At 51.9% G+C, this 115343-nt stretch carries 102 protein-coding genes and 1 tRNA gene (2 of these 103 running past the window's edge); 62 read left to right on the forward strand and 41 right to left on the reverse strand.

Translation table 11 applies throughout. The features are described 5' to 3' along the window. A protein-coding gene (gene queG, locus IB286_RS02695) for a tRNA epoxyqueuosine(34) reductase QueG (protein WP_317889680.1) crosses the window boundary here: on the reverse strand, positions 1-309 show its start. It extends 786 nt beyond the left edge of the window; the window shows 309 of its 1095 coding nt (coding positions 1-309); it begins with the start codon at positions 307-309; its stop codon lies off the left edge, out of view. 91 nt (positions 310-400) lie between these two features. Between queG and IB286_RS02700 the strand changes: the two genes are divergently transcribed. The 14 genes from IB286_RS02700 (at position 401) to IB286_RS02765 (ending at position 18135) form a co-directional block, all read left to right on the forward strand. Continuing rightward, positions 401-1912, forward strand: coding sequence for an NAD(P)H-hydrate dehydratase (locus IB286_RS02700; RefSeq protein WP_190762166.1), 1512 nt, complete (start codon positions 401-403; stop codon positions 1910-1912). Positions 1913-1946: 34 nt separating this feature from the next. After that, positions 1947-2429, forward strand: a complete 483-nt coding sequence (tsaE, locus tag IB286_RS02705) for a tRNA (adenosine(37)-N6)-threonylcarbamoyltransferase complex ATPase subunit type 1 TsaE (RefSeq protein ID WP_317889681.1) — start codon at positions 1947-1949, stop codon at positions 2427-2429. A 5-nt stretch (positions 2430-2434) separates the two neighbouring features. Continuing rightward, positions 2435-3769 carry an N-acetylmuramoyl-L-alanine amidase gene (locus tag IB286_RS02710; RefSeq protein WP_190762167.1) on the forward strand — a complete coding sequence of 445 codons (1335 nt, stop codon included), beginning with the start codon at positions 2435-2437 and terminating at the stop codon, positions 3767-3769. Continuing rightward, positions 3769-5625: a DNA mismatch repair endonuclease MutL gene (gene mutL / locus IB286_RS02715; protein WP_190762168.1), complete on the forward strand. Its 1857-nt coding sequence runs from the start codon at positions 3769-3771 to the stop codon at positions 5623-5625. Before IB286_RS02710 ends, mutL begins: the two co-directional genes overlap by 1 nt. Further along, on the forward strand, positions 5615-6586 hold the full coding sequence (gene miaA, locus IB286_RS02720) for a tRNA (adenosine(37)-N6)-dimethylallyltransferase MiaA (RefSeq protein WP_317889682.1): 972 nt from the start codon (positions 5615-5617) through the stop codon (positions 6584-6586). The genes mutL and miaA overlap by 11 nt, the downstream gene beginning before the upstream one ends. 169 nt (positions 6587-6755) lie before the next feature. Continuing rightward, positions 6756-7010 (forward strand): RNA chaperone Hfq, encoded by a 255-nt coding sequence (hfq, locus tag IB286_RS02725; RefSeq protein WP_190762169.1) that lies wholly within the window; start codon positions 6756-6758, stop codon positions 7008-7010. Between the two features lie 35 nt (positions 7011-7045). Then, the gene (gene hflX / locus IB286_RS02730) at positions 7046-8335 is read left to right on the forward strand and encodes a ribosome rescue GTPase HflX (protein WP_190762171.1); all 1290 of its coding nucleotides are present in this window, start codon (positions 7046-7048) and stop codon (positions 8333-8335) included. A gap of 100 nt (positions 8336-8435) precedes the next feature. Next, positions 8436-9578, forward strand: coding sequence for an FtsH protease activity modulator HflK (hflK, locus tag IB286_RS02735; RefSeq protein ID WP_190762173.1), 1143 nt, complete (start codon positions 8436-8438; stop codon positions 9576-9578). Positions 9579-9580: 2 nt separating this feature from the next. Further along, a complete protein-coding gene (gene hflC, locus IB286_RS02740) occupies positions 9581-10453 on the forward strand; it encodes a protease modulator HflC (protein ID WP_190762175.1) in 873 nt (290 codons plus the stop codon). A gap of 111 nt (positions 10454-10564) precedes the next feature. Then, positions 10565-10750 carry a DUF2065 domain-containing protein gene (locus IB286_RS02745; protein WP_190762177.1) on the forward strand — a complete coding sequence of 62 codons (186 nt, stop codon included), beginning with the start codon at positions 10565-10567 and terminating at the stop codon, positions 10748-10750. 70 nt (positions 10751-10820) lie between these two features. Then, positions 10821-11990 (forward strand): ATP phosphoribosyltransferase regulatory subunit, encoded by a 1170-nt coding sequence (locus tag IB286_RS02750; RefSeq protein WP_190762712.1) that lies wholly within the window; start codon positions 10821-10823, stop codon positions 11988-11990. 67 nt (positions 11991-12057) lie between these two features. After that, complete coding sequence (locus IB286_RS02755; protein WP_190762179.1) at positions 12058-13350, forward strand: adenylosuccinate synthase; 1293 nt, start codon at positions 12058-12060, stop codon at positions 13348-13350. A gap of 208 nt (positions 13351-13558) precedes the next feature. Further along, a complete protein-coding gene (locus tag IB286_RS02760) occupies positions 13559-15310 on the forward strand; it encodes a serine/threonine protein kinase (protein ID WP_190762181.1) in 1752 nt (583 codons plus the stop codon). Positions 15311-15405: 95 nt separating this feature from the next. Next, complete coding sequence (locus IB286_RS02765) at positions 15406-18135, forward strand: TonB-dependent receptor domain-containing protein (protein ID WP_190762183.1); 2730 nt, start codon at positions 15406-15408, stop codon at positions 18133-18135. A gap of 71 nt (positions 18136-18206) precedes the next feature. Here the strand turns inward: IB286_RS02765 and IB286_RS02770 are convergent, their stop codons facing one another. After that, positions 18207-19322, reverse strand: coding sequence for a hypothetical protein (locus IB286_RS02770; protein WP_190762186.1), 1116 nt, complete (start codon positions 19320-19322; stop codon positions 18207-18209). 181 nt (positions 19323-19503) lie between these two features. Here IB286_RS02770 and IB286_RS02775 point away from each other — a divergent pair, with 181 nt between their 5' ends. Continuing rightward, entirely contained in the window at positions 19504-20385 is an 882-nt protein-coding gene (locus IB286_RS02775; RefSeq protein WP_190762188.1) for an alpha/beta fold hydrolase, read from the forward strand. Positions 20386-20447: 62 nt separating this feature from the next. After that, positions 20448-20873 (forward strand): OsmC family protein, encoded by a 426-nt coding sequence (locus tag IB286_RS02780; RefSeq protein ID WP_190762189.1) that lies wholly within the window; start codon positions 20448-20450, stop codon positions 20871-20873. Positions 20874-20922: 49 nt separating this feature from the next. On the opposite strand, the gene IB286_RS02785 is transcribed toward IB286_RS02780, so the two are convergent. After that, on the reverse strand, positions 20923-22410 hold the full coding sequence (locus IB286_RS02785; RefSeq protein ID WP_190762191.1) for a YifB family Mg chelatase-like AAA ATPase: 1488 nt from the start codon (positions 22408-22410) through the stop codon (positions 20923-20925). Between the two features lie 67 nt (positions 22411-22477). Continuing rightward, complete coding sequence (locus IB286_RS02790; protein ID WP_190762193.1) at positions 22478-22729, reverse strand: accessory factor UbiK family protein; 252 nt, start codon at positions 22727-22729, stop codon at positions 22478-22480. 459 nt (positions 22730-23188) lie between these two features. Here IB286_RS02790 and IB286_RS02795 point away from each other — a divergent pair, with 459 nt between their 5' ends. The 5 genes from IB286_RS02795 (at position 23189) to IB286_RS02815 (ending at position 28481) form a co-directional block, all read left to right on the forward strand. Next, entirely contained in the window at positions 23189-23881 is a 693-nt protein-coding gene (locus tag IB286_RS02795) for a TorF family putative porin (RefSeq protein ID WP_190762195.1), read from the forward strand. 72 nt (positions 23882-23953) lie between these two features. Then, positions 23954-24292 carry a P-II family nitrogen regulator gene (gene glnK, locus IB286_RS02800; RefSeq protein ID WP_190762197.1) on the forward strand — a complete coding sequence of 113 codons (339 nt, stop codon included), beginning with the start codon at positions 23954-23956 and terminating at the stop codon, positions 24290-24292. Between the two features lie 66 nt (positions 24293-24358). Then, on the forward strand, positions 24359-25603 hold the full coding sequence (locus tag IB286_RS02805) for an ammonium transporter (protein WP_190762199.1): 1245 nt from the start codon (positions 24359-24361) through the stop codon (positions 25601-25603). Between the two features lie 201 nt (positions 25604-25804). Next, on the forward strand, positions 25805-26491 hold the full coding sequence (locus IB286_RS02810) for a TorF family putative porin (RefSeq protein ID WP_190762200.1): 687 nt from the start codon (positions 25805-25807) through the stop codon (positions 26489-26491). Positions 26492-26600: 109 nt separating this feature from the next. Continuing rightward, entirely contained in the window at positions 26601-28481 is a 1881-nt protein-coding gene (locus tag IB286_RS02815) for a hypothetical protein (RefSeq protein WP_190762202.1), read from the forward strand. Positions 28482-28541: 60 nt separating this feature from the next. Here IB286_RS02815 and IB286_RS02820 read toward each other — a convergent pair whose 3' ends face one another. From IB286_RS02820 to serA, 4 genes are all read right to left on the reverse strand, one after another. After that, positions 28542-28886, reverse strand: a complete 345-nt coding sequence (locus IB286_RS02820; protein WP_190762204.1) for a type II toxin-antitoxin system RelE/ParE family toxin — start codon at positions 28884-28886, stop codon at positions 28542-28544. Further along, on the reverse strand, positions 28879-29103 hold the full coding sequence (locus IB286_RS02825; RefSeq protein ID WP_190762206.1) for a type II toxin-antitoxin system prevent-host-death family antitoxin: 225 nt from the start codon (positions 29101-29103) through the stop codon (positions 28879-28881). The genes IB286_RS02820 and IB286_RS02825 overlap by 8 nt, the downstream gene beginning before the upstream one ends. Before the next feature lie 97 nt (positions 29104-29200). After that, positions 29201-29575, reverse strand: coding sequence for a hypothetical protein (locus IB286_RS02830; protein ID WP_190762208.1), 375 nt, complete (start codon positions 29573-29575; stop codon positions 29201-29203). Positions 29576-29580: 5 nt separating this feature from the next. Next, complete coding sequence (serA, locus tag IB286_RS02835; protein ID WP_190762210.1) at positions 29581-30807, reverse strand: phosphoglycerate dehydrogenase; 1227 nt, start codon at positions 30805-30807, stop codon at positions 29581-29583. Between the two features lie 85 nt (positions 30808-30892). Here serA and IB286_RS02840 point away from each other — a divergent pair, with 85 nt between their 5' ends. Both IB286_RS02840 and IB286_RS02845 read left to right on the forward strand, forming a co-directional pair. Continuing rightward, positions 30893-32305 carry an FAD-binding oxidoreductase gene (locus IB286_RS02840; protein ID WP_190762213.1) on the forward strand — a complete coding sequence of 471 codons (1413 nt, stop codon included), beginning with the start codon at positions 30893-30895 and terminating at the stop codon, positions 32303-32305. 27 nt (positions 32306-32332) lie between these two features. Continuing rightward, positions 32333-33007, forward strand: a complete 675-nt coding sequence (locus IB286_RS02845; RefSeq protein WP_190762216.1) for a fumarylacetoacetate hydrolase family protein — start codon at positions 32333-32335, stop codon at positions 33005-33007. Between the two features lie 10 nt (positions 33008-33017). On the opposite strand, the gene rpiA is transcribed toward IB286_RS02845, so the two are convergent. Further along, a complete protein-coding gene (rpiA, locus tag IB286_RS02850; protein ID WP_190762217.1) occupies positions 33018-33689 on the reverse strand; it encodes a ribose-5-phosphate isomerase RpiA in 672 nt (223 codons plus the stop codon). Between the two features lie 116 nt (positions 33690-33805). On the opposite strand from rpiA, the gene IB286_RS02855 reads away from it, so the two are divergent. The 4 genes from IB286_RS02855 (at position 33806) to IB286_RS02870 (ending at position 38859) form a co-directional block, all read left to right on the forward strand. After that, on the forward strand, positions 33806-34504 hold the full coding sequence (locus IB286_RS02855; RefSeq protein ID WP_190762218.1) for a glutathione S-transferase family protein: 699 nt from the start codon (positions 33806-33808) through the stop codon (positions 34502-34504). 37 nt (positions 34505-34541) lie between these two features. Further along, the gene (locus IB286_RS02860; protein WP_190762219.1) at positions 34542-35699 is read left to right on the forward strand and encodes an acyl-CoA dehydrogenase family protein; all 1158 of its coding nucleotides are present in this window, start codon (positions 34542-34544) and stop codon (positions 35697-35699) included. A gap of 277 nt (positions 35700-35976) precedes the next feature. After that, positions 35977-38325, forward strand: a complete 2349-nt coding sequence (locus IB286_RS02865; RefSeq protein WP_190762220.1) for a TonB-dependent receptor — start codon at positions 35977-35979, stop codon at positions 38323-38325. Positions 38326-38610: 285 nt separating this feature from the next. Beyond that, entirely contained in the window at positions 38611-38859 is a 249-nt protein-coding gene (locus tag IB286_RS02870) for a hypothetical protein (protein ID WP_190762222.1), read from the forward strand. 193 nt (positions 38860-39052) lie between these two features. On the opposite strand, the gene ald is transcribed toward IB286_RS02870, so the two are convergent. The 8 genes from ald to IB286_RS02910 form a co-directional block, all read right to left on the reverse strand. Further along, positions 39053-40174 (reverse strand): alanine dehydrogenase, encoded by a 1122-nt coding sequence (gene ald, locus IB286_RS02875; RefSeq protein WP_190762224.1) that lies wholly within the window; start codon positions 40172-40174, stop codon positions 39053-39055. Beyond that, positions 40171-41727 (reverse strand): alanine/glycine:cation symporter family protein, encoded by a 1557-nt coding sequence (locus tag IB286_RS02880; protein ID WP_190762226.1) that lies wholly within the window; start codon positions 41725-41727, stop codon positions 40171-40173. The genes ald and IB286_RS02880 overlap by 4 nt, the downstream gene beginning before the upstream one ends. 18 nt (positions 41728-41745) lie before the next feature. Continuing rightward, positions 41746-43146 (reverse strand): aminotransferase family protein, encoded by a 1401-nt coding sequence (locus IB286_RS02885; RefSeq protein WP_317889683.1) that lies wholly within the window; start codon positions 43144-43146, stop codon positions 41746-41748. Between the two features lie 80 nt (positions 43147-43226). Further along, positions 43227-44597 carry a sulfoacetaldehyde dehydrogenase SafD gene (safD, locus tag IB286_RS02890; protein ID WP_190762228.1) on the reverse strand — a complete coding sequence of 457 codons (1371 nt, stop codon included), beginning with the start codon at positions 44595-44597 and terminating at the stop codon, positions 43227-43229. Positions 44598-44606: 9 nt separating this feature from the next. Continuing rightward, on the reverse strand, positions 44607-45356 hold the full coding sequence (locus tag IB286_RS02895) for a sulfite exporter TauE/SafE family protein (protein ID WP_190762230.1): 750 nt from the start codon (positions 45354-45356) through the stop codon (positions 44607-44609). A gap of 189 nt (positions 45357-45545) precedes the next feature. Next, positions 45546-47021 (reverse strand): MocR-like pyridoxine biosynthesis transcription factor PdxR, encoded by a 1476-nt coding sequence (pdxR, locus tag IB286_RS02900; protein WP_190762232.1) that lies wholly within the window; start codon positions 47019-47021, stop codon positions 45546-45548. Positions 47022-47353: 332 nt separating this feature from the next. Then, a complete protein-coding gene (locus IB286_RS02905) occupies positions 47354-50518 on the reverse strand; it encodes an efflux RND transporter permease subunit (protein WP_190762234.1) in 3165 nt (1054 codons plus the stop codon). A gap of 15 nt (positions 50519-50533) precedes the next feature. Beyond that, positions 50534-51724, reverse strand: a complete 1191-nt coding sequence (locus IB286_RS02910; RefSeq protein ID WP_190762236.1) for an efflux RND transporter periplasmic adaptor subunit — start codon at positions 51722-51724, stop codon at positions 50534-50536. A gap of 440 nt (positions 51725-52164) precedes the next feature. On the opposite strand from IB286_RS02910, the gene IB286_RS02915 reads away from it, so the two are divergent. The 5 genes from IB286_RS02915 (at position 52165) to IB286_RS02935 (ending at position 59934) form a co-directional block, all read left to right on the forward strand. Further along, positions 52165-54453 (forward strand): TonB-dependent receptor, encoded by a 2289-nt coding sequence (locus tag IB286_RS02915; protein WP_190762238.1) that lies wholly within the window; start codon positions 52165-52167, stop codon positions 54451-54453. Between the two features lie 205 nt (positions 54454-54658). Next, on the forward strand, positions 54659-56386 hold the full coding sequence (locus IB286_RS02920; RefSeq protein ID WP_190762240.1) for an amidohydrolase: 1728 nt from the start codon (positions 54659-54661) through the stop codon (positions 56384-56386). A gap of 164 nt (positions 56387-56550) precedes the next feature. Further along, positions 56551-57660, forward strand: a complete 1110-nt coding sequence (locus IB286_RS02925; RefSeq protein ID WP_190762242.1) for an S-(hydroxymethyl)glutathione dehydrogenase/class III alcohol dehydrogenase — start codon at positions 56551-56553, stop codon at positions 57658-57660. Beyond that, a complete protein-coding gene (fghA, locus tag IB286_RS02930; protein ID WP_190762244.1) occupies positions 57660-58496 on the forward strand; it encodes an S-formylglutathione hydrolase in 837 nt (278 codons plus the stop codon). The genes IB286_RS02925 and fghA overlap by 1 nt, the downstream gene beginning before the upstream one ends. 85 nt (positions 58497-58581) lie before the next feature. Continuing rightward, positions 58582-59934 carry a succinylglutamate desuccinylase/aspartoacylase family protein gene (locus IB286_RS02935; protein ID WP_190762246.1) on the forward strand — a complete coding sequence of 451 codons (1353 nt, stop codon included), beginning with the start codon at positions 58582-58584 and terminating at the stop codon, positions 59932-59934. A 3-nt stretch (positions 59935-59937) separates the two neighbouring features. On the opposite strand, the gene nadS is transcribed toward IB286_RS02935, so the two are convergent. The 3 genes from nadS to IB286_RS02950 form a co-directional block, all read right to left on the reverse strand. Beyond that, a complete protein-coding gene (nadS, locus tag IB286_RS02940) occupies positions 59938-60231 on the reverse strand; it encodes a NadS family protein (protein ID WP_190762249.1) in 294 nt (97 codons plus the stop codon). 1 nt (position 60232) lies between these two features. Continuing rightward, complete coding sequence (locus IB286_RS02945) at positions 60233-60553, reverse strand: type II toxin-antitoxin system RelE/ParE family toxin (protein ID WP_190762250.1); 321 nt, start codon at positions 60551-60553, stop codon at positions 60233-60235. A gap of 249 nt (positions 60554-60802) precedes the next feature. Further along, positions 60803-60889: transfer RNA gene (locus IB286_RS02950), tRNA-Leu, on the reverse strand. A 127-nt stretch (positions 60890-61016) separates the two neighbouring features. On the opposite strand from IB286_RS02950, the gene rnr reads away from it, so the two are divergent. The 7 genes from rnr to dnaB all read left to right on the forward strand — a co-directional run bounded on the left by rnr (position 61017) and on the right by dnaB (position 68014). Next, positions 61017-63467 (forward strand): ribonuclease R, encoded by a 2451-nt coding sequence (gene rnr, locus IB286_RS02955; RefSeq protein ID WP_190762252.1) that lies wholly within the window; start codon positions 61017-61019, stop codon positions 63465-63467. Positions 63468-63496: 29 nt separating this feature from the next. Then, positions 63497-64240, forward strand: a complete 744-nt coding sequence (gene rlmB / locus IB286_RS02960) for a 23S rRNA (guanosine(2251)-2'-O)-methyltransferase RlmB (RefSeq protein ID WP_190762254.1) — start codon at positions 63497-63499, stop codon at positions 64238-64240. A 172-nt stretch (positions 64241-64412) separates the two neighbouring features. Then, complete coding sequence (gene rpsF / locus IB286_RS02965) at positions 64413-64856, forward strand: 30S ribosomal protein S6 (RefSeq protein WP_190762256.1); 444 nt, start codon at positions 64413-64415, stop codon at positions 64854-64856. A gap of 23 nt (positions 64857-64879) precedes the next feature. Further along, positions 64880-65107 (forward strand): 30S ribosomal protein S18, encoded by a 228-nt coding sequence (gene rpsR, locus IB286_RS02970; RefSeq protein ID WP_190762258.1) that lies wholly within the window; start codon positions 64880-64882, stop codon positions 65105-65107. Positions 65108-65194: 87 nt separating this feature from the next. Further along, the gene (locus IB286_RS02975) at positions 65195-65959 is read left to right on the forward strand and encodes a hypothetical protein (protein WP_190762260.1); all 765 of its coding nucleotides are present in this window, start codon (positions 65195-65197) and stop codon (positions 65957-65959) included. Positions 65960-65990: 31 nt separating this feature from the next. After that, complete coding sequence (gene rplI, locus IB286_RS02980; protein ID WP_190762262.1) at positions 65991-66437, forward strand: 50S ribosomal protein L9; 447 nt, start codon at positions 65991-65993, stop codon at positions 66435-66437. 152 nt (positions 66438-66589) lie between these two features. Then, a complete protein-coding gene (dnaB, locus tag IB286_RS02985) occupies positions 66590-68014 on the forward strand; it encodes a replicative DNA helicase (RefSeq protein ID WP_190762264.1) in 1425 nt (474 codons plus the stop codon). A gap of 59 nt (positions 68015-68073) precedes the next feature. Here dnaB and tatC read toward each other — a convergent pair whose 3' ends face one another. The 10 genes from tatC to IB286_RS03035 all read right to left on the reverse strand — a co-directional run bounded on the left by tatC (position 68074) and on the right by IB286_RS03035 (position 75212). Further along, on the reverse strand, positions 68074-68841 hold the full coding sequence (gene tatC, locus IB286_RS02990) for a twin-arginine translocase subunit TatC (RefSeq protein ID WP_190762266.1): 768 nt from the start codon (positions 68839-68841) through the stop codon (positions 68074-68076). Next, complete coding sequence (gene tatB / locus IB286_RS02995; protein ID WP_190762268.1) at positions 68822-69241, reverse strand: Sec-independent protein translocase protein TatB; 420 nt, start codon at positions 69239-69241, stop codon at positions 68822-68824. The genes tatC and tatB overlap by 20 nt, the downstream gene beginning before the upstream one ends. 3 nt (positions 69242-69244) lie before the next feature. Beyond that, positions 69245-69481 carry a Sec-independent protein translocase subunit TatA gene (tatA, locus tag IB286_RS03000; RefSeq protein WP_190762271.1) on the reverse strand — a complete coding sequence of 79 codons (237 nt, stop codon included), beginning with the start codon at positions 69479-69481 and terminating at the stop codon, positions 69245-69247. 28 nt (positions 69482-69509) lie between these two features. After that, on the reverse strand, positions 69510-69848 hold the full coding sequence (locus IB286_RS03005) for a phosphoribosyl-ATP diphosphatase (protein ID WP_190762279.1): 339 nt from the start codon (positions 69846-69848) through the stop codon (positions 69510-69512). 3 nt (positions 69849-69851) lie between these two features. Then, on the reverse strand, positions 69852-70250 hold the full coding sequence (hisI, locus tag IB286_RS03010; RefSeq protein ID WP_190762281.1) for a phosphoribosyl-AMP cyclohydrolase: 399 nt from the start codon (positions 70248-70250) through the stop codon (positions 69852-69854). Positions 70251-70310: 60 nt separating this feature from the next. Beyond that, complete coding sequence (gene ubiB / locus IB286_RS03015; RefSeq protein ID WP_190762283.1) at positions 70311-71927, reverse strand: ubiquinone biosynthesis regulatory protein kinase UbiB; 1617 nt, start codon at positions 71925-71927, stop codon at positions 70311-70313. 14 nt (positions 71928-71941) lie between these two features. Continuing rightward, a complete protein-coding gene (locus tag IB286_RS03020) occupies positions 71942-72580 on the reverse strand; it encodes a ubiquinone biosynthesis accessory factor UbiJ (protein WP_190762285.1) in 639 nt (212 codons plus the stop codon). Beyond that, positions 72577-73326: a bifunctional demethylmenaquinone methyltransferase/2-methoxy-6-polyprenyl-1,4-benzoquinol methylase UbiE gene (ubiE, locus tag IB286_RS03025; RefSeq protein WP_190762287.1), complete on the reverse strand. Its 750-nt coding sequence runs from the start codon at positions 73324-73326 to the stop codon at positions 72577-72579. The genes IB286_RS03020 and ubiE overlap by 4 nt, the downstream gene beginning before the upstream one ends. Positions 73327-73456: 130 nt before the next feature. Then, positions 73457-74149 (reverse strand): replication protein P, encoded by a 693-nt coding sequence (locus IB286_RS03030; protein WP_223826053.1) that lies wholly within the window; start codon positions 74147-74149, stop codon positions 73457-73459. Next, complete coding sequence (locus tag IB286_RS03035) at positions 74058-75212, reverse strand: DnaT-like ssDNA-binding domain-containing protein (protein ID WP_190762288.1); 1155 nt, start codon at positions 75210-75212, stop codon at positions 74058-74060. The genes IB286_RS03030 and IB286_RS03035 overlap by 92 nt, the downstream gene beginning before the upstream one ends. Positions 75213-75297: 85 nt before the next feature. Between IB286_RS03035 and radA the strand changes: the two genes are divergently transcribed. After that, the gene (gene radA / locus IB286_RS03040; protein ID WP_190762290.1) at positions 75298-76671 is read left to right on the forward strand and encodes a DNA repair protein RadA; all 1374 of its coding nucleotides are present in this window, start codon (positions 75298-75300) and stop codon (positions 76669-76671) included. Positions 76672-76691: 20 nt separating this feature from the next. Here radA and IB286_RS03045 read toward each other — a convergent pair whose 3' ends face one another. After that, positions 76692-79160 carry a penicillin-binding protein 1A gene (locus tag IB286_RS03045; RefSeq protein WP_190762292.1) on the reverse strand — a complete coding sequence of 823 codons (2469 nt, stop codon included), beginning with the start codon at positions 79158-79160 and terminating at the stop codon, positions 76692-76694. Positions 79161-79352: 192 nt separating this feature from the next. Here IB286_RS03045 and IB286_RS03050 point away from each other — a divergent pair, with 192 nt between their 5' ends. The 10 genes from IB286_RS03050 (at position 79353) to hemE (ending at position 93280) form a co-directional block, all read left to right on the forward strand. Beyond that, positions 79353-80423, forward strand: a complete 1071-nt coding sequence (locus tag IB286_RS03050; protein ID WP_190762294.1) for a pilus assembly protein PilM — start codon at positions 79353-79355, stop codon at positions 80421-80423. Next, positions 80423-80983, forward strand: a complete 561-nt coding sequence (locus IB286_RS03055) for a PilN domain-containing protein (RefSeq protein ID WP_190762295.1) — start codon at positions 80423-80425, stop codon at positions 80981-80983. Before IB286_RS03050 ends, IB286_RS03055 begins: the two co-directional genes overlap by 1 nt. 14 nt (positions 80984-80997) lie before the next feature. Then, a complete protein-coding gene (gene pilO, locus IB286_RS03060; protein ID WP_190762296.1) occupies positions 80998-81615 on the forward strand; it encodes a type IV pilus inner membrane component PilO in 618 nt (205 codons plus the stop codon). Continuing rightward, positions 81612-82139 carry a pilus assembly protein PilP gene (locus tag IB286_RS03065; RefSeq protein WP_190762297.1) on the forward strand — a complete coding sequence of 176 codons (528 nt, stop codon included), beginning with the start codon at positions 81612-81614 and terminating at the stop codon, positions 82137-82139. Before pilO ends, IB286_RS03065 begins: the two co-directional genes overlap by 4 nt. A 21-nt stretch (positions 82140-82160) precedes the next feature. After that, positions 82161-84362, forward strand: coding sequence for a type IV pilus secretin PilQ family protein (gene pilQ, locus IB286_RS03070; RefSeq protein ID WP_317889684.1), 2202 nt, complete (start codon positions 82161-82163; stop codon positions 84360-84362). 9 nt (positions 84363-84371) lie between these two features. After that, entirely contained in the window at positions 84372-84902 is a 531-nt protein-coding gene (gene aroK / locus IB286_RS03075; RefSeq protein WP_317889685.1) for a shikimate kinase AroK, read from the forward strand. Positions 84903-84946: 44 nt separating this feature from the next. After that, on the forward strand, positions 84947-86032 hold the full coding sequence (aroB, locus tag IB286_RS03080) for a 3-dehydroquinate synthase (RefSeq protein WP_190762298.1): 1086 nt from the start codon (positions 84947-84949) through the stop codon (positions 86030-86032). Between the two features lie 179 nt (positions 86033-86211). Beyond that, positions 86212-90660, forward strand: a complete 4449-nt coding sequence (gltB, locus tag IB286_RS03085) for a glutamate synthase large subunit (protein WP_190762299.1) — start codon at positions 86212-86214, stop codon at positions 90658-90660. Positions 90661-90687: 27 nt separating this feature from the next. Then, positions 90688-92106 (forward strand): FAD-dependent oxidoreductase, encoded by a 1419-nt coding sequence (locus tag IB286_RS03090; protein WP_190762300.1) that lies wholly within the window; start codon positions 90688-90690, stop codon positions 92104-92106. A gap of 109 nt (positions 92107-92215) precedes the next feature. Then, positions 92216-93280, forward strand: coding sequence for a uroporphyrinogen decarboxylase (gene hemE / locus IB286_RS03095; protein WP_190762302.1), 1065 nt, complete (start codon positions 92216-92218; stop codon positions 93278-93280). 97 nt (positions 93281-93377) lie between these two features. On the opposite strand, the gene IB286_RS03100 is transcribed toward hemE, so the two are convergent. Next, a complete protein-coding gene (locus IB286_RS03100; protein ID WP_190762304.1) occupies positions 93378-93932 on the reverse strand; it encodes an O-antigen ligase family protein in 555 nt (184 codons plus the stop codon). 166 nt (positions 93933-94098) lie between these two features. On the opposite strand from IB286_RS03100, the gene IB286_RS03105 reads away from it, so the two are divergent. After that, positions 94099-94665, forward strand: coding sequence for a DUF1415 domain-containing protein (locus IB286_RS03105; RefSeq protein WP_190762306.1), 567 nt, complete (start codon positions 94099-94101; stop codon positions 94663-94665). Positions 94666-94669: 4 nt separating this feature from the next. Here IB286_RS03105 and IB286_RS03110 read toward each other — a convergent pair whose 3' ends face one another. Next, complete coding sequence (locus IB286_RS03110) at positions 94670-95224, reverse strand: DUF4136 domain-containing protein (protein WP_190762308.1); 555 nt, start codon at positions 95222-95224, stop codon at positions 94670-94672. An 18-nt stretch (positions 95225-95242) separates the two neighbouring features. Next, a complete protein-coding gene (locus IB286_RS03115) occupies positions 95243-95842 on the reverse strand; it encodes a DNA-3-methyladenine glycosylase I (protein WP_190762310.1) in 600 nt (199 codons plus the stop codon). An 84-nt stretch (positions 95843-95926) separates the two neighbouring features. Here IB286_RS03115 and IB286_RS03120 point away from each other — a divergent pair, with 84 nt between their 5' ends. Together IB286_RS03120 and IB286_RS03125 are read left to right on the forward strand one after the other, a co-directional pair. After that, positions 95927-96721 (forward strand): M48 family metallopeptidase, encoded by a 795-nt coding sequence (locus IB286_RS03120; protein WP_190762312.1) that lies wholly within the window; start codon positions 95927-95929, stop codon positions 96719-96721. A 33-nt stretch (positions 96722-96754) separates the two neighbouring features. Beyond that, positions 96755-97426 carry a YoaK family protein gene (locus IB286_RS03125; RefSeq protein ID WP_190762314.1) on the forward strand — a complete coding sequence of 224 codons (672 nt, stop codon included), beginning with the start codon at positions 96755-96757 and terminating at the stop codon, positions 97424-97426. 78 nt (positions 97427-97504) lie between these two features. On the opposite strand, the gene cysE is transcribed toward IB286_RS03125, so the two are convergent. Together cysE and trmB are read right to left on the reverse strand one after the other, a co-directional pair. Beyond that, entirely contained in the window at positions 97505-98296 is a 792-nt protein-coding gene (gene cysE, locus IB286_RS03130; protein WP_190762317.1) for a serine O-acetyltransferase, read from the reverse strand. A 77-nt stretch (positions 98297-98373) separates the two neighbouring features. Next, positions 98374-99075, reverse strand: a complete 702-nt coding sequence (gene trmB / locus IB286_RS03135) for a tRNA (guanine(46)-N(7))-methyltransferase TrmB (protein ID WP_190762319.1) — start codon at positions 99073-99075, stop codon at positions 98374-98376. A gap of 142 nt (positions 99076-99217) precedes the next feature. Here trmB and IB286_RS03140 point away from each other — a divergent pair, with 142 nt between their 5' ends. From IB286_RS03140 to IB286_RS03150, 3 genes are all read left to right on the forward strand, one after another. Beyond that, a complete protein-coding gene (locus tag IB286_RS03140) occupies positions 99218-99940 on the forward strand; it encodes an acyltransferase (RefSeq protein WP_190762321.1) in 723 nt (240 codons plus the stop codon). 96 nt (positions 99941-100036) lie between these two features. Next, complete coding sequence (locus tag IB286_RS03145) at positions 100037-101002, forward strand: ABC transporter ATP-binding protein (RefSeq protein ID WP_190762323.1); 966 nt, start codon at positions 100037-100039, stop codon at positions 101000-101002. Beyond that, the gene (locus IB286_RS03150; protein ID WP_190762325.1) at positions 100999-101760 is read left to right on the forward strand and encodes an ABC transporter permease; all 762 of its coding nucleotides are present in this window, start codon (positions 100999-101001) and stop codon (positions 101758-101760) included. Before IB286_RS03145 ends, IB286_RS03150 begins: the two co-directional genes overlap by 4 nt. Positions 101761-101781: 21 nt before the next feature. On the opposite strand, the gene IB286_RS03155 is transcribed toward IB286_RS03150, so the two are convergent. The 5 genes from IB286_RS03155 to IB286_RS03175 form a co-directional block, all read right to left on the reverse strand. After that, complete coding sequence (locus tag IB286_RS03155) at positions 101782-102309, reverse strand: hypothetical protein (protein WP_190762327.1); 528 nt, start codon at positions 102307-102309, stop codon at positions 101782-101784. Continuing rightward, positions 102306-104552, reverse strand: a complete 2247-nt coding sequence (locus IB286_RS03160) for a xanthine dehydrogenase family protein molybdopterin-binding subunit (RefSeq protein WP_190762328.1) — start codon at positions 104550-104552, stop codon at positions 102306-102308. The genes IB286_RS03155 and IB286_RS03160 overlap by 4 nt, the downstream gene beginning before the upstream one ends. Then, on the reverse strand, positions 104553-105011 hold the full coding sequence (locus IB286_RS03165; protein WP_190762330.1) for a (2Fe-2S)-binding protein: 459 nt from the start codon (positions 105009-105011) through the stop codon (positions 104553-104555). Positions 105012-105205: 194 nt separating this feature from the next. Continuing rightward, the gene (locus tag IB286_RS03170; RefSeq protein WP_190762333.1) at positions 105206-106219 is read right to left on the reverse strand and encodes a serine/threonine protein kinase; all 1014 of its coding nucleotides are present in this window, start codon (positions 106217-106219) and stop codon (positions 105206-105208) included. A gap of 51 nt (positions 106220-106270) precedes the next feature. After that, positions 106271-106981, reverse strand: a complete 711-nt coding sequence (locus IB286_RS03175; RefSeq protein WP_190762335.1) for a double zinc ribbon domain-containing protein — start codon at positions 106979-106981, stop codon at positions 106271-106273. Between the two features lie 79 nt (positions 106982-107060). Between IB286_RS03175 and bioB the strand changes: the two genes are divergently transcribed. The 6 genes from bioB to IB286_RS03205 form a co-directional block, all read left to right on the forward strand. Beyond that, positions 107061-108131 carry a biotin synthase BioB gene (gene bioB / locus IB286_RS03180; protein WP_190762337.1) on the forward strand — a complete coding sequence of 357 codons (1071 nt, stop codon included), beginning with the start codon at positions 107061-107063 and terminating at the stop codon, positions 108129-108131. A 35-nt stretch (positions 108132-108166) separates the two neighbouring features. After that, the gene (gene bioF / locus IB286_RS03185) at positions 108167-109339 is read left to right on the forward strand and encodes an 8-amino-7-oxononanoate synthase (RefSeq protein WP_190762339.1); all 1173 of its coding nucleotides are present in this window, start codon (positions 108167-108169) and stop codon (positions 109337-109339) included. After that, the gene (gene bioC / locus IB286_RS03190; protein WP_223826113.1) at positions 109339-110940 is read left to right on the forward strand and encodes a malonyl-ACP O-methyltransferase BioC; all 1602 of its coding nucleotides are present in this window, start codon (positions 109339-109341) and stop codon (positions 110938-110940) included. The genes bioF and bioC overlap by 1 nt, the downstream gene beginning before the upstream one ends. After that, positions 110927-111616 (forward strand): dethiobiotin synthase, encoded by a 690-nt coding sequence (gene bioD, locus IB286_RS03195; protein ID WP_190762343.1) that lies wholly within the window; start codon positions 110927-110929, stop codon positions 111614-111616. The genes bioC and bioD overlap by 14 nt, the downstream gene beginning before the upstream one ends. Positions 111617-111885: 269 nt before the next feature. Further along, positions 111886-113679: an acyl-CoA dehydrogenase C-terminal domain-containing protein gene (locus IB286_RS03200; RefSeq protein WP_190762344.1), complete on the forward strand. Its 1794-nt coding sequence runs from the start codon at positions 111886-111888 to the stop codon at positions 113677-113679. Between the two features lie 315 nt (positions 113680-113994). Beyond that, positions 113995-115343 carry the 5' portion of an acyl-CoA dehydrogenase C-terminal domain-containing protein gene (locus tag IB286_RS03205; protein ID WP_190762346.1) on the forward strand. The gene runs 439 nt beyond the window's last position, so 1349 of the gene's 1788 nt are visible here — the first part of the coding sequence; it begins with the start codon at positions 113995-113997; its stop codon lies off the right edge, out of view.

Raw genomic sequence — 115343 nt, forward strand, 5'->3', positions numbered from 1 at the left:
AATGAGTTCAAGCGGGTTGCCCTGTGCAGGTTCGTCGCTGGGTAAATAATCCATGCGCGCTGAGATAATGCGCACCGTGCCGGTTTGCAATTGATCCGGTTCACGGCGAAGGTTTTCGCGCTCCTGCATATAGCCCATTTCACCGTGGTATTGCTTGCTTAGCCATTGCTGTAAGCGTTCGGCGTGAATGCCGGGGGTGGCCGGTGCAATTCCAATATTGGCAAAGCCCAATTCCTCGCCCCAGCGCTTAATGTCGGCTGCCAGTGCGGCCATGGCCGAATCGGAAAGGTCAGCGGAGGTGGCGGTCACAGGATTACTCGGGCTCAGTTGCAGGGTATGATGTGGCGAATTCTACACTCTTAATGTCTGTCATGTTGATTTCACTCTGAGTCGCCGGTCTATGCCACGAGCCACCTCAATTCCGCCTGATGCCAATTTTTACTCCGCCGAACAATGCCGCGAGTTGGATCGCCGGGCAATTGCATCGGGCATCCCCGGATTTGAATTAATGTCGCGAGCCGGTGCGGCGGCATTTACTTTATTGCAGCAGCGTTGGTCGGATTGCTCTCCCATAGAAATCTTTTGCGGCGGCGGCAATAACGGTGGCGATGGCTATATTGTGGCTGCCTTGGCGGCAGAGGCGGGCATTCCCGTTCGTCTGTGGTCGCTGAAAGACGAGTTAAATGGTGATGCGGCGCTGGCGCGCGCGGCGGCAGAGCGGGCCGGTGTTGTTATTCAGGCATGGCAGGGCGAGTTGCCGCAGGCGGGGGCGGTAATTGTTGATGCGTTGCTGGGAACCGGTTTGAGTGGTGAGGTGCGTGAGCCTTATAGCGCTGCCATAAAAGCGATTAATCACTCGGGCTGCCCGGTCTTGGGTGTGGATATCCCCTCGGGCCTGTGTAGCGATACTGGTGTTGCTTTGGGCGAGGTGGTGCGCGCCGATATCACGCTAAGTTTTATTGCCTTAAAACTGGGTTTGGTGACTTCCATTGCGCCAGAGTTTGTCGGTGAGTTGATATTAAATGACCTACAAATTCCTGCGTCGGTTTATAGCGAGATGGTGCCGCAGGCAAGCGCGATAAATAGATGCGTATTACAGGCGCGGCTTGGCGCGCGCCCTCGCCATGCTCATAAAGGCATGTTTGGTCATGTGTTGGTGGTCGGCGGTGACTACGGCATGGCCGGTGCGGCGATTTTGTCGGCCAGTGCTGCGGCGCGGTGTGGTGCGGGCTTGGTCTCTTGTGCAACGCGTGAAGAAAATCTCGCCGCCTTGCTCAGTGTTCGCCCGGAAGTGATGGGGCGCGGTGTGGAAGGATCTGGCGATTTAGAAAGTTTATTGGAGCGTGCTTCGGTGCTCGCGGTAGGGCCGGGCCTTGGGCAACAAGACTGGGGTGCGGAATTATTGAAGCATACGCTCGCGACCGACGTGCCGGTGGTTTTGGATGCGGATGCGCTGAACCTGATTGCGAGAGAGCAATTCAAATTGCGTAAAGAGGGCAGCGCTGCGCCTCGGGTTTTAACGCCGCACCCGGCTGAGGCGGCGCGCTTATTGGGAATTTCCACCGCCGAGGTACAGGCAGATCGCCGAGCGGCGGTGTTAGCGATTGCCAAACGTTATTCCGCAACGGTGTTATTAAAAGGGGCGGGAACCCTGATTGCGGAATTTGATCAAAGCGGCCAGCCCTGTGTGGCGGTCAATCTTGGTGGTAATCCCGGCATGGCCAGCGGTGGCATGGGTGATGTGCTGACCGGCATGATTGCCGCGTTGCTGGCTCAGGGACTTTCCGCGTTTGAGGCGACCTGTCTGGCGGCGAGTTTACATTGCCGCGCGGCTGATTTTGCGGCGGCAGAAGGTGAGCGCGGTATGTTGGCGATGGATGTGGTGGCACAATTGCGCCGGGTCATTAATTGAGAGTAAAAACGGCGAGTAAGTGGGAAACAAGGGCGTGAGTGAGTCGGTACAGGAAATTCACTGGGATTTAACCGATGAGGCGGCAACGGTGGCGGCGGGCCAAAAATTTGGTACGGCCGTTGGGGATGGCGCTATTGTTTATCTCGACGGCCAGCTTGGCGCGGGAAAAACCACCTTTTGCCGAGGTGTGTTGTCAGCCTTTGGCTATTCAGGTGCGGTTAAAAGTCCGACCTATACTCTTGTCGAACCCTATGAGCTGAAGGGCATTACTGCCTATCATTTTGACCTGTATCGCTTGGGTGATCCCGAAGAATTGGAATACATGGGTATTCGCGATTATTTCACTGAAAACGCCATTTGTCTTATCGAATGGCCAGAGCGCGGCGCCGGTGTTTTGCCATTGGCGGATATACAGGTTAGCATTGTTCAACATGGGTCTGGGCGGCGTTTAACGCTGGTAGCCAATACTGCGCGCGGACGTCAGATCGTATGTGATTTATCAGGTCGGCAACACTGAACGAGATGAAATTTAAAAACGCTGTTGTCCTGGGTTTGCTACTATTTTTTAGCCTTGCTGCTACCAGCTTTGAAGCTGCAGCCGCCGAGGTGCGCGAGGTTCGCTTTTGGCGAGCCCCAGACCACAGCCGGGTGGTGCTTGATCTGAGCAGTCCGGTTAGTCACGAAGTTATTTCCCTTTCTAATCCCAATCGCTTAGTGCTGGATATTGGCAATGCCAAAATGGGTGCCGATACCAGCGCACTAAGTTTTCCGAATAGTCCTATCGACCGTCTGCGCTATGCCGATAAGTCCGACGGCAAACTGCGGCTGGTTTTCGATTTAAATCGCGGCGTGCAAACGCGCACTTTCCTGCTTAAAGCTCATGGCGAGCAGCACGACCGTTTGGTGGTGGACTTTTTGGATCAAGAACAAAGTTCAGCGCCGCGCGTAGTTAAAAGTGTGAGTCAGTCAGCGCAGCGCGACGTGGTGGTTGCCATAGATGCGGGGCACGGCGGCGAAGACCCCGGCGCGATTGGTCCCGGTAAATTGCGCGAAAAAGATGTGGTCTACCAGATTGCCCGTCGCTTAGAGAAAAAATTCGCCAGTAAAAAAGGTTATAAAGTCACCATGATTCGCGACGGTGACTACTATGTTGGCTTGGCCAAACGCCGCTCTTTGGCGCGCACTGCGCAGGCGGACTTCTTTGTCTCTATTCACGCCGATGCCTTTACTGACTCCCGCGCCAATGGTAGCTCGGTCTATGCCCTTTCCGCGCGTGGGGCGACCAGCGCAACCGCACGGATTTTGGCCCAAAGCGAAAACCAAGCTGACTTGGTGGGCGGAGTCAGCCTGTCTGATCGGGATGAAGTGTTGGCCGGAGTGCTTACCGATTTGGCAATGACCGCCACGTTAGATGCCAGCCTGAATGTGGGCAGTCAGATATTGGGCGAGATGGGACAAATTTCCAGGCTGCACAGTAAGCGTGTTGAACAGGCAGGATTTGCGGTGTTGAAGTCGCCGGATATTCCCTCGCTCTTGGTGGAAACCGGATTTATTTCCAATCCCCATGAAGCGAGCAAACTCAAAACCGCTGGCTATCAAGAGCAGATGGCGCAGGCGATTTTTGAGGGCATTGATCGTTATTTCCGAGAGAGTCCGCCGCCAGATACCTATTTTGCGGCCATCAAGCGTGGCGATGCGCCCACGGCTAGAGGACAGGTCTACGTCATTGCGCGCGGCGATACCCTTTCGGGTATTGCTCAGCGCCACAATATTTCTGTGCGTGATTTGCAACAGCATAATGGGCTGTCTAATAGTCAAATTCGCATCGGCCAAAAAATTCAGATACCCGCGTCATAATGGCAAAAATTCAATTACTTGATCCGCGACTGGCCAACCAGATTGCGGCCGGTGAGGTCGTTGAGCGCCCCGCCTCGGTTGTTAAAGAGCTGGTAGAGAACAGCTTGGACTCTGGTGCAAATCGCATCGACCTTGAAGTCGAGGACGGCGGCGTCAAACTGATTCGAGTGCGCGATAACGGCAGCGGTATCGACAAAGAAGATTTACCGCTAGCGCTGAGTCGACACGCCACCAGTAAAATTCGCGCTCTTCCCGATTTGGAAGCAGTAGCCAGTTTGGGCTTTCGGGGTGAGGCGTTGGCCAGTATCAGTTCGGTTTCGCGTTTGAGCTTGAATTCCGCAGTGGCAGAGGCCGAAAGTGGTTGGTCTGCTCGCTCGGAAGGCCGGGATATGAGCGCGGTGCTTGAGCCTATTGCCCATCCGCAGGGTACGACGGTAGAAGTCCGCGATCTGTTTTTTAATACCCCGGCGCGGCGTAAATTTCTGCGTACGGAAAAAACCGAATTCTCCCATCTGGAAGAAGTGGTCAAGCGCCAAGCGCTGGGCCGTTTCGATGTGGGCTTTTCTCTATGCCACAATGGCCGTGCAATCCACAGCTTAAAACCGGCGACGAATCAGCTAGAACAAGAGCGGCGTTTGGCCTCGGTTTGTGGTCCCGCGTTTATGGAAAACGCCTTGTTTATCGACCGCACGGCCGCCAATTTACGTTTGTGGGGTTGGGTCGCGCTACCGAGTTTTTCTCGCAGCCAAGCTGATCTGCAGCACTTTTTTGTCAATAGCCGCTATATCCGCGATCGACTGGTGGCTCATGCGGTGCGGCAGGCGTATCAGGATGTGCTTTACCATGGCCGCCACCCTGCGTTTGTGCTTTATCTCGAGGTTGATCCGGCTAACGTTGATGTTAATGTGCATCCGACCAAGCACGAGGTTCGCTTTCGAGACGGTCGCACAGTACACGACTTTATTTTTCGTACTTTGCATCAGGCCTTGGCCGATGTTCGCCCCAGCGATCAAACCAATACCGCCAATCTGCAAGGCAGCGTAAATCCGCTTGCGCCAGATTCTGGCTTGGCCATGCCGGTTGAGCAATCGAGTATGGCCTTGCGGCCTTCGGAATCCTCTCCTTCGCTGAGTACAAATCCGTTTTCAAGCTCCGCCAGTTACGGGTCGGCATATCAACCGGCGGGAGCTTCTGCCTCTAGCATCGCCGAGCAAATGCCGGCGTATCAAAATCTGGTTCAGCCGGTTTCCGATAATACAGAGTCGCAGGAAATTCCGCCGTTGGGTTTTGCACTGGCTCAGTTAAAAGGCATTTATATTCTTGCTGAAAATGCCAGTGGCATGGTGTTGGTGGATATGCACGCCGCCCATGAGCGTATTACCTACGAGCGTATGAAGCGCGCCCGCGAAGGTGAGGGTTTGCGCAGCCAGCCATTATTAGTGCCGCAAAGTTTAGCGGTCAGCGAGCGCGAAGCCAGTTGCGCAGAGGCCAATGCCGCAGCACTTGCCGGTTTGGGTATGGTGATTCAGCGAGTGGCAGAAGAGTCGATTATTGTGCGGGAACTGCCGGTGATACTGGCGGATAGTCCGGTAGAACAATTGGTGCGAGACGTGCTGGCCGATTTACTGGAATACGGCAGCAGCGACCGCATTGCTAATCACATTAATGAAATTCTTTCTACCATGGCCTGCCATGGTTCGGTTCGCGCAAACCGCCGCTTAACCGTGCCGGAAATGAACGCGCTGCTCAGAGATATGGAAGCCACCGAGCGCAGTGGCCAGTGTAATCACGGCCGGCCAACTTGGGTGCAGGTGAGTTTGGCTGAACTGGATAAGTGGTTTTTGCGTGGCCGCTGATTTGCCCCCCGCTGTTTTTATTATGGGGCCGACCGCCTCGGGTAAAACCGATCTGGCGATTAAGCTCAGCGAACAACTGCCCTGCGATTTAATCAGTGTCGATTCCGCCTTGGTGTATCGCGGCCTGGATATTGGCAGCGCCAAACCCGATGGGCAAACCTTGGCAAAGCATCCCCATGCGTTAATCGATATTTGCGACCCCGCCGAGGTTTATTCTGCTGCGGATTTTCGCCGTGACGCGCTCGCAGAAATTGAAACCAGTTTGGCAAATGGGCGTACGCCGGTCTTGGTCGGCGGCACCATGATGTATTTCAAAGCTCTACTGGAAGGCTTGGCGGAAATGCCCGCCGCCGATCCCGAGATTCGGCAAGAAATTGAGTGCTTGGCCCAAGAGCAGGGCTGGGCGGCGGTGCATGCCGAGTTGGCGCGGGTTGATCCGGATATGGCCGCGCAAATTCACCCTAATCACTCCCAGCGTCTGAGTCGGGCGCTGGAGGTTTTTCGCATTAGCGGCGTCACCATGAGCGAGTGGCGTCAGCGGCAAACTGCGGCTAAATTGCCGTTTCGCCCCCTGCAATTTGCTATTGCACCCCAAAATCGCGATGAGCTACATCGACGAATCGCCCTGCGCTTGGACATGATGTTTGACGCTGGTTTTGTGGCGGAGGTGGAGCAGCTCAAGGCGCGGGGGGATTTGCATCTGGATCTGCCGTCGATGCGCGCAGTGGGTTATCGCCAGGTTTGGCAGTATTTGGCAGGGGAATTTGACCTTGCCGAGGCCCGCGAACGAGCACTGATTGCCAGCCGTCAATTAGCCAAGCGCCAATTAACCTGGCTGCGTAGCTGGCCGGAAATTCACTGGCTGGGAACCCCGCTTGGCACGGTATCTCAGCAAGATGGAACCATTTCGCGGAATTTAGCTCAAATACAGGCTTTACTGGTAACAAGTAGTAGCGAATGAGCATATTTTCTGGGTAATTCTTGAGCTATACTAAGCGCCAAGGTCTATTTTGGGTCAATTTTTGCTTGAATTTGGTTTCTAATTTGGGAATCGTGGCAATGTAAGACCCAATAAATAATTTTGCTATTTTTTATCATGCCCGAATTTGGGCTTATTAGGAGGCTACACCATGTCAAAAGGGCATAGCTTACAAGACCCTTATCTGAATATTCTTCGCAAGGAGCGTATTCCCGTATCAATTTACCTGGTTAATGGTATCAAGCTGCAAGGTCAGATTGAGTCTTTCGACCAGTTCGTGGTGCTGTTGAAAAACACCGTAAGCCAGATGGTTTACAAACATGCCATCTCAACGGTTGTGCCGTCTCGTGTAGTGCGTCTGCCCATGGCTCATCCGCCAGAAGACGACGAGCAAGCCGACAGCTAATAGGTTTGTTCTATTCTTCTTTTTGAGGTTCGTAATTGCTATTTGAAAGACCCGATGCAGGTGAGCGCGCGATACTGGTTCACTTGGAATTTCCAGGCGAAAACGAACGCGAAGATGCAGAAGAGTTTGTGCAGCTGGTCACTTCCGCTGGAGGTGACCCGGTTGCCTTTGTAACCGGGCCGCGCAAAACGCCCGATGCCCGTCTTTTTGTCGGTACCGGCAAGCTGGAAGAAATTCGCGCAGCACTAGAAGCCAATGACGGCGAGCTAGTGTTGTTTAATCATGCGCTTTCCCCCTCTCAAGAACGCAACCTCGAACGCGAGTTGAAATGTCGGGTATTGGACCGCACCGGTCTGATTCTGGATATTTTTGCCCAGCGCGCCCGTACCCATGAGGGTAAATTGCAAGTTGAGTTGGCTCAGCTTCAGCATATGTCTACCCGATTGGTGCGTGGCTGGACTCACCTTGAGCGCCAGAAGGGTGGTATTGGTATGCGCGGTCCCGGTGAAAGTCAGCTTGAAACTGACCGCCGCTTGTTGCGTGCGCGCATCAAAAGTATTCAAACTCGCCTCAGTAAGGTTCGCGTACAACGAGATCAGGTGCGCCGTGCGCGTTTGCGCGCTGAAATTCCCGCCCTGTCCTTGGTGGGTTACACCAACGCCGGTAAGTCCACATTATTTAATGCGATGACCACTTCGGCGGTGTACGCCGCTGACCAGCTATTTGCCACGCTCGACCCAACCCTGCGCCGCATTCCGGTAGACGATGTGGGCGAAGTGGTACTGGCGGATACGGTGGGTTTTATTCGCCACTTGCCGCACCGCTTGGTAGAGGCGTTTCGAGCAACGCTGGAAGAGGCCAGTCAGTCAGATTTGCTATTGCATGTGATTGATGCCGCCTCTAACGAGCGCGACGACAATATTTTTCAAGTGCAGGAAGTGTTGCGGGAGATTGGTGCTGACACCATCCCGGTGCTGGAGATCTATAACAAAATTGATCTGCTCGGTGTGGAGCCGCGTATCGATCGCAACGAACAGGGTGAGCCGATTCGGGTGTGGTTGTCGGCGCGGCGCCAGCAGGGTTTGGATTTATTACTACAAGCCTTGCAAGAAAGATTGGGGCGCGATGTTGTTGAAACCGATGTGGTGCTCGATGCCAGCCAAGGCCGACTCCGCGCGCGCTTATATGGTCTGGGTGCGGTGCAGTCTGAATCGCTAGATGATGGCGGTCGAATGCATCTTCACCTGCGCTTGCCAGAAGTCGATTGGCGGCGCTTTCTTTCCTCTGAATCCCTCAGCGAAGCCGGACTGGGTATACAGCGCTAATTTCGCGCATAGCGTGCCCGGTATTTCTGGTTTGGCGGGGGAAATCTGATAGACTCCGCAGCTGATTTGTCTGCAAAAAGCTAAGAAACAGGAGAATTTTATGGCCTGGAATGAACCGGGTGGCGGCAGGGATAACGACCCCTGGGGTGGCAAAAATCAGGGGCCACCAGATTTGGATGAAGCGCTGAAAAAGCTTCAAGACAAACTCAACGGAATTTTTGGTGGCGGTAACGGCAATTCCAATAACAGTGGCAATGACGGTTTTCGTCTAAACACCGGCGCGGTGATGATGCTGGTGGTATTGGCGGCCATTGTTTGGGGTCTGTTTGGTTTCTATCAGGTCGATCAGCAAGAGCGCGCCGTGGTGCTGCGTTTGGGTGTTTATCAAGAAACCGTGCAGCCCGGTCTGCGTTGGAATCCACCCCTGATTGATGAAGTCTCTATCATCAACGTGACCAAGGTCAGAACGGCGCAAAGTCGCGGTCAAATGCTGACCGAAGACGAAAACATCGTTGATATCCAGCTTTCTGTTCAATACACCGTATCGAATCCGGGCGATTTCCTATTGAAAGTGAAAAGCCCAGAAATGAGCTTGGAGCACGCGCTGGAAAGTGCGCTGCGCCATGTGGTGGGCAGCTCGAAAATGGATCAGGTGATTACCGAAGGTCGTGAACAGATTGCGGTAGATACCCAGCAGCGTTTGCAGAGCTACCTCAACGCTTACCAAAGCGGTATTCAAGTGGCCAAGGTTAACATCGAAGATGCGCAGGCGCCTTCTCAGGTGCAGGATGCGTTTGACGATGTAACGCGTGCGAAAGAAGACCGTGAACGTTTGAAGAACGAAGCGGAAGCCTATGCCAACGGCATTATTCCTGAAGCTCGTGGTGCGGCTCAACGCCAAATGGAAGAAGCGCTGGCGTATAAAGATCAGGTTATTGCCAAGGCCGAGGGTGAGGCGAAACGCTTTAATCAACTGTTGGCCGAGTATCGCAAGGCACCAAAAGTGACTCGCGAGCGCTTGTATATCGACGCACTGGAAGAGCTGTATCAAAGCACCTCTAAAGTGATGGTCGGTACCGAAGGTGGCAACAATATGATGTACTTGCCGCTGGATAAATTGATGGAAGGTCGCGTATCGGCGCGTATGGGTTCTGATCAGCAAGTGGATATTCGCGAGCTGACCGATCGGGTTATTGAACAACTGCGCCGCGACAGCCAGAACACACGCCGGGAGGGCCGTTAATCATGTCTAACCGTGCTTTTACACTATTGCTGATTATTGCCGGCTCGGTGATTCTTGCCTTCAATTCTTTGGTGATTGTGCGTGAAACCGAGCGCGCAGTAATGCTGAAGTTTGGTGAGGTGGTTGCGCCAGATCTCGCCACCGGTCTGCACATTAAAATTCCGTTTGTGAATACCGTGCGTAAATTTGATCGCCGTATTCTCACCTTGGATGCGCCTACCCAGCGTTTTCTGACCATCGAGAAAAAACCACTGGATGTAGACTTCTACGCCAAGTGGCGCGTATCCGACACCGCCAAGTTCTACACCGCCACTAACGGTGAAGAAGTGCGCGCGGAAGGCCTGCTGGCTCAGCGGATCAATACCGGCTTGCGTAACAAGTTTGGTGAGCGCACTTTCCACGAAGTGGTTTCCGGTGAGCGCGATTCGCTGATGACCGACCTGACCCGCGACCTCAACCAGATCACCGTTGATGAATTTGGTATCGAGCTGGTCGATGTGCGCGTGAAGCGTATCGACCTGCCTGCGCAGGTAAGTCAGTCGGTATTCGACCGGATGAAGTCAGAGCGTGAGCGCGAAGCCCGCGAGCACCGCTCAACCGGCCGCGAGCTGGCCGAGAAAATCCGCGCAACGGCAGATCGTGAGCGCACCGTTATTGCAGCTAATGCTTATCGCGATGCGGAAGTCATTCGCGGTGAGGGTGATGCACAAGCGGCCAAGGTTTACGCCTCGGCCTATCAAGCGGATGGTGAGTTTTACGCCTTTATTCGCAGCTTGACCGCTTACAAAACCGCCTTTGCTGATCAGGGCGATATCCTGATTTTAGACAGCGAGAGCGATTTCTTCCGCTATCTCAATAAGGGCGCGGAGAAGTAGGCAGCATTGCCAATCCCGGTTGGGGGCGGGCAGTGACATTTGTGGTATCATTCGCAAAATCCGGATCGGCAAAAGTCGGTGCGGATTTTGTGTTTTAAGTGGGCGTTAAAAATGTGGCAGGAATTGGCTATTGCACTGAGTTTGGTGCTGGTAATTGAAGGTATCCTGCCATTCTTAAACCCCGCCGCTTGGCGACTAATGGCCTACCGCCTCGCCGATATGGAAAATCGCGCCATACGACTGGCTGGTCTGAGCAGCATGGCTGCTGGGCTGGTGTTGTTGAGCCTGCTTAAATAAAGCAGGTTTCAAATTCCTGTCGCGCAGAAATTGTTTTTACGGCCTGCACAAGGCCCAAAAGAGTTTAATGATGACTTCGGTTGACCGCTGGCTACTCCCCGATGGAGTGGAAGAACTGCTGCCCGCGCAAGCTGCCCAGGTTGAGGCTTTGCGTCGTAAACTACTGGATCTTTTCCAGTGCTGGGGCTATGAGCTGATTATCCCGCCAATGTTGGAATATACCGAGTCTCTGTTGGTGGGCTTGGGTAGCGATATTGATTTGCTCACCTTCCGAGTGACCGACCAACTTACCGGTCGCATGATGGGTTTACGCGCGGATATTACTCCGCAAGCGGCTCGCATTGATGCTCACAGCCTCAACCGCGAAGGCCCGGTTCGTTTGTGTTATGCCGGTAGCGTGCTGCATACACGCCCGAAAAAACCACTGGCGTCTCGCTCGCCCATTCAGCTCGGCGCCGAAATCTACGGCGACAATAGCCTTGCCAGCGATCTGGAAATTATCTGCCTGATGCTGGAAACCCTGAAAACCGCCGGGGTGGATCGACTGACACTAGACGTGGGGCATGTGGCGATATATGAAGCCGTAGTTGCCGCAGCAGGTTTAAGAGCTGAGCACGAAAAGACGTACTTCAATATTTTGCAGCGCAAGGCCAGTGCCGAATTGGCGACATTCCTGTCTGAATTGGATGTCAGTGAATCCGCTATTCGTCAGCTTGAGGGCTTGAAAGCCCTGCACGGTGGTGAAGAAGTGCTGAGCAAAGGTCGCGAATTATTTGCCGATATTCCAGCGGCGGTTGCGGCTATTGATTATCTGGTCACGCTCACAGAAACCCTTTCCGAGCGTGTGCCCGGTCTGAGTTATTACTACGATCTGGCCGAGCTGCGCGGCTTCCATTATCACACTGGCCTCGTGTTCTCAGCGCTGGTTAGCGAACACGGTCAGGCGCTGGCCTCCGGTGGCCGCTACGATGATATCGGTGAAGTCTTTGGTCGCGCTCGTCCGGCAACGGGATTCAGCATCGACCTAAAAGCGATGCTGGGCTTACTGCAAGGCGAGCTAGAAGCGGAAGGTATTTTTGCGCCTTACAGCAACGAGCTGAGTCAGTGGCAAGCGGTACAAAAATTACGGCAACAGGGTGAGCGCGTGGTTTGCGGTCTGCCCGGCCAAGCTGCCGATGAAAGTTGTGATCGCGTATTGGAACTGGCTGGCGATAGCTGGCAGGTTGTGGCGCGCGTCTAGCTTTTCTAGGCTGCGAATTTAGAAACAATTTCCATCAGTTTATTTATCTTCAAACGGTTTAAACGCAATGAGTAAGAATGTTGTTGTACTGGGCACCCAGTGGGGTGACGAGGGCAAGGGTAAAATCGTTGACCTGCTCACCGATCAGGCCGATGCGGTTGCCCGCTTTCAAGGTGGCCACAATGCGGGTCATACCCTAGTAATTGGCGGCGAGAAAACCGTCCTCCACTTAATTCCTTCCGGTATTCTCCGCGATGGCGTTACCTGCTTGATCGGCAACGGCGTAGTACTGGCTCCAGATGCATTGCTCAAAGAAATGGGCGAGCTGGAAGCCAAAGGCGTGCCGGTTCGCGAGCGCCTGCGTTTAAGCCCCGCTTGTCCGCTGATTCTGCCTTACCACGTTGCCTTGGATCAGGCCCGTGAAGCAGCCAAAGGCGAAGCCAAGATTGGTACCACCGGTCGTGGTATCGGCCCCGCCTACGAAGACAAAGTGTCTCGCCGTGGCCTGCGCTTGGGTGATCTTTTCAATGAAGAACGCTTTGCGACTAAATTGAAAGAAGTGATGGAATATCACAACTTCGCACTGACCCAGTATTACAAAGTCGATGCGGTGGACTACCAAAAAACCTTGGAAGACACCCTGAGAATGGCTGAGGAACTTCGCCCCATGGTGGTAGATGTGACCTCAACCCTGCACAAATATCGCGAAGAGGGCGCCAACATCCTGTTCGAAGGTGCACAAGGTTCGCTGCTGGATATCGATCACGGCACCTATCCTTTTGTTACTTCTTCTAATACCACAGCAGGTGGCACCGCTACTGGTAGTGGTTTCGGCCCGCTGTATCTCGATTACGTACTCGGTATTACCAAGGCCTACACCACGCGCGTGGGTAGTGGCCCATTCCCCACCGAATTGTTTGACGATATCGGTGCGCATCTGGCCAAGCAAGGTCATGAGTTTGGCGCCACGACTGGTCGTCCTCGTCGCTGCGGTTGGTTCGACGGCGTGGCCCTGCGCCAAGCGGTTCGCGTAAACAGCGTCAGCGGTTTGTGTCTGACCAAGCTGGACGTGCTGGACGGATTGGAAAGCGTACAACTGTGCGTGGATTACAAAAATCCTGCCGGCGAATCCATTGCTGCGCCATTTGACTGCGATGACTACGGCGATATCACCCCAATCTACGAATCTATGCCGGGTTGGACAGAATCCACCGTGGGTGCCAAATCCTTGGATGAACTGCCCGCCAATGCACTGGCTTATATAAAGCGTATTGAAGAAATTGTCGGCGTGCCTATCGATATTATTTCTACCGGCCCAGATCGGGTAGAAACCATCGTGCTAAGACACCCCTTTGCCTAATTGGTAATTTTCACAAATTCAAAGCCGCCTCCGGGCGGCTTTTTTTATGCCCGCTTTTTAGCCACTTATAACCATGCGCACAAAATCAGGCTGAATCGATGTCATCAAACTGAAATATTGAAGTCATATTTCTGTCATTGCTTGTCTCTACTATTGGCTCCGTCAAATTTTGCACCCTAAAAACCAAACTTGGTTCTGGAGACATTCAATGAAAAAGCTTTTCGCAATGAGCGCCCTTGCTGCCTCAATGGCACTTGTTGGCTGTGGCGGTGGTGATATTAACCTGAACGCCCAAAACAATTCGACCACTGACAACAGTGTTGGCGACAACAGCAACAATACAACTTCAGGCGGCAATAGCAGCATTGTTTGTGCTGAGTATGTAAAGGGTGGCACTACTTTTTCTGGTCAGTCTGATGGCACTAACTGTATCTATAGCGAAACCTTCGTAAACTTTGACAACCCGCTGACTGAAAATATCACTCTGCGTGATATTGGCGATGGCGCACACATTTTCCAAGGTAGCTTGTTCGTGGGTGAAAACTACGCGACTTTGGCAGAAGCGACAGCGGCTGGCATTGAAGAGGGTGGCGATGGCCCATCTCTGACTATTCAAGCTGGTGTAACCGTAGCATTCCAGGACGCGAAGAGCTTCGTTGCCATCATGCGTGGTTCGCAAATCTTTGCAAACGGTACTTCAACTGCTCCGATTACGTTTACTTCAGAAGCTGATTTGTTGGGCAACGTTGAAGCAGAAGAGACCCAGACTTGGGGTGGTATGATCCTTAACGGTTTTGCTTTCACCAACGCTTGTACTTATGACGCAGGTTGGGATCAAACTAGCTCAGATAACCCTGTAATTACCGCAGGTACGGAGTGTTCGATTCTTCAGGAAGGTACGGAAGGTGAAACTTCTAACCACTATGGTGGTGCGGTTGCCAACGATAACTCAGGCGTTATGCGCTATGTTGTTGTTAAGCATGCTGGTTTTGCGATCGACAACGACAACGAACTGAATGGTATTAACTTCGGTGCGATTGGTTCTGGTACTACTCTGGAAAACATCGAAATCTACGCTAACTACGACGACGGCGTTGAGTTCTTTGGCGGTAACGTTAACCTGACTAACTACGTTGCGCTGTATGTTCGCGACGACTCACTGGATATTGACCAAGGCTACTACGGCACCATCGAAAACGCTCTTGTTATCCAAGGTGGCAGCACGGTTGAAGCTGACCGCACTGGTGCACACTGTGTTGAGTCTGACGGTTCAGCCTCAAGCACTAAATCTGCAAACATCACTAAAGGTTACACTTCAAAAGCAACTATCAACAACCTGACCTGTATCCTGAGTGCTAAAGGTCCTGGTGTTGCTGGTAACGGTGACCCAAGCGGCGGTATCAACGCTGAAGAAGCTCACCACCTCACCATGAATCGCTCAATTGTGACTACTGCTTATGCGGCAGACGCCCTGAAGCAAGATGCTGGTGCGGCTAATGATATTCCTGCTGCTAACTTGGATTTCACCAACTACTGCTTCCAGTTGGAAGATTCAGAAGATCTGCAAAATGCGGGTAATGGTCTGATCAATATCAATACTTCTGTCTTCGCTTGTCACGATATTTCTGCAAACAAAGATCGTAACGGCGATTTCACTATCACGGCAGGTTCTGAGTACGGTGCGATCACTGGTCAAGCTTTCTTGGAAGCTCAAGACAACGTTGTAGCAACGACTTTGGCTGATGATGGTTCTACCACTCCAGACACTGGCGACTTTGTGATTCTTAACGGCTTCTACTCTGTTGATGTTGCGGACATGGTTGTAGATGGCGGTGCTGTAGCATTCGATGACGCTACTGTGACGACTATCGGTGCGGTATCTGCAGGTAGCGACTGGACTGCTGACTGGACCTATGGTCTGCACGACGGCAAGCGTGCTAAAGCATTGTGGTTTGAATAATACGGTTTAATCATTCACTGCATTGCCGTTTGAGAGGGCGCCTTACGGCGCCCTTTCTATTGAAGATGGACTAAATTAACCATGGGTCTTTTCCGATGAAAAAGAAACTAGTGAATTACGGGCTTGTTCCCGCTTTCACCCTTAGTGCGCTGAGTTTGGCTGTTCAAGCTCAGGCACAGGATATGGAATCGTTCAAGCCTACACTCGAAGAAGTTGTTGTTGTAGGCCGCATGAAGAGTGCGGCACAAGACATCGTCATTGAGCGGATGGAATCTGAGCAGGTTGTAGATTTTATTGGGGCAGAGCAAATTGCCCGCGTGGGTGACTCTACTGTTGCACAAGCGGTACGCCGTGTTCCTGGTCTGACTCTGGTCGACGGGAAATATGTTTATGTGCGCGGTTTGGGTGAGCGTTATGCGAGCACTCTGCTAAATGGCGCAAGTGTGCCCTCGCCTGACTTAACGCGTAGCGTTCTCCCTCTTGATATTCTACCTTCCTCCATTGTTAGCTCCATTGCGGTACAGAAAACGTTCTCTGCCGATATGCCTGCTAACTTTGGTGGTGGTAGTGTGGATATCCGTACTAATGGTATTCCTAATTTCCGTACCTTCACGCTTGAGCTATCAGGCGGTTTTAACTCCATTTCTGACGATCTGCTTACCTATAATGGCGGCAGTGATGATAAGTGGGGCAAGGATGATGGTACGCGTGGCTTTAGCTCCGCAATAGACTCAGCTCTTCGCACTTATCGTACTAGTGTTGATGCTCCCGAAGGTGATGTTTCTCCGCAAGCGATTCAAGCGACTTTCGCACGTAATGGCCAGGATATTACTCTGGCTCAAGCTGAGGCAATCAATGCTCAATTGGCCTCAGAGGTCTATAGAGATTTAAACATCAGCGAAGAAAGTAAATCTCTGAATGATTCGGGTATCTCTCTTACGGTTGGCGATCTCTTTGATCTAGGCAATATGTGGGAAGTGGGTGTGCTTGCTGATTTGTCTTACGACAAATCTACCCGTTCAACCACGAGCTATTCTCGTGATGAGCTAGATCCCGACGAAGAGTTCAAAGAGCGTAACGAATCCAATACTAATGTGAGTATCACCGCAGCGCTGAATTTTGGTGTTCGTTACGGCGATGATCACCGCATCGAGTCGAAAAACCTGTTTTTGAGAAACACCGATGACGAGGTGTATATCTCAAATAACTATACCCAATCTACTAGCTATAGCAGTGGACAGGGTTTTAGGGATTATGGTTACCGCTTCGAAGAGCGTGAGCTGGAAATTTATCAGCTCGAAGGTTCTCATCAGCTAGGCTACGATACCCGCGAGAAGCTAGGTCTAAGTGAATCTATTTTCGATGATTTGAAAATCGAATGGTTTTACTCTGATTCAACCGCAACAACGTCGATTCCTTCTGAAACTTCTATTCAGGCTCAAATCAGTCGCGATGTAGCTAATAATGTTATTACCAGCACCTCGCTACTTTCTGGCCCTCGTATGATGAACGTGCGCTTTACTGATCTTGAAGATCAGGTAGAAAGCAGCGGGATCAAGATGTCTTGGCCGTTCACTCTGGGTGATTTCGCGTTTGAAATTACGGCAGGCTCCATGTCTGACCGGAAAACACGGACTTATAAGCAAACGGATTTCTCGATTGGTAGCACTAATACCAGCTCGGAATATATTGCGACTTTGAACGACCCAATTTCATCAGCATTGTCTGATGAGAATATCTTGAATCCTGACTATGACTACCGCTTGATTTATCAAAGCGGTTTGTCACGTAGTTACATTGCCGCTGTTGCTAGTGATGCTTACTACGGTGATTTTGAGGTTTTCTGGAATGAAACCCTGCGCCTTGAAGTTGGTGCTCGTTTCGAAGACTACAAGCAGTTTAGCTGTCCTTGGCAGCCATACCGTGTGATTGGTAGCCAAGTAAGATTTGATCCAACAGATCAAAGCGGAGAGTTTCCAGATTGTACGTTCCAGCAAGATGATATCTACCCAACACTTGCGGCAACCTATATTCGTCCGGACTTTCTCGCAGAAGAGTTTCAATTGCGTTTTGGTGTGAGTGAAACCAATGTGAAGCCAGATCTGCGGGAAGTGTCTGATGCAAGCTATCGTGATCCGCTAGACGAAAACGTCATTGTTAGTGGTAACCCTGATGTTCGTCCATCCGGTATTACCAACTACGATGTACGAGCGGAATGGATGTTCTCTACTGGCGACAACCTTGCGATTTCGATGTTCTATAAAGACATCACCGATCCAATCGCATTTTTCTTGTCTGCGGGTGCTGAAAATACGCAATCTGCAACGATTGAAAATGCTGAAAGTGGCAGCATCAAAGGTGTGGAAATCGAATGGCTGAAGTATTTGTCGTTCTTGGGTGACTTCGCTTCACAGTTCTACGTTTCAGGTAACTTGACTCTGGCTGATTCTGAGCTGGTGGTGGGTGATGCCATTAATGTAAACGTTAAGAACCGTGTGCGTTCACTGGATAATGCCTCTGACTATGTAATTAACTTTCAGTTAGGTTTTGACTCTGAAGATGAAAAGCACGCTGCTACCTTGGTGTTTAACGAATATGGCGAGCGTGTTCGTGCGGGTGGTATCGGTAGCCTAGATGACAGCATGGAGCAGCCGTTTACTTCACTTGACCTAGTTTACACTTACTATCCGACAGAATCAGTGACTGTTAAATTCAGCGCGAAAAACATTCTGGAAGACAATGTTGAAGTGAAAACGGGTGACATAGTGACCTATGAGCGTGAGGTAGGTACTTCTTACGGTTTGTCGGTTAAATACAACTACTAAGTTAATTTAACATTCTGTGATTAGCTTGAAGGCCGGACTCCAATGTCCGGCCTTTTTTATTTCCGATTTTTTTATTCCGCGTCCTGCGCTGCCTTTCTCATCATCGCGGCTTTAATACCAAACTTGTGATAATTGTCTCGGTCGCCTAGTTCGCGATAAATCTGTGCGGCGAAATAATAAAAACGGTATTCACTGTTATCCAAACGAATGGCTCTAAGCGCTGAGCGAAGGGCGTCTTCGGTTTTGCCTTCTTCAAAGGCTTGTTTGGCAATGCCGTAATGCCAGTAAGGGTTATTGAGTTGTCGTCGAACAATAACCTGACGAATTTGTTTGGCTTCAGATTTTTTGCCGCTGTTGAGATAAAGGCGCTCTAGGTTGCCGAGTGCGGTGTGGTCATTATTGTCCAGTGAATACGCTTCACGAAAGGCGATTTCCGCTTCGGTATATAGCTCCATGCGGTTAAGCAGGGTGCCGAGATTACCCCAGATATAGCTGGTGCCCGTGTCGAGTTGCAGCGCGCGTTTAAAGTATTGGTAAGCGAGACCGAGTTGATTTTCGCCCAGCATATCCACGCCGCGATTACTGTAATACTGTGCCGCAGCACGGGTTTCTGGTATGCGTTGTTGCGGGCGTAAATACGCATCACCAAGGTCACTAAAATCGACAACAACCTGTTTATTCGGAAGTTGAACGACCGCATTAATATGTTTGTAAACCGCGATGCGGTTGTCGGCGAGTAACTCCTGATCCTGATTTTCAACCACCTCGTTTACCCAGGCGTTGAGTTTGGCTTCTTTCGCGAGAGCAATAAACAGCACGGTGAGTGAAATACAGTTGCCGTGCTTTTGCTCAAAGGTTTCGGCGGCGGTCAGGGTGAGGCCTGAGTGATAGCTAATGCCAAAGGTTCTGGGGTTGCGCAGCGCTTCAGTTAAATAGCGGAGTCGGCCGACTTCGGGCAGCGATTCGGGCACATGCTGTTTTACAAAGGCTTTCATTTCCGGTGTGATAGCCAGCGGGTCAGGAAAATGAGTGGCTAGGTTGTTCAGATGAAACTGATCTTCAAGATGAAGCAGACTTTGTGTTTCAGTGGCATGAGGTGCGGGCAGATTCAGCGGAGCTGTGCTACAGGCACTGAGCCCTATACTCAAGCTGAGCAGGGCGTACGCTGTTAGATGCCGATACTGCATTTATAAACCCTGCAAAGCTAAATCTTGTTATTCTTAAGGCGCTACTGATTAATTGCTGTACTCGCTACATTAATCAGGCTTTGAAAATACTGTTAGTCACGATAACAAAAAAGCCCAGCCAGTTATATTCTGTAATGCCTGAGTTTGCGTTGTCTGGTTCAAAAAATAGGTGGAGAAAATAATGGCAGAAGAACTCTATGGTCCAACTTCGCATATCTACATTTCCCAGCGTTTGCGGATGCACTATGTGGATTGGGGGAACCGAGATGCAGAGCCCTTGCTGCTGATTCACGGTGCGCAGGATCACTGCCGAAACTGGGATTGGGTGGCGCACTCGCTTAGAAAAGACTGGCATATTATTGCGCCGGATTTGCGCGGACACGGTGATAGCGCGTGGTCGCCAGATGGGCATTACAGCAGTGATGCCTACTTAAGCGATATTGCGCAATTAGTGGTGCAGAAGAATCTAAAGCCGGTGACGATAATTGCTCACTCCATGGGTGGTCAGATCGCGGTGCGTTTTGCCGCGACCTATCCTGACTATGTTAAGAAGTTGGTGGTTATTGAGGGCATCGGCCTGAATACCGAAACCATTAAAGAGCAAAGTGAGCGCAGCTATACCGAGAGTATGCGCGAGTGGATTCAGTTTCGGCGTGAGCTTTCCAGCCGTATGCCAAAACGCTATCCGAATTTAGAAGAGGCTTATGCGCGGATGCAGGAAAAGAACCCGCATCTCAGCGTGGAGCAGGCCAAGCATTTGGCCTTTCACGGTATTAGCCAGAATGAAGACGGCACCTATAGCTGGAAGTTTGATAATTACACCCGGCGTTTTTCTCGCAAAGATTTCAGTGAATCGGAGCTGCGCTGGTTGTACGAGCAGATTGAGTGCCCCACTTTGATCTTATGGGGTGATGACACCTTTTTAGAAAATCCCGCCGACAATGGCCGCATTGAGCACTTCAAAAATGCCAAGTTGCTGACCTATGAGCGAGCAGGGCACTGGTTGCATCACGATCAGTTAGCGCGTTTTCTCAAAGATGTGCGCGAGTTTTTCGCCGCTTGATGTAAATCAGTAAATTTCAGACGGCTTGCGATAAGCTGGGCAAAATATGTCGGAGAATTGCTATGCACGCCTTACCTCACCACTACCGTATTAATGCGCTCGCCAATGGGAATGAAAATCTAGCCCTAACTGCGGAGGGGTTGCCCGCATTGGCGGCAGCTGCGCCGGCTGAGTTTGATGGCCCCGGCGATCAGTGGTCGCCGGAGACCTTGTTTCTCGCTTCGATTTCCAGCTGTTTTATTTTGTCATTTAGAGCCATTGCCACATTTTCAAAATTCGAGTGGAGTCAGCTCGAGTGTGACGTGGAGGGCGTGCTTGATAAGCAAGAGCGAAAAATGCGTTTCACCGGCGTGACCATTAACGCGAAATTGAGTGTGGCGGATGGCGTGGATAAAGAAAAAGCTAAATCGCTTTTAGAAAAAGCCGAACAAAACTGCTTGGTCAGTAACTCCTTGGCCTGCCCGGTGCATCTCAATATTAGTATTTAATACTTTTCGAATACTACCGACTGGCAAAAATCATAAGCGCCGGCATTCATTAAAAGTCGCCCCGATAGAGGGCGGCTTCTTGCAGATGCGTTAGCAAAATATCAGCGCAACCTGTTAAGTCGGCTATTGTGCGTGCAGTTTTAATAAGCCGATGCTGAGCGCGAGAGCTTAAATGCTTGTCTTGTTCTAACTGTTGCAGCCAGGCTCGACTGGCTTGGTCGAGTTCGCAGAATCGATACACTGCGTTGCTGGGCATAAAAGCATTTAGATCGCTCTGCCGTCTTTCTTGAATTTGTCGGGCCTTAATCACTCGCGCTTTTACGCTTTTGCTGGATTCTCCGGGTGGTGTGGATTGCAATTCGCCCGGTAAAAGTCTGGGCACGGTTACGCGCAAATCAATGCGATCTAATAACGGCCCAGATAAGCGGTTGCGATAGCGTGATATTTCCGCCGCGGTGCAGCGGCAGCTAATGCCTTGGTCGCCATCATAACCGCAGGGGCAGGGATTCATTGCTGTGATTAACTGAAATCGAGCGGGAAAAGTCAGTTGTTGGCTGGCGCGTGAAATAACCACCTCGCCGCTTTCCAAGGGTTCGCGTAATACTTCCAGTACTCGCCGGGGAAACTCAGGTAATTCATCTAAAAATAAAACACCCCGATGAGCCAAACTAATTTCGCCGGGGCGGGGTTGGCTGCCTCCGCCAACCAGTGCAGCGGCAGACGCGGTATGGTGAGGGCTGCGAAACGGGCGCTGTAATTTTATGGGCTTGCCAACGACCGATTGTAGCGTGGCAATGTCCATTTTTTCTGATTCGGTCAGCGGCGGCAAAATGCTGGGAAGGCGGCTGGCGAGCATGGATTTTCCGGTGCCGGGCGGCCCGCAGAATAAGAGTGAATGTCCCCCGGCTGCGGCAATCTCAAGAGCGCGGCGGGCTAATAATTGACCGCGTACATCGCGTAAGTCTGGTGTTGCTTGTTGGTGCTCATCAATTTCGTGAGGATGAGTGCGTCCAAGTGGAAGCTCGCTTTGTCCGCTTAAGTGCGCAACAACCGACAACAAGCTGTCCGCTTCTCGCAGCGATTCAGGTGAAACCAGTGTGGCCATGCCGCTATTGGCCTTTGGCAGAACCAAAATGCGTTTGGCTTCGGCGCAGTAGCGGGCGGCGGGCAGTGTCGCATCTATCTCTCGTAATTCACCGCTGAGTCCTAATTCGCCAATAAATTCATAGGCTTCAGCGGCCTTTGCGGGCAGTTGATTGGAGGCTAGCAAAATGCCAATCGCAATAGGTAGATCAAAGCGGCCGCCTTCTTTTGGCAGGTCGGCGGGGGCAAGGTTGACCACAATGCGGCTAACCGGGAAATCAAAACCGGAATTAATTAGGGCGGAGCGCACCCGGTCCTTACTTTCTCTTACGCTGGTTTCCGGCAGGCCCACAATCTGAAAGCAGGGCAAGCCTCCAGAAAGGTGGACTTCAACGGTGACTTGGGGGGCGCTAATGCCGAGGCGTGCGCGGCTTAGCGTAGTTGCGAGGGACATCGGCTCTTCCTTGAGTCCATAAGACCTAGGTGAGCATCCATGCCCACCTTAATGAGTGGAGTTTAGTTTATGAGGGCTGATCTAGCTTGGCGGTTAATTCTGCAAGCTGGGCCTCAAGCGCCTCCAGCTTGGCGCGGGTACGGTTGAGTACCGCAACTTGGGCATCGTATTCATCCCGCGAAACCACATTCATTTTATTTAATGCGCCCTGAAGCAGAACTTGCAGTTTTGCTTCAATGTCCTGTTGGATATCCGGCCCTTGGCTAATCAGGCGGCTGGCCTGCTGGGCAAATTGGGAGAACAGGTCAGGTTTGTTCATTTCGAATCCCTATTGGTAACGGTCGAGCATTTTGAGTTTGGATTTTTCTGGCGGCCAGTGTAGCGCATTTTGTTGATTATCGGCTTTGACACGTTAAGAGATGGATGTCGTGACCCAAATAGGGGCGCGATTTGCGGGGTTAAATTTGAATAAATGCTCAAAATAGGGCGGAAGACCGAGGGCGGTAGGGATAAAAGCCAGTGCAAATTTGGCGTTTGCGGAAAAAAGATTTCAATTTGCCGAAATGTTGTTCTGTTTTGGTGCGTGGCGCAATTTTGGTGCATTGCTTGGGGGCTTTTTGTGGCGGAAATTAAGTCCAAAAACGGCATTGTTTTTTATCCTTTTGTTTTTATTGGTTTTTTTAGTTTTGGCACAGCCTGTGCTTTTAGGTTGGCTGTGCGGTTTCTGATGAAATGTGCTTCTCAACTGCGCACTCAAAAAACTAGGAGACTTTTGAAAATGAAATCAATGAAAAAAATGCTTGGTCTGGCAATTCTGGCGGGTGCACCAATGGCAGCTTCGGCTGCTGAAGTAAGCGGCAACGTAACACTGGCTTCTGACTACACCTTCCGTGGTATCTCTCAGACCAGTGAGCGCGGTGCGATTCAAGGTGGATTCGATGTCGATTTCGGCAACGGTTTCAGCCTGGGTACTTGGGCGTCAAATATTGATGCAGATGCAGGAGCTCCCGATGGTACTTCGCAACAAGAGCTGGATATCTACGGTGGTTATGGCTTTGCAGTTTCTGAAAGCGTAAGCATTGATCTGGGCTACATTCACTATATTTATCCCGGCCTAGAGAAAGAGTTCAATTACGACGAATTCGTGGTTGGCGTTTCTGTATCTGATTTCTCTGTAACCCTTGTTTACTCTCCAGATTACTTCGGTGCTGGTGGTGACGATGCTTTTATTCTGAACTTGGACTACAGCCTGTCAGTAAACGATGCGGTAAGCATTGATTTCCACGTTGCTCAAACTGATCACAAAGTTGGTGTTGTGGACTCCGATGACGGTTATGTCGATTACTCGGTTGGTTTTAACTACGACGTTGCTGGTGTAACTCTGGGGCTGGCTTACGTTGGTACCGACTTTGATGCCAATAGTGATAGTGCGGACGACCGCATGGTTCTGTCTATCTCTAAAAGCCTGTAATTGAGTGCTCGAGGCCGGGCTTGTCCGGTCTCGAATCCACTTGTGTTTTGGGGCGACCCATAGGAGAAAAAAATGAAATTAATTACAGCGATTATCAAGCCTTTCAAGCTTGACGATGTTCGCGAGGCGCTCTCCGACATCGGTATCCAAGGCATTACTGTGACTGAAGTGAAAGGCTTTGGTCGTCAGAAAGGCCACACGGAACTTTATCGTGGTGCGGAATACGTTGTTGATTTTCTGCCCAAGGTAAAAATTGAGGTTGCAGTTGCCGACGGCAATGTAGACCCAACCATCGAAGCCATCAGCAAGTCTGCCAATACCGGCAAGATTGGTGACGGAAAAATCTTTGTTTCCAGCCTAGAGCAAGTGGTGCGTATCCGTACCGGCGAAACTGGCGAAGAAGCAATTTAACAAAACGAATAAGCGGAGCTTCTTGCTCCATAACACGATACTTATCTTTCCCCTTGGAGGGCTGTGATGGAAGACATCATTCAGGTCAAGTACGCCCTAGACACGTTCTACTTCCTCGTGATGGGCGCCTTTGTAATGTGGATGGCAGCAGGTTTTGCCATGCTCGAGGCCGGTCTGGTTCGCTCTAAGAACACGACTGAAATTCTTACTAAAAACATCGCGCTGTTTGCGGTGGCATGTACCATGTACCTCGTTTGCGGTTACACCATTATGTACGGTGGTTCCGAAAGCGGCTTCCTGCCAGATAGCTGGTTTGGTAACTCAATCTCTGATGCAACAGTAGAAGAAGTATTAGCCTCTAACGGCGACACTTACTACTCTGGTTCTTCAGACTTCTTCTTCCAGGTTGTGTTCGTTGCAACTGCTATGTCGATTGTGTCCGGTGCGGTTGCCGAGCGCATGAAGCTGTGGGCTTTCTTGGCCTTCGCTGTGGTGATGACTGGTGTTATCTACCCGCTGCAAGGTTCTTGGAGCTGGGGCGGTGGCTTCCTGTCTGAAGCAGGTTTCTCTGACTTCGCAGGTTCCGGTATCGTTCACATGTGTGGTGCTTCTGCGGCACTGGCTGGTGTTCTGCTGCTGGGCTCTCGTAAGGGCAAATACGGCGAAAACGGCCAAGTTAATGCGATCCCTGGTGCAAACCTGCCAATGGCGACCTTGGGTACCTTCATCCTGTGGATGGGTTGGTTCGGTTTCAACGGTGGTTCTGAGCTGATGGTGTCTAACATCGAGGAAGCTAACGCAACTGCGCAGGTTTTCGTTAACACCAATGCGGCGGCTAGCGGTGGCTTGATTGCAGCCCTGATCGTTGCCCGTATCCTGTTTGGCAAAGCTGACCTGACTATGGTTCTGAACGGTGCACTGGCTGGTCTGGTTGCTATTACCGCTGACCCACTGTCTCCAGATCCAGTTTCTGCAACTCTGATTGGTGCAGTAGGTGGTGTACTGGTTGTGTTCTCAATCTTGGCCTTGGACAAAGTGAAAATCGACGATCCAGTTGGTGCGATCTCAGTTCACGGTGTTGTTGGTCTGTGGGGTGTAATGGCAGTACCGCTGACTAATGGCGATGCGACTTTCGGTGGCCAAATCTACGGTGCACTGGTTATCTTCGGCTGGACCTTCGTAGCTAGCCTGATCGTTTGGGGCATCCTGAAAGCAGTAATGGGAATCCGCGTCTCTGAGGAAGAAGAGTACGAAGGTGTGGATATCTCTGAATGCGGTATGGAAGCCTACCCAGAGTTCACCAACAAGTAAGTCTCCCCGTTTGGTGATTACTTCGGCGCCTTCGGGCGCCTTTTTTGTTTGAGCCGAATAGTCTCCCCCTTCTAGATAAATTCAGCAAGTAAAAATTAAGGGTATTTGCACTGTTCTGGTGCTTATAACTTTGTGATAGTTTCTCTGCCATGCTTAGTTGCACTATAAACTGGCATATATAAAAACTTGGAGAGAGAAATTATGAACTCAGCTAAAAAAATCCTTGGTCTAGCTATTCTGGCCACTGCGCCGGCAATGGCCTCTGCGGTAGAAGTTTCTGGCAACGTAACCTTGGCTTCTGATTACACCTTCCGTGGACAGTCACAAACCAATGAGCGTGGCGCGATTCAAGGTGGCTTTGATGCCGACTTTGGCAATGGTTTTACGCTGGGCGCGTGGTCATCGAATGTTGATGGCGGTGCAGGTACAGAAAATACTCAAGAACTTGATCTGTACGCAGGCTACAGCTTTGCAGTTTCTGAAGGCGTTAGTCTTGATCTGGGTTATACCCACTACATTTATCCAGGCAAAGAAGTTGAATCTAACTACGATGAATTCTTGGTCGGTGTTTCTTTCGCTGGTGCGTCTTTAAGTGTGATCTACTCGCCTGAGTACTTTGGTAGTGACAACGGTTCTGCTGTAATCACTAACTTGGACTACTCCATGGCCGTGAATGAAGCAGTAAGCATTGATTACCATATTGGCTATATCGATGGTGCGGAAGACGGCATCGTGGATAGCGATAGCCAGTACGTCGATTATAAAATTGGCGTTAATTATGGCGTGGGTGGCGTGACTCTGGGCTTGGCTTATGTGGGCACAGACACAGACTCCAACGCGGATATTCTTGACGACCGTATGGTTCTGTCTATCTCTAAAAGCCTGTAATTAAAGGCTTAGAGAAATGAAAGGCGCCTTTGGGCGCCTTTTTTTGCCCATCAAGAAAAACCTTACCAATATACCGACTTTAAATACGCACTAAGTAAAGGAATGCGCAATGGCATTTGATTACGGATCGATAGATTTAGGCCTGAGAAATCCATTTAAGAAGGAAGGAGCCGTAACCAGCATACGCGGCGTGCTGGTAGCGCTAATGGGTTTGTATCTTTTGCTGGCTGCGGCCGGAGCAGTTCAAACTGATCCCTATAAGGGCTGGGTGCTAGTGGCTTTTGGTATTGGGCTTTTAGCTAGTGGGGTTGCAAGTGTATCTGGTGGCGTTCTTGCAATGCTTCGCTATTTTGTTGGTCGTAATCACCCGACATCACTTGCTAGCAATGCCAGTCCGTCCGAGTCTTCTACGGCGCAGGAGGAAAGTAGCTATGTGTTTTATACCCAGAAATCATTGATAGAGATGGTGGTGGGTAGAAAGAATGCGACTTTCATTGAGCCAGTCGGTTTGCTCGCCCGCTTTGTACATAGTGTCATCCCCCGGCTCACCTATATGCCGTATCCCATAAGAAATATGGCGCAGGGCCTATTTGGCGCTTGGGTAAAAACAGTGGTTGCTCTTATTGCTTACGCGCTGGTTGCATTTGTTACTCTAGCGGGATTTGCAGGTGAAGCTGGACAGTTTATTTTTCCAGTGTACTCAATCACTCTAACAATATACCTATTTCTTGTTTGGCGACAGGCGGGTAAAGCGATTGCTCGAGATGTGGCTAGAAGTATTCCATCAATGGGTGGCGGAGAGTTGGTTAAGGTTATTTCTGCTGCGATTATCTTGCCGGTTGCGGTTGGATTAGCTGCGAGTTTGTTCAGTTCAACTACGGGCGTGCCTTTGTCTGAAGCACGTGAGTTTCTTGTCTACTTCCCGTCTACTTATACTGTTTATTACCTAGTCGCGATTATTGTCAGTGCGAGCGCGTGCACGGCAATTATTATGTTGATGCTGCATAAACGATTGAAATTCGCTAACCCTTCGGTGGAGGTGTCGGAGCTGCGCGAAAATTGGCAGGAGTCTGTGCATCCCAATGAGATATTTATAAACCTTGATAATTTGGTGATGGCAAACCGCAGATATAAGGAAGTGCCAAATAGGGTTTATAAGGGTATGGAGCCACAACTGCGTGAACAGGTTGAAGGTAAAGGTAGCTTTCATGGCGAAATGATGCAGGAAGTTCAGCCTCGGGTTAGAGAAATGAACTTGGGTGAGGGATTTATTAAGGCGCGCTTGGCTAGCCTTGTTTCTGGCAATGTTTTGTTCTTGGTCGCGTCGATTATTACCTTGTCACTGGCCTTCACGTTCGCAGATGGATTGGTCTTTATCCGGGGTGTGATTGGCGCATACGGCATTGACCAGCTAACGGGTGAGGAAGTGCTGGCTATTTCCGGTGTGATTGAAAAGGTGCTTCATCTTGTTTTAGTGGCGGGTTTGGTTCGCGCATTTGCGCGTATTTTAGCGAATTCGGCCCATCTGTTTTTTGCTGAGATCCAGTTCGAAAGTGACTTAATTTACTTCAAAGTGGACGGAACATTTACAGAGTCGAAGATCTCAACCGGCGCGGCGATTCATGATTCTACACGATCAGAAAACACCTTGGTTCGCTCGAGTATTACGCCTTGGGTTATTGTTTGCCGACTGGTAACAACAACATTTGCGAGTACTGGAATGCGTAATCTTGAATACCCTCGCTACATTATGGAAATGCATAAAAACGAACCGGAGTTGGCCAGTATTAGGTCAGATGTGATCAGCTTCCTTAAGGATCGCGAGTCTATTGCATCTATTACCAGTGCTCGGGATTTGGAAAACGCGTCTCAGATACATGCCATTAACAAGCAGTCTCGTGCGATTCCAGTTCAGTCCCAAGAGGCATTGCAGAAAATGGACGATGATGCGGCAGGCTATCTACGTCGTGCTGAGGCTGAAGAGGAGTAAACGGCTTCTATTGAAGGGATGTTAATTGGGCGCTCGTAGGAGCGCCTTTTTTGTTAAGAATTATTCCATCTGCAGGGTTGTTTCATATAAAAGTTGCGCAATGCTTTGGCGGCTATCCATTACTAAGATAAGTATCACTTCTTTTGTGGTTTCATTGACGCGATAGAAAACCAAGTTGTGCTGATCTACCAGTAACTGGCGGTATTCGTTAAATCCGAGGCTTGCTAGTCGCTCGCTAATGGGGGCAGCAAGTGGATTGTCTGAGAGTTTTTCAAGCTGAAGTTTAATGGTATCGCGGCAGCTTATTGCGGCTTCGTTCCCGTATTTATTTCTTAAAAACTGGCTCAGTTTCCTGAGTGTTATCTTGAATGTTGGGGTGGCGACAACAGTATACCCCTTAGACATCAAAAGCCTCGTCAAGAGAGAGCGGGCCCTTCTGATTTAGGCTGCGTTCAGAAAGGTTAATCAGCTTCAGTAATGCTAGGGTTTCTTGCTGTTCTTGGTATGCGGCGGCATCTTGCACAACGTAGACCTCTTTGCCATTTTGGGTCACATGTAGAGGGGTGTCTAAAGACAGATTGTTGGCATTTGCTTTCAGATAAGAAACGGTTTGAATGTTCATTTTCTGGCCTAGAGGTCTAAATATAGACTGATTATAGGCTTGAGCTGCGGGGTTTTCCACTGGTCATAAATTGATCGGTGCTGGTGGTTTTGACGGTTTAATTTCCCACTGTTGGTGGCGTGGTATTCGCCACCCACTCCCACCACTGGTGCTCACCTTCAGGCTTGTTGGTATCTTGGCAGCGGTGAATATCCCAGGTCACAAGATAATCGGGGTTGCTCAGGGTTTTGTTGTTGCCCGCCGGGTAGTCGCCTTTGGGGGCGACAAACCAGGGGGCGAGTGAGGAGGGGATGGTAAATTCTTCGTCATCCGCATCGCGCAGGGTTATGCCTTGCTCGGCGGTAACACGAACCACGGTGCCGCCGAGTAGGCGCTGCTGCAGCAGTTGGCCGTCGACCTCGAAATAACTGAGGCCGACCACGGCAGTTTTATCTACCAAGGCGGCCAGTTGTGGGTCGAGAATATCCGCCATGCTGCTTAGAACAGAATCCGGCAGCGAATGGTTTCAGGAATTTCTGAAAGTTTTTGCAGGGCCAGATCACTAGACGCCTGATCAATATCAATAACCACGTAACCCACTTCATCATTGGTCTGCAGGTATTGGCCGGAGATATTGATATTGTTCTCAGAGAAGACTTGGTTGATGGCGGTGAGAATGCCGGGCACGTTGCGGTGAACGTGAAGCAGGCGGTGCTTGCCGGGGTGGGCAGGCAGGGCCACTTCGGGGAAGTTCACCGAGGAGGTGCTGGTGCCGTTATCGGAGTATTTAGCCAGTTTGTCGGCCACTTCCAAGCCGATATTCTGCTGGGCTTCCATGGTGGAGCCGCCGATATGCGGGGTTAGGAATACATTGTCGAACTCGCGTAGTGGCGACACGAATTCATCGTTATTGCCGCGTGGCTCTTCCGGGAACACGTCAATCGCTGCGCCGGAGAGTTTATTGTCGCGCAATGAATTGGCCAGTGCGTCGATATCAACCACAGTGCCGCGAGAGGCGTTAATCAGAATGGCGCCATTTTTCATTTGTGCCAGTTCGTTTGCGCCAATCATATTTTGCGTGGAGTGGGTTTCGGGTACGTGTAGAGACACAATATCCGAGGTCGCCAGCAATTCGCCCATGCTCACTTGTACGGCGTTGCCCAGTGGCAGTTTGTTCACCACATCAGTGAAGCACACTTCCATGCCCAGACTTTCAGCGATAACCGAAAGCTGCATACCGATCGAGCCGTAGCCGATAATGCCCAGACGCTTGCCGCGAATTTCATAGGAACCCACGGCGGTCTTCAGCCATTCACCACGGTGGGCGGCGGCGTTCTTCTCGGCAATGCCACGCAGTAGCAGGATTGCTTCGGCGATAACCAGCTCGGCAACCGAGCGAGTGTTAGAGAAGGGCGCGTTGAATACCGCAATACCGTGTTCGGTGGCGGCGCGCAGATCCACTTGGTTGGTGCCAATACAGAAACAACCTACAGCGATCAGTTTTTTGGCCGCCTCAAAAACCTCGGCGGTCAGTTGGGTGCGCGAGCGAATGCCGACAAAATGGGCATCGGCAATTTTTTGCTTGAGCTCGTCGTCAGGCAGTGCTTTTTGGTAGTAGTCGATATTGGTGTAGCCGGCGGCCTGCAGTGCATCTACGGCGGATTGGTGCACGCCTTCCAGCAACAGAAATTTGATCTTCGCTTTATCAAGAGAAGTTTTCGCCATGGGATGTGGTCTCGCGGAGAGGTGTTCAGAAAGCGCGCTATGTTATCATAAAACACTTTTCCACGTTGTTATTTCGAGGCCATCGATGGCGTCTGCCCCCCAAATTACTGCCCCAGAAACGATTTTGAGCGAACTTAGCGCCATTGTTGGCGAGGATAAGCTGCGTACCGATCAGGATACCTTGCACAGTCACGGCCGTGACTGGACCAAAGCCCACGAGCCAGCGCCATTGGCGGTGGTGTTTCCACGCACTACCGAAGAAGTTCAGGCCGTGGTCAAGCTGGCCAATGCTCTGCATTTTGCCATTGTGCCTTCGGGTGGGCGCACCGGCCTCAGTGGTGGGGCGGTGGCGGCCAGCGGTGAAGTGGTGGTGTCCTTCGATTATATGAATCACATTTCTGACTTTAATCCGGTAGATCGCACCGTGGTGTGTCAGGCGGGGGTGATTACCGAAACCCTGCAAACCTTTGCTGAAGAGCACGGCCTTTATTACCCGGTGGATTTCGCCTCGGCGGGCTCCTCGCAAATTGGCGGCAATATTTCCACTAATGCCGGCGGCATTAAGGTGTTGCGCTGGGGCATGACTCGCGATTGGGTGGCGGGCCTGAAGGTAGTAACCGGTGCCGGTGAGATTTTGGAATTGAATCGCGGTCTGCTGAAAAATAATGCCGGTTACGATTTGCGGCAATTGTTCGTTGGCGCGGAAGGTACGCTGGGTTTAATTACGGAAGCGACCATGCAGCTCACTCGCCAGCCGAGTAACCTCACGGCCTTTGTGCTTGGTGTGGAAAACTTCGACGGCATTATGAAGTTGTTTAACCGCTTTCAGTCGGAAATGGATTTGACCGCCTTTGAGTTTTTCTCCGAACAGGCCTTGCAGAAAGTGGTTGCCCATAGCGGCTTGCAGCGGCCTTTTGAATCGACCTGTCCCTATTATGCGTTGCTAGAGTTTGAATGCCTTAACGATGAGGTGGCGGAGCAGGCCATGGCCTTGTTTGAGGCCTGTGTAGAAGAAGGCTGGGTGCTTGATGGTGTGATGAGTCAGAGCATTGAGCAGCTAAAAAATCTGTGGCGGCTGCGTGAAGATATTTCTGAAACCATCTCTCAATGGACGCCCTATAAAAATGATATTTCCACCATTATTTCCCGCGTGCCTGATTTTTTGGAGGCCGTAGAAAACTTGGTGAATGCCGAATATCCCGACTTTGAAATTATTTGGTTTGGCCATATTGGCGACGGCAATCTGCACCTGAATATTCTCAAGCCCGACAATTTAGACAAGACTGACTTTTTTGAAAAGTGCGGCAAGGTCAGCATTGGCGTATTTGAAATTGTGCAGCGTTATCAAGGCAGTGTTTCTGCTGAACACGGTGTTGGCTTGCTGAAAAAACAATACTTGGGTTACTCGCGCAGCGCGGAAGAAGTCGCGCTGATGCGTCAGATCAAGCAGGTGTTTGATCCCAATGGGGTGATGAACCCCGGCAAAATTTTTGACTGAACCGCCGGTTTTATTATCGAGTCTTTTATGAGTTACCAGCATCAATTTTTAGATGGAACGCCGTTTTCAGCTGCGCCGGGTAAGGTGGTTTGTGTCGGTCGCAATTATGCGGAGCACGCCAAAGAGCTAAATAACCCGGTGCCAGAATCACCGATTCTGTTTATGAAGCCGGCTACCGCAATGGTGAGAATGGGCGAGGGGCTGGAACTTCCCGCCGGGCTGGGTGCCTGCCATCACGAGTTGGAAATGGCGGTGCTGATTGGTGCCAAATTAAGCCGTGCTGCGCCTGAAAATGCGATGCTGGCTGTGGCGGGTTACGGCCTAGCGCTGGATTTAACCCTGCGCGATTTGCAGTCACAGCTTAAAACCAAGGGTCATCCTTGGGAGCGCGCCAAGGCCTTTGACGGTGCCTGTCCGATATCAAACTTCATCAGTGTCGAGGCGATTTCAGATTGGCAGCAATGTGGTTTGCGTCTAACCCGCAACGGAGCAGTGCAGCAGGATGGCCAGTGTAACGATATGATTTTTGCATTGCCGGAGCTGCTGGCGGAAATCAGCCAGAGTTTTACCCTGCAACCGGGTGATGTGGTGCTAACTGGAACGCCAGCGGGGGTAGGCCCACTGGTGTCAGGTGATGAACTACAAGCTGAATTACTGTTTGCTGGCGAGCCGGTGATTGTTCAACGCGCCAGCGTAAAATAAGCCCGAGTTTCTAAGGGGTGATTTCTCTCACCCCATTGCTGGTGCCTAGTAGCAGCACGTCGGCTGGGCGCAGCGCAAACAGGCCGTTGGTCACTACGCCGACAATGGCATTAATCTCTTCTTCGGTTTTCTGCGGTGTGGCGATCATAAAATCGTACACATCGAGAATGATATTGCCGTTGTCTGTTACCACGCCTTCACGATAAACCGGATTGCCGCCCATTTTGAGCAACTCACGTGCGACATAGCTGCGCGCCATGGGGATTACTTCCACTGGCAAGGGGAAGGCGCCAAGCTGATCAACCAATTTGCTCTCGTCGGCAATGCAGATAAATTTCTTGCTGGCCGCTGCCACAATTTTTTCGCGGGTCAGCGCTGCGCCGCCGCCTTTAATCAGCTCCAAATGACTATTGCTTTCATCGGCGCCATCCACGTAAACCCCTAGGGTTCCAGCATCGTTTAGCTCGATTACTTCAATGCCGTGACTGCGCAGACGCTGGGCCGATGCCTCGGAGCTGGCAACAGTGCCTTTAATGTCGTCACGAAATTCCGCGAGCAAATCGATAAAGAAATTGGCGGTGGAGCCTGTGCCAATGCCGATGATTTCACCGTCAAAAATTGCGGGTTTCACCATCTCGATGGCGGCAGCGGCGACCGCTTTTTTCAATTCATCTTGAGTCATAAGGGTGTCTTGCTGTGGGTTGAGTTCGAGCCGCCTAGTATAGAGCCTAGACAGACTTCATTCATCCTCTGTGGTGGCGTAGACTGCGGCAACACCAAAAAACAGGGAAAATGATAATGACGACTGAAACCGCCAAACCCAAACTTTGGCACTGCTGGGGCTCCCGTTCACTGCGGCCACTGTGGGCGCTAGAGGAAATGGGGCTGGATTACGAGCTGGTCAACCTGCCGTTTCCGCCGCGAATGTTTCAGCGCGAATTTCTGGAAGATAACCCGCTGGGTACCGTGCCGTATTTTACCCACGGCGAAATCAGCATGACCGAGTCCAGTGGCATTTGTCTGTATCTGGCAGAGCGCTTTCAGCAGCATGAGTTGATGTTGCCGATAGATCATCCCGAGTACGGTGATTTTTTGAACTGGCTGTTTCAGAGCGATGCCACTCTGACTTTTCCGTTGACCTTGGTATTGCGTTACTCCCAATTGGAAGCGCCAGAAAATCGCTCCCCCAAAGTTGTTGAAGATTATGCCAAATGGTTTTTGGCGCGCCTGAAACGCCTCAATGCGCATCTGGAAAACCGTGAATATCTCTGTGATGGCCGCTTTACTATTGCCGATATCGCGGTGGGTTTTGCGCTGTGGCTGGGAGAATCTCTGGGCTTGGCGGAATGCTATGCACCGCATGTGCGCGATTATTTAGCGCGTATAAAAGAGCGGCCAGCGTATAAGCGGGTTGAGAATGTCGGGATTGAGGCCTCCTCCTTTAGGCCGCTGCCCTATCCCTTTGGTATGGATTTGCCGGATTTAACCGCTCGATAATCCATCTAATCTGAAAAAAATAATAAGAGGTCACCTCATGATTCTTACCGAACAGCACCAAGCCCTGCGCCAAACGGTTGCGCAGTTTGTTGATAAAGAGATCAACCCCTATTGCGATGAATGGGAGCGGGCGGGAATTTTCCCTGCCCATGAGCTATTCAAAAAAATGGGCGATTTGGGGCTGCTCGGTATTGCCAAGCCAGAAGCCTATGGCGGTATGGGGCTAGATTACAGTTATCAAGTGGTGTTCTCCGAAGAACTGGGCCGGGTCGCGAGCGGTGGCGTATCGATGGGGATTGGCGTGCAAACCGATATGGCCACGCCGGCACTAGCCAAGTTTGGCAGTGATGAATTACGCCGTGAATTTCTGGTGCCGGCCATTGCCGGTGATGCGGTATTTTCCATTGCGGTGAGTGAGCCGCATGCAGGTTCGGATGTGGCGGCGATTAAAACCACGGCCCGCAAAGACGGAGACGACTACATTATCAATGGCAGCAAAATGTGGATTACCAATTCCACCCAGGCCGATTACTTATGCCTGCTCGCCAATACCAGCGAGGGCAATGCTCACACTAATAAATCACTGATTATTGTGCCGACCAAAACGCCCGGTGTGAGTTTTTCAGAAAAGCTCGACAAGCTCGGTATGCGCGCCTCTGATACCGCGCAGGTGTTTTTTGACGATGTTCGTGTGCCGCAACGCTACCGTATCGGCGATGAGGGGCAGGGCTTTGTCTATCAGATGATCCAGTTTCAAGAGGAGCGGCTTTACGCCGCGGCGGGTAACCTCAAAGGCATGGAAGGCTGTATTCAGCAGACCATCGACTACACCCGCGAGCGTCAGATATTTGGACAATCGCTGCTGGATAATCAGTCTGTTCATTTTCGCTTGGCGGAATTACAAACCGAGGTCGAAGCCCTGCGAGCCTTGGTATATAGCGCGGTTGAGGGCTATATCAACGGCGAAGATGTGACCATGAAAGCCTCTATGGCCAAATTAAAAGTCGGGCGCTTGTCTCGCGAAGTCACCGATGCCTGTCTGCAGTATTGGGGCGGCATGGGCTTTATGTGGGACAACCCCATTGCCCGCGCTTATCGCGATAATCGCCTGATTAGTATTGGCGGCGGTGCCGATGAAGTCATGCTCAGTATTATCTGTAAGCTGATGGGCACCTTGCCAAGTAAAAATCGGTAACGGGTAAGCGTGACAGCCTGTTGCGCTATTGTCATATCAGTCCACTAAACTATAGTGGTTAACGCTAGGGAACCTCTGATTAATTACTGCATTTGCAATCTCAGTTGTCGGAGCTGCTCGAAATGCTCATTTATTTGCATATAAATTCCGCTTTCTGCGCTGCTGCGACAACCAATCTTGCTGCACTCGCTACATTAATCAGAGGCTCCCTAGTTCATAAAGATAACAATAAGGCCCTGCAAACGCAGTGACGGCAATCTGAAAGAGGTTGAGGAAAATGGTGCGGACTCAAAACCGTCGTGAACGACAAAACCCGTTGCGAGTATTTAATGCGGCGTTACCCATATTGGCATTGAGTGTATCCGTGCCGGGCTATGCGCAAATTGAAGAAGTATTGGTTACCGCGCAGAAACGCGAACAATCCCTTAGCGATGTGCCTATTAATATCAACGCCATGAGCGGCGACAAAATGGCAGAGCTGAATATTCAGCAGTTTGACGATCTGGCGAATTTTGTTCCCGGCCTAGAGGTGCAGGAGCAGAGTGCGAACAACCCTGCCTTTGTGATTCGCGGCATTACCTCCGACTCCGGTGAGGCCTTTATTGAACCGCGTATTGCGATATTCCAAGACGGTGTGCCGTCGTCGCGTTCACGCGGATCGTTTTTCGAATTGCACGATCTTGAACGCGTCGAAGTTGTTAAAGGGCCGCAGAGTACCCTGTTTGGTCGTGCGGCATTGATTGGCGGCATTAACGTTATACAGCGCAAAGCCGATTACGAGTGGGATGGTCAGCTTAAACTGGGTTATGGCGAAAGTGTGCGCAGCACCAAATACAAGGAAATTGGCGCGCAATTGGGTGGGCCAATTATTGACGAAACCTTGGCCGCTCGCGTTTCTCTGATAAAAAAGAGCCGCGACCCCTATGTGGAAAACCTGCTTGGAGGCGAAGGCTTTAATGGCGCGGATGTCGAAGCGTGGCGGGTGTCGCTGCGTTTTGATCCCCTTGAGTCATTGCGTATCGACCTGATTGCCAATAGCCAAGAAGATACCCCGCCCGGCACCGGATTTAAAAACAATCGCTTTGCGCCTCCCGGTGGCGATACCAGCCCCTATTCTGGCGCGGCTCTGCAAAGTTTTGGCGGTTTTAGAAACAACGCTGAATTGGGCCTTGAGCGCAGCTTAGATAGCGTGACCGGTATTGTGGCTTGGGAGATTAATGATACCTGGACATTTACCGCGATCTCCGGCGTGCGGGAATTTGAGTCGGAAGAAGTGTTCGATGCCGACGGTTCTCATCACAATATTTTGGTGGCGGCAGAGGTCGCTGAAGGCGAACAATTCAGTCAGGAACTGCGCTTCAACTATGATGCCGGTGGCGATCTAACCGCCTTCTTCGGTGCCAATTATCTGGATGAAAGTGGCAGCCAGTACGTGCCCGTGGCGACAGATGCCACCGTGGGCATTCCTTTCTTTCTGAATTTTCTGGCCACCGGCGAAGCCAGCGAACCTGTGTTGCCAGCTTCCGGTATTTTGTATGAAGAGGAATTTTCCAACGGCAGCGAATCGCAATCGATTGATTTGTTCGGCGATGCTACTTGGCGCTTCAGCGAAAAGCTGGAGCTAACTGCCGGTATTCGCTGGACTCGCGACGATAAATCGACCAGCTACTATGGCCGTTCAAAGCCGTTGGCAGATTTGTCCGCATTGCCGATTACGCTGCCGATTCCGGTGCTGGCAGATCCCGGCTCAACCTTGTTTATTGCGGCTAGTGAAAATGGCGAACAACAAGAAGCCAGCGATACCTTTAGTGGTTTGTCGTGGCGCACGGTTTTGGCCTACCACTTCACCGAGGATTTTAATGCCTGGGCAAGTTATGCCCGTGGTCGTCGGCCGGAAGTTATCGCGTTTAATACCCCGGCCGGAGGTAGCTTTGTTGAGCCGCAAACACTGGATGCCGAGCTGGTAGATTCCATTGAAGTGGGCGGTTTTCTCAGCCTTTTTGAGAACAAACTGAATATCAGTGGTTCAACCTTCTACTACGAGTACACCAATTTCCAGACAACGATTTATGTTCCCGGTGAGGCGGCGGTGGAAGTCCTCAATGCCGGATCGGCCAGTTCATACGGTTTAGAAATTCAGGTAGACGGCCAAATAAATGAGAATATATCGGCCTTCTTTAGCTACGGTTATAACCACGGGCGCTTTGCCGATAAAGACGACTCCGGGCAAGAGCAGCAATTCGCTGGCAATCATTTCCGCTTAAGTCCAGATCACAGCGCGGCGATTGGTGCGACCTTCCGCCTGCCAACCCGCTACGGTATTTTCTCAGCAACGCCATCGTATAGTTATAAATCTAAATATTTCTTTGACGACAATAATGACCGTCCAGACTTGCAGGAAGTGGACAGCGTGCAAGATGAATTTCAGCCCGCTTACGGATTACTGGATATGACCTTGAGTTATGAAATTCCCGATGGCCGATTTGCCGTGGAGATTTTCGGCAAAAACCTGCTGGATGAAGACTATCTACTAGATGCCGGTAATACTGGAGACAGCTTTGGATTGCCCACCTTCATTCCCGGCCCAGACCGTTTGATTGGCCTGTCGTTTACCGCTCGTCTGTAAACCTCTCAAGCCCTCGGCGATTATGCCGGGGGCTTTTCTTTTTAGAGCTCTTAATTTTCTTATATTTTTAAATCGAATAATAAAGTCTAATTTAAGACTTAAAACACACAGTCCGCTGCTTTATAGTGCGCAAAATATAAGAGTAAAAATCAAAATAAGGGATTAAAATAGTGCGTCGTGCACTATTTTTGATATGGTTATTGCGCTTAAATTTTAAGCTAAATAAAATTGCGCCACTCACTTAAGTGAGCCCTTTTTCCCTAATTTTGATAAGAAGAAATTGCCATGAAAACTCAAAACCGTCAGTTTGCTGTTGGGATTCTTGCCTTCTTGATGATCTCTGGTGCGTCTGCTCTGGAACAGGGTTCCGCCAGCGAATGTGAAAAAATTGAACGCAATATGGGCCAGTATGAAAAACTGAAAGCCCAAGGTGGTACTGCCAATGAGCAATCCAGATGGCAGAGCCGTCAGGATCACTACGCGGCCATGTATTCTGAGCTGAGCTGCCAGAATAGCATTGCTCAAGTTCGCTAAGCCGAAGAGCTAAGTTCGATTCAAAAACGCTTCAGTATTTTCTGAGGCGAAATAAAAAAGCCGTCGCCCTTATGGGAGACGGCTTTTGTTTTTCTACGCTCTCTGTTTTAAAGCCTGAGCCATTTGAGTATTCGAACACCGCCGACGGCCAAGAGTGCAAACGCAGTAATTAATCAGGCTCCTTAAGGGTTCCTTAGGCGGCTGAGCTTAGGCCCGGAGTGTAAGGCTTATAAGGGTAGCCCAGCGCATCCGCCACCGCCTTATAAGTCACTTCGCCCTGATGAATATTCAAGCCCTTTGCCAAGTGCGGATTGTCTGCCAGTGCACCTAATCCTTTGTTGGCCAATTGAATAGCGTAAGACAAGGTTGCGTTATTCAGGGCGATGGTTGAGGTGCGAGCTACGGCGCCGGGCATATTCGCCACACAGTAATGCACCACGTCATCAATGATAAAAGTTGGGTCGTCGTGGGTTGTTGCTTTTGAGGTTTCAAAACAACCACCTTGGTCGATCGCCACATCTACCACAACCGCGCCGCGCTGCATTTTGCTAATGGTTTCGCGGGTCAGCAGCTTGGGGGCGGCAGCGCCGGGAATTAGCACTGCACCAATTACCAGATCCGCCGTTAGCGCATGTTCTTCAATGGCGGTATTGGTGGAGTAGAGGCAGCGAACCTGACCACGGTATTTGTTATCCAGCTCGCGCAGGCGCGGCAGTGAACGATCCATAATAGTCACGTCTGCGCCCATGCCTACTGCCATTGCAGCGGCATTATCGCCAACCACGCCGCCGCCGATAATCAGCACTTTAGCGGGAGCCACGCCGGGTACGCCACCGAGTAACATGCCGCGACCGCCCTGAGCTTTTTCAAGGTGATGAGCGCCAGCTTGAATTGACATGCGACCGGCTACTTCAGACATCGGCGCTAGCAGGGGCAGGCCGCCGCGTTCGTCGGTGACGGTTTCATAGGCAATACAGCTTGCACCTGAGGCCAGCAACAGTTCGGTTTGCTGTGGGTCTGGCGCAAGGTGCAGGTAGGTGTAAAGAATCTGGCCGGGGCGCAGCATTTTGCATTCTGCAGGCTGAGGTTCTTTAACTTTGACAATCATATCCGCGGTGGCAAAGACCTCTGCCGCAGTTGGCAGAATAGTCGCGCCGGCATCAAGGTATTGATCATCAGTAAAGTCGATAGCCAGTCCGGCATCTTTCTCTACAAACACGGTATGACCAAAGCCGATTAATTCTTTTACCGAAGAAGGCGTTAAACCAACGCGGTATTCACGGGTTTTGATTTCTTTAGGTACGCCAATTTTCATTTTACATCTCCAATGGGATAGGCATCTGTTGCTTCACGAGAAGCCATGTTTTGTTGAAACCGTTTGAGTTCGGCTTTGACTTTAGGGGCCAGCATGTACAGGCCGATAATGTTGGGAATACAGATCAGGAACACCAGTGCATCAGAGAAGCTCAACACCGCTTCAAGCTGAATGCTGCAACCAAGGGCGACGAAGAAGCAGAACACCAGTTTAAAAATCAGCTCTTTCTTCTGGCCTTCGCCAAACAGGTAAGTCCACCCTTTAAGGCCGTAGTAGCCCCAGGCAATCATGGTTGAGTAGGCGAATAAGAAGCCGGCGATTGCAATAAAGGCGGGTGACCAAGAAATATTGCGCTCAAAGGCGTAAGAGGTGATTTCAATACCGCCCAAACCTTGTGAGAAATTAGGCTCGTAATATTGGGTGGTGATAATCACCAAGCTGGTCAGTGTGCAAATGATGATGGTGTCGATAAAAGGCTCAAGCAGCGCGACATAACCTTCGGTAATCGCGTTATCGGTACGCACCGCAGAGTGGGCAATGGGTGCTGAGCCAATCCCTGCTTCGTTGGAAAACACGGCGCGTTGGAAGCCGATAATCATCACGCCCAGAATGCCGCCGGCCATACCCGAGCCGGTAAAGGCGTTGCTGAGAATGGTGGAGAAGGCGAAAGGCAGCGCGTCGTAATTCATCAGAATCATCACCAGCGCGCCGGTGCAGTAGAACACCGCCATAAAAGGCACGATCTTGCTGGTGACGCGGGCAATGGATTTGATGCCGCCGATAATGACCAGCGCGACACTAATGGCTAGAAAAATACCGAACAACCAGCCCTTATCTGCCAGCCAGCTCTGTTCTGCGCCACCGGTGACGTTAACAACCTGAGTGTATGCTTGATTCGACTGGAACATATTGCCGATACCCAAACAACCAATCACGATACCTAAAGCGTAGAAACTTCCGAGGAATTTGCCAATACGGGATAAACCGCGATCTTTAAAGGCGCGCTCAAGGTAGTACATCGGGCCGCCAGAAACACTGCCGTCTGGGTTTTCGCGGCGGTACATGGTGCCCAGCGTGCACTCCAGAAACTTGGTCGACATGCCAAAGAAACCGGCCAAAATCATCCAGAAAGCCGCACCGGGGCCGCCAATGGAAATGGCGATAGCCACGCCGCCAATATTACCGATACCCACGGTGCCGGAGACGGCGGTGGCCAGTGCTTGGAAGTGGGAAACCTCGCCCTTGTGTTCCTTGCAACTGTAGTCGCCGCGCACAATTTTCAGTGCCTGCGGCAGGCCGCGAATATTAAGAAAATTGAAATATCCGGTGAAGAAAATGGCCGCGCAGATTAGCCACAGAACAACCAGTGGCAGGTCGGCGCCCATCACTGGGATTTTGTAAAACACCACGGCCGAGAGTGCATCCGCCGCCGGGGTTACAAACGCGTTAATGGTGTCGTCCAAGCTGGCCAGAGAATAATTACTGGCCAGCAGGGTGGAGAGGAAAATAAGTCGCTTCTTGTTGCGCAGGGCGCGTCGTTTGAGCAGGTCCATATCGCAGATTCCTATTGCTTAGTTCTGGAGTGGCGTCGCTTCAAAAGAGCGCTCAATAATGCTGACGATTTCTTCAATATCTCCTTTAGTGGCTATCAAGGCCGGGCTTAGACAAAGGGTGTTATTGAATAAATCAAAGCTGCGGTTGGTGCGGCCGATCAGTAGTCCGTTTTTGGCGCAGGCGCCGGCAATCTGTACCGCATAAGATTCTGGTGCGGGGGTTTTGCTTTCGCGATCAGTTACCAGTTCAATACCCGCGAACAAACCTTTGCCGCGAACATCGCCAATGACCGGGAATCGGTTCTTTAAGTGATGAAGTCCTTCCATCAAATAAGTCCCCATTTTCTTAACGTTAGAAAGTAATTCTTCACGCTCAAGAATTTCCAAGGTTTTTAAGCCGGCGGTCGGGCCCGCAGTGCAGCCGCCAAAAGTGCTGATGTCGCGGAAATACGGCATACGCTCAGAAGCCGGGGCTTTGAATTTTTCAAACACGGCTTCCGTGGTCACGGTGCAAGAGATGGCGGCGTAGCCACTGGCAACGCCCTTGGCCATAGTGACAAAGTCAGGTTTGACATCGTAGTTTTGGTAGCCGAACCAAGTGCCGGTACGGCCAAGGCCGCAAACCACTTCGTCGATATGCAGCAGCACATCATATTTTTTGCAAATTTCTTGAATGATGGGGAAGTATTCCGGCACGGGTGGAATCACGCCGCCGCCGGCGGTAATGGGTTCAAGTACCACAGAACCTACCGTTTCTGGGCCTTCTTCCAAAATGGCGCGCTCAAGGTCTTGGGCGCATTCAATATTGCATTCGCCGTAGGTTTTGCCGAAGGGGCAGCGGTAGCAGCAGCAGTGGCTAAAAGAAGAAAAACCGGGAACAAAGGGGCCGTACTGTTCACGACGTTCGGCCTGCCCTGTGGAGCTCAATGCGCCAATAGTGGTGCCGTGATAATCGCGGTCGCGATAGATGATTTTGTACTTCTCGCCGTTGCCATTGATGTGGGCCAACTGGCGGACCATCTTGTAGGCTTTTTCATTGGCTTCAGAACCGGAGTTTGAAAAATACACACGGCTCATGCCGGGCATTTTATCAATCAAAGCAGCGGCGTATTCGGCAGCGGGAACGTTGCCTGCAGAGTTGGCGAAGTAGCACATTTTCAGTAGCTGATCGCGAACAGCATCGGCAATTTCTGTACGGCCATAGCCTACGTTTACCGACCAGACACCGCCCGAAGTGGCATCGAGAAATGTTTTACCATTGATGTCGGTAACCCGCATTCCTTCGCCGGATTCAATAATCATTGGGTCGCTTGAATCAAACACTGAGTGTTGAGTCAGGTGATGCCAAACATGCTTTTTATCGCTTGCGATGATTTCAGACATATCATCAAATTCCTGTGTAGCTGACATGGATTTCATGGCTTTCATCCTGCTTAAATTTGCTCAAACTTATCAGTGCCAGATGTGGCGACTTCACTGGTCCAGTAAACGTAAAATTTTTAAATCACGAGGGTTTTTAAATAGCTCATCTCACGGATGGCGTATTTAATGCCTTCACGACCGGCACCGCTTTGTTTAACGCCACCAAAGGGGAAGTGCTCGGTGCGAAAGCCGGGGCCGTCATTACAGGCTAAGGTGCCCACATCCAGCTCTTCAAAAAGCGTGCGAGCAATCGCAAGGTTTTGGGTGAAAACCCCGGCCTGTAGTCCGTAAGGGCTGTTATTGATGATGGGAATAATTTCTTCGATATCGTTGAATTTGGTCAGTGGTAACACCGGGCCAAAGACTTCTTCTTTCATCAACAGGCAATCCACGGAGAGATTTTCAAGGATGGTTGGGTAAACAATCGCGCCGTCAAATTTATTACCCGCAGTGACGGTGGCACCGTGAAAGATGGCATCTTCAATAAAATATTGAATCGATTCGGCGGCTTTTTTACTGATTACCGGGCCGATAAAAGTGTCTTCTTTCATCGGGTCGCCCACCACCAGCTTCTGGGTTTTCTCTAACAGTAAATCCCTAAACGCATCGTAAATATCTTCGTGCAGAAAAATGCGTTTAGCCGCCGTACAGCGCTGGCCTGCAGTAGCTAGGCGCTGATTTATAGACGCATTAACTGCGGCCTCAATATCTCCGTCAGGTAAGACGATCAAGGGATCATTGCCACCCAGCTCTAGTAATAATTTCTTGTAGCCAGAAACCGCTGAAATGGCATTGGCGGCGTTAGTGCCGCCGGTGAAATTAATACCATCTACAAGATCGTGGCTATTTAATTTATTGAGGTCTTTATCTGCCGGCATGGCAAATTGCAGTACGTCTTCAGGAATACCAGCTTGATAGCAAAGCTGAGTAAACAGCATGGAGGATTGTGTGTTTACCGGGCTGGCTTTAAACAGAATGGCATTGCCAGCGGCAAAGGCGGGGCCGATTTTGTGCATGGCAATATTGATGGGAAAGTTAAAGGGCGTGATACACAAAATAGTGCCCAGAGGCTTCCACAGAGAAATACCAATTTTGCCGCGCGCGGGCGGAAAGGCATCTGAGTCTAGGCACTCGCCAGAAATTTGCCGGGCTTCTTCGCTGCTGGATTTTGCGGCATTCACGGCGCGGCTCATTTCTACGCGCGAGTCGGAAATAGTTTTGCCTGTTTCCAGTGTAATCAGCTTTGCCAGCTCTTCTGCGTTGTCGCTTAGTAGGCCTGCGAGGTTTCTTAAAATATCTGAGCGCTCAAAGGCGGTGAATTTCTTTTGCGTTTTCTGACCGCTTTTTAGTAGCTGCAATTTGGCTTCAACTACGTCCCAACTATCGTAAAGGTGGCTGGATAAAACCGAGTTGTCGAAGGGGTTGGTAACGGTATATGAATCAGTCATGCGAGGCTCCTAAACTAAACTGATCAATTGATAGAGCAGGCGTGCACCGGTAACGTAAAGTGCAATTTCCATGATCTTGAAAAACACCTGCTGATTAACTTTGCGCAGGGCATGCATACCAAAGTACGTGCCGATTAATGCAAATACGGTGAGTAAAATAATGATTCCCAAATGTTCGAAATAGGAGAATCCGAGGTAGAGGAACGCCGGGATTTTGGTGGCGTGGGCAATCATTTGCATGATGGATTTATTAGCGACAATCTCTTCTTTGCTGAGATCATTGCGCATAAAAAACACGGCGAGTATGGGGTCGATCGCGCCGGCAATAATGCCGATGGCGCCAGTGGCTAAACCTACCCAGAAAAAATTGTGATCCTTAATTTTTATCTGTGGCAGATGTTTTGGACGAAACAGGGTGTAGGCAATTAGCGCTAGTAATACGACCAGCGGTAAAAATTCGTTGTAATATTTTTCGGCGTAAAAAGTGGCAATGGCTGCGCCGATAATAGTGCCCACGGCAAAGGGAAAAATAATTTTCCAATTGAGATGCGCGCGCAGTGAAAGTGAGCGCACGGCATTATTGATCAGTTGTACATTGCCATGAATGGGGATGACCGCCGCCATTGGAATATAAACATTCATTGCTGCCAGCATCAGCGCACCGCCCGCCATACCCGTAATAGAGGTAATAAACGAGGCGCCTACTGTTGAGAACAGTAGGAAGGCGAGTGAAAAAAGGCCGAGCTCTGAGATATTCATAATGCGGGTTCTTTGGTGTTTATGGAGAGAGTGTAGCTGAACACCAAAGGGGCACTAAAAGCCAGCATTAGGGGAAGGATAGTGCCAGCCCATAGGGCACATAAAAAAACACCGAGCACGAACGGGGCTCGGCTCGGTATCAGAGTTGCAAGCGTACCTGGGTGGGTTTCAGCTCACAGAAACTTTCTGTTAATCAATCAGTTTTCCTAGTAGTTGCAGGCCGGGATTGATTTTTTCAGACTGAATGGCAGAGAAGCCAAGTCGCAGATAATTTTTGGGTTGGCCCTCGGCAAAATGAATGCTACCGGGCTCAATCAAAATGCCGTTCTTGGCCGCTTTCCATGCCAGTTGTTCGGTGTCAAAACCTTCGGGGCCTTTTAACCAGATTGAAGTTGCACCCGAGGTAGAGCTTTGTTGAAAGAAGTCGGGCAAATGCTCGGCGATGCCTTCTTTCATTAGTGAAAGCTTTTGCTCGTAGTGTTCACGCAATTTACGCAGATAGTTGTCGTAGTAACCGCGCGAGAAAAATAGCGCCAGTTGCCGTTGGTTTAGTACTGGAACGTGGCGGTACATCAAGCGGCGCAGTGAGCGCGCTTCATAAATAAGGTCTTCATCTGCCACCATAAAACCAAGGCGCAAACCGGGGGCGATGGATTTAGACATGCTGCCAATATAGATCACACGGTTATTGCGGTCTGCGGCGCGCAGTGCGGGTTGCACATTGGCTTGCAGATTAATTTCCGCATCGTAATCATCTTCAATTAGAACAAAGTCGTGTTTCTCGGCAAGCTCCAGCAATTTGGCGCGACGGGCAGAAGAGAGTACCGCGCCAGTCGGAACTTGGTGACTTGGGGTGATGTACAAATAATCCAATTCACTCAGGGCTTTTTCCGATTCGGCGTCGACTTTCAGGCCTTCTTCATCTACTGGCAGAAAGCGAATGTCCGCATTAAAGGTAGAGAAAATATTGCGTGCATCGGGGAAGCCGGGATCTTCAACGCCCACCTTGGTGTCTTTGTTCATTAACAGATTGGCTAGAATATAGAGTGAATTCTGGGTGCCAATGGTCACCAGAATTTCGCTGGTTTCCGCAAAGATTCCGCGCCGTGGCAGAATTTTTGAGCGCAGTTGATCTACTAGCAGGCAGTAATCGCCATCGACCCAGTCGTGCGACCAGTGTTTGGATTTATAGCCAGACAGGGCCATGTAACCGCATTCGCGCCAGCTATTTTCGGGGAATAGTTGAGGGTCAACCTGACCGTAAATAAACGGGTATTCAAAGCGCGCCCAGTTGCTGGGTTTAACTATATTCTTTTTGTTGCCGGGGCGAGTATTAAAGCGTTTATCCCAATCAACCAGACGCTCAGAATTAGCGTTGTCTACTTGAATATGTTCGCTTTTCATTTTGCAGGTCTGGGCGTCTTTATTGACGAAATAGCCCTGCCGCGGTGCGGCGGTGAGATATTCCATATCCACCAGATCTTCATAAACCTGCATCACGGTGTTGCGCGAAATGCCCAGCATTTTGGCCATGTTTCTGGATGAGGGCAGGGGGATATCAACGGGAATACGACCGGCCACAATCATATCCACTAAATGCTCGCGCACTTGTTCGTTAAGGGTGCGCGAGGCATCGAATTCTATATGGATAAGCTGTTCTGACATGGTAATTCACCGGAAATAAGACGGTTTAACGTTTGTCAGAGGTGTAGCAATCCCCGTGCCTAAAAAAATAAATTTGGCAGGTGAAAACAAATTTCGGTCAAATTAGACCGTTTTAAACAAGCGCTATTACCTGCGATATTGGCAGTGATAACTTGTCAGCCTGTTTTGGTGCTCTGTTATAACCGCTATGCGCAAAAACGTGTCATAAGCCTGGGCGATTCTCCTGATTTGATGTTCGTGTTCTCAAAAAAACGTTCTTTATGCTGCTTTGTTGTGCGCCCCTGCTTTGTTATTGCACCAGTCAGGGGCGGATTGGTTAGCGGCCCGGCTTTTTAAGTTAATTGGGTTTCTAGCGATTTCTGCGATTTTTTCGCAATAACCCCTTCCAGAATCATATAGAGCGCCGGCACCAATATCAGCGTTATTAAGGTGCTAAATAAAACCCCGCCAGAGAGTGATAAGGCGATGGGTACAAACAGCAAGCGGGTGGAAATATCCTGCGTGGCGATGAGAGGAACCAAGCCGATAAAGGTCGTGGTTGAGGTTAAGAACACCGGGCGAAAGCGCTCGATGGCCGCATTATAAATGGCGGTTTGATGGTCGAGCCCTTGCCTGTGCAAGGTGTTGGCTCGATCGACAAGTACAAGTGCCGCGTTGACCACCACACCGGACAGCGCCACGATCCCGAGAATAGAGAAGAACAGGAAAGGCTGGCCGACCACAAAGTGAGCGGCGATGGCGCCAACTAAGCCAAAGGGGATTGCGCTCATAACGACCAGCGGTTGCAGATAAGATTTAAGCGGGATGGCGAGCAGCGCATAGACCGCAAACATGGCGACAAGCGAGAGTTGTAATAAGCGGTTGATGGACTCCAAACTTTCTTCGGCCTCGCCTGCCAGCAAGACTTCTACCTGCGGGTTTTGGGCTTTGATCTCGGGAATGTAGTGGCGAGATAGCTCCTGTAGCACTTCGTCGGTAGTGATACGGTTTTGATCGACATCGGCGATAATTTTTACGACTTTCTCTCCATCTATCCGATCAATGCTGGACATGCTGCGGGTATAGGTCATATCGGCAATAGCCGAGAATGGCACTTCAATTCCAGCGGGCGATCGAATACGCATAGATTCGAGATTGCCGATGCTTTCGCGCTCATCGTCGGGGTAGCGAACAATGACTTTCACTTCTTCTTCGCCGCGCTGAATGCGCTGCACTTCTTCACCTTGAAAGGCTTTGGCAACCTGCTGGGTGAGGTCGATGGTGTTAAAGCCGAGGTTGTAGCCTTCGGGCAACATGCTGAGTTGCAGCTCTTGTTTGCCGTATTGGAAAGTGTCGTAGATATCGAATACGCCGGGTACGGTGTACAGGCCAGCTTTAATTTGTGATGACACTGTATCGAGCTGTTCGAGGTTGTCGCCACGCAGTTCGATTTCTATCGCATTGCCAATGGAAACGGATTTGGCATCAAAGGTTTGTTTAACGGCATTGGGAATCGGGCCGGTATATTCGCGCCAGCGACTGGCGAGTTCATCGGCGCCGGGGCCTCGGTAGTCTTCTGGCAGATTTAGATTAATACCAACTTCGGCAAAATGTCGCCCCACGGTTGCATTGCCAGAAGTGGTGCTTCTGATCAATTTTTTTCCCAATGAGACTATGATGTGATCCATAACCGCGGCGTTTTCTTGCGGGTTTAGCGCCCGTATTTCCTCTCGCAATTGATAGGCCGCTTGGGTGATTTTCTTTAGCGCAGCTTCGGTTTCCTCTATCGGAGTACCTTCGGGTAGCGTAAGGCTGGCGTACATCCGCTCTCCGGGAACGGGTGGGAAAAATTGCACGGGCACACGGCCGCTGGCACTGAGGGCAACAGCAATAATCAAGATGCCAAACGATGCAGAAAGGGTGGTGAATTTGTTTTTGAGCGCCGATTGTAAAAATGGCGCGTAACGCTGCTGTACAAAATTATCTAGGACTTGATTAATGCGGGTAAGAAAGCGGTTCCAGCGACTGTCTTTCTTTTCCTTTTTTTGGCTATCTAATGAGTGCGCCAAATGTGAAGGCAGCAATAATTGAGATTCGATCAATGAAAAAATCAGGATGGTAATGGTGACAATGCCAATCGGTTTGGCAAGAAAGCCTACCGCACCAGTTACAAATACCAGAGGCGAAAAGGTGGCGATGGTGGTGAGTACGCCAAACACCACGGCGGTAGAAACTTCTTGAGTGCCAAGTTTGGCCGCCTCTGAAGGAGAGTAGCCGGCCGAGTGTAGGCTGAATACACGCTCGCCGACCACCACCGCATCGTCAACCACAATGCCTAGCACCAGCATTAAAGCGACAATGGAGAAAGTGGAAATGGTGACATCCAGTGAGGGGAAAAACATGGTGGCCCCCAGTATGGAAATGGGGATGCCCGCCGTAACCCAAAATGCCAGTTTGGGCTGCATAAAAAGAGACAGCGTGATAATCACTAGGATCAAGCCGGAGATGCCGCTGTCGGCCATTTGATCCATGCGATCGCGCAGATCGTTGGACTCGTCCTGCCAGATTAAATAATCGACGCCCTCAGGGAGCCAGCGCTCGGACTCTTCAAAATAGTGGTGCACTTTCTCGGCAACATCGATGACGTCTTCTTCGCCGATGCGTCGAACATCAATAATAATACTGGGCTTTTCATCTATTGAGGCGCGTACTCCCGTGTCTTTAAATTCATCGTGGATAGTGGCGATGTCGGAAAGGCGCAACAGCGTGCCATCAGCTTTGGCGGAAACCACAATCGATTTAAAAGCTTCTTCGGAGTCGCGCTGCTCAGCGGTGCGAACCAGAATCTCACCATCCTGACTGTTGATAATCCCAGCGGGCAAATTAAAAGAATTTCGACGAATGGCGTTGGCGACATCAGAAATACTCAACTCATGTTGCCGGAGCTGAAACTCAGACACATTGACTGAAATCTCCTCCGGGCGGGTGTAGGCCAGTGCGACTTGACTCACGCCGGGCAGGCCAAGCAGATCGCGGCGAATTTTTTGGCCGAGGCGCTTGAGCGCTAACTCGTCGGATGCGGTAGAAGAAAGTACCACCTGCAATAGCGCATTGCTGGTTCTGACATCGGTAACAATGGGTTGTTCGCTGTCGTCGGGGAAGCTGTCAATTTTGTCGACAATGTTTTTAATGTCGGCGAGGGCTTTGGTTTTGTCCGCCGATTCATTTAATTCAATGGTGACACTACAGTTGCCTTCGCGGGCGCTGGATTTGAGTTTTTTAACGCCTTCGGTGCCGGTGATTTGTTCATTTAATTTCACACAGATTGCGCCGTCAGTTTCTTCGGCAGAGGCTTGCGGATAGGTTACAGAAACCTGCACGGCATCCACCTGCATCTCCGGGAATTCCTCGCGCTTCATCGTGCTGAGGGTGAGCAGGCCGGTGACAATCATCAGGCACATGGTCAGATTGGTCGCAACCGGATTATCAATAAACCAGGCGATAGAGCGATTTAGCATAGCGCGAGGTCCTGTTTAAATTTGCGGGGCAGCTTGAGTGCTGGACTTGGAACTGGAGTTAGAGCTGGGACTGGCTGCTTTCACAACGGAAACCTCCATGCCGTCGATGGCGATATCGATATGGGATTCGCAAATAAGACTACCCGGCGTGATGCCGCCATTAACCAGTACAAAATCCCCTTCGTTTCTAAGGATGTTGACCTTGGGCAGGCGCAGACGATTTTCTTGATCGACCAGTAATACGCGCTGGTCGTTGCGCACCGAACGGCGGTGTAGGCGATAAACATCCTCGACCTCGCGCCCTTCAATTTCGGCATGCACAAACAAGCCGAGTGGCACTGCAGGTGTCCCTTTTTCGACTCGAATATCCACAATGCCGGTAATCATATTGGAGCGGGTGTCCATCTCGGCTTCTAGACGAACCAGTTGGCCGGTATGGTGCAGTTCTGTACCGGCAAAGGTTGTGGTGAGATGAACAGTTGCGGGGTTTTCTGGTGAGGGATAAGCCAAAAACTCAATGTCTTTGCTGGGAATAGGCAGCTTCACTTCATAAAGGTCAGCTTGATAAATGGTCGAGGTTTTTTCACCGCGACGAATAAACTCTTCAACGGCAACATTTTCTTCAAGTACCTTACCGTCAAACGGCGCGGTAACGGTAGCTTGCTGTAATTTACGCTGTGCATCTGCAAGCTGCACTTTGGCAACTTCATAATCTGAGCTGGCGCGAGAAAAGGCGCGTTCGGCCTGATCTAAATCGGTATTACTGGCGAGTTTCTTTTTATAAAGCGCGCGAATTCGCTTAATGTCATTGTCCGCAAATTCAAATTCCATCTTCGATTTTTTTAGCGTCACTTCCGCCTTGGTCAGTGCCGACTCATATTCAGCGCGGTCGATTTCAAACAGCACATCGCCTTTTTTAAAAGTGCCGCCAGACACAAAGTTGTCGTTTACCGAAGTAACTTTGCCATCTACCTCGCTGATGATATTCACCTGGTGTTTGGGAGAAAGCACCCCCTGTGCGCTTACCATTAAAGTGGTGGTCTTGGGGTAGACCTCAACCACGCGCACCACCGGTAATATTTTCTCAATGGGTTTGGCTTCAAGTTCGGTTTTAGTCAGCATCAAAATAGTGGCAACTGCGCAGCAGGCGATAAATACCAAGCTGGGCGGCTTCAATAATAAAGTTGCGACATTTGTTTTCTTCATGATTTTTCCTTGCTCGTTACCGAGATAGGCCAAACAGTTAAATTCTTGGCGCGTGAGACGCTGCGTTTAAAGAAACGTTAAACGAGAGCGGTATTCCGCTATAGAGCCAGGGCTTATTAATAAAGAGGGCCACTCGATGAACAATCGGCAATGTTCGTCAGTGTTTGTGAGTTGCGCAGCCCGCGCTCGCAAATAGTGCGCGACGACTTTTTTTGATGCGGAAAGTAAAAGTGCGGCTGAGCAAAGTTGTGAGTTATTGGTGCGCGGAGTGCTTTGCTGTGCGCAGCTTGAGTGCAAAAGTCGCTCTGGTACCAGCTGGCCTGTGACTTAGCGAAATCTGGCCCTATAGCCAGCAAAAACATCTGCGGTAGCTTCTGTCGTGTAACGAATTTACACAGCTCGGTCGTTATAAGGCGGCTGAGAAACGCAGGAGTTCAATTATGAGTAATTCTACATTCCGTAAGCTAGCCCCCTCAATGCTGCTGACTACAGCGATGTTTGCGGGCAACAGCTTCGCGCAAATGGAAGAGGTGATTGTTACCGCACAAAAACGTGCGGAAGACCTTCAGGATGTTCCTATTGCGGTAACTGCAATGAATGAGCAAATGCTGAAAGAAGCGGGTATTTCAAACGTCAGCGGTGTTGCCGTGCGTACCCCCGGCTTTAGCATGGGCGAGTTTAATCCCACTCAGCCGCAATTGTATATTCGCGGTATCGGCTCAAACGGTGACGGCGCCGCCAGTGGCGAGCAGTCCGTGGCCATGTTTATCGACGGTGTATATGTAAACCGTAGCGCCGGAACAGGTATGGAGCTGTTTGATATTAGCTCTATCGAAGTGCTGCGCGGCCCTCAGGGAACGCTCTGGGGTAAAAACTCTGTAGCCGGTGCGATTAACGTAACCACTCGCCGCCCAACGCTGGAGTTTGAATCTGCGCTGGAATTAACGGCGGGTAACTTGGGCTACACCAATGCGCGTGGTTTTGTCTCTGGTGGTATCACTGACAAGATTGCAGGCAAACTTAGCCTCAACTCTAAACACCGCGACTCCTATGTGAAAAGTGTTTACAACCCCGAGGTTGAGCACGGCGAGATGGACAGCATGGGCGCGCGCATGCAGTTGGAGTTTCAACCCATCGACACGCTGACCGCCTTGTTGACCCTGAATTACTCAGAAGATGATCGCACCGGTACGGCGGCGGTTCCCGGTGAAGATGCCGGTTCATTGGCCACTATGTTGCAGCGCGCACAGGATGATGGCTTTGTAAGAAAAGCCGGCTTCCACGAGAACTACAGTGATACCGAAGGCTTTACCAGTATGGAAAACCAAGGTGCCTCGCTGAAATTAGATTGGGATATCGGCGATGTTACGCTGACCTCGATCACCAGCCATACCAGCAACTATGCCGATATGTATTCCGATGGCTTCAACGTTGCGGCGGAAATCTGGGCTCAATACGGCTTTCTTGAAGCCGCTCCCGGTGTAGAAGTTCCCCTAGGGCGCTTTGAGGTGTATGCCTTTATTGATGAAGAGTCAGATTTGTTTACTCAGGAGTTTCGCTTAGCTGGGTATTCAGAAAAGCTGAAATGGCAAGCTGGTTTGTATTATGCGAAGGAAGATACGCAGCGTATAGAAGGTCAATATTTTGATGCGCCGTTATTAGCAACCTTTGTACTGGGGCCGCAGGGTGCGCTGTATTCGCCCTCTATCGATCAGGCGCTACAGGACAATACCACCACCAGTTACGCTGCATTTGGTGAAGCCACTTACTCGCTCACTGAAAAGCTGGAGCTGACCTTTGGTGCGCGCTTCACTCAGGAAACCAAGCAATACCGCAATGAAGGCACGATGACGTCGGTTTCTCCAGTGACCGGTTTGCCGATTGTGGGCGACCCACTCACGCCGCCACTGGAAGTGATTTACGATGTTGAAGAAACCTGGAAGGCGCCAACTTTCAGAGCGGTAGCGAATTACTTCGTGGGTGAAGAAAGCATGGTTTACGCCAGCGCGGCAACCGGCTTCAAAAGTGGTGGCTTTGCACCTTCGACTCCTCAGGGCAGCACTCAAGACGAGCCTTTCAATGAAGAGAAAGCCTTAAACCTTGAGATCGGTATGAAAACCACCATGCTGGATCAAACACTGCGGATTAACACGGCGATCTTCAGAACCGATTACGAAGACCTGCAAGTACTGCAACAGTTTGAGTGTTCTAGTTGCATTATTCCGCCGCTCATCACTAAAAACGCCGGTCGTGCAATCTCTCAAGGTGTTGAATTGGAAGCGACTTACCTGTTTACCGATAACCTGGTATTCACCGGTAGTTACGCCTACCTCGATACCGAGTATGTTGAACTGGGCGGTCAGCTGAAAGAAGACGAAGGTAATAAGCTGCGCAACGCACCGCGCAATGCGTATACCGCTGCCTTGAGCTACCACTTGCCCTTAGGCGACAAAGGCTTCCTCGATTCGCGTGTTGAGTATGTCTATAAAGATCAGGCCTATCAGGACACCGCCAATATCGATTTCGCCGCGATTCCTGAATACAGCCTTGTGAATGGTCGACTGGCGTACACCAGTCCGGCGGAGAACTGGGAGGTGTCACTGTGGGGTAAAAACCTGCTGGATGAAGAATATTACCTGCACAACTTCCAGCTTCCTCCTTTCGGTGCGATCCATGTTCCAGCAACGCCAAGAACTTTTGGTCTAACCGTAACCTACACCTCTTTCTAAACCGGTTCACAGCCGATCCTTGGGCGCGAGCGAAGGCTTAGCGCCCTTTTTTATTTTTGAAAATACCAGACTTAATTTTAGTAAATTACTGGTCCTTCAATCGCGTTAAACTGGCCCTATGCGGCAACGGCTCAGGCCGTTTTAATCAGAACTGTATCGGGCGCTTTTGCCCTGTGTTACCCGTAAATTCTCAGTGGAGTTATTAATGAGACGAATTCCTTTAGTGCTATCTATCGCATGTGTGCTGGGTCTTTCCGCCTGTGGAAAATCCAGCAATGAAGCCGATCAGGTATTTTACGGCAGCAATATCATTACCATGGATGAGGCTAAACCCAGCGCCGAGGCAGTGGCGATTCAGGATGAGAAAATTGTCTATGTTGGCGATAAAGCGGGCGCAGAAAAATGGTTGGGTGACGACACGCGCGTTGTCGAGCTAGGTGAACGCGCTTTGATCCCCGGTTTTATCGACAGCCACGGCCATATCGCTGGTGTGGCGGCCATGATTAACTTTGCCAATATTGCTTCGCCACCGGTAGGGCCGGTTCAGAAAATAGACGATATCCTTGCTATTTTGAGTGCCGAGCTTGAAAAGCGTGATGCTGATGATAAAAGCTGGTTGATCGCTTCAGGTTACGATGATTCCTTGATCGCAGAAATGCGTCACCCCACCCGTGACGATCTGGATAAAGTTTCAAAAGATGTGCCGATCTATTTGATGCACGTTTCCGGTCACTTGGGCACCGCTAACTCCGCCGCCTTAGCGGAGATGGGCATTGATGAAAATATGGTTGATCCCGATGGCGGTGTTTTCCGTCGCTATCCCGGCAGCCAAAAACCCAATGGCGTTATGGAAGAAGAAGCCACCCATATGATGATGGGTGCCCATATGCTTGGCCCCATGAAAAACCCCTTTAACGTTATTAAAGCGGTTAAGAAAACCATGGCCTACTACGCCAGTTACGGCGTGACCACCATTCAAGATGGCGGCTCAGATTACCGCGTGGCAATGGCCATGAAAGTGCTGGATTGGTTTGCGCCCATCACCATGGATGTGGTGGTTTTCCAAGCGGCCAAAGATGGCAATCCGCCGCTCACGCCAGATGAGCTAGACGAAAAAGTGAAAGACGGTTACAGCCACAATGTGCGCTTGGGCGGCGTGAAACTGATGTTGGATGGCTCTCCTCAAGGACGCACCTCGTGGATGACCCAGCCCTACAATGAAAATCCAGAAGGTATTGAAGGCCCTTATGTAGCTTACCCCACCACCGATCCCGATGTGTTTAAAGCAGCGGCGGCAAAACTGCTGCACAAGGGCGTTCCGATTCTGGTTCACGCTAACGGCGATGCAGCTATTGATCTGGTAATGGACGCAGTCGACGAAGCCTTTGCCGGGCAGGAAATTCCCGATCACCGCTCAGTAATTATTCACTCTCAGGTCATGCGCCCCGACCAAGTTGTGCGCGCCGCTAAACTGAAAATGGTGCCATCGTTCTTTTCTTCACACACCTTCTTCTGGGGTGATTGGCACCGCAAGAGCTTTGGTGAAGAACGCGCTGCCCATATCAGCCCAACCAAAGCGGCTAAGGATTTGGGGGTGAACTTCACTATTCATAACGACAGCCCTGTGGTGCCTTCTGACATGATGCGCCTGATTTGGGCAACCGTGAATCGCGAAACCCGCAGCGGCTTTATTCTCGGCCCAGATCAGCGTCTCTCACCCTACGATGCTCTTTATGCAGCAACTATGGGGGGCGCTTATCAATACTTTGAGGAAGATAAAAAAGGCTCCCTCACCGTAGGCAAGCAAGCTGACTTGGTGGTATTGGGTGAAAACCCCTTAACCGTTGATCCCAAAACCATTAAAGACATTCCGATTGTTGAGACTATTGCGCACGGAAAAACCGTGTATCAAAACCCCTCAGCATCACTGTAATTACTCCCTCCTAGTAATCTTTGGCCGCGCAAGCGGCCTTTTTTGTTTTAGTGGCGGATAGCCGACTAGATAGAGAGATTAATTTCATACTTTTTGCCAAGCTGAAACAGAGTTTGCGGTATAGTCCACGGCACAATCTTGTCGAAACGATACTGGAGTGAACTATGGACGTGCGTGCAGCGGTCGCCTTTGAGGCGGGCAAACCTTTATCGATTGAAACTGTGCAGCTGGCTGGCCCCAAGGCGGGCGAGGTGCTAATCGAAATGAAGGCCACCGGGATTTGTCATACTGATAAATTCACGCTCTCTGGTGCAGATCCTGAAGGTATTTTCCCCGCCATTCTTGGGCACGAAGGCGCCGGCGTGGTGGTTGAGGTCGGCCCCGGTGTGAAGTCGCTGAAACCCGGCGACCATGTTATTCCGCTGTACACGCCAGAATGTCGCGAGTGTAAAAGCTGTACGTCGCATAAAACCAATCTGTGTACCTCTATTCGCGCCACTCAAGGTCAGGGTTTGATGCCCGATGGCACGAGCCGTTTCTCTTTGGATGGCCAGCCGATTTATCACTATATGGGTTGCTCGACCTTTGCTAATTACACGGTAATGCCGGAAATCGCGGTGGCGAAAATTCGTGAAGATGCGCCTTTCGATAAGGTTTGTTATATCGGCTGCGGTGTCACTACCGGTATTGGTGCGGTGTTGTTTACTGCCAAGGTAGAGGCCGGCGCCAATGTGGTGGTGTTCGGTTTGGGCGGTATTGGTTTGAATGTGATTCAGGGCGCCAAGATGGTGGGTGCCAATAAAATTATCGGCGTGGATTTAAACCCTGAGCGCGAAACCATGGCGCGTCAGTTTGGTATGACTCACTTTGTAAACCCTTCTGAAGTTGAAGGCGATTTGGTGGCTCACCTTGTTGAACTGACCGATGGCGGCGCGGATTACAGTTTTGAATGTATCGGCAATGTTGAGGTGATGCGTCAGGCTTTGGAGTGTTGCCATCGTGGTTGGGGTGTTTCAACAATTGTTGGAGTGGCGGGTGCGGGCCAAGAGATTTCGACGCGTCCGTTCCAGCTGGTGACCGGTCGCCGCTGGCAGGGTACCGCGTTTGGTGGTGCACGTGGTCGCACTGATGTGCCGCGCATTGTGGATTGGTATATGGATAACCGTATTCAGATTGATCCGATGATTACCCACTTACTGACACTGGATCAGATCAATGAGGGTTTTGATCTGATGACCCGAGGCGAGTCGATTCGCAGCGTGGTGGTGTTCTAATGGAGTTAAGGTCTGAACACGGCTGCTTTGGCGGTCGTCAGTATTTCTATAGCCATGCCTCACAAAGCACCGGCACCCAGATGAATTTCTCGGTGTTTGTACCGCCGCAGGCCGCCAGCCAGAAAGTGCCTGCGCTGTATTACTTGGCGGGGCTAACCTGTACCGAAGAGACCTTTATGATTAAGGCGGGCGCGCAGCGGCTTGCCGCCGAATTGGGTTTGCTTTTGGTGAGTTGCGATACCAGTCCGCGCGGGCTGGATTTGCCGGGTGATGCCGATAGCTGGGATTTTGGTGTGGGTGCGGGGTTTTATCTGAATGCCACACAGCCGCCGTGGTCGGGTCATTATCGAATGGCGGATTACGTGAATGAGGAATTGCCCGCGCTGATTGAGGCGAACTTTCCTGCCAGTGCTGAGCGTCGCGGTATTTTTGGTCACTCGATGGGTGGGCATGGTGCGCTGGTTACGGCATTGCGTAATCCCGAGCGTTGGCATTCGCTGTCGGCTTTTGCGCCCATCGCTAATCCGGTGGCGGTGCCTTGGGGGCAAAAAGCCTTTTCAAATTACTTGGGTAATGATGAAGGCGCGTGGGCCGAGTGGGATGCCAGTTTGTTGATGGCAAAGCAGGCCTTCCCGAGTGAAGTTTTGGTCGATCAAGGCGAGGCGGATGCCTTTCTTGAGCGCGAGCTTCACCCCGAGGCGTTGGAACATGCGGCGGAGAAAAGTGGGCAATCACTTCGGCTGCGGCGTCATGCTGGATACGATCACGGCTATTACTTTATTCAGAGTTTTATCGAAGACCATCTACGGCATCACGCCGGTATTTTGTTTGCTTGAATAATCGCCAATCTTGGCAATCCGCCTAGCCAAAATGGTATCGTGAGCGTTTTACACTCATTGATATATTGAGACTTACCGCGCTATGCCAAGATTGGACGCTTACTTCCTCGCCCGGTGTTTGGGTTTTTCCTTTGTTATTGCGATGTCGCCGCCTTTATTGGCTGCCGGCGGGGCTACCGCTGCGGCTGCGGCCAGCGCGTCGCAATCGGCAAAAGAAGAAAAACCGGTAGCGCAAGAGCCGTCTCAAACTGAGGAAGTAGCTGTGGTTGAGCCGCAAATTGAAAAAGCGCCCAATGTAGATCTCAGCAAGGTTGCGCCAGTACCTGAGCCAAAAATTATTGAGCCGGTGGAAACCGTTGCACCAGTTGCCGAAACAACTGTTCCGGAAACTGCCACTGCGCCAGTGGAACAGGGCGCACTAAATACCCCTTTCGTCATTTTGGGCGCCGAGGTTGAACCCAGCGCTTCCAGCCGAGTGGCGTGGTCGCCGGATAATAATATTTCAGGTCTGGCCGCACCGGCGCCGGTGCTGGTGGTGAATGGTAAGTACGCGGGCCCTACGCTGTGTTTAACCGGGGCGATTCATGGCGATGAGTTGAACGGCATCGAAATTATTCGCCGTGTGGTCTATGACCTTGACCCTAAAAGTTTGAAGGGCCGCATTATTGCGGTGCCTATTGTGAACTTGCAGGGCTTTCGTGAAGGCAGTCGCTATTTGCCGGATCGTCGCGATTTAAACCGATTTTTCCCCGGCGATGTCAAAGGCAGTTTGGCTTCACGCATTGCGCATTCCTTGTTTTATAAGGTGATTAAGCAGTGTGATTATTTGGTGGATGTGCACACCGGCTCGATGCTGCGCGACAACCTGCCACAAGTGCGTGCGGATATGCTGAATGAATCGGTGGCGAATTTTGCCAAGCTGATTGATAACGTGGCGATCGTACACAGCAAAGGTGATTCAGGTATGTTGCGGGTGGCGGCGGTGGCCGAGAATATCCCCAGTCTGACCTTGGAGGTGGGCGAATCACTGCGTATTCAGGAAGATCAAATCAAGGCAGGGGTAACGGCAAGCCAAACCTTGCTGGAGCGCTTGGGCATGTATCGCTACTTTGGTGTGTGGGGTAAGCCCACGCCAGTGTTTTATCAGTCGGAATGGATTCGCGCACCACGCGGCGGGATTCTTTTTAGCAATACTCGGCTCGGTGATGTAGTGAAGGTGGATCAGAAACTGGCCACCATTATCGACCCGATCACTAATGAAAAATCAGATATCATTGCCGATGTTGCCGGCAAGGTGATTGGTATGGCGAATAATCAGGTGGTGATGCCCGGCTTTGCCGCTTTTCATATTGGGATTCATTCCAAAGATGAAACGACGATCGAGCCAGAGGCGTCAAAAGATCTTGACCCGGCGGAAGAGCCGATTACGGAGTAAATATTAAGATCGGAGCTCTTCGGCAACAATTTCAGGGTGGCGTTCGACAATTTGCATCAAGCGCGCGGCAGGCCCTGAAACGCTTCGGCGGCCTTGCTCCCAGTTTTTTACAGTGTCGTCAGAAACATTCAGGACGCGGGCGAATTTACCTTGAGACAGGCCTAGCTTGTTTCGTAGTGCTTTTACATCAATTGCATCAATATGATGTGTGGTTCCGCCGGTTGGTGATCGCCCTTGTTTGTGGGCAACCATCCATTCCACGCTTTCTTTTAATTCTGAAAAACGATCGCTTGCCATATCATTTACCTTTTAGCTGGTAAGCCAGCTCTTTAAGTATCTGTTTTTCCTGTTCGCTTAGGTCCGATTTTTCACCCTTGCAATAGCCCATTACTAAATAAACTTGTTGGTCTTCATTAAACCAGTAGTAAATCACTCGACCGCCGCCACGTTTTCCGTGCTCTCCGTAGGCAATGCGAATTTTGCGAAAGCCACCGGTACCTTTGATGACATCGCCTTTTCTTGGGTCGGCTACGAGTTCAAGTTGAAGGCGGTAGAAATCTTCGTCACTCACATTGGCTTTAAGCCATCTGGAGAAAACGGGGGTTTCAATGAATTGCATAAAGAATCGTACGTCAGTGGCGCATGTGCGTCAATGGCGTATGGTGGGGTGTTGGTCGTATATCCGTATTTGTCATGCCCAGCTCCTTGCTAGTAATAAATGTAGCAGAAGTTTTTCGGGATATTTTGTATAGGGCGGTAATGTCTATTCGCTGGAATATTTAAGTGCAGGGGAATTTCTGTGATAAGTTGGAAAATAGAAATCCACGGCTAAATGCGTGTTTCAAAGTAAAGAGAAAGAATTGGGAAATGGTGCCCAGGAGAGGACTTGAACCTCCACGGCCGTGAAGCCACTAGCACCTGAAGCTAGCGTGTCTACCAATTTCACCACCTGGGCAGAGGAGATGAAACTCGCCATAGCGAGTAGAGGCGCGCAATTTACTGATTGAAACCCTTTTTGTCAACGCTTGCGGTACACTAGCCGCAAAATATTTTTCTTCTCCGATTACGGACTCTAGCTTTTTATGGCAAAACGCCGATCTGTTGATGACCCCCACGCTTCCCGAGAGGCGGAGCGCTACGAAAATCCCATTCCCAGCCGCGAATTTATCCTTGAGCAATTGCAGGGTTTGAAAGACGGTTTGACCGTTGCCCAGCTTAGCCGTCGTTTGCGGATTGAGGGCGAGGCTGAAGAGGAGGGTTTGCGCCGCCGTTTGAAAGCAATGCTGCGCGACGGTCAAGTTCAGGAGGGCCGGCGCGGCAAAATTCAAGCGATTGATCATCAGGATACCTTGCTGGGTAAGGTGCAGGGGCATCGCGATGGCTTTGGCTTTGTCATTATTGAGGGCGAGTCTGACGATGTGTTTTTGTCGAATCGTCAAATGCAGCAGGTGTTTGATGGCGATCTAGTTCGGGTGTCCGTCACCGGCTGGGATGCGCGAGGCCGTCGCGAGGGTGCCATTGTTGAAGTGGTGGAGCGTAATACCCGTCAATTAGTGGGTAAGTTGACGGATAATCGGGGCCGCTTTTTGGTGGTGCCGGATAATAGTCGCATTCAAAACTGGGTGGCCCTCGACAATGACGATACTGCAGGTGCCGCCGCAGACGATTATGTGATGGTCGAGATTACCCAGCAGCCGGGGCCGCGCCAGCAGGCGCGTGGGCGAATCACCGAAGTATTGGGTGATCGTCGTACCGTGGGTGTTGCTACCGAATTGGCTCTGCGCACCCATGAAATTCCTTTTGAGTGGCCAGAGGCCGTTGAGGAAGAGGCGCGCAGTTTTGGCAGTGAGCCCGGTGAGGCTGATAAAACCTTTCGGGTGGATTTGCGCAAGTTACCGTTGGTCACTATTGATGGCGTGGATGCTCGCGACTTTGATGATGCGGTGTACTGTGAGCCGAAAAAATCGGGCGGTTGGCGCTTGTGGGTGGCCATTGCCGATGTGTCCCATTATGTGAAGATCGGTTCGGCGCTGGATACTGAAGCTCAGAAGCGTGGCACCTCGGTGTATTTCCCTGATCGGGTAGTGCCGATGTTGCCCGAGGCGCTTTCAAATGGCTTGTGTTCGCTCAAGCCAGAGGTGGAGCGGCTTTGCATGGTCTGCGAAATGACCATTAGTGCGCAGGGGCGATTGAGCGGTTATCAGTTTTATGAAGGTTTGATGCGTTCTCATGCGCGTCTAACCTATGACGAAGTCGGCGCCATGCTAGACGTTGAGGGCGCTGACCCTGCGGCGAATAGCGGGCGTTTCCCTCATTTGTTGCCCCAGCTTCGCCATTTGCATAATTTGTTTTTGGCTCTGCGGGAAGCCCGTAGCGAGCGCGGGGCCATTGATTTTGAAACCGTAGAAACACGCATCGTGTTCGATTCGCAAAAGCGGATTGAGGCGATTGTGCCGGTGCATCGCCACGACGCACACAAACTAATTGAAGAGTGTATGTTGTGCGCCAACGTAGCAACGGCAAAAGCGCTTGAGCGCGCTGGGCTAGAGGCCTTGTACCGGGTGCATAAAGGCCCCAGTGATCAAAAGTTGGAAAATCTGCGCAGCTTCCTCGGTGAAATTGGCTTGGGGCTAAAAGGTGGTGCTGAGCCCACGCCGAAAGATTATCAGGCTTTATTGGGGAGCCTTGGTGAGCGTCCCGATGCGCAAATGATTCAGACGATGATGCTGCGCTCGCTGAGTCAGGCGGTGTATCAGCCAGAGAACGAAGGCCACTTTGGTCTGCACTACAGCGGTTACACCCATTTCACATCGCCCATTCGCCGATACCCCGATTTGCTGGTGCACCGCGCGCTACGTTATCTGATTCGTGGCGGTTCGGAAGAACGCTGTTTTGTCGCTGCGAAAGGCGCAACGGATATTCCGCGCAAGCAGATGTATCCCTACGATATGGCGGCGCTGGTGGGCTTGGGTGAGCACACCTCGATGACAGAGCGGCGTGCGGATGATGCCTCTCGCGATGTCATGGCCTTCCTTAAATGCGAGTTTTTGCAGGAACATGTCGGCAGCGAGTTTGAGGGCGTGGTAACGGCGGCGACCAATTTCGGTTTGTTTGTCGAGTTGCAGGATCTCTATATAGAAGGGTTGATACATATTACCGCCCTACCCAAAGATTATTACCAGTTTGATCAGGCGCATCAGCGTTTGGTAGGCGAGCGCACTCGTAAAGTGTTCCAGCTTGGCGACACACTAAAAGTGCAGGTGCTTGCTGTTGATTTAGATGAGCGCAAAATTGATCTAGGGTTAGTGGCTGGGGCCGCAAGTGCGCCGCGCAAAAAGCCCTCGGTGCGCGAAGCGCTAGCCATGGGCATCATGCCCGGCGGCAAGGGTAAGGGTAGCGGTAAGCCAGCGCGCGGCAGCAAAGGTCCGCGCGGAGGTGCCAAGGGCAAAAGTGCTGCTGGCCAACGCACTGACGGTCAAGGTGCCGGCGGCCAAGGTGCAGGTAAAAAGAAAGGCGGCAAAAAACGCCGCTGAGTTGAACTCTCGAATTCGGATTTAATATCGTGTCGGAACGTATTTTTGGCCTGCATGCCGTGCAGGCGGTTTTATCGCGCCAAGCTGGGCGGATTGAAGAAATTTTTGTGCAGGAAGGCCGCCATGACAAGCGCTTGAATGAGCTGCTTGCTCTGGCGAATAAAGCGGGAGTTCGCGTGACCGAAACGCCGCGCGCCGAGCTGGATAAAATGGTTGAGGGGCGTCATCAAGGTGTTGTTGCGCTTGCCCAATCACTTAAGGCAAGTAGCGAAAAAGATTTGCCCCAGCTAATTCAAAATGCCGGCGCTGGTGCGTTGGTGCTGATTTTAGATGGTGTGACCGATCCTCATAATTTGGGTGCCTGCTTGCGCAGTGCCGATGCCGCAGGCGTCACGGCTGTAGTGGTGCCTAAAGATAATTCCGCCGGGCTAACCGCAGTGGCGCAAAAAGTTGCCTGTGGAGCTGCTGAAACGATTCCTTTTATAGAAGTTACCAATCTAGCGCGCAGTATGAAAACCATGCAGGACGCTGGTTTGTGGTTTATCGGTCTGGCGGGCGAAGCGGATCGCACCCTGTACGAGCAGGATTTGCGCGGTCCGGTGGGTTTGGTGATGGGGGCGGAAGGCAGCGGCCTGCGTCGTCTGACTCGCGAAAATTGTGACTTTCTTGCCAGTTTGCCAATGGCGGGTACCGTTAGCAGTCTTAACGTCTCTGTCGCCACTGGTATCTGCCTATTTGAGGCGGTGCGCCAGCGCGGCCTCGCGGCACAGTAAGCACGCTCAAAATTGTATAAAAAATGGCCTAATAGCTTGCATTTATTACTGGGCTTGCCTAGAATCCGCGCTCCTAAATTAACAGCAGTCCCCGTGTCCGGGTTGTAAACGGAAAGCGGAACTGTACTCCTTGCCACACTGAAAAGGTGGCTAAACCCGTAAGGAGCATACAATGCGTCACTACGAGATCGTGTTTCTGGTGCACCCTGACCAGAGCGAGCAAGTCAACGGTATGGTCGAAAGATATACCCAGACTATCGAAAAAGACGGCGGTAAAGTTCACCGCCTAGAAGACTGGGGCCGCCGTCAACTGGCTTACCCAATCAACAAAATCCACAAAGCACACTACGTGCTGATGAACGTCGAGGCGACTGCCGAGGCCGTGGAAGAACTGTCTACCAACTTCCGCTACAACGATGCTGTTCTGCGTAACATGATCATCCGTCGTGACGACGCTGTGACTGAAGAGTCACCGATCATGAAGGCTGAAAAAGAAAGCCGCGAGCGTCGTAGCCGCAATGAGCAGCGCCAAGAGCGCCGCGATGCGGAACAAGATGAAGACAACAACAGCGATGAAGATTCAGCAGAAGAAGTTACTGCTGAAGACGCTGAATAATTGCGGAACTAAGGAGATAAGTCATGGCACGTTTTTTCCGTCGTCGTAAGTTCTGCCGCTTCAGTGCAGAGGGCGTTAAAGAGATCGATTACAAAGATCTGGAAACCCTGAAAGCCTATGTATCCGAGACTGGCAAAATTGTTCCCAGCCGGATCACTGGAACCAATGCCAAGTACCAGCGTCAGCTGTCTACAGCTATCAAGCGCGCTCGTTACCTGGCTCTGCTGCCGTACACCGACAGCCACAAGTAATACGTTTCCGTGCGCCCACTTGCTGAGTTCATCTTAAAGGGGCGACTCCAAGCCGTAGCGGTAGCCGGTTTGGGGATGGGAACACTGATGTTTGCCTGGGTTGGCGCTGCCGCTGCCGCCCTGGTTGCCCTGAGAAAGGGATTAGCTGAAGGCGCTTACGTTGTATTTTGGGCGCTGCTTCCCGCCATTGCCGTAGCGGTAATGGCGAGGGATGTTGGTCCGTTGACCATGCTGCTGGGAACAGCAGTAACGGCAGCGGTCTTGCGCACCATGCAGTATTGGCCTTATGCCTTGCTGGCTGCGGTTGGCGCTGGTTTGGCCAGTGCTACTGCGTTGAATGTTGCCGGTCAGGCCTATTTGGCGGAAGTGTTGGCAATGGTCAACCCGATGCTGGAGCAGTTTCGCCAGCAGGGTGCCAAGATCAACATTCAGGCGGGTGATGTTGCCGCTGTGATTGGGGTGAGTACCTGTTTGTGGAGTGTGTTGGCGGTGATGCTGGCGCGCTGGTGGCAAGCAGTACTGTTTCGCCCGGGTGGTTTCCGTGAGGAAATGTGGCAATTGCGCCTGCCGCCAACGGTCACGCTAATTCTGGTGGCCTTGCTGTTATTGCTGAGCAATATGGGTGAGGTTTACCGTTTTTGGGGTATCTGCTGCGCACTGCCATTTATTGTGGCGGGTTTGGCACTGGTTCACGGCGTAGTTGGTCGTTTGAACTTGGGCCGTGTGTGGCTAGTGGTTTTGTATGTGGCGCTGTCCTTGGTGGGCCCATTGTGGGCCGTGATTATGCTAGTGGCAGTGTTAGACAGTTGGATTGATTTTAGAAAGCGTCTGCCGGTTCCGCCGGAACAGTAGGCGACGCAGACGCAAAGAGAGGGTTAGAACCATGCAAGTGATTCTGCTGGAAAAAGTTGGCAAGCTGGGTAACCTCGGCGACCAAGTAAATGTGAAATCCGGTTACGGCCGTAATTTCCTGGTTCCCTTTGGCAAGGCGGTACCTGCCACTGCGGATAATGTAAAAGCGTTTGAAGCACGTCGTGCTGAGCTGGAAGCGGCTGCAGCTGAGAAACTGAGCGAAGCAACTGCCCGCGCTGAGCAACTGGCTGCCGTTAGCGTAACCATCGAAGCCAATGCTGGCGAAGGTGGCAAGCTGTTCGGTTCTATCGGTACTCGCGACATTGCTGACGCAGTGACTGCGGCTGGCGTTGCCATCGACAAGAGCGAAGTGCGTATGCCAGAAGGTCCGATTCGTGAAATCGGTAGCTTCGAAGTCGCTATTCAGATTCACTCTGACGTAACTCAGAACGTTAACGTTACTGTTGTTGCAGAATAAGAGTTGCTGAAAAAAGCTGCTGAGTAATCTCTAACCGGGATTGCGGCTAGCGCGAACAAGGCCACCATTTGGCGGGCGTTGATACTCGCGTTACTAAAAAAGTGTGTCAGGCATAGCCGGCACGCTTTTTTTTTGCCACAATTTCCGGCCGAATGAATGTTGGACTGACCGTGCAGGCTGAATCCCAAGAACCCGATTTTCCCCCCGATTTTGATGAGTCGGAATTTGCGCAATTAAAGCTGCCTCCCCATTCACTTGAGGCGGAGCAGTCTGTGCTGGGCGGTTTAATGATCGCCCCGGAAGCTTGGGATAGTGTGGCCGATGCGGTGGGTGAGGGCGATTTTTTCCGTCCTGAACACCGGCATATCTTCGCCTGTATGGCGCGCTTGATTGAGGCGCAGCAGCCCATCGATGTGGTTACGCTGGCAGAAAGTCTGGCTCGTAATGGCAAGTTGGAAGATATTGGCGGCCCTGCCTATCTCGCCGAAATTGCCGGTAACACCCCCTCTATTGCCAATATTCGCGCCTACGCAGAAGTGGTGCGCGAGCGTGCTATTTTTCGGGCGCTGATTTCCGCCGCCAATACCATTGCCGATAAGAGCTTTAACCCGGAAGGGCGCAGCAGTGATGAGGTGCTGGATGAAGCTGAGCGCTGCATTATGCAGATTGCCGAGGAGCGACCTAAAACCGGCGGCCTAGAGCCGGTCGGGCCGCTACTGAAGCAAGCCGTTAATAAAATTGATGAGCTGTTTAATAGCACCGATGATATTACCGGGCTGACTACCGGCTTTCAGGCGCTAGATGAAATGACATCGGGCCTGCAAAAGTCTGATTTGGTGATTGTGGCCGCGCGTCCATCTATGGGTAAAACCACCTTTGCCATGAACTTGGTTGAGAACGCGTTGTTGGCGAAAAACCTGCCGACTCTGGTGTTCAGTATGGAGATGCCGGCCAGCCAATTGATGATCAGGATGCTGTCCTCGGTTGGCAAAATCGACCAGACCCGCATGCGGACCGGGCAGTTGGAAAGTGAAGACTGGGGCAAGCTCAGTGGTGCCGTAGAGCGCTTAAAAGACAAGTTGCTGTTTATTGATGACACCCCAGCACTGACCCCCACTGAAGTGCGCAGCCGGGCGCGTAAAGTTATGCGGGAGCACGGCCAGATCGGCATGATTATGCTCGATTACCTGCAGTTGATGCGCGTAGCGGGTAATAGCGAAGGTCGTACTGCAGAAATTTCTGAAATCTCTCGCTCGCTCAAAGGGATTGCCAAAGAATTTGAGTGTCCGGTGGTGGCGCTATCCCAGCTAAACCGTGCGCTAGAACAGCGGCCCAATAAGCGGCCGGTAAACTCTGACTTGCGGGAATCGGGAGCGATCGAGCAGGACGCCGACGTGATTATGTTTATCTATCGCGACGAGGTCTACAACGAGGAAACCGAGCACAAAGGCGTCGCGGAAATTATTATCGGCAAGCAGCGGAACGGCCCGATAGGTACCGCGCGTTTAGCCTTTATTGGTAAGCACACGCGGTTTGAGAATTTGGCGGTAGGGTATTCTGATTCCGACGATTATTGATTCAGATTGGTGACTGCACTCTAAATCCTACTTGTCGGCCGCATTTATTCTGCGGGTGCTTATTCTTCTGGTGCTTGTTCTTCTGGTATTTGTTTCTTACGAGATTTTTCAATCAAGCCGCCAAAGAACACCCCAATCTCAAACAGCATCCACATGGGAATGGCTAATAGCGCTTGAGAAATGACATCTGGCGGTGTGAGTAACATGCCCACCACAAAGCAGCAAACAATCACATAAGGCCGTTTGCCGGCCAATTCCTCGGCTTTGATTACCCCGGCACTGATAAGCAGAATGGTGGCGATGGGAATTTCAAAAGCAGCGCCAAAAGCCAGAAACAGCTTTAATGCGGTATCCAAAAATTTGGAAATATCCGGGGTGTAGGCTACACCCTCAGGGGTAATGCTGCTGAAAAAGCCGAATACTAGCGGGAACACCACAAAATAGGCAAAGGCGAGGCCGGCGTAAAACAGAATCACACTGGAAACCAGCAGCGGCGCCGCCAAGCGCTTTTCGTGTTGATACATGCCGGGGGCGATAAAAGCCCAAGCCTGATGAAGAATAACCGGAATCGCCAGACAGAAGGCGCTAACCAGTACCAGCTTAAACGGGGTGAGGAAGGTCGAGGCGATTTCAGTGGCGATCATGCCGCTGCCTTCGGGCAGCAGAGATTGCAAGGGCGCGGAAACGAAGCTGTAAATCTCTCCAGAAAAAGGCATGAGCGCTAGCGCGCACACAAGAATAGCGAGTACGCAGCGCAACAATCGGTCGCGCAGCTCAGTTAGGTGGGAAACAAGGGGTTGCCCGCTGTCAGTCTCGGCGCTGCTCATCGTTTAGCTTTTCTGAATGGTCTGTAGGGGCGGGTTCAGTTATTTCCGTGCCGCCCAGTTCGTCTTCTTTATCGGTGGCGTTCGCCTCGGGCGGCATAATACTATTGCCGATCTGCTGCAGGGCGTCATTAGTTGTTTTGGTGGTGCTTTCTAGCGCACTTTGCAGGTTTTTTTCGCTCTCTTTTAGCGAGGCCATCACCTGCTCGTTATGGAGCTGGCGACGAATTTCATCGGCGCCGACTTCGCGCTCAATCTCGCTGCGGATTTCATTAAAGCTGCGGCGAAATCGGCCAAGCCACAAGCTAATTGTGCGAATTGTGCCGGGCAGGCGCTCGGGGCCGATCACCAATAGACCGACCACCGCAATTAATAGCAGCTCACCAAAACCCATATCGAACATGGATTATTTCGACTCGTTCTTCTGCTCGGTTGAGGTGGTATCAGCTGACTCGTCAGCCTGTTCCTCGATATTTTTTTGCTGGGTAGCGTCTCCGTCTTTATCGCCCATGGCGTCTTTAAAGCCTTTGACTGCACCGCCCAGATCGCCGCCGATATTTTTAAGTTTTTTAGTGCCGAACAGCAGCACCACAATGGCGAGGATGATAAGCAGTTGCCAGATACTGATTCCGCCAAGTCCCATGGTTGTCTCCAGATAATATTAGTGCGAATTAATTAGAGGGTGTGCGCGACGCTTTTTCTTCCAGCCCCGAGAGACCAAAACGGCGTGCGAGTTCATTGAGTACGGCTTGGTGATTTTCACCGCGCTCGGCCAGCATCACCAGGCTGTGAAACCACAGGTCGGCGGTTTCATAAATCAGTTTACTATTGTCGCCGCTTTGCTCGGCATCTTTGGCCGCCAACACTGTTTCAATAGCTTCTTCGCCGACTTTTTCCAGAATTTTATTCAGGCCTTTATGATAAAGGCTGGCAACGTAGGAGCTGTCTGCATCTGCGCCTTTGCGCTCGGCTAATACTTGATCGAGCTGTTCAAGAATACTTTGTGCCATGACTTAGGTTTTATCCTGATAAATACTTTCGGGGTCGCGAATCACTTCTTCGCGGCTCTGCCATTGCTGATCTTTTAAGCCGCGATAAAAGCAACTCTCACGGCCGGTGTGGCAGGCGATGCCGCCGAGTTGTTCGACTTGCATCAGCAGGGCATCACCGTCGCAATCCAGCGCAATATCCAGCAGGTTTTGCACGTGGCCAGAGCTTTCGCCTTTGCGCCACAGTTGTTGGCGCGAACGGGACCAGTAGATGGCGCGGCCTTCTTTAAGACTGAGTTCAAGAGACTCGCGATTCATCCATGCCATCATTAATACGCGCCCGCTTTTGGCGTCTTGGGCAATGGCGGCGACGAGGCCGTCGGCGTTCCATTTTATCTGGTCGAGCCAGTGACTTGTGCTCATGACTTGTTTCTCAATTTTTTACGAGGGCTACTTTACCCTAATCGCGTTGTTTTTCAGAGCTTAGCGGCGGCGTCTTAGCGCAAAAAACAGACTTAAACCCAGTAATACGAGGCTCTCGGTCGGCAGGGTCTTCAGGTTTTCTGCCCATTCTGGGTTGGCGACAATAACGGCACCGGCAAGGCAGGCCAGTGCCAGTGTTTGGCTGTATTGATGACCGGGTTTGCGCGGAGCAGCGACATTATGGTGTTGTGGCGTTCGCGCTAACGGTGCCGTCGCCGTCCTTTCAAGTAGGGTTTCCGGCAGGTGGGGCAGCTGTTCCAGCCAGCCGGGCAGGCGGTGGCTGACTTTGCGCAGCATGGTTTGTGGTGAATAGCGGTCGCGAATCCAATTTTCGAGAAAGGGCATTGCGGTGGCCCATAAATCCAATTGTGGATAAAGCTGGCGGCCTAGCCCTTCGATATTCAATAGCGTTTTTTGTAGCAACACCAGCGAGGGCTGCACTTCCATATCGAAGCGGCGGGCGGTTTGGAATAAATACACCAGCAATTGACCGAAGGAAATTTCCGCCAGCGGTTTTTCAAAAATGGGTTCGCAAACGCTGCGCATGGCCGCTTCAAATTCGTGAACGCGGGTTTCTGGCGGTACCCAGCCACACTCGATATGGAGTTCGGCGACTTCGCGGTAGTTGCGCTGAAAAATCGCCAACAGATTGCGGGCCAGATAGTACTGATCGAAATCGCTAAGGCTGCCGATAATAGCGCAGTCAATGGCAATGTATTGCGGCGAATGCGGGTTTTCGCGAGAGACAAAAATATTGCCGGGGTGCATGTCGGCGTGAAAAAAACTGTCGCGGAACACTTGGGTGAAAAAGATTTCCACGCCGCGTTCGGCCAGCTTTTTCATATCTGTGCCTTGGGCTTGCAAGGCTGCAATATCAGTGACAGGAATGCCGTAGATGCGCTCCATGGTCAGTACATTGCGGCGGGTGTAATCCCAGAACACTTCGGGCACATAAAGAATTTCAGAGCTTTGAAAATTGCGTCGCAGCTGCGATGTGTTAGCCGCTTCGCGCTTGAGGTCGAGCTCGTCAAAAATAGTGTGTTGGTAATCCTCCACCACTTCGACGGGGCGCAGTCTTGGGCCGTCTGGCAGGTAGTCATGGGCCAGTCGCGCAAGGCTGAAAAGCAGTTTGATGTCTTGGCGTATGATTTTTTCAATGCCTGGGCGTACCACTTTGACAACGACTTTTTGGCCGCTGGGCAGGGTGGCGGTGTGCACCTGCGCGATGGACGCAGAGGCCAAGGGCTGTTGATCAAATTCTGAAAATAATTGGGCGATGGGTTGGCCCAGTGCCTTTTCGATTAACGCCATAGCCTGATCGCTGGGAAACGGCGGTACCTGATCTTGCAGCTTGGCCAATTCGTCGGCCATATCCGGGGGAAGCAGGTCGCGGCGAGTGGAGAGGATCTGGCCAAATTTAATAAAAATAGGGCCCAGTGATTCCAGTGCTAGGCGCAGGTGGCGGCCGCGTTCTCCTTTGGGGTTTGGAAATAAACGCCACGGCCCGGTTTTAAGTAATAATTTGGCGCGCCAAGGTAGGGCATCTGCGGGGATAAGCAGGTCGAGTCGGTAGCGACAAAATATCCAGCAGATGGCGAGCAGGCGGCGCAGCCCCATAGTATGTCCTTGTTTTAGTTCTTTTCGGTCTGTTGAGCGATTCGCTGACTCAGGCTGCGAAGTCGGGCTTCAAGGCGTTCGCTGCGGGTGCGCAGGTCTTCTATCTGTCTAAAGAAATCTTCGGCTTGATAGGGGTGCGGCACTAGTCGGCTTTCTTCCAGTAAAAAATCTTCTACTTGGCGGCGCAGGGTTTTGGCGCCTTGCAGGGCCCAACGCTGTCCTGCGCGGAGGCTGCTGCCGATCTGGTGGGCGACAACATCACCAAAGGTATTTGCCAGGGGGCGCTCCCAGTCCAGATCCAGTTGGCTGAGAATATTGCGTAATTCCAGCAGTGGGGCGGTATCACCCTGAATTGTGATGTCGCCATTAATTAAGGCAGTTGCGGGATCGTCGGCGCTGGCAATGCGGGCGAATTCGGCCCAACTGCCGCTTAGGCGCGTATCAACTTTTGTTTGTGAATCACTGTTCAGCCTGATGTGACCGCTTTGGATGGCAATGCCAAGAAAGATCTCGGGTTCTTGTAGCTGCAGGGCGAAGCGTTTGCCATTGAGGGTGCTGAGTTGTTCGGGGGCGCGGCTGTCCAGTGTGATGCCGCGATTAATGGCATCTTCCAGCGCTCCTAGGGCGGCACTTTGCAGCATACCGTTGATCAAGGTTTGATGCCCCGGTGCAGCGCAACAATGCCGCCGGTCAGGTTGTGGTAGCGGGTGTCGACAAAGCCGGCCTCATCCATCATGCCTTTCAGGGTTTCCTGGTCGGGGTGCATACGAATGCTTTCCGCCAGATAGCGGTAGCTTTCTTCGTCGTTGGTGACCAGCTTGCCCATCTTGGGCAGGATATCGAAGGAATAGCGGTCGTAGACTTTGCCGAGTAATTCGCTGGATGGTTTGGAAAATTCCAGAATCAGCAGGCGACCGCCGGGCTTTAGTACGCGCAGCATGGAACGAATGGCAGCATCTTTGTCGGTGACATTGCGCAGGCCAAAGGCGATGGTGATGCAGTCGAAATGATTGTCGGGGAACGGCAGGCATTCCGCATTGGCTTGCACGTATTCAATATTGTCGACAATGCCCTTGTTGGTGAGTTTTTCGCGGCCCACTTTCAGCATGGAGTCGTTGATGTCGGCGAGCACGACTTTGCCCTGACTGCCGACCAAGCGGCTGAATTTTGCGGCCAGATCGCCAGTGCCGCCAGCGATATCGAGGACTTTTTGGCCGGGGCGTACGGCGGAAGATTCGATGGTGAACTGTTTCCACAGGCGGTGAATGCCACCGGACATCAGGTCATTCATCAAGTCGTATTTGGCAGCCACCGAGTGAAAAACACCGGCGACCATGCCGGCTTTGTCTTTGCTTTCTACGGTACGAAAGCCGAAATGAGTGGTTTTATCGTCTGCCATGTGTTGCTCGCCTGAAACTCGTCAAAATAATGTGGCGGCTATTGTAAGGTATTTGCCGCCGCTTGGCAGGTTGCTGTCGTGCCTGCTTTTGCGTGCTAACTGAATCTGATGTTTCTGAATTTGGGGAACATCAAATATTTAGCTTGCGGCGCATTTCTCTGAGTTTTTCTTTTTGTTGTTCGGGGTCTAGTGGTTGGTGAATTTCTTTGGGTAGTGCCATGTGAGTTGGTGCGGGTAGTTGCTCGCCGCGACGCAGGCGTTGGCATAGTTCGTCGTAATGACGACGAAATAGCGGGTAGGCATTGGCCTCGCTGGAATTGGCGAGGAAAAACCAGTCGCAGGCTTTGCCGGCGTGGTACACGGCAGGGTGTGACCAGTCGTATTTCGCCTTGGGTGACGGTGCACGGCAGGCTTCTAAATACGCGCTATGGCTGTCTGGTAGCCCCAGCTCTGTATCATCCGGCTCGCAGTATTTTAAAATGCCGCGAATAGTGGGCAGGTATTCGGATTCACGAATAGCGCGGTGGCTGGCGTCCAGAATACGTTTTGGATCGACATCGCAGAGGTTGTTAAACCAGAGTTTTTTTGCGTAACCGAGTTTTTCTGCCGTGGAATACGCCTTGTGGTACTGGTTGTGGTAGACCAGTTCAAACTCGGCAAACATCTGGTTGATCGCGTCGATAACCGCGTTGCGATCTGGGCTCTTAGAGGCTTGCTCAGAAGCCTCTGGTTCAGAGCCCCTCTGCCCAGCTTCGGTCGGTGTGCTTGGCGATGAATTCAGTTGTTGCCGGGCTTGTTCCAGTAGATCCTTGCTGTCGCGCATCGCTTTGTCCAAAGTGGTGGTTATTGGCCCAGCGGTATTTTACATGCTGCAGAAATTTGGTGTTCCACGAGCGCTGGGCTTGGCCGCTGTCGCGCCAGTACAACATAAACTCGCGCACTTGGTCACGGGCAAAGTTGGCATCGATACAGGCCATTCGCAGAATATCAAACACTTCCGGGCTGGGTTGCCAGTCGCGGGGCAGGGTGGTGTATTCGTCTTCGCGGTCTACACTTTGTTTGAAGCGCGACCACTGCAGGCGTATGTGTTGCAGAAAGCGTGAATTCCAATTGCTATCCACGGTGCCGCGTTCGCCCCAGTACAAAATAAATTCGGGAATGGCATCCTCAATAAAGGAGCGGCTGATGCCTTCGCGTAATAAAATTTCCCAAGCGTCACGGCTGGGTTGCCATTCTTTATTAATGCCGCGCTGACTGTTTTGCTCGATCTCCCAGCGCTGCTGCTTTTCCCAGCGGCGTTTGGCAAAACTCATAAAGACCGCTTCCCAAGAGGATTTGGCTTCGCCGCTTTCTTGGTAGTGGGCAATAAAGAGGGGTACCAGTTCTTCTATAAAATCATCGGTGAGTTGATTGATGTTTTTTAGAAAGTCGATGGTGCCTTGGCTGGGGCGCCATTGCGCGGAGATTTGTTGCTGGCCTAAAGTCAGCGCGTCTCGTCGGGGGCTGGCTTGGGTGACTTGTGTCACTCTGGCAGGTGATGATTTTGTTTGCGATATCGCCCGTTCTGTCTGTGCTGTGGGGGTTTCTGCGCTTAGCGCAAAGCGGAAATTGCGACTGTTAGGCGTAAGTGCACTGCCGAGGACCAGCAAGCCTAGATCGTGTAGCTTGCGCAGCGGCTGCTCAATTTCTGCCCATGTCCAAAACGGTAATTGCTCGCTCAATTGCTGCTTGTCGATCAGATACCAGCGTTGTCCCGCCTGTTCGTGAGCGCTTAAAAACTGGCGCCATTCGCTGAGTAATTGATACAGCAGCGCGGCATCCAAGCCGATGGTGGCGGCGAGGCTGGGCGAGACGGTAAGGCTGCGTTCGGGTAGTGGAGTCGACATCGATTCATGCTCTAATAACGCCTTTCATTGTACGGGGAAGCGGCGCTGCCTGTCAGCCCGAATTCGGAGAAGGGAGAAACCATTAATGGCCAAAGCCAAAACGGCTTATGTCTGTGTGGACTGTGGTTCTGACCACAATAAGTGGCAGGGGCAATGTCAGGATTGCGGTGCTTGGAATACGCTGTCTGAGGTGCGCCTGGGGGCGCCGTCACGGGTGGCGGCCAGTGGTAATCGAAGTGGTTATGCCGGGGCTAATGGCGGCGGCGTTCTTGCGCTATCTGAGGTGGTGCTTGAGGAGTTGCCGCGCATCGCCAGCGGATTTGATGAGTTTGATCGGGTGTTGGGCGGCGGCTTGGTGCCGGGTTCGGCAATTCTGTTGGGTGGTCATCCCGGTGCGGGTAAAAGCACCTTGTTATTACAGATTTTGTGTCGTTTGGCGGAGCGCAACGATTGCCTATATGTCACCGGGGAAGAGTCCTTACAGCAAATCGCTATGCGCGCCAGTCGCTTGGGGTTGAAGGCAGATGCGCTGAAACTCTATGCCGAAACCAGTGTTGAGCAGTTGCTGGTGCAGTTGGACAAGCTAAAGCCCAAAGTGTTGGTGCTGGATTCGATCCAAGTGATGCATAGCGACCATATTAGCTCGGCGCCGGGCAGTGTGTCGCAGGTGCGTGAATGTGCGGCAGCGCTGACGCGATTTGCCAAGCAGACCGGCACGGTGTTGTTGATGGTGGGGCATGTCACCAAGGATGGCAGCTTGGCCGGGCCTAAAGTGCTGGAACATATTATTGACTGCTCAATCATGCTGGAGGGCTCCAGTGACAGCCGTTACCGCACATTGCGTGGCCATAAGAATCGCTTTGGCGCAGTGAATGAACTGGGCGTGTTTGCGATGACTGAGCAGGGGCTGAAGGAGGTTAAAAACCCTTCCGCTATCTTCCTGAATCGGGGTGAAGAAATTGCTGCCGGCAGCGTGGTTATGGTGGTTTGGGAGGGGACGCGTCCGCTTTTGGTAGAGATTCAAGCGCTGGTTGATGAGTCGGGTTTTGGTAATCCGCGCCGGGTGGCGGTGGGTTTGGAGCAGAATCGTTTGGCGATGTTGTTGGCGGTATTGCACCGTCATGGCGGTTTGCAGTTGGGCGATCAAGATGTGTTTGTGAACGTGGTCGGTGGCGTGAAAGTGCTGGAAACCGGGGCGGATTTGGCGCTGCTGTTTGCCTTGGTATCCAGTTTTCGCAATCAGCCGCTACCGGAAGATTTGGTGGTGTTTGGCGAAGTGGGTTTGTCTGGCGAGATTCGCCCCGTTCCCAGCGGGCAAGAGCGTATTCAAGAGGCGCGCAAGCACGGCTTCAAACGTGCCATTGTGCCGGCGGGCAATGCGCCGCGATCCTCAGCTGCTGATGCAGGAATGAGTGTTATCGCGGTGCATAATTTGGCCGAGGCGCTAGAGGCGCTCTAATCCTCTAGGAAATAGAGCCCTTAGAAAATATCGTAGGGGCTCTCTTGGCTTTCTTGACCTGGGTAGTTCCCGGATCTGGACTGAGCTTCTGGCGCATTTTCAGTTTTGAAATATTCAAAGATGGCATTGCTTTGGCCTGGAGAAGCCAGCTTGCCATTGTCCGGGTCGATTTTGACCGAGACGACTCCCTGAGGTTGCGGCAGGTGGCGCTCTGTGCGGCCTTCGAGAGCGACTTTCATGTAGTCAATCCAGATTGGCAGCGCCACTGAGCCGCCGTATTCGCGGCGCCCCAACTTTTTATTGTCATCAAAGCCGGCCCACGTGGAGGTGACTACGCCACTGCTGTAGCCAGAAAACCACGCGTCTGTCGGGCCGTTAGTGGTACCTGTTTTGCCGGCGGCGTCGCTGCGATTCAGTGCCAGTGCTTTGCGGCCAGTGCCCTTGCGAACCACGTCTTGCAGCATGCTGTCGATTAAAAATGTGGTTTGTTCACTGAGAATGCGTGGAGCTTGATTCAGGCTGAGCAGTTCTTCTTCCTCGCTATTTAGCAGGTCATCAAGGCTTTCCATCTCAAGGTGGGCGGGAACAAATTCCTGCTCGTTATTTGCCAGTGCATCACAGTGATCACAGACTTGTGCTGGATTGGCGCGATAGAGGGTATTGCCATTGCGATCGATAATGCGGTCCATCACCCAGGGTTTGACCTTGTAGCCGCCGTTGGCAAAAGTGGCATAGCCGGTAACGATGTCGATCATCGAGAGGGAGTGGCTGCCCAGCGCTAGGGATAAATCTAGCGGTAATTGACTGCTGTCGAAACCAAAGCGTCCGACATAATCAATGGCGGTGCGAATACCCAATTGTTGCAGTAAACGGATGGAAACAAGGTTTCGTGACAGGTACAGGGCTTTTCTCAGCCGCATTGGGCCGCTAAACGTGCCGCTATCATTATCTGGACGCCAGGTGCCGCCGAGTTTTTCATCCTCAAAGACAATGGGGGCGTCGTTGATGATGCTGGCGGGGGTAAATCCGTTGTCCAATCCCGCGGTGTAGATGAAGGGTTTGAAGTTGGAGCCGGGCTGGCGAGCCGCTTGCGTCGCGCGGTTAAAGGAGCTTTTTTCGTAGTCGTAACCGCCCACCAAGCTCAGAATGGCGCCGTTGTCGGCATTTAGTGAAATCAGCGCGCCTTGTACTTCGGGGAGTTGTGATAAACGCCATTGCTCATTGGCGCTGGGGTGACGACGCAGGCGTACAACGTCGCCGGGCTTGACCAATTCCTCGGTGTTTTTAGCTTTGTAGCTAACGCGGTCTTCGCTGATGTAGCGATCCATCCCCTCAAAGCTGTGTTCCCAGTCTAGGGTAATGTGTTCCCCGCCAGCCAGCAGCGCCGTGGCGGTTTTTTCTGTGTTGCTGATGATCAGTGCTGGCAGCCACGGGCCGATGGGGCCGATGGCATTCAGGCGGCTGCGAAAATCAATAACCGATTCTTCGTCTAGGGTTTCCGGGAGGGGCCATTGCTGCTCGGGGCCCCGGTAACCGTGGCGCAAATCGTATTCGGTAACGCCGTCCAGAACGGCCTGCTGAGCGGTTTTTTGCAGCTTGCTGTCGATGCTGGTGATAACCGTAAAGCCTTCTTCGTAGGCGCTTTGGCCGTAACGCCGCAGCATCTCAATGCGGATCATTTCGGCAACATAAGCCGCATTGAGATCGAGTTTGGCGCCGTGGGCGCGGGCTGTAATGGGTTCGTGGAGGGCGGCTTGATATTGCTGGTCGTCAATATAGTCCAGTTCCAGCATACGGCCCAGAATCCAGTTGCGGCGCACGCGAGCGCGGCTGGGGTTGGCAATGGGGTTGTAAGCTGAAGGTGCTTTAGGTAGGCCGGCAATCATGGCAATTTGAGCCAAATTTAGTTCTTTTATCGGTTTTCCGTAATACACATATGCAGCAGCTTCAATACCATAGGCGTGGTGACCGAGAAAGATTTTATTCAGGTAGAGTTCGAGAATGTCACCTTTGCTTAGGCGGCGCTCGATTTCGATGGCCAGAAAAATCTCGGTAAATTTGCGGGTAAAGGTTTTGTCGCGGGTCAGGAAGTAGTTTTTTGCCACCTGCATGGTGATGGTGGAGCCGCCGGATTTAATGTCGCCGCTGGTAATAAGTTGTAGTGCGGCGCGCAATAAGCCTGCGGGATCAACGCCTCGGTGTTGGAAAAAGCGGTCATCTTCCGCAGCCAGAAAGGCCTTGATGGCAAGTTCAGGGACTTCCTGAATGCTGATGGGGGTACGGCGTTTTTCGCCAAACTCACCAATGAGCTGGCCGTCTTTGCTGTAAATGCGCAGTGGGGTTTGCAGTTCGACGTCGCGCAGGGCTTCGGCCTTGGGAAGTTGCGGATCAATGTAGAGAAAGGCTGCCGCTGTGATCATGACAAGCCCGGCAACAGCAAGGGCGCCGATCAGAAGTAAGGGGCGGAGAAAGGCGAATCGATTGAGCATGAGCGTCCTGTTTTTAGTTTGCTGTGCTATTTTGATTGCAAACTTGCAAAAATAGGCCCATAGGATACCGAAATCTGTGAAGTTATCGGCTATATTTTTTTAGAACTATTTGCGGAATGCGATTCCGTGGTATTTAATTTCTTTAATGTAAAGTGCGCCCTAAGTCCAAGACGTTAATAGGAAAAACTCAAAGTGTTCGATGGCTTGCTAGGTAGTCGCAAATCAAGGAATAGCCTGATTGGCGTCGATATCAGCTCAAGTGCAGTGAAAATGCTGGAACTGAGCCGTAATGGTGACAAGTACCGTGTAGAAAGTTACGCGGTGATGTCTTTGCCTCCTCAGGCAGTGGTTGAGAAAAACTTGGCCGAGGTTGAGGCGGTGGGCGAGATTGTCAAAGCGGTCCACGCCCGCTCGCGCTCGGCGACCCCCCGCGTTGCTGTTGCGGTGCCGGGGTCGGCGGTCATTACCAAGATTCTGCACATGCCGGCGGATATGGATGACACCAGCATGGAGGCGCAGATCGCGCTGGAAGCGGACCAGTATATTCCTTACCCCCTCGACGAAGTGGCGCTGGATTTTGAAGTGCTGGGCCCAGATGGTGATAGCGAGGAAACCAATGAGGTGTTGCTGGTTGCCTGTCGTCGCGACAATGTTGATTCTCGCGTCGAAGCGCTGGAGATTGCCGGACTAGAACCAAAAGTGGTCGACGTTGAAGCCTATGCGATTGAGCGCAGCTTCGGCCTGATTGCCGAGCAGCAGGGCTGGGATGAAAACGCAGTGGTTGCCGTTGTTGATATCGGTTCTAGTATGACGGCGCTGAGCGTAATTGTTGATGGTGAAACAATTTATACCCGCGATCAGGTTTTTGGCGGCCGTCAATTAACCGATGAAATTCAACGCCGCTACGGCCTCAGCTTTGAAGAAGCCGGTTTGGCCAAGAAGCAAGGCGGTCTTTCTGATGATTACGATACCGAAGTGCTAATGCCCTTTAAAGAAGCGGCAATTCAGCAAATTTCACGCTCATTGCAATTCTTTTTCTCCGCTAGCCAGTACAGCGCCGTTGATTTCATCTTGTTGGCTGGTGGCGTGGCGTCAATGCAGGGCTTGCCAGAATTGGTCGAGGAGCGGCTTGGGGTGACTACGGTTGTGGCAAATCCTTTTGCCAATATGGCGGTTTCTTCGAAAGTGGATGCTGCGCGCTTGGCGAATGATGCCCCGTCCATGTTGTTGGCCTGCGGCTTGGCCATGAGGAGCTTTAGTTAATGGCCACAATTAACTTATTACCTTGGCGCGAGGAACGGCGCCAGCAGATTAAAACGGAATTTCTGGTCATCTTAGGTGCTGTAGTGGTGCTGGGTGCGGTAATCGCGCTGATTGTGATGAGCGCTTACAACTCGGCTATTAGCAGTCAGGAAGCCAGAAATGCTTATATTCAGCAGCATATTGAAGTGATCAATCGCGAAGTGGCTGAAATTAAGGATCTTGAGCAACGCCGGCAGCAGCTGTTGGATCGAATGAGCATCATTCAAAGTCTGCAGGGCGAGCGCCCGCTGATTGTGCGGGTGTTTGATGAAATGGTGCGGACTCTGCCCGATGGCCTGTTCTACACCAGAATTGATCGCTCAGATAAGCGCATTAATGCGGAAGGGGTGGCGGAGTCCAATAACCGGATTTCAAGTCTGATGAGAAAACTGGATACCTCACCGTGGTTTGATAACCCCAATCTGGCCGACGTAAAAGCGGCCGATATTCTGGGTGATCAGGCCAGCTCCTTTAAACTTTCCTACAGCATCAGCGCGCCCGCGCCCGATGAAGATAAATAAAGGGAGCTGCTGTGATGCCTTGGAAGGATTGGATTGACGAGTTAAAGCGCTACGACCTCAACGAGCTCGATATAAATAATATTGGTGCTTGGCCGGTGCTGGTTCGCGGCGCGGTCTGGTTGCTGGCTTTTATTTTGGTCTTGGCTGGCGCCTATTTTTATTTGATTGCGGACTTGCGGCTGAACCTAGCCCAAGCGCATGAAAAAGAGTATCAGCTCAAACAAGATTTTGAGCGCAAAGCGTTCAAAGCGGCTAAGTTGGATCCCTTGAAGAAGCAGATGCAGGAGATGGAGCAATCTTTCGGTATTTTGCTGGGGCAGCTTCCCGCCGATACTGAAGTGCCGGGTTTGCTTGAAGATATCACCGAAAAAGCCGTGAGTAACGGCTTGGCAATCAACAGCATAAAGTTGCAGGCAGAAACCGCAAAAGAGTTTTATATCGAACTGCCGATAGCCATTAAAGTCAGCGGTAGTTACCACGATTTGGCGGCGTTTGTGAGCGGTATAGCCAGTCTGCCGCGTATCGTCACGCTGCATAACTACACCATCGAAGGGAAAAAGGGTTCAGAGCAGTTGAATATGGATATTCTGGCCAAAACCTATCGCTACAAAGATTCGGAGGGCGGTAAATGAAACGCTCACCTTGGCTGATTATTCTCGCATCTGCTGCCTTGATTTCCTGTGGCGGTGGCAATAAATACAGTGATCTAGATACTTTCTTTGAAGAGACTCGCGCCAAGCCCAGTGGTCAAATTCCACCGGTGCCAGCTTTGCAAGCCTATCGCGCATTTACTTATTCCGCGTCGGGTTTGCGCAGTCCGTTTTCACGGCCAGTCGATGTTAAAGAAATCGAGCGCATTCAAGCTTCGCAGTCGGTTAAGCCGGACGATAAGCGTGAAAAAGAGTTCCTCGAAAGTTTCTCGATTGATTCGCTGAAAATGGTTGGCACCATTAACCGTAAAGGCGAGCGCTGGGCGCTGGTTTCAGATCCGGATCGCGGTATTCACCGGGTGCGGGTGAGTAATTATCTCGGCCGTAATCACGGCAAGATTATCGAAATTGGTGAAAATTATATTTCCGTATTGGAGATTGTCTCCAATGGCGGAGACGGATGGGTAGAAAGACCGCGTAGTCTCGAATTGGCGACGGGTAAATAGAATATGAAAGCGGAGATTTCAATGAATAAGCCGAAAAATATGCTCGGTCTGTCGCGACGCGGTGCTGCATTCAGCGCGGCCCGGTTTGGGCGGCTGATGGTGGCGGTTTCTGCTTTGCTGTTCTCGGTAATGGCATCCGCAACGACCTTGGTTGATGCGCAGTTTAACGCCTTACAGGGTGGCGAGTTTGAGGCTCGGTTTCGTTTTGAAGGTGCGGCGCCCGAAGTGAAGGGCTACACCATTGAGCGCCCGGCGCGGATCGCGCTGGACTTGGTGGGGACGGATAATCGCCTGACCCAGAAGAAGTTTCCTCTGGCCTACGACAATGCCAGCAGCGCGGTGATTCTCGGCGGGCAAGATCGCACCCGGGTGGTGTTGAACTTGATCAACCTTGCGCCCTACGAGACTAAAGTTGTTGGCAATGAATTGGTGGTAACGGTTGGTGGCCAAGGCGGAAAACCCTATCTGAAAAAGACTCAGATGGATGTGGTTGAGGCCATGGCATCTCGTCCGGCTTTGCAATCGGGCAACCAGATTGCCGATTTGGACTTCCGTCGTGGCGAACTCGGCGAAGGTAAATTGGTTGTTAAATTGGCCGACCCCAAGGCCGATATCGATGTTCAAGTGGAAGGCAGCAAAATCAAGCTGAGCTTTGACGGTGTCAGTCTGCCTGCAAGCCTGCAGCGCCGTTTTGACGTGGTGGATTTTGCCACGCCAGTTAAATTGCTGACCGCGACTCAAGGTGATCGCGGCGCCCAGATTGCCCTGGAAACAACGGGTGAATACGACTATCTGGCTTATCAAGCTGATAACGAATATGTGGTGAGCGTGAAGCCGCTGACCCAACAAGAAGTTAAAGAGCGTCGTAAAGAATTTGAGTTTGTCGGCGACAAGCTGTCTCTTAATTTCCAAGATATTGAAGTGCGCTCAGTGCTGCAGTTAATTGCAGACTTCACCGAGCTGAACTTGGTCGCCAGTGATACGGTAACCGGTAGCATCACTTTGCGCTTGGACAATGTGCCTTGGGATCAGGCGTTGGCTTTGGTGCTGAAAACCAAGGGTTTAGACAAGCGCCAAGTGGGCAATGTGTTGATGGTGGCGCCTGCGGCTGAGATTGCGGAGCGTGAGCGTCAACAAATTGAGGCGCAAAAGCAAGTTGAAGAGTTGGCCCCGCTGCAAACCGAGTATATTAAAATTCGTTATGCTGATGCGGCAGAGCTGTTCAAGCTGTTTCAGGGTGGGCAATTGGGTAATGGCGGTCAGTCGGGCGGTGGCTCGAATGATAGAAATACAACCTCTAGTATTTTGTCGCCACGCGGTACCGTAATTGTTGATGCCAGAACTAACTCGCTGCTGATTACCGAAACCGCAGAGCGACTGGAAGAATTCCGCCGCCTAGTGGCGCTAATTGATGTGCCAGTACGCCAAGTGCAAATCGAGGCGCGTATTGTGCGTGCAACCTCAGACTTCGATCGTGCTCTAGGCGTGCGTTGGGGGGGCGCGTACGGCCGAAACAAAAATGGAAAAACCTACACCGCCAACGGTGAGCTTTTCTCTGATCAAATCACCCAGCAGGTTATTGCCTCAGGGGGCGGAATTCAAAATGCCTCACCGGGTCTGGTTTCAGATTTGGGCGTAACCGCACCGGCGGGTAGCTTTGCGCTGGGCTTTATTGGACCTGATGTACTGCTGAATCTTGAGCTTTCAGCGCTGGAGTCGAAAGGTCGTGGTGAAGTTGTGTCGCAGCCCCGTATTGTGACCGGAGATAAGCAACAGGCCACCATTAAATCAGGTACTCAGATTCCTTATCCGAAATCGAGCTCTGGCGCTAATGGCTCTGGTTCCGTTGAGATTGTGTTTAAGGATGCCGTACTGAAGCTGGATGTAACGCCAAGCATTACCCCGGATGATCGAGTGATTATGGATTTGGTCATCAACCAAGACACTATTGGTGAATTGGTTATTGATACTGGTACCGGCGGCTCAGTACCCAGCATCGATACCACGGAGTTGCAAACTCGCGTGTTAGTGAATAACGGTGAGACGGTTGTGCTGGGCGGTATTTACGATCAGAGTGATATTGAGTCCGAAGCGAAAGTGCCTTTCTTTGGCGATATTCCGCTGCTTGGTCGTCTGTTCAAACGCACCAGTGTGACCCGCGAAAAACAGGAAACGCTCATTTTCATTACGCCACGTATTCTTGCCGATAACTTGGTGGATTAAGGCTTTCGAGTGCAAAAAAGTATAGGCTCGTTTTATCTGGTCGGCCCCATGGGGGCCGGCAAGACCACAATAGGACGGATGTTGGCAGAGAGTTTATCTCTGCCTTTTTACGATGTGGACCGCGAAGTTGAAGATCGCAGCGGGGTGGATATCCCCTGGATTTTTGATATGGAAGGCGAACAGGGCTTTCGCGATCGTGAGTCCGCCATGCTAGATGAATTGGGTAGCGGCCCCCGTGCGGTGATTGCTACCGGTGGTGGCGCGGTCATTCGCGACGAAAACCGCAGCTTAATGTCTAATCGAGGTGTGGTGATTTATTTGTGCACCACGGTTGAAGAGCAGATTCGCCGTACGGCCAAAGACCGCAAACGACCCTTGCTGCAAAAGGGTAATCCCGAAGAAACCCTGCGTAAGCTGATGGCTGAACGCGAACCGCTCTACGTGCAAGTGGCCGATTTAACGCTGCAAACTGATGAGAACAGCCCGCGCTTGGTTGTTCAGAATATTGTTGCCCAGCTGCGAGAGCTGGGTTACTGCTGATATACTGCTCCCCATCTTTTAATTATCTCTCTTCTGGAAACTATATGAAGCGCCTAGATGTTGCTCTGGGGGAGCGTAGCTATCCTATCTTTATTGGCCGTAATCTGCTGGCTCAAGCCGAGCTTTGGGTATCTGAAATTGCCGGTAAACAAGCTGCCGTTGTTACTAATGAGACCATAGCGCCCTTGTATTTGGCTCAAATTCGGCAGCAACTTGAGCAAAAAGAGGTTTGCGAAACGATCTTGCCTGACGGTGAGCAGTACAAAACCCTAGAGACCTTAAATCAGATATTTACTGATTTGCTCGAGGCGAACCACAATCGCAAAACCACCTTGATTGCTCTGGGTGGCGGTGTCGTTGGTGATATGTGCGGTTTTGCGGCGGCCAGCTATCAGCGCGGTGTCGATTTCATTCAAATTCCAACCACGCTGTTGTCGATGGTGGACTCCTCCGTTGGTGGTAAAACTGGGGTGAATCATCCGCTGGGCAAAAATATGATTGGCGCCTTTCATCAGCCGCAATGCGTGTTGGCGGATTTGAGTTTGCTGGATACCTTGCCCGAGCGTGAGTATGCGGCGGGGGTGGCCGAAGTTATAAAATACGGATTAATCTGCGATGCGCCGTTTTTTGATTGGCTGGAGGCCAATGCAGAAAAATTGATGGCCCGCGATGGCGAGGTGCTTGCCGAGGCGGTTTATCGCTCCTGCCAAAACAAGGCCGAGGTAGTTGCAGAGGATGAATTGGAATCCGGTCGCCGGGCGATTTTGAATTTGGGACATACCTTTGGCCACGCCATCGAAACTGCAGAAGGTTACGGCAGCTGGCTACATGGCGAGGCAGTCGCTACAGGCATGGTGCTTGCTCTGCAATTGTCCTGTCGGCTGGGTTGGATTGATGCGTCTTTGGTTGAGCGCGCGACAAGCCTCTTGTCGAGCTGTAATTTGCCGGTCGAACCGCCCAAAAACATGAATGTGGAGCAATTCTTGCTACTCATGGGGCGGGACAAAAAGGTAATTGATGGCCGCCTGCGCCTAGTGTTACTAAGGGGCTTGGGTGAGGCTGTTGTGACAAGTGATGCGCCAGAGCAGGATGTTGTTGCCGTTTTGCGTACTGCTGGGGTTGCGCCCTAAATTCGCTAAGGTTCAAACTGCGCTAAAGCCGGGCAGCTTGGGCCTAAAAAGCGGTGAGTTTGTCGCCATGGCCGCTAGCGTGTAGAATGTCACTCCTTTTTTCGGCTACGCCGACGTGGCCGATCACCATATTTAGTTTATCTGCTTGTTTTTCTTGTAGTTTTTTTGAGAGTCGTTATATGAGTACAGGCCTGTACAGACCTGAGGATGTGCGCGACAACTGCGGTTTCGGCCTTATTGCCCACGTAGAGGGCGAGGCGAGCCACAAGTTGCTGCAGACTGCCATTGAATCACTGACCTGCATGACTCACCGTGGGGGTATCGCCGCGGATGGAAAAACAGGCGATGGTTGCGGTTTATTGCTGAAAAAGCCCGATGGATTCCTGCGTCAGATCGCTAAAGCGGAACTTGGCGTTGAGCTGTCTGAGACTTACGCCGTGGCTCAGGTCTTTATGAGTCAAGATGAGGCTATTGCTCAGCAAACCCGCGATACCATGGCGCAGGTGGTTGATAGCAACGGCCTGCAATCGGTGGGCTGGCGCGAAGTGCCGGTTGATCCATCGGTCTGTGGCGAAATCGCACTGAGCACGCTGCCGCGCATTGAACAGCTGTTTATCAATGTTGAGGGTATGACTCGACAAGAGCTGGCCACGCAGATGTTTGTGATCCGTCGCAAGGCGGAGCTGGCTGTTTCTGGCGATCCTGATTTTTATATCTGTAGCTTGTCTTCAGAAGTGCTGGCCTATAAAGGGCTGGTGATGCCGGTAGATCTGCCAAAGTTCTACAAAGACTTGGGCAATCCTGCGCTGGAAACGGCGATTGCGGTATTCCACCAACGCTTCTCTACCAACACCATGCCGCGCTGGCCGCTGGCGCAGCCATTCCGGATGCTGGCCCACAACGGTGAAATCAACACCGTTGAAGGCAACCGCAACTGGGCCGATGCGCGTACCTCTAACTTTACCAGCGCACTATTGCCGAACGTTGATGAGTTGGCGCCGTTGGTTAACCGCGTTGGTTCTGACTCTTCTAGCCTCGACAATATGCTGGAACTGCTGATTGCCGGTGGTATGGAGCTGTTCCGTGCGGTGCGCATGCTGGTGCCGCCAGCTTGGCAAAACATTGAGCATATGGATGCCGATCTCAAGGCATTCTACGAATACAACTCCATGCATATGGAGCCTTGGGATGGCCCTGCCGGTTTGGTAATGACCGATGGTCGTTACGCGGTGTGTATGCTGGACCGTAACGGTCTGCGTCCTTCACGCTGGGTGACCACCAAAGACGGTTTTATCACCGTCGCTTCGGAAATTGGTACCTATAGCTACCAGCCAGATCAGGTTATTGCCAAGGGTCGTATCGGCCCCGGTCAAATTCTGGTGGTTGATACTGAAACCGGCGAAGTGCTGCATTCCAAAGATGTCGACGAGCGCCTGAAAACCGCGCACCCGTACAAAAAATGGCTGCGTGAAAATGCGAATCGCCTAGAGGACCAACTGGTACCCGGTGAATTGCCCGCGCTGCCAGAAAGTGAGCAGCTCAAGGCTTACCAAAAATACTTCCAAGTGAGCTTTGAAGAGCGTGAGCAAGTACTCGCTCCACTGGGCGAAAGCGGCAATGAAGCCGTGGGCTCAATGGGTGATGACACGCCAATGGCGGTACTGTCTGCGACTCAGCGTTCGCTCTACGATTACTTCCGTCAGAAATTTGCGCAGGTAACTAACCCGCCCATCGATCCGCTGCGCGAAGCGATCGTGATGAGTTTGGAAACTCTGCTCGGTGCCGAACAGAATGTGTTTGAGCAAACTGCCGAGCACGCAGATCGATTGATTCTAACCAGCCCAGTGCTGTCGCCAGATAAATTTAACCGTCTGATGGCGGTGAAGTCTGAGCGCTATCCTATTCAGCAAATCGATCTGGTTTACGATCCCGCGAAGACTTCACTGAAGCAAGCGGTTGAAGCCGTGACTGCAGCAGCTGAACAAGCCGTGCGCGATGGCAAAGTCATTCTGGTGCTCAGCGATCGCAATCTTGAGCCCGGCCTGTTGGCGATTCACAGCCTGCTGGCAACCGGTGCGGTTCACCATCACTTGATTCACAAAGGGCTGCGTTGCAGTGCCAACCTTGTTGTGGAAAGCGGTAGCGCGCGAGATTCACACCAGTTCGCTTGCTTGTATGGCTTTGGTGCCACCGCCGTTTACCCCTACATGTCGTTTGCGGTATTGCGCGATATGTTGGCCGACGGAGAAATTCTTGGCGAAGAGCAGCAGGTTTTCAGCAATTACACCAAAGGCATCAACAAAGGCCTGCTGAAAATTATGTCCAAAATGGGCATTTCCTCCATTTCTTCATACCGTGGTGCGCAGTTGTTTGAAGCTATCGGTTTGGATAACGAGGTGGTTGAGCTGTGCTTTAAAGGTGTTGCTAGCCGTATCGCCGGTGTCGGTTTTGAAGGTCTGCAACGCGATCAGGAAGCGCTGGCAACTCTCGCTTGGTTACCGCGTAAAGCCTTGGATCAAGGCGGCCTGCTGAAATACGTACACGGCAAGGAATACCACGCCTTTAACCCCGATGTAGTTATGCAACTGCAGCAAGCGGTTAAAACTGGCGACTACGCTCAGTGGAAAAAATACGCCAAGCTGGTTAACGATCGTCCGGTTGCGACGCTGCGTGACCTGCTGGATTTGCATCCCGATGCCAAGCCCATTTCGGTTGATGAAGTGGAGCCCATTGAAGCGATTCTAAAGCGCTTTGACTCGGCGGGTATGTCTTTGGGTGCTTTGAGCCCCGAGGCCCACGAAGCATTGGCAACGGCCATGAACCGCTTGGGCGCACGCTCTAACTCCGGTGAAGGCGGTGAAGACCCCGCCCGTTACGGCACTGAGCGCGTTTCCAAAATCAAACAGATTGCCTCTGGTCGTTTCGGTGTCACCCCGCATTATCTGGTGAATGCCGAAGTACTGCAGATTAAAGTTGCTCAGGGTGCTAAGCCCGGTGAAGGTGGTCAGCTGCCCGGCGGCAAGGTGAACTCACTGATTGCGCGCCTGCGTTACTCTGTGCCCGGTGTCACTCTGATTTCACCGCCTCCGCACCACGATATCTATTCGATCGAAGACTTGGCGCAGCTGATTTTTGACTTGAAAGAAGTTAATCCAGATGCCCTAGTGTCGGTCAAACTGGTTTCTGAGCCCGGTGTTGGCACCATTGCCGCCGGTGTGGCTAAGGCCTATGCCGACCTGATTACCATTTCTGGTTATGACGGTGGTACCGCTGCTAGCCCATTGACCTCAATCCGCTATGCGGGTTCGCCGTGGGAGCTGGGTCTGTCTGAAGCTCAGCAAACTCTGCGTGGCAATGGTCTGCGTGGCATGGTTCGCGTACAGACAGATGGTGGTTTGAAAACCGGCCTAGACGTGGTTAAAGCGGCTATTTTGGGTGCCGAGAGCTTTGGTTTTGGCACCACGCCGATGGTTGCATTGGGCTGTAAATACCTGCGTATTTGTCACCTGAATAACTGTGCAACGGGTGTGGCAACTCAGGATGACCGTCTGCGTGATGAGCACTTCATTGGCACGGTAGAAATGGTGATGAATTTCTTCACCTTCTTGGCGATGGAAACCCGTGAATGGATGGCCAGCATTGGTGTGCGCACCATTGAAGAGCTGATTGGCCGCACTGATTTGCTGCAACAAAATCAGGGCAAAACCGACAAGCATCAAGCGCTGGATCTGTCGCCGATTCTTTACAAAGACCCGGCAGCTAAAGATCAGCCTGAGTTCTGTCAGGTGGCCTTGAACGAACCCTTTGATAAGGGCGAGAAAGCCAAGAAAATTCTGGCGGATGTACTGCCCGCTATCGATGCTAAGTCCGGCGGCGAATTCAGTTTTGTGGTCAATAACTGCGACCGTTCATTGGGTGCGCGACTCTCTGGTGAAATTGCCAAGCGTCACGGCAACCTCGATATGGAAGCGGCGCCAATTAAACTGAACCTGACCGGTACGGCAGGACAAAGCTTTGGTGTGTGGAACGCCGGCGGTCTGCATATGTATCTGGAAGGTGATGCCAACGATTATGTGGGCAAGGGTATGGCCGGCGGTAAGCTGGTGATCTATCCGCCCAAGGGCAGCAGCTTCAAGAGTCAGGAAACCTCTATTATCGGTAACACCTGTCTGTACGGTGCGACTGGCGGTAGATTGTTTGCGGCGGGTACGGCCGGCGAGCGTTTTGGTGTGCGGAACTCAGGCGCCAGCGCGGTGATTGAAGGTGCCGGTGACCACTGCTGTGAATATATGACCGGCGGTAATATCACGGTGCTTGGCAATACCGGCGTGAACTTCGGTGCGGGCATGACCGGTGGTTTCGCCTATGTGCTGGATGAAGACTGCCGCTTTGTTGATAAATACAACAAAGAGCTGGTGGAAATCTGCCGCATTAATTCTGAAGCGCTGGAAGCTTATCGCAGCCACCTGCGCAGCAACATCATTGAATTTGTCGCCGAGACCGGGTCCGCCTGGGGGCAGCATATTCTCGATAATTTTGACGACTACGTAGGCAAGTTCTGGATGGTGAAGCCCAAGGCTGCCAGCTTGGCGGGCCTGCTGGACGCCACCAGAAAAAGTCCGGCCTGAGTGCGGCGAGCGTAGTGGAGACGTATTATGGCTGAACGTTTAAGTAATTCTTTTCAGTTTCTCGACCTTGAGCGCCAAGATCCGGCTAAAAAGTCTATGGATCAGCGGCAACATGCTTTTGTCGAAATTTATGAGCCTTTCCAAGAAGAAGAGGTTAAGCATCAGGCGCACCGTTGTTTGGCCTGTGGCAACCCTTACTGTGAGTGGAAATGCCCGGTACACAATTATATTCCCAACTGGTTGAAGCTGGTCAGTGAAGGCAATCTGTTTGAAGCGGCTGAACTCAGCCACCAAACCAACAGCCTACCGGAAGTGTGTGGTCGCGTGTGTCCGCAAGATCGTCTGTGTGAAGGCGCTTGTACCCTAAACGATGGGTTTGGTGCGGTTACTATCGGCTCCACCGAAAAATACATTACGGATACCGCCTTGGAATTGGGCTGGCGTCCAGACATGTCTAAGCGTGTGTGGACCGACAAGAAAGTCGCCGTAATTGGTGCTGGCCCTGCCGGTATCGGTTGTGCCGACGTGTTGGTTCGCGCTGGTGTGAAGCCAGTAGTCTTTGATCGTTACCCAGAAATTGGTGGACTGCTGACTTTTGGTATTCCCGAATTCAAATTGGAAAAATCGGTCGTTCAGCGCCGTCGTCGCGTGCTGGAAGATATGGGTGTGGAATTCCGTTTGAACGTGAATGTTGGCACCGATGTGACCATGCAAGCCCTGCTGGATGAATACGATGCGGTGTTCCTCGGCATGGGCACTTACAAATACATGAAGGGTGGCTTCCCCGGTGAAGACCTGCCCGGCGTTTACGATGCGCTGCCGTTCCTTATTTCCAACGTCAACCGCAATATGGGTTGGGAAGCCGATGCCGCTGACTTTATCAGCGTGAACGGCAAGCGTGTTGTGGTGCTCGGTGGTGGTGATACCGCCATGGACTGTAACCGCACCTCTATCCGTCAAGGCGCGACTTCAGTGACCTGTGCTTACCGCCGTGACGAAGAAAATATGCCTGGTTCTAAGCGCGAGGTTGTTAATGCTCGCGAAGAGGGTGTGGAATTCCTGTTCAACCGTCAGCCAATTGAAATTGTTGGCAATGGTAAAGTGGAAGGCATTAAAGTCATCACCACCCAGTTGGGTGAACCCGATGAAAATGGTCGTCGTCGCCCAGAGCCCATTGCTGGAAGTGAGGAAATCATTCCTGCCGATGTGGTGCTGGTGGCGTTTGGTTTTCAACCGAATCCTCCTGCGTGGCTGGGTGATTCAAACGTTGAAACCAATAGCTGGGGCGGTGTTGAAGCGCCTGAGCAACAGCTCTACAAATTCCAAACCTCTAACCCTAAAGTGTTTGCCGGCGGCGATATGGTGCGCGGTTCAGACTTGGTGGTTACCGCAGTTTGGGAAGGGCGTCAGGCCGCTGAAGGCATTCTCGACTACCTGAAAGTCTAAGCACAATCTCTACTTTTAAAGCTGGTCACTCATCTTGGTGTGCCAGCTTTACTGGCGATAATAAAACGGCTCAAAAAGTCTTACTCAAGCGGCCAGTCAAGGCGGTGACATGACAGAACTCAAGAACGATACTTTTCTCCGTGCCCTCATGCGTCAGCCGGTGGAATACACCCCGGTGTGGATGATGCGTCAGGCGGGTCGCTACCTGCCCGAGTACCGGGCAACGCGCGCCAAGGCCGGTGACTTTATGTCGCTGTGTATGAATCCGGAACTGGCCTGCGAAGTCACACTGCAGCCACTGGATCGTTACCCCTTGGATGCGGCGATTCTATTCTCCGATATTCTTACCATTCCCGATGCCATGGGACTCGGTCTATATTTTGAAACCGGCGAAGGCCCGCGTTTCAAAAAAACCGTACGCTCTCAGGCCGATGTCGATGCACTGCCGGTGGTAGATGGCGAGAATGATCTGACCTATGTTTGCGATGCTGTGCGTACTATCCGCCGTGAATTGAATGGCCGGGTGCCGTTGATCGGTTTCTCGGGCAGTCCGTGGACGCTGGCGACCTATATGGTTGAAGGTGGTGGCTCTAAAGACCACGCGCGCTCAAAGGCTCTGGCTTTTGATCAGCCTGAAGTGATGCACAGCCTGTTAGATAAGCTGGCGAAAAGCGTCACGGCCTATCTGAATGACCAGATTAAAGCGGGTGCACAAGCAGTACAAATTTTTGATACCTGGGGTGGCGCACTTAGCTATGCGGCGTATCAGGAGTTCAGCCTCAAATACATGCAGCAGATTGTTGATGGCCTGATCCGCGAACACGAAGGTCGCCCCGTACCGGTAATTTTGTTTACCAAAAACGGCGGTCAGTGGCTGGATTTGATGGCGGCAACCGGTGCTAATGCGTTGGGGCTGGATTGGACAATGGATATTGGTCAGGCGCGCAAGCAGGTTGGCGATCGGGTTGCCCTGCAAGGCAATATGGATCCTTCCATGTTGTTTGCATCACCTAAGCGGATTCGTGAAGAAGTGGCCGCAATTCTAAAAAGTTTCGGCACCGGTACTGGCCATGTCTTTAATCTGGGGCATGGCATTACACCGGGCGTAAACCCAGAACATGCCGGCGCGTTTATTGAATCGGTTCGAGAGCTGTCTCTGCCTTACCATCAGTAATTTAATAAGCACTCTTTATAAAAAAACGGCGGGCTATAATAGACCGCCGTTTTTGGTTGTGGGCACTTTGCAAGCGTAGTAATTAATCAGAGCTGCCTCAGGGCATTACCTCAATAAACCGCCGCCACTGATTCTGAGCACTAATATACCAGTCTGGCGCACCTTCGCCGGTTCCAGAAAACTCCAGTTCGGGGTAGTGGGTGGTTACGCGGTTGATGATGTTCTCATCCATGCCACGTCCATCAATAATCAATAAATGGCGTCCACTATTCAGAGCCTGATCAAAGCGGCGAAAATCCCGGTGCGGCTCCTGAATGCCAAACAGTCCTGCCTCCCAGGTAATAAAGCCCAGCATCACAATGGCGAGAAACACGAAGGGCATCCAGCCGACTACCGCTGCGGCCCCGGAAAGTTGCCCCGTCGCCAGTACCACCAGTGCGGCGGCAACGCCGGCCATGGCTCCGCGGGTCATCGATCGAACGACATCTTTTCTGAGTACAGCTTCCACGTCATTGAGGGCACGTTTCATTACACCGCAATCATCACGGCTGAGAATATGAATTTGTGGCTTGCTAAGGCCGTTGTGCTCAAGGTCGTGTTCAATGGCTTGCAGCCGATCTAGGTTGTCGGCTAGGAAATAATATCTTTTCATCGTTTAGCCTCTGTTTGGTGTCTAGTAGCGGTAGAATTGCGGACTGATGAAAAGTCGAATAATGCGGCCTGTAACTCAGTCCTGCCTGTCCATCCTACGCCGTTTGTTATAGCGCGGTTATGGTAAATTTGACTAAAAAATGATCACTAAATAACTGGGGTTTCTAATGGGGCAAAGCGATTTCGATACCGATGCATGTGTGCTGGCGGTTCAGCAATGGCTGGAAAATACCGTTATCGGTTTGAACCTGTGTCCATTTGCGGCGCGTCCTTATCGCGCAGATCAAGTTCGTATTCGTGTGATTGAGGCTGGTGAAACGCAGGATATTCTGCGCGAAATCTACGCGGAAATGAGTTTGTTGTGGGACAAAGATCCCGAAAAAGTAGAAACCAGCGTATTAGTTTGCCCCGCACTTAGCGCCAGTTTTGATGACTATTTAGATTGCCTGGAATTGGCTGAGGATTTAATTGAGGGGGCTAGCTGGGAAGGCGAAATTCAAATCGCCAGTTTTCATCCGGATTACTGCTTTGATGGCGTTGCTGAAGACGACCCCAGTAACTACACCAATCGTGCGCCGCAGGCGATATTTCACTTATTGCGCGAAGCCAGTCTTGAGGCGGCGATTGCCGCCTACGGCGATACCGCGCTTATCCCTGAGCGTAATATTCAATTATTCCAGTCGAAAAGCGCGGCAGAGTTAAACGATCTATTTCCCTATCTAATAGAGAAATGAGTGGCTATTTCGGAGGGAATTCCGCCCAGATTTCGCTAACCGCGTCGTCGATGCGAATCTGATTTTCTTTGGGGTCTTGGCTGTCTAGCTCAATCACCAGTGAACCGCGCCATGCCAGTTTTTGATCTTTGGCGTTGAGCAGATCAATCACAATCTGAATATTTTGATTCACGCGATCGGCGCCAAGTGGAATGCCCACGCTGGTGCCAATGCCGACATTGCTAGAAAAACTGCCAAGGCCAATGCCTAAGCGCGGGCTGCGATCAATGGTGTCTGGTGCGGGCAGAATCAGTGGCCGCACAATAAAGTCGGCCTGCTCGATTTTTTGAACTTCTTGATAGAGCCCGGTTTTGAGGCGCTGGCTGAGCGATGCTTTTAGGTGCTCTTGTAGGAAAGGCGATATTGCGGTGTTGGCTTGGTTGCTGGCGGGGTCTGCTGCCCAAGTGAATTTTTGGTAGGTGGTAAAATTGGCGCGTGGATTGTAGTCGGTGACAACCCGCGTGCTGCTGCAAGCGGCCAAAAGCATGACAGACATCATGATGGAAAATAAAAATTTCATAATTGCCTCAATAGAGCCTTACTTCACGTTGATGTTTTTGCCCAAGGCTTTGACCGCTTTATGCTGCGGGCAGTTCACTAGGTGGTCGTTAACAAAGCCCAGTGCTTGTAAGTGCGCATAACAAATCGTACTGCCAAAAAAGCGAAAACCACGTTTTTTCATGTCTTTGGCAATGGCGTCAGATATCTCCGTGGTGGCCGGTACTTCCGCTAAGCTCTGCCATTGGTTTTGTTTTGGCTTGCCGCCAAAGAACTGCCAGAAATAGCGGTGCGCTTCGCCAAATTCTTTTTGCAGCTGCAAGAAACATTGTGCATTACTAATCGCGCTTTCGATTTTTTTACGATTGCGAACAATGCCCTCATTATTCATCAGCGCTTCGACTTTTGCCTCATCAAAAGCGGCGACTTTTTTGGCATTAAAACCGGCAAAGGCTTTTCGGTAGGCCTCTCGCTTGCGCAAAATCGTAATCCAGCTAAGACCCGCTTGGGCAGATTCCAAAATCAGAAATTCGAATAAGCGTTGGTCGTCGGTGCACGGCACGCCCCACTCGTCGTTGTGATAGGCAAGATACAGGGGATCGCTACCGCACCAGCCGCAGGGTTCTTGTGATTTTGCCATTATTGCCCTCGAATCGGTTTTGCCTGAGCCTCAACTAATCCCCATAATGGGGCAATTGCAATTGGATTGATAGCGGGGAGAAACATGAAGTTCATTAAAGGTTTTAGTCTAGTTCTGGTCGTGGCTTTGTTGGCCTCTTGTGCCCAGTCGCCCACCGGACGTCGGCAGATATTGCTGTTTTCCAATAGCGAAATGTCGCAAATGGGCGGCACCGCGTTTGATGAAATGAAACAGAAAATGACCATCAACCGCGATGGCAAGGTCAACCGCTATGTGACCTGCGTGGCAGATTCGATTACCGCACGCCTGTCGCCTGAATGGCAGGGCAGTTGGGAAGTGGTGGTGTTTGAGGAAGACTCGGCTAACGCCTTTGCCTTGCCGGGCAAAAAAATCGGCGTGCATACCGGTATTTTTAAAATGGCGAAAAACCAAGACCAGCTCGCTACCGTTCTTGGTCACGAAGTCGGCCACGTGCTGGCTCAACACAGCGCTGAACGTCTTTCACAGCAGAGCGTGGTCGGTACCGGCTCACAACTGATCGGTGTACTGCTTGGCGAAGGTGCGCAAAAAGAAACGGTAATGGGCCTGCTTGGTCTCGGCGCGCAATATGGCCTGCTGTTACCCTATGGTCGCGCGCAAGAATCTGAGGCCGATGTGGTTGGTTTGAAGCTGATGGCGCAGGCGGGTTTTAATCCAAAAGCCAGTGTGCAACTTTGGGAGAATATGAGTGCGGGCAGTCAGGGCCAGCCGCCTGAGTTTATGTCGACTCACCCCTCACACAGCACGCGGATTAACGATCTGAATAAAGCAATTCCCAAATACGATCCGCTGTACAAGCAGGCGCAAGCGCAAGGCTTGAAACCAAACTGTTCGATGTAGAAAGCTCGCATCGATTAACAAGAGTCACGTCTCTTGATTTCGCAACTGCCAAAATGGGTTGAGTTTGGCGCATTTATTTTGGCGCTGGTGGCGGGCTTTGTGAACGCGGTGGGGCTGTTGGGTTTTGAGCACCAATCGGTATCGCACCTGTCCGGAACCGCCACCTTGTTGGGCACCGATCTTTTTGCCGGATCACTCGATGGCAGTGTGCATTTACTGGGGGTGTTGCTGGCCTTTCTAGTCGGCTCGTCATTGGCGGGCTATCTGCTGCCGGGAGCAACCCTAACCTTGGGGCGGCACTATGATACGGCTTTGGCTATAGAAGCCGTGTTGCTGTTGCTGGCGCTCTGGTGTCTTTCGCAAGCTTCTTTTTACGGTCACTTTTTTGCTTCTGCCGCCTGTGGTTTACAAAATGCGTTGGCGAGTCGATACAGCGGCGCGGTAATCCGCACCACCCATGTCACTGGAATTTTTACGGATTTGGGAATGATGCTGGGGGCTCGATTTCGCGGTGAAGCCTTGGATAAGCGTAAAGCTAAGCTATTTGTTTTGATTATTGCTGGATTTGTTTTCGGTGGAAGTCTTGGCGCAATGGCTTACGCAAAGCTCCAATTCTGGTCACTGTTATTGCCGGCGGGAATTTGCCTGGTATTGGCGATTGTCTATCGGGTGTATGCAGCTCCGCAGCGCCAGCTGGTTCGCTGAAGCGAGTTAATCGCAGCAACCTGCTTTTCTCGCTAAAGCGAGTTAACCGCAGCAGCCTGTTTTTCTCGCTGAAGCGAGTTAACCGCAGCAGGCGCCATGATTCATTGAGAGTGCAGGTGCGTCGCAATCTGGGGTGCCAATGACTTTGGCCGGAACGCCCGCGACAATAGTGTGCGGAGGCACATCTTTCAGGACTACGCTGCCAGAGCCAACCTGTGCGCCTTCCCCAATATGAATATTCCCCAGAATTTTTGCGCCCGCGCTGATCAGCACGCCATCCCCAACTTTGGGGTGGCGGTCGCCGTGTTCTTTGCCGGTACCGCCAAGTGTCACCGATTGCATCAGCGACACATTATTTCCCACCACCGCGGTTTCACCAATAACGATTCCGGTGGCGTGATCCATCAGTATGCCGCGACCAATTTTAGCTGCTGGGTGAATGTCGACGCCGAACTCACAGGAAATTCGGTTCTGAAAAAATAACGCCAGTGATACTCGGCCTTGCTGCCAAAGCCAATGAGCCACGCGGTAAGACTGGAGTGCGTGAAAGCCTTTGAAGTACAAAAACGGCACCGACAATTGTTCGCAGGCGGAGTCGCGCTCGTAAACGGCGCAGATGTCGGCGCGCATGGCGCAACCAATTTCCGGGTCGGCGGCAAAGGCTTCTTCAAGCACTTCTCTCACTAACAACGCAGAAGCGGCCGGGCTGGCTAGGGTATGTGCCAAGTGGAAGCTCAGTGCGGTTTCCAAGCTGTCGTGGTTCAGAATCGTGGCGTGCAAAAAGCTCGCGAGTACCGGCTCGCTTTGTACTTCGCGGGCGGTTTCTTCGCGGATGGTTTGCCAGACGGTGTCGGTATTGCTTGTCTTCATAATAGCTGCGGTCCAAGTACTGGGGTCAGTATAGCGAGTTGTTGGCAATAGCTACAGCGGCGGCAGATTAGCGTTTTTTAACACGAACTGGAGTTAATGGTGCCAGCGGTGATGTGGGCCTGACAGCGCCACAGGGTTTGTCCGCTGTTAAGGTATTTGCGCTCAAAGGGCGTGATAATGGTTTCGGGGAGGAAGGCGTTATAAGCGGCTTCTACTCCAAGCAATCGCAGTGCGGTGGCAAATTCGTCAACGTAGAGCGCCCAATTACTGCGCAACTCAATCTCGCCGCCGAGTTTCAGTAGGGCGGGAAATACCGGCGAGCCATGAATCCGCAATTTGATCTGGTCACTTTTAGGCCAGGGATTTGGGTATAGCAGAAAATGCCTTAGCGGCTGCCAGCCAGCCTCAACCGCTAGCCGCCAAAAGTCTTCCACATCGGCTTGAATCAACAGGTAGTTTTGTTGTTCGCTTTGGTAGCCGGCGTGTTTGTCGAGCCGAGCGGCGGATTTGTCGATGCCGATAACCGCGCAATCTGGATATTGTTCCGCCAGCTTGGCGGTGCTTTCGCCAACGCCGCAGAATGAGTCGAGTATCAATGGCTGCTTGCGTTCGGCTAGCCACTGGGCGGCAATTTGGAAGGCATCCAGATTGTGTTGGGCATAGGGTTTGCGAAATGTATGCGCCAGATGCTTGTGCAGAATTTTTTCCAGATTGGCGTGAACCTCAGTCTGATTGCTGACAATACGCCGGGAGCTGGGGAGTGAGTTGGTCTTCTTCATGCGGGCAGATGATAGATTTTGATCAGTGATAAGACCAGTGCTATGTGTTTTATTCGGCCCTTTGTCTAGGATCGAGTGCTACAGCCGTTATACTCGGGGCCATATTTATTTTGTTCTGAGTATTTCCAGCTAGAGAATAACAATGCGCATTGATCGCCGCCCTTACTGGTATAAAAAAGCCTATCTCCGTTTTCGATATTGGTACACCGAGCATTTTTTGGCGCCGGCCTGTGATTCGCTGGGCGATTACCACACCTTTATGAAACCTTGGTACACCTCAATTTCTGGGCCCAATATTGTTATTGGACGTTGCGCGACTATCGTTTCCGAGCCGTCCAGTCGGGTGGAGATCGGCGTGTGGGGACGCAAGGATTGGGAAGGGCGCATCGAGATTGGTGACAATGTATTAATGAGTCCCGGTACCCGGATCTCGGCCAGCGATGAGATTATTATTGGCAATGGGGTGATGATGGCTCACGGGGTGTATATCACCGATAGCGATTGGCACGGCATTTACGATCGCACTGAGCGCAGCGCGAATAAAACACCGGTGCATATTGGCAATAATGTCTGGTTGGGTGATCGGGCGACCGTGCTGAAAGGCGTCACCATTGGTGAAAATAGTATTGTTGCCGCCTGTGCGGTGGTGACTCGAGATGTGCCGGCCAATGTGGTGGTGGCGGGCAATCCGGCGGTGGTGGTGAAAAATCTCGATCCAGAAAAGGGCTTTAAAACGCGGGATGACTACTTTGCTGACCCTGAATCCTTGGCGCGCTTTTTTGATGGCGTCGATAAAATGGTGCTCGAGGGCAACAGCTTTTGGAATTGGCTGCGCTGCCTAGTTTGGCCCCGGCGCGGGGATTAATGAAAGTTTGCTTTGGTCAAAAGGCATTAGTGCTTGTCAGCCTTGCAGGGACGGAGGAGACTAGCGCGTGATTTATATGAGCCCAGAGGATTAAGTGTGACGACGGTGGTAAATGTTAGCGGCGTAGGCAAGACCTATGCCTCGGGCCATTGCGCATTGCGCAGTGTTGATCTGGACATTCAGCGCGGTGAAATCTTTGCCCTGCTGGGCCCTAACGGCGCCGGCAAAACCACCTTAATCAGTATTATCTGTGGCATTGTTAATGCCAGCGCTGGCACGGTCAGTGTTGGTGATCTCGATATCGTAAATGACTTCCGCAAAGTGCGAGGCCAGATTGGTTTGGTGCCTCAGGAGTTGTCTACCGACGGCTTTGAGAGCGTGTGGTCGACGGTGAAATTCAGTCGCGGCCTGTTTGGCAAGGCGCCGAATCCGGCCTATCTCGAACAAATTCTCCGCCAGTTATCGCTATGGGATAAGCGCCATGCACGCATTATGGAATTGTCGGGCGGTATGAAGCGCCGGGTGATGATTGCCAAGGCGCTATCTCACGAGCCTGATGTGCTGTTTCTTGATGAGCCTACCGCCGGAGTGGATGTCGAGCTGCGCCGAGATATGTGGGAGATGGTGCGCGGACTGCGTGAGCGTGGTGTCACTATCATTCTGACGACGCACTATATTGAAGAAGCCGAAGAGATGGCGGATCGCATCGGTGTTATCAGCAAGGGCGAAATTATTCTGGTGGAAGAAAAACATGCGCTGATGGATAAGCTGGGGCAGAAGCAACTGCGCTTGCAGTTACAGCAGCCTTTAACGGCGCTGCCGGTTGATCTCGGTGACCTGCCGCTCACCTTGGCGGATGAAGGGCGCGAATTGATTTTCCACTTCGACACCCAAAGCGAGCATACCGGCATTGCCGAAGTGCTGCGCAGGCTGGATCAACACGGTATCGACTACAAAGATTTGCAATCGCGTCAGCGTTCCCTTGAAGAAATTTTTGTCAGCTTGGCCAGTGATAGTCGGGCTGTAAAAAACACGGCTGCCAATGAAGGAGTCGCGGTATGAATCTGCATGCGGTCAAAGCAATTTATTTATTTGAAATGCACCGCTGGTGGCGAACCTTAATGCAGAGTTTGGCCTCGCCGGTCATTTCGACGTCTCTTTATTTTGTGGTATTTGGTTCGGCTATTGGCTCGCGCATGGTGGAGATTGATGGCGTGAGCTATGGGGCTTTTATCATCCCCGGCTTATTGATGCTGGCCTTGCTAACAGAAAGTATTTCTAATGCGGCCTTTGGCATTTTCTTTCCAAAATATAATGGCACGATCTACGAGCTGTTATCCGCACCGGTATCCGTGGCGGAAATATTATTGGGGTACGTTGGGGCGGCGGCGAGTAAGTCGATTGTGCTGGGTCTGTTGATTTTGGCCACGGCGCGTTTGTTTGTGGATTACAGCATTGCCCATCCCCTGTGGATGATCGCGTTCCTGCTGCTTACGGCCATTACCTTTAGTTTGTTCGGATTTATTATCGGCGTTTGGGCTGATGATTTTCAGAAGCTGCAAATTGTACCGATGCTGATTGTGACCCCGCTGGCGTTTCTGGGAGGCAGTTTTTACTCCATCAGTATGCTGCCACCCATTTGGCAGACCATCACCTTGTTTAATCCGGTGGTGTATTTGATCAGTGGTTTTCGCTGGAGTTTTTACGGTATCGCCGATGTGAATGTGGCGGTCAGCTTGGGTATGACCGCCTTATTTTTACTGGTGTGTTTGCTTGTTGTGAATTGGATGTTACGCAGCGGTTATCGAATTAAAAACTAGCGAGGCTCTTTATGATAAGAACTATTGGCAGGGGCCGCCCGCGTTAACCCATGCGGTAAGTACGCTAATAAATTCAGGATGATCCAGTGGCGGCGTAGTGCGATCGCCGCCGGGCTCCCAGCCCCACAACACCAGCGCGTCTTCGTCCATATGGTGCAGCAAATCATCCAGGCTGCGATTGCCATTCAGACTGGTGTTCTTCAGGTTTTGGCACAGCTCTACCGGACTTAATTCTTCCCACGCCATCGACAATGGCGCTAAGCCCCAGTGCGGTGCGCCGGGTACCGCGCCATCGGCCACATTATGATCTTGGTGGCAGGCGGAGCAGTGTAGCGTTGGCACTCCGTGATTATCTTCGCCGCGCATCACTAATTGGTCGTGGCGGCGGCGTTCATCGCCCTGTCGTGGAAATTCGGTTTTGGTGTGGCAGTTCAGGCAGCGCGGATGAGTTAGTACTTCGTAAATAGGTTGAAACAGTGCTGACTGTGCCAAGGCCAATTGGGGTAGCGCTAAGAAAGCCAGTAGTAAGGATGCGAAAATCGGCTTCATGATTGGCCTCCCGCTTCGGGATGTTGTTCAGCCATGCTATAGCCCAAGTTACGCAGCGGAAGTTCACGGATAGTTGCGCCGGTGGCAGCGTAAATTGCATTGGCCAGTGCTGGGCCAACACAGGGTACACCGATCTCACCTACGCCACCGGGATCTTCGGTGCTGTTGATTAATATGGTTTCCATTTCTGGCGATTCAAACATTCGCAGCACGCGGTAATCATCGTAATTGCTCTGCTGAACGACGCCGTCATCAAGGGTGATTTCACCGTAAAAAATACTGCTCAGCGCAAACACGATGGCGGATTCTACTTGGGCAATTACCAGATCGGGGTTCACCGCAGTGCCGCAATCAATCGCGCTGGTGATTTTGTGAATGGTGATTTCCTTGTCGGCGGAAATGCTCATCTCCACAACTTGGGCGATAAAGCTATTCCAGTGCCCCATCAAGGCAATGCCCATAGTTGCTCCGCTGCGAGCTTGGCCCCAGTTGGCGGCGGTTGCGGCAGCGTTTAATACCGCAAGGTGGCGAGGTGCTTCGCTCAAACGATTGCGACGGAATTGATAGGGATCTTCTCCGGAGCGTGAGGCAATGACATCGAGAAAGGTTTCCTGCGCAAAAATATCGGTGTATTTATTCACCGAGCGCATCCACAGCGCGGGCATTTGCAAGTTGGCGACCAGATGGAAGTCCATCAAGACATTGCTGACGTCATAGACAAAATTACTGTCGAAGTCGGTCACTTTATCCAGTGCGGGCAGGGTGCCGCCGTTCAGTTCGACCACCTCATCAAATAGTTTTTCGCCGTAGAGAAATGCGGTCATATCTTGGGTAACGGAGCGATGGGTCCACGCGCTGATCTCGCCCTGAGTATTTAGTGAGGCGCTCATGCGTACTGCCGCAGCGGGGCGATAAAAGCCGCCTTTCATATCGTCTTCCCGGCTCCACATAACTTTAACCGGCTTTCTCACGGCGGCGGCAACTTGGCAGGCATCGCGAACGAAATCACCTAACCAATTACCGCGACGGCCAAAGCCGCCGCCGCAGGGCATGATATGAAAGTTGATCTGGGTCGGTGGCAGACCAAGAATCAGGCTGGCAAATAATTTGTCGAGGGTGGGGGACTGGGTGCCGGTCCAAATCTCGGCGCGGCTGCCATCGTAGTCGATCACCACGTTGAGTGGCTCCATGGCGGCGTGGGCCTGAAACGGAAAATAGTAATCCGCCTGTACCGTTTCGGCTGCGAGCAATTGTGCAGGCACAACTGCGCCGTCTACTCTAATGGGCACGCCGGGTAGGTTCAGTTGCAGCTCGTATTGGCTGCGCTGCAATTCCGAGTCGGTACGGCTGGCCAGCAATTCATTCCATGTCACCTCAAGGGCCTTGCGGCCTTTTTCTGCCGACCAGAAATCCTCGGCAACTACGGCAACGCCAATTGCCAGTTGGTGTACTTCCAATACGCCGGGAACGGCTAATGCGGCATTGCTATCAACGATCAAGGGTTGGCCAGAAAAACGCGGCGGCCGAGCAATCACCGCAGTCAACATATCCGGAATATCGACGTCGATGCCGTAAATCAGGCTGCCGTCGACTTTGCTGGCGGCATCGAGCCGTTGCTGGCTGGTGCCAATAATTTTGTATTGCTCGGGTGATTTCAGTTCGGCAGTGGCGGGAATATCAGATTCTTGCGCATCGGCGCTGAGCTCGCCGTAGCTGATGCTGCGGTTGGTTACGGGGTCGATAACATATCCCGCTTCGGTTTGAAGCCTTGCGGCATCAACTTGCCAACGCGCCGCAGCGGTATTGATCATGAGTTGGCGAATGCGAGCGCCGATCTGGCGCTGTGGTTTGTAGTAGCCGCGCATGGACGCACTGGCCACGGTGGATTGCATGGCACTGCCGAAATAGGGGTTGTTGAATTCAATCGCGACCGGCGAGTGCACGGCTTTAACTTTGCTCCAGTCAGCGTCCAGTTCTTCGGCCACCGCCATGGCAATACCGGTAAGAATACCCTGGCCAATTTCGGTGGCGCCAACAAACACCGTTAGGCTGTTATCGCTGCCGATTTTGAGAAAGTCGCCAAATTGTTGCTCTACAATCGGGCCGTTATCTTCTGGTTCGCTGGGGCTTAAATTATTACTGGGCTTGCTGCTTGATCCACCGCAGGCGACTAATAGCCCACCGCCGGCAATGATGCTAAGGCGAAGAAAGTGGCGGCGGCTCAGAGAGGATTCTGCGCTCATTTACACGCCCCCATTGGCAAGCTTATGTATTGCGCGACGAATTCGAGGGTAGGTACCGCAGCGACAAATATTGCCAGACATGGCTTCGTCAATGTCGCGATCGGTTGGTGTCGGGTTATCGGTCAGTAGCGCGGTAGCGGCCATGATCTGACCGGATTGGCAGTAGCCGCACTGGGGCACATTCAGATTCTGCCAAGTTTCTTGCACCTTCGCGCCGACGGCGTCGTAGGCGATATCTTCAATAGTGCGTACCGCTTGCTCGCCTACGGCGCTGATTGGCGTTACGCAGGCGCGAACTGGATGACCGTCAAGATGCACAGTACAAGCGCCACACAAAGCCTGACCACAGCCGTATTTACTGCCGGTAAGTTTGAGATTTTCCCGCAATACCCAGAGTAGTGGCTTATCGCCGGGTACATCGACGGTGTGGGAAATGCCATTGACCTGCAAGGTGTACATAAAATCGACTCTAAATCTGAACTTATTTTTGAGTTTCTACGCTAATCCTAGCAAATTGGCTCACTTTCGCGGCAAAGAATATTCGGTAGGAAGGGGGAAAATGTCGCAATTTGCTTGTAAAAGAGCGTCTTGGGAAAGTAAGTGCTCAAGAGCGTGGAAATGAGCTTTTGTGTTTCGATTTTTTTGAAAGCTCGTTAGAAGCTAGGCAATTTCAGCGGCGGCTCTTGTAATACGGAGAGTTGTTCACGCAGGCTCAAAATATGCTCGCCCCAAAAGCGTTCGGTATTAAACCAGGGAAAGGCCTTGGGGAACGCGGGATCTTGCCAACGCTCGGCCAGCCATGCCGCATGATGCATGAGTCGCAAGCTGCGCAAAGCTTCGATCAGGCGCAATTCGGTGGTGGGGAATTCGCGAAATTCCTCATAACCTTCAATGAGTTCCAGCATGGCTTTTTGTTGCTGGTCGCGGCTTCCGGAAATGAACATCCATAAATCTTGCATGGCGGGTGCCATGCGACTGTCGTCAAAATCCACCAACCAGGTTTGCTCATCGCGACACAGAATATTGCCAACATGGGCATCGCCATGACAACGCAATAGGTGCACGGCTTGGCTGCCATAGGCGTTATCAACCGCCTCAAGGAGTGATGAGCTAACTGTGCGGTAGGCGTCTTTCAGGCTGTCTGGAATAAAGCCCGAGAGAATCAGCTCGCGACTGCGTACCCCAAAATCTGCTTGGTTGAGTGTTGGGCGGTGCGCAAAAGGCTGGCGGTCGCCAATCAGATGCAGGCGGCCAAATAAGCGCCCCAGCTGAAACAGGTTTTCCATATCGTCCAGCGCCGGGGCGTGGCCACCCCGACGAGGATAAATAGCAAAGCGATAGCCGTTGGCAAAAAACAGGGTTTCGCCGTGTGGGTTTTGCCACGGTGGAATGACTGGAATTTCGGCTTCAGCCAGTTCCTGGGTGAATTGGTGCTCTTCGAGAATCTGCGCATCGCTCCAGCGGCCGGGGCGGTAAAACTTCACCACAATGGGCTCGGCTTCTTCCAAGCCAAATTGATAAACACGGTTTTCGTAGCTGTTTAAGGCGAACACTCGCAGGTCGCTGAGCAGGCCTTGGCTTTCGACGGCATCAATCACTCGGTCGGGATTTAACTCGGTAAATCCCGATGTGGCGGTGAGGGCGTTAGTGTCGTTGCTTGTGCTCATGGGCGGGATTATGACAGAGCTTGATGACGGCGGACACCGCCGCTTTTGCGCTTAAGGTGTGCGCGCTAAACACCAGATATCGACACACTTCGCCCCCTGCTCCAGCAAAAGTTTGGTCAATGTGTTGGCGGTGCTGCCGGTGGTCAGCACATCGTCTACCAGTACTAGATGCTTGCCACAAAGCGCAATCCCATTTTTTAAACTGAAGGCGTGTTTGAGGTTGCGCTGTCGTTGCGCGGCATTAAGTTGTTGTTGGGCGGGGGTATGGCGATGCCGTTTAAGTGCGTTTGAAATGGGAATGTTCAGGGCCTTGGACCAGTATTCGGCGAGGATTTGGGATTGGTTAAAGCCTCGTTGCCAGCGCCGACGCCAATGCAGGGGAACCGGAAGTAGTAAATCTGGGGCCGAGTTGACCGCTTTGGTGCCGCAGCGGTCTAGCCAGCATTCGGCAAGCACGCGACCACTGGGCTGGTGGCCCTGATATTTAAAGCGCCCGATTACATGATCCAGCGGAAATTGATATTCCCATGCCGCAAGGCAGCGATGAAATTGGGGTGGCTGTTGCAGGCATTTACCGCAGAGGCTTGCGGTTTCGGTGTCGGCTAGTGGGAGCGCGCAACGCTGGCAGTGGCGTTTAAGCCAGGGCAGGGATTCCGCGCAGGCGGGGCAAAGATCGCGGGCCGTTTTTGTGGCTTGCTGGCACAGCAGGCAGTAACCGGGCAATAACAGCGAACTGGCGCGCGGGAGAAATCTGTTAACCATAAAATCCCTTTCTGGTTGACAGCGGATTTGGCCGCTATATCATTAGCATCCTTGTGGTTTTTATGAACTGGGTAGTCTTATGAGTCAAGCAAATCAAACCGCGTCTCTCGGCGCAATCCGTCACGACTGGTCGGCGGCGGAAGTCAAAGCGCTGTTCGAGCAGCCCTTCAATGATTTGTTATTTCAAGCGCAAACGGTTCACCGCGCTAACTTTGACCCCAATGCGGTTCAAGTTAGTACTCTGCTGTCTATTAAAACCGGGGCTTGCCCAGAAGATTGTAAATACTGCCCGCAGAGCAACCGCTACGATACCGGCTTAGAGCAAGAAAAGCTGATGGAAGTGGAAAAGGTGCTGGCCGAGGCGCGTGCTGCTAAAGCGCAGGGTTCAAGCCGCTTCTGCATGGGTGCCGCGTGGCGCTCGCCCAAGAAAAAAGACATGCCCTACGTCACCGCCATGGTTAAGGGCGTGAAGGAAATGGGTCTGGAGACCTGTATGACGCTGGGTATGCTCAGTGCCGAGCAGGCGGCGGAATTGGCTGAGGCCGGTCTGGATTACTACAACCACAACTTGGATACCTCGCCAGAATACTACGGCGAAATCATTACCACCCGTACTTATGGCGACCGTCTCAATACGTTGGCGAATGTGCGCGATGCCGGTATTAAAGTATGCAGTGGCGGTATTGTTGGTATGGGCGAGTCCGTGTCTGATCGCGCGGGTCTGCTGATTCAATTAGCGAACTTGCCGGTTCACCCAGAGAGTGTGCCTATTAATATGCTGGTGCGCGTTGAGGGCACCCCGCTGGCAGAAGAAGCCGATCTGGATGCTTTTGATTTTATTCGCACCATTGCAGTGGCGCGTATTCTGATGCCGAAATCTCACGTGCGCTTGTCGGCGGGTCGTGAAGAAATGAACGAGCAAATGCATTCGCTGGCGTATTTCGCCGGTGCTAACTCGATTTTCTACGGCGAAAAACTCCTGACTACGCCCAATCCCAAAGCCAATAAAGACCTGCAATTGTTTGAACGTTTGGGCATCAAGCCAGAGCAGCGTTGTGTCGAGCAAGATGATGACCAACAGCAGGCGGCGGTCATGGCGGCGGTGGAGAAGCAACAGAACGATAAATTCTTCTACGACGCCACGGCTTAAACTTCGCCTGAATAAGGGCGCAAGCACTTAACATCATGTTGGAAACCACTCTGCAGCGGCGTTTGGAAGAACGCCGTTCGCTGTCCCGTTATCGTCAACGCCGCGAAATTCAGTCGGCGCAGACAAGCCGTTTATCACTGAATGGCCGCGAGTTTTTGCAATTTTGCAGCAATGATTACCTCGGTATTGCCAATCATCCCAAGCTGATTCAGGCCATGCAGGATGCAGCTGCACAGTTTGGCGTTGGCAGTGGCGCCTCGCATTTGGTCTGTGGCCATTCCAGTCTCCACCACCAACTCGAGAACCGCCTCGCCGACATTACCGGGCGCGAGCGGGCGCTATTATTCTCCACCGGCTATATGGCCAATCTCGGGGTGATCGCGGGTTTATTGGGCAAGGGCGATCAGGTATTGGAAGACCGTTTGAATCACGCCTCTTTGCTTGATGGCGGGCTGTTAAGCGGTGCCCGCTTTCAGCGCTTTCAGCACAATAATCTTGAGGATCTAGAACGCCGATTGATGACGCTGCCTGAACAGGGCGAGCGGCTTATTGTGGTGGATGCGGTGTTTAGTATGGACGGCGATATGGCGCCGCTGCCTGAGCTGGCAAAACTGGCGCAGCGCTACGATGCGAGTTTGATGGCTGATGATGCGCATGGCTTTGGTGTGCTTGGCAATACTGGCGCGGGCAGTGCCGAATTTTTTGGCCTGAGTCAGCGAGAATTACCGATTTTAATGGGCACACTTGGTAAAGGCTTGGGCAGCTACGGCGCTTTTGTGGCGGGCAGTGAGACCTTGATCGAAAGCCTGATCCAGTTTGCCCGGCCCTATATTTACACTACCGCGATGCCGCCGGCGGTCGCCGCAGCAACCCTCGCCGGACTTGATTTGCTGCAAACCGAAGCGTGGCGGCGAGAGCATCTTCAAAGTTTGATCGGCTATTTCAAAGCACAGGCGGCGAGCCTCGGCTTTAATGTTATGCCCTCCGATACTGCGATTCAGCCGTTGATGGTCGGTGGCGAAGCCGAGGCCATGGCGATCAGTGCTGAGCTTGAGCGGCGTGGAATTTTAGTGACGGCGATTCGTCCACCCACGGTGCCGGTGGGCAGCTCCCGCTTGCGTATTACGCTGAGTGCGGCGCATAGCACGGCGGATATCGATCAATTGCTCGCGGCCTTGTGCGAGATTTTGCCGGAGGCTGGCGCGTGATGCGGCCCTATTGCGAGCGTGTGGCCGCTTTTTCGGCGACAGCGCCGGAGTTGGTGTTATTGCACGGCTGGGGCAGTGATAGCCATGTTTGGCGCAGCCTATTGCCAAGCCTGCGTCAGCACTTTCATATCACCCTGATCGACCTGCCACTGGATCAAGCTGAGGCGCCTGAAACAGCTTTGTTGCCGCTATTGCCAGCTCGCGCAATTTATTTAGGTTGGTCGTTGGGGGGAATGCTTGCCACGCGTATAGCGGCTCGCTACCCCGAGCGGGTCTCGGCATTGATCACTGTGGCCAGCAATGCCTGCTTTGTGGCCAGCGGGGCTTGGCCTAGCGCGATGCCTGCGAATACTTTTGAAGAATTTGCAGCTCTGCTCGAGCAGAATCCCGCTAAGACCCAGCGTCGTTTTGAATTATTGCAGCTACATGGCGACCCGCAGGCGAAAGCGATTAAGTCGGTACTGCAGCACCTGCCTAAGCGGCAAACGCCGTGGTCGCAAGCCCAGCTAGCCAATGGCTTGGCATGGTTGCGGGAGTGGGATCATCGCGCGTTTTTAAAAGAGATTTCACGCCCCGGTTTGCATCTGTTTGGCGAGCAAGATGCGTTGGTGCCGGTGGCCGCAGTGGAAGCTATTGCTGAAATAAAACCTGCGCATCAGGTGTCGACAATCGCGGATTGCGCCCATATTCCTTTTCTTTCTCAACAGCCCATTTTTTTGGAAACCGTAATCCGGTTTCTGAAAGAGGCGGGTGTGTTGATGGCGGATGCACACGCCGGTAAGCCACTCGCTCAAAATCGCGTATTTAAGCGCGATGTGGCGCGCTCGTTTAGTCGCGCGGCGCAGTCCTATGATGGTTTGGCTTACCTGCAGCAACAAGTGGAAGCGCGCTTGCTGAATGCCGTTAATAAAGCCGATGCGGGTGCATATAACTCGGTGATGGATTTAGGTAGTGGCACCGGTCACGCCCTGCCTAAATTGCAACGTCTCAGCGCCTGTCAGCGTTTGTTCGCGGTTGATCTCGCTGAGGGCATGTTGCGTTACTCTCGGGATCAGCACGAGGATTTGCCCAATGTGTTTTGGCTGGGCGGCGATGCCGAAGACCTGCCGATAGCTGACGATTCTATTGACCTGGTCTTCTCGAATTTTTCCCTGCAGTGGTGTCGAAATTTGCCGGCCTTGTACTCGGAAATCGCGCGGGTGCTTAAACCGGGGGGAAAGGCGTTTATCACCACCCTCGGGCCGCAAACCCTGTTCGAGTTAAAAGCGGCTTGGCAGCAAGTGGATGCGCTGGTTCACGTAAACCGCTTTGCCGAACGAGCTGAGCTAGAGCAGGCGGTGACGGCGAGTGGGCTGCACTGCGACGGATTGACTGAAAATATTGATGTGCTGCGCTATGAAAAACTGTCTGAACTGACCCGCGAACTGAAGGGAATTGGCGCTCACAATGTCAACGATGGCCGCCCCGCAGGTTTGACTGGGCGGCGTCAGTTGCGTGAGTTGCAAGATGCCTATGAGCAATTTCGCGATGAGCAGGGGCGGCTGCCCGCCAGTTATCAAGTGTGGTCTTTGGAGTTGAACAAGCCCGATGTCGAAGCGTAAGCGTTTTTTTATTGCCGGAACCGACACCGATGCCGGCAAAACACTGGTGGCCTGTGCCATCTTGGAAGCCGCCAAGCAGCAGAATTTAAAAACCTTGGCGATCAAGCCGGTGGCCGCGGGAGCTGAAGATTTCGGTGACGGGCTGCGCAACGATGATGCCTTGAATTTGCAGCAGTCAATGACCGAGCCCTTGGCCTATGCCTCGTTAAACCCGGTCGTATTTGCGCCGCCAATCGCCCCGCATATTGCCGCTGAGCAAGCGGGGAAGCGAGTTACCGTCTCTCAGCTTGCGGGCTATTGTCGCGGCGTGATGATGAAGCCCGTCGATATGCTTTTAATTGAGGGCGCGGGTGGCTGGCGGGTGCCGCTCAATCAGCGCGAGACCTTGGCCGATCTGGCCATTGAGCTGCAAACCCCAGTCGTTCTTGTGGTGGGTATGAAGTTGGGCTGCTTGAATCACGCTCTATTAACCGTGGAGGCGATTCAACGAGATGGCTTGCCGCTGGCGGGGTGGGTTGCCAATCAAATCGATGGCGAAATGCGCTGTTTTGATGAAAATCTACAAACCCTGCAAGGGATGATTCCCGCTCCGTGTCTGGGGGTGATTCCGCATCTGCCGCAACCGGCGAGTCCGGTCGAAGCGGCTCACTTTCTCAATCTGTCTGCTCTGCTATAGTCAGTAGATGTTGCTGGTGATAGCTAACGTTTGCTCGGCGTAGTGATCTTTATTTACGCCTCTTTCGTATCGATTTGTGTCATTGGCTTGGTGGCTGAAAGCCCCGGCTCATGGCGCTTTGCGGCAATTGACCGAAATGACATAAGAGTTTGTCAGTTCTGATCTTGCCGAGAGAAACGTTTTGGTTTAGTTTTCACTGTCAACATTGCCGATAAAGGCAATGCTGCCCATTTCGGGCGGTGTCTAATGATACAAACGAGGTGAACACCATGCCGCAATATAAAGCCCCACTGCGCGACATTAATTTCGTTTTAAAAAACGTACTGAACTGCAATGAACACTACACCACGCTGTCGAAAACCCGGCGTGAAGAAGTTAGCGAAGACCTGGTCGACGCTATCATTAGCGAAGGTGCCAAATTCGCTGAGAACGTCCTTTCGCCACTGAACCAAGTTGGCGACCAAGAGGGTTGTACCTGGAGCCCCGAGGGCGTTAAAACCCCAACTGGCTTTAAAGAAGCCTACCAGCAATTCTATGAAGGCGGCTGGCCTTCAATGACTGCAGATGCCAAATTCGGCGGTCAGGGTTTGCCCAATTCTTTAGGTCTGGTAATGACCGAAATGATCAGCTCTTCAAACTGGTCATGGGGTATGTACACCGGCCTGTCTCAATCTGCCGCGCGCCTGTTGGAAAACTATGCTGCGGGCGATCTGCAAGAAACCTATTTGCCTAAAATGAGCGACGGTACTTGGGGCGGCACCATGTGTCTGACCGAGCCGCACTGCGGTTCCGACCTGGGTATTCTCCGCACCAAAGCAGAAGCGAATGCCGACGGCAGCTACAACATAACCGGCACCAAAATCTTTATTTCGGGTGGTGAGCACGACCTGATGGAAAACATTGTCCATCTGGTATTGGCCCGTATCGAAGGCGCGCCAATGGGCACCAAGGGTATCTCGCTATTCCTGGTTCCAAAATTCCTGCCCGATGCCAATGGTGAAGTGGGTGAGCGCAACGGTGTTGCCTGTGGCAGCATTGAGCACAAAATGGGTATCCACGGTAACGCGACCTGCGTAATGAATTTCGACAGCGCCAAGGGCTTCTTGGTGGGTGAAGAAAATCGCGGCCTTAACGCCATGTTCCACATGATGAACTCCGCGCGTTTGGGTACGGCAATGCAAGGTCTGGCGGCTGGCGAACTGGCCTTCCAAGGTGCTTTGACCTATGCCCGTGAGCGCCTGCAAATGCGTTCACTGACTGGCCCGAAAAATCCAGATGGCCCTGCTGATCCGCTGATCGTTCACCCCGATGTGCGCCGTATGCTGCTGACCCAAAAAGCGTTTGCTGAGGGTAGCCGTGCCTTTATCTACTGGTTGGCGCAGTTGCTGGATACCTCTTACTTCTCTGATGATGAAGAAGCGGCCAAGGAAGCCGGCGAGTTGGCTGAATTACTGACGCCAATTGCCAAAGCTTTTATCACTGAAACTGGCCTGGAATCGGCTAACCACGGTGTTCAAGTTTACGGCGGCCACGGCTTTATCGCCGAGTGGGGCATGGAGCAGATCGTTCGTGACCTGCGCATCTCTACCTTGTATGAAGGCACTACTGGTATTCAGGCGCTCGACCTGCTGGGTCGTAAAGTGATGGGCACCGGCGGTGCGTCACTGGCGCGCTACACCAAGCTGATCCACAAGTTCTGCAAGTCTCAAGAAGACCGTCCTGAAATGGCGGGTTTTATCGGTAAGCTGGCGGAGCTGAATAAAGAGTGGGGCGAAATCACTGGCAAGCTGGGTGAGAAAGCCATGGCTAATGCCGATGAAGTGGGCGCCGCGTCTGTGGATTACCTGATGTACTCCGGTTACGTATCGCTGGCCTTTATGTGGGCCAAGATGGCGGTATTGGCGCTGGATGCCGGTGAAGACGATGGTTTTATGAAGGCCAAGCTGCAAACTGCGAAGTTCTACTTCGATCGTCTGCTGCCACGCACTGAAGCGCACAAGCTGGCAATGCTTAGCGGTGCTGACAGCACCATGGCAATGGATGCCGAAGCGTTTGCCTTCTAAACGCAACTACTAAAGGCATGGCCTTGTCTCCATGTCTACGCTATACCAGAGCGGGCACCAGCATAGCTGTTGTCCGCTTTGTCGTTTCTGGCTTGTTGTTTCTGGCTTGTAGTTTCTGGCTTGTAGTTTCTGAGTATGTAGCTTCTGGCTTTGAGGTGTTGATTTTGGGCTGGCAAGGGGCCGTAGAAGGCGGTAAAACTTGACAGGAATCTGTTCCTGACTAGAATGTTTGCACCTAAAACATTGATGGCTTTTTAACCAAAAGCCCAAACGATGACATCGGGCAGCGCGCCCGCCAACTTAGAGGTGAATTCCATGCCTGAATATAAAGCTCCCCTACGCGATATGCAGTTTGTTCTGCACGATGTTTTTAAAGCTGAATCTCTGTGGCAGAGCATGCCCGGTACATCGGAAATCAATCGCGAGCTGGCCGATGCCATTCTGGAAGAAAGCGCCAAAATTAATGAAAACCTGATTTCGCCATTAAATCAGCCCGGCCATGAGCAAGGTGTGAGCTGGAACGACGGTGTGGTTACCACTCCAGACGGTTTCCCGGCGGCGTTTAAACAATTGGCCGAAGGTGGCTGGGTTGGTTTGTCTGGGCCGGAAGAATACGGCGGCCAGAATATGCCTAAAATGCTGGTGCTGCTGTTTGAAGAAATGCTGTACTCCGCCGGTATTGCCATGGGCCTGTATTCCACACTGACCTCCGGTGCGGCACTGGCCATTGAGCAGCACGCTTCCCAAGAATTGAAAGACACCTACCTGCCAAATATGTATGCCGGCACTTGGGCGGGAGCAATGTGTTTGACTGAAGCGCATTCTGGCACCGACTTGGGGCTTATCCGCACTAAAGCAGTGCCAAATGACAATGGCAGCTACAGCATCTCGGGAACCAAGATTTTTATCACCGGTGGTGACCAAGATCTGACCGAAAATATTATCCATCTGGTGTTGGCAAAACTGCCTGACGCGCCCGAAGGCTCTAAGGGTATCTCGCTTTTCCTAGTACCCAAGGTCAAGGTCAATGCCGATGGCAGTCTCGGCGAGCGCAACGGCGTAAACTGCGGCAGCATTGAGCACAAAATGGGCATAAATGCCTCTGCGACCTGCGTGATGAACTTTGATGGTGCAGAAGGTTACCTTGTTGGTGAGATCAACAAAGGCCTGCAAGGCATGTTCACGATGATGAACTACGAGCGCCTGTCGGTGGGTATTCAAGGTTTGAGTGCTGGCCAAGCCGCCTATCAGTGGTCATCTGAGTATGCCCGTGATCGCCTGCAAAGCCGTTCACCCACTGGCCCTAAAAACAAAGACGGCGCGGCTGATCCGATTATCGTACACCCCGATGTTCGCCGTATGCTGCTAACCCAGAAAGCCTATGTTGAAGCGGGCCGTGCACTGGCGGTGTATGTGGGGCAGCAACTGGATTTGGCCAAATTTGGTGAGGGCGATAACAAGGCGCGCGGTGCGGCCATGGTTGAGTTGCTCACGCCGGTAGCGAAAGCCTTCCTGACCGACAAGGGACTTGAAGGTACCGTATTGGGTCAGCAGTGTTACGGCGGTCATGGCTATATCCGCGAGTGGGGTATGGAGCAGCTGGTGCGTGACGTGCGTATCGCACAGATTTACGAAGGCACTAACGGTATTCAGGCCATGGACCT

Origin of the sequence: Spongiibacter pelagi (assembly GCF_014705705.1) — a bacterium.
Classification (GTDB): Bacteria; Pseudomonadota; Gammaproteobacteria; order Pseudomonadales; family Spongiibacteraceae; genus Spongiibacter; species Spongiibacter pelagi.

Excerpts from the sequence above, each read along its gene's own strand:
- IB286_RS02700 (WP_190762166.1), top strand. The coding sequence starts at position 401 with ATGCCACGAGCCACCTCAATTCCGCCTGATGCCAATTTTTACTCCGCC.
- IB286_RS02710 (WP_190762167.1), top strand. The coding sequence starts at position 2,435 with ATGAAATTTAAAAACGCTGTTGTCCTGGGTTTGCTACTATTTTTTAGC.
- mutL (WP_190762168.1), top strand. The coding sequence starts at position 3,769 with ATGGCAAAAATTCAATTACTTGATCCGCGACTGGCCAACCAGATTGCG.
- hfq (WP_190762169.1), top strand. The coding sequence starts at position 6,756 with ATGTCAAAAGGGCATAGCTTACAAGACCCTTATCTGAATATTCTTCGC.
- hflK (WP_190762173.1), top strand. The coding sequence starts at position 8,436 with ATGGCCTGGAATGAACCGGGTGGCGGCAGGGATAACGACCCCTGGGGT.
- hflC (WP_190762175.1), top strand. The coding sequence starts at position 9,581 with ATGTCTAACCGTGCTTTTACACTATTGCTGATTATTGCCGGCTCGGTG.
- IB286_RS02745 (WP_190762177.1), top strand. The coding sequence starts at position 10,565 with ATGTGGCAGGAATTGGCTATTGCACTGAGTTTGGTGCTGGTAATTGAA.
- IB286_RS02750 (WP_190762712.1), top strand. The coding sequence starts at position 10,821 with ATGACTTCGGTTGACCGCTGGCTACTCCCCGATGGAGTGGAAGAACTG.
- IB286_RS02755 (WP_190762179.1), top strand. The coding sequence starts at position 12,058 with ATGAGTAAGAATGTTGTTGTACTGGGCACCCAGTGGGGTGACGAGGGC.
- IB286_RS02760 (WP_190762181.1), top strand. The coding sequence starts at position 13,559 with ATGAAAAAGCTTTTCGCAATGAGCGCCCTTGCTGCCTCAATGGCACTT.
- IB286_RS02765 (WP_190762183.1), top strand. The coding sequence starts at position 15,406 with ATGAAAAAGAAACTAGTGAATTACGGGCTTGTTCCCGCTTTCACCCTT.
- IB286_RS02770 (WP_190762186.1), bottom strand. The coding sequence starts at position 19,322 with ATGCAGTATCGGCATCTAACAGCGTACGCCCTGCTCAGCTTGAGTATA.
- IB286_RS02775 (WP_190762188.1), top strand. The coding sequence starts at position 19,504 with ATGGCAGAAGAACTCTATGGTCCAACTTCGCATATCTACATTTCCCAG.
- IB286_RS02780 (WP_190762189.1), top strand. The coding sequence starts at position 20,448 with ATGCACGCCTTACCTCACCACTACCGTATTAATGCGCTCGCCAATGGG.
- IB286_RS02785 (WP_190762191.1), bottom strand. The coding sequence starts at position 22,410 with ATGTCCCTCGCAACTACGCTAAGCCGCGCACGCCTCGGCATTAGCGCC.
- IB286_RS02790 (WP_190762193.1), bottom strand. The coding sequence starts at position 22,729 with ATGAACAAACCTGACCTGTTCTCCCAATTTGCCCAGCAGGCCAGCCGC.
- IB286_RS02795 (WP_190762195.1), top strand. The coding sequence starts at position 23,189 with ATGAAATCAATGAAAAAAATGCTTGGTCTGGCAATTCTGGCGGGTGCA.
- glnK (WP_190762197.1), top strand. The coding sequence starts at position 23,954 with ATGAAATTAATTACAGCGATTATCAAGCCTTTCAAGCTTGACGATGTT.
- IB286_RS02805 (WP_190762199.1), top strand. The coding sequence starts at position 24,359 with ATGGAAGACATCATTCAGGTCAAGTACGCCCTAGACACGTTCTACTTC.
- IB286_RS02810 (WP_190762200.1), top strand. The coding sequence starts at position 25,805 with ATGAACTCAGCTAAAAAAATCCTTGGTCTAGCTATTCTGGCCACTGCG.
- IB286_RS02815 (WP_190762202.1), top strand. The coding sequence starts at position 26,601 with ATGGCATTTGATTACGGATCGATAGATTTAGGCCTGAGAAATCCATTT.
- IB286_RS02820 (WP_190762204.1), bottom strand. The coding sequence starts at position 28,886 with ATGTCTAAGGGGTATACTGTTGTCGCCACCCCAACATTCAAGATAACA.
- IB286_RS02825 (WP_190762206.1), bottom strand. The coding sequence starts at position 29,103 with ATGAACATTCAAACCGTTTCTTATCTGAAAGCAAATGCCAACAATCTG.
- IB286_RS02830 (WP_190762208.1), bottom strand. The coding sequence starts at position 29,575 with ATGGCGGATATTCTCGACCCACAACTGGCCGCCTTGGTAGATAAAACT.
- serA (WP_190762210.1), bottom strand. The coding sequence starts at position 30,807 with ATGGCGAAAACTTCTCTTGATAAAGCGAAGATCAAATTTCTGTTGCTG.
- IB286_RS02840 (WP_190762213.1), top strand. The coding sequence starts at position 30,893 with ATGGCGTCTGCCCCCCAAATTACTGCCCCAGAAACGATTTTGAGCGAA.
- IB286_RS02845 (WP_190762216.1), top strand. The coding sequence starts at position 32,333 with ATGAGTTACCAGCATCAATTTTTAGATGGAACGCCGTTTTCAGCTGCG.
- rpiA (WP_190762217.1), bottom strand. The coding sequence starts at position 33,689 with ATGACTCAAGATGAATTGAAAAAAGCGGTCGCCGCTGCCGCCATCGAG.
- IB286_RS02855 (WP_190762218.1), top strand. The coding sequence starts at position 33,806 with ATGACGACTGAAACCGCCAAACCCAAACTTTGGCACTGCTGGGGCTCC.
- IB286_RS02860 (WP_190762219.1), top strand. The coding sequence starts at position 34,542 with ATGATTCTTACCGAACAGCACCAAGCCCTGCGCCAAACGGTTGCGCAG.
- IB286_RS02865 (WP_190762220.1), top strand. The coding sequence starts at position 35,977 with ATGGTGCGGACTCAAAACCGTCGTGAACGACAAAACCCGTTGCGAGTA.
- IB286_RS02870 (WP_190762222.1), top strand. The coding sequence starts at position 38,611 with ATGAAAACTCAAAACCGTCAGTTTGCTGTTGGGATTCTTGCCTTCTTG.
- ald (WP_190762224.1), bottom strand. The coding sequence starts at position 40,174 with ATGAAAATTGGCGTACCTAAAGAAATCAAAACCCGTGAATACCGCGTT.
- IB286_RS02880 (WP_190762226.1), bottom strand. The coding sequence starts at position 41,727 with ATGGACCTGCTCAAACGACGCGCCCTGCGCAACAAGAAGCGACTTATT.
- IB286_RS02885 (WP_317889683.1), bottom strand. The coding sequence starts at position 43,146 with ATGAAATCCATGTCAGCTACACAGGAATTTGATGATATGTCTGAAATC.
- safD (WP_190762228.1), bottom strand. The coding sequence starts at position 44,597 with ATGACTGATTCATATACCGTTACCAACCCCTTCGACAACTCGGTTTTA.
- IB286_RS02895 (WP_190762230.1), bottom strand. The coding sequence starts at position 45,356 with ATGAATATCTCAGAGCTCGGCCTTTTTTCACTCGCCTTCCTACTGTTC.
- pdxR (WP_190762232.1), bottom strand. The coding sequence starts at position 47,021 with ATGTCAGAACAGCTTATCCATATAGAATTCGATGCCTCGCGCACCCTT.
- IB286_RS02905 (WP_190762234.1), bottom strand. The coding sequence starts at position 50,518 with ATGCTAAATCGCTCTATCGCCTGGTTTATTGATAATCCGGTTGCGACC.
- IB286_RS02910 (WP_190762236.1), bottom strand. The coding sequence starts at position 51,724 with ATGAAGAAAACAAATGTCGCAACTTTATTATTGAAGCCGCCCAGCTTG.
- IB286_RS02915 (WP_190762238.1), top strand. The coding sequence starts at position 52,165 with ATGAGTAATTCTACATTCCGTAAGCTAGCCCCCTCAATGCTGCTGACT.
- IB286_RS02920 (WP_190762240.1), top strand. The coding sequence starts at position 54,659 with ATGAGACGAATTCCTTTAGTGCTATCTATCGCATGTGTGCTGGGTCTT.
- IB286_RS02925 (WP_190762242.1), top strand. The coding sequence starts at position 56,551 with ATGGACGTGCGTGCAGCGGTCGCCTTTGAGGCGGGCAAACCTTTATCG.
- fghA (WP_190762244.1), top strand. The coding sequence starts at position 57,660 with ATGGAGTTAAGGTCTGAACACGGCTGCTTTGGCGGTCGTCAGTATTTC.
- IB286_RS02935 (WP_190762246.1), top strand. The coding sequence starts at position 58,582 with ATGCCAAGATTGGACGCTTACTTCCTCGCCCGGTGTTTGGGTTTTTCC.
- nadS (WP_190762249.1), bottom strand. The coding sequence starts at position 60,231 with ATGGCAAGCGATCGTTTTTCAGAATTAAAAGAAAGCGTGGAATGGATG.
- IB286_RS02945 (WP_190762250.1), bottom strand. The coding sequence starts at position 60,553 with ATGCAATTCATTGAAACCCCCGTTTTCTCCAGATGGCTTAAAGCCAAT.
- rnr (WP_190762252.1), top strand. The coding sequence starts at position 61,017 with ATGGCAAAACGCCGATCTGTTGATGACCCCCACGCTTCCCGAGAGGCG.
- rpsF (WP_190762256.1), top strand. The coding sequence starts at position 64,413 with ATGCGTCACTACGAGATCGTGTTTCTGGTGCACCCTGACCAGAGCGAG.
- rpsR (WP_190762258.1), top strand. The coding sequence starts at position 64,880 with ATGGCACGTTTTTTCCGTCGTCGTAAGTTCTGCCGCTTCAGTGCAGAG.
- IB286_RS02975 (WP_190762260.1), top strand. The coding sequence starts at position 65,195 with ATGTTTGCCTGGGTTGGCGCTGCCGCTGCCGCCCTGGTTGCCCTGAGA.
- rplI (WP_190762262.1), top strand. The coding sequence starts at position 65,991 with ATGCAAGTGATTCTGCTGGAAAAAGTTGGCAAGCTGGGTAACCTCGGC.
- dnaB (WP_190762264.1), top strand. The coding sequence starts at position 66,590 with ATGAATGTTGGACTGACCGTGCAGGCTGAATCCCAAGAACCCGATTTT.
- tatC (WP_190762266.1), bottom strand. The coding sequence starts at position 68,841 with ATGAGCAGCGCCGAGACTGACAGCGGGCAACCCCTTGTTTCCCACCTA.
- tatB (WP_190762268.1), bottom strand. The coding sequence starts at position 69,241 with ATGTTCGATATGGGTTTTGGTGAGCTGCTATTAATTGCGGTGGTCGGT.
- tatA (WP_190762271.1), bottom strand. The coding sequence starts at position 69,481 with ATGGGACTTGGCGGAATCAGTATCTGGCAACTGCTTATCATCCTCGCC.
- IB286_RS03005 (WP_190762279.1), bottom strand. The coding sequence starts at position 69,848 with ATGGCACAAAGTATTCTTGAACAGCTCGATCAAGTATTAGCCGAGCGC.
- hisI (WP_190762281.1), bottom strand. The coding sequence starts at position 70,250 with ATGAGCACAAGTCACTGGCTCGACCAGATAAAATGGAACGCCGACGGC.
- ubiB (WP_190762283.1), bottom strand. The coding sequence starts at position 71,927 with ATGGGGCTGCGCCGCCTGCTCGCCATCTGCTGGATATTTTGTCGCTAC.
- ubiE (WP_190762287.1), bottom strand. The coding sequence starts at position 73,326 with ATGGCAGACGATAAAACCACTCATTTCGGCTTTCGTACCGTAGAAAGC.
- IB286_RS03030 (WP_223826053.1), bottom strand. The coding sequence starts at position 74,149 with ATGCGCGACAGCAAGGATCTACTGGAACAAGCCCGGCAACAACTGAAT.
- IB286_RS03035 (WP_190762288.1), bottom strand. The coding sequence starts at position 75,212 with ATGTCGACTCCACTACCCGAACGCAGCCTTACCGTCTCGCCCAGCCTC.
- radA (WP_190762290.1), top strand. The coding sequence starts at position 75,298 with ATGGCCAAAGCCAAAACGGCTTATGTCTGTGTGGACTGTGGTTCTGAC.
- IB286_RS03045 (WP_190762292.1), bottom strand. The coding sequence starts at position 79,160 with ATGCTCAATCGATTCGCCTTTCTCCGCCCCTTACTTCTGATCGGCGCC.
- IB286_RS03055 (WP_190762295.1), top strand. The coding sequence starts at position 80,423 with ATGGCCACAATTAACTTATTACCTTGGCGCGAGGAACGGCGCCAGCAG.
- pilO (WP_190762296.1), top strand. The coding sequence starts at position 80,998 with ATGCCTTGGAAGGATTGGATTGACGAGTTAAAGCGCTACGACCTCAAC.
- IB286_RS03065 (WP_190762297.1), top strand. The coding sequence starts at position 81,612 with ATGAAACGCTCACCTTGGCTGATTATTCTCGCATCTGCTGCCTTGATT.
- pilQ (WP_317889684.1), top strand. The coding sequence starts at position 82,161 with ATGAATAAGCCGAAAAATATGCTCGGTCTGTCGCGACGCGGTGCTGCA.
- aroB (WP_190762298.1), top strand. The coding sequence starts at position 84,947 with ATGAAGCGCCTAGATGTTGCTCTGGGGGAGCGTAGCTATCCTATCTTT.
- gltB (WP_190762299.1), top strand. The coding sequence starts at position 86,212 with ATGAGTACAGGCCTGTACAGACCTGAGGATGTGCGCGACAACTGCGGT.
- IB286_RS03090 (WP_190762300.1), top strand. The coding sequence starts at position 90,688 with ATGGCTGAACGTTTAAGTAATTCTTTTCAGTTTCTCGACCTTGAGCGC.
- hemE (WP_190762302.1), top strand. The coding sequence starts at position 92,216 with ATGACAGAACTCAAGAACGATACTTTTCTCCGTGCCCTCATGCGTCAG.
- IB286_RS03100 (WP_190762304.1), bottom strand. The coding sequence starts at position 93,932 with ATGAAAAGATATTATTTCCTAGCCGACAACCTAGATCGGCTGCAAGCC.
- IB286_RS03105 (WP_190762306.1), top strand. The coding sequence starts at position 94,099 with ATGGGGCAAAGCGATTTCGATACCGATGCATGTGTGCTGGCGGTTCAG.
- IB286_RS03110 (WP_190762308.1), bottom strand. The coding sequence starts at position 95,224 with ATGAAATTTTTATTTTCCATCATGATGTCTGTCATGCTTTTGGCCGCT.
- IB286_RS03115 (WP_190762310.1), bottom strand. The coding sequence starts at position 95,842 with ATGGCAAAATCACAAGAACCCTGCGGCTGGTGCGGTAGCGATCCCCTG.
- IB286_RS03120 (WP_190762312.1), top strand. The coding sequence starts at position 95,927 with ATGAAGTTCATTAAAGGTTTTAGTCTAGTTCTGGTCGTGGCTTTGTTG.
- cysE (WP_190762317.1), bottom strand. The coding sequence starts at position 98,296 with ATGAAGACAAGCAATACCGACACCGTCTGGCAAACCATCCGCGAAGAA.
- trmB (WP_190762319.1), bottom strand. The coding sequence starts at position 99,075 with ATGAAGAAGACCAACTCACTCCCCAGCTCCCGGCGTATTGTCAGCAAT.
- IB286_RS03140 (WP_190762321.1), top strand. The coding sequence starts at position 99,218 with ATGCGCATTGATCGCCGCCCTTACTGGTATAAAAAAGCCTATCTCCGT.
- IB286_RS03150 (WP_190762325.1), top strand. The coding sequence starts at position 100,999 with ATGAATCTGCATGCGGTCAAAGCAATTTATTTATTTGAAATGCACCGC.
- IB286_RS03155 (WP_190762327.1), bottom strand. The coding sequence starts at position 102,309 with ATGAAGCCGATTTTCGCATCCTTACTACTGGCTTTCTTAGCGCTACCC.
- IB286_RS03160 (WP_190762328.1), bottom strand. The coding sequence starts at position 104,552 with ATGAGCGCAGAATCCTCTCTGAGCCGCCGCCACTTTCTTCGCCTTAGC.
- IB286_RS03165 (WP_190762330.1), bottom strand. The coding sequence starts at position 105,011 with ATGTACACCTTGCAGGTCAATGGCATTTCCCACACCGTCGATGTACCC.
- IB286_RS03170 (WP_190762333.1), bottom strand. The coding sequence starts at position 106,219 with ATGAGCACAAGCAACGACACTAACGCCCTCACCGCCACATCGGGATTT.
- IB286_RS03175 (WP_190762335.1), bottom strand. The coding sequence starts at position 106,981 with ATGGTTAACAGATTTCTCCCGCGCGCCAGTTCGCTGTTATTGCCCGGT.
- bioB (WP_190762337.1), top strand. The coding sequence starts at position 107,061 with ATGAGTCAAGCAAATCAAACCGCGTCTCTCGGCGCAATCCGTCACGAC.
- bioF (WP_190762339.1), top strand. The coding sequence starts at position 108,167 with ATGTTGGAAACCACTCTGCAGCGGCGTTTGGAAGAACGCCGTTCGCTG.
- bioC (WP_223826113.1), top strand. The coding sequence starts at position 109,339 with ATGCGGCCCTATTGCGAGCGTGTGGCCGCTTTTTCGGCGACAGCGCCG.
- bioD (WP_190762343.1), top strand. The coding sequence starts at position 110,927 with ATGTCGAAGCGTAAGCGTTTTTTTATTGCCGGAACCGACACCGATGCC.
- IB286_RS03200 (WP_190762344.1), top strand. The coding sequence starts at position 111,886 with ATGCCGCAATATAAAGCCCCACTGCGCGACATTAATTTCGTTTTAAAA.